Source organism: Paenibacillus sp. FSL M7-0134, from assembly GCF_038007865.1.
GTDB lineage: Bacteria > Bacillota > Bacilli > Paenibacillales > Paenibacillaceae > Paenibacillus > Paenibacillus polymyxa_B.
In genome coordinates this window covers 575,515-690,857 of record NZ_JBBOXV010000001.1, presented here as the reverse complement: position 1 = coordinate 690,857, position 115,343 = coordinate 575,515, and the positions used below count along the sequence as shown (strand labels likewise).

Here is a 115,343-nt window from a genome sequence, read left to right as displayed (position 1 = left end):
GCCGGTCTCAGCGGACATATCTTATGGACACATCATAAAGGATAGGAAGCTGTTGGTAAAATGATTGAAAATAAACATTATGATCATTTAAAATGATAATAAGTGACAAGGCGCGTCAATTTTGATGGCCCATTGTCCTTCACAATAAGGGGGAGCAGTAGTGGATCTGAACGATTTAAACATTTTCCAGACGGTGGCTGCGAATGGCAGTGTCAGCAAGGCTGCAGCCGAGCTTAGCTATGTCCAGTCCAATGTAACGGCCAGAATCAAGCTGCTCGAAAAGGAACTGCAAACGCCTTTATTTAATAGACATAAGCGGGGAATGATCCTCAATGCCGAGGGCAAGCGTCTGCTGCAATATACGAAAAGCATTTTATCGCAATTCGAGGAAATGAAACATGCGTTTCAGAATACCTCTGCACCTTCGGGGGTGCTGGAGATTGGCATTGTGGAGACTGTCATTGCCCTCCCGGCCATTTTACATGCTTACTATAGCAAGTACCCGGATGTCGAGTTGTCCCTCAAGGCCGGGGTTACAGAGTCTCTGGTGCAGGAGGTTGCAGAAATGCGGCTGGATGGAGCTTTTGTGACCGGGCCGGTGAAGCATCCGCTGATTGAACAGTTTGATGTATTTCAGGAAAAGCTGGTCCTCGTATCCCAAGGAGATGACTTTTCTGTTGAGGATCTTACAACCCGTCCACTCCTGCTGTATAAAAAAGGTTGCGGCTACCGGGGACGGCTGGAAACCTGGCTCAAGATGGAGGGGATTATTCCCAAGCAGATTATGGAGTTTGGGACATTTGAGACAATTATCGGCAGTGTGGCGGCTGGTATTGGAATGACTGTTTTTCCCGAATCGTCGATCAGTGGGCTGGTGGCTCAAGGCCTTGTCTGCGGTCATGCGATGCCTGAGCCGTACAATGAAGTAACAACGGTGTTTATCCGGCGTAAGGAAGCCTTTGTTACCAGTACTTTGCAGTCTTTTATAGACGAAATTATCACTCAGACAGAGGCGTAGCTTTATCGCTGGGGCTCGGTTACAATGAGAGGGATTTGATCTCATTTTTCTTCCTGAAGGAGGGCTATTATGTTTACAATATATCCGGCGGCTTCCCGATTCAGCTTCGATAAGGGCTGGCTGCGGGGGAGTCACAGCTTTTCATTCGCGGAGTATCAGGATGAGAACAATACAGCGTTTGGTCCTATGCGTGTCTGTAATGACGATGTCATCACACCGGGACGGGGCTTTGGGGCGCATCCGCACAGTGATATGGAGATTGTTTCGATTGTGCTGTATGGGGAATTGCGTCATGAAGACAACCGTGGACATGTAGCGGTGACTCGTTTTGGAGGCATTCAGCGAATGTCAGCGGGCCACGGCATCATTCATACGGAGCACAACGCTTCACAAACGGAGGATGTCAGTCTACTGCAATTGTGGTTTAGCCCGCATACGAGAGGCCTGAAACCGTCATATGAGGCTACAGCGTTCAATCCTGAGCGTCTTCACGGTCAGCTTCTGCCTGTCGTTGCCGGAAAGCGCGTACCAGGCACAGAGGGTGAAATAGCTGCAATCAATCAGGATTTAACGATTTATTTAAGCAAGCTTCAGCCTGGAGAGCAAGTAGAATTCACACAGGCCGAGGGTCGGCGCGTGTTCCTATTCGTCATCGAAGGCTCGCTGCGTGTGAACGGTGAACATATTCTGCAAGGACGCGATTCCGCTCGTATTGAGCAGGAGCCGAAGCTCTCACTGAAAGCAGAAGATTCTGTTTTTTATATGTTGATTGATTTGCCCTAAAAGGAGGTGCGCACAATGGCGCAGCAGGAAACATGGCTGATCAAGCATGCCGTCACGGGACGTAGCTTTGCTGACAGCCGCAAGCAGGTTTTCGATTGCCATTTGGAATCGGCGGACGGCGTGTTTCGCTTTACGCTTCAAGGACTGCCGCATGAGACGGCGGAGGCGATTGTGCGTTATAGCGGGGAGTTGAACGTATTTCGTTTTGTAACGCCGGTAGACGATGGACCCGTGGTGAAGCATTGGTATTACGTCACCCCGGAAAGCGTGGAATATCATGATCAGACAGATGAGCTTACGTTCAAAGCTAGTTCTGAGATTGAATACCATCCCGAGGAGTATTGGGGAGATTAATCATTCCTTTATCATAAATTTCCAGATTTATAATGGATTTTCGAAGGCCCTGCATCAGTGCAGGGTCTTTTTGTTATCTGTTCAACATGTTGAGTTCATTGGATACATAATCCTTTGCAGGCTGGTACATCCTATATGTCATATTATCTGTTCGGCTCATTCGTAAAGGGGGAATAACGATGAAGAAAGGGCGCTTTCCCAAGTTGCCGAAGCCACCGTGGAGCCGGCGAGCGATTCCAGCCGCAGACCGCAAGACACGAAATTTCAATGTGCCTAAAGGACTGCCTGAGTCTTCATGGCTGGAACAGCCGCTGCGTAGCAGTGTGGAAGACAATTTGATTGCTTTGCGTGATATTTTCAAGGATTGCTCTGATATCGTCTATCGAGAGCTCATGATTTCCCCTGAACGCAAAGGGTTATTGGCTTATTTTGAAGGTACGGTAAAATCGGAGGATTTGCAGGACCATATTCTGCGGCCTGTCATTCTGGGCATGATGCTCAAGGACCCTGAAGTGAACGGCAAATTGGAGCCGCTGGATGAAACTCGTATCTCCATGTCCCAGACCAAAACGATGGACGAATGGAAGATGGTATCGGCAGCGATACTGGACGGCAATGCCGCCTTGTTTGTAGATGGCACGCCTCGTGCGTATATTTTTAGCGCCAAGGGGGGTGTCCGCCGTGGAGTGGAGGAACCGCAGACCGAATCGGTTATTCGTGGACCGCGTGAAGGATTCACAGAGACACTTCGCGTCAATACGGCACTGTTACGTTTCAAATTGAAAACCTCCAAGCTCAAGATGTACAGCATGACCATCGGAACAGAAACTCAAACGAGCGTCGTCCTTACTTATATTGAAGGGATCATAGATCCAAAACTGGTGGAGGATGTTAAAAAAAGGCTTAGCGATATTAAAATTGATGGTGTTCTGGAGACTGGATATATTGAGGAACTGATTGAGGATCACCCGTTTTCGCCGTTTCCGCAAATGGAATACACCGAACGCCCGGATACCGTCACTGCGCAATTATTGGAAGGACGTTTTGCTATTTTTGTAGACGGAACGCCCTTTGCCCTGATTGGGCCAGTCACGATGTGGCAGATGATGCAAGCGAGCGAAGACTATTACGAGCGCTTTTTTATCAGTAATATGGTGCGCTGGATTCGTTTTCTTTTTCTCATATTGGCTCTCTTTCTGCCTGCATTATATGTAGCGGTGACGACCTATCATCATGATATGCTGCCGACGACGCTTATTTTGAGTATTGCGGCAGCGCGTGAGTCTATCCCTTTCCCCGCTTTGGTGGAAGCACTAATGATGGAAATTTCCTTTGAAGCGTTACGAGAAGCGGGGATTCGTCTCCCCAAAACGGTCGGTCAGGCTGTCAGTATCCTTGGAGCGCTAGTCATCGGTCAGGCCTCTGTACAAGCAGGGATTGTATCGGCCCCGATGGTCATTATTGTGTCGCTCACAGGTATTGCGTCGTTTACCATCCCGCGTTTTAACTTTGCCATCACAGTTCGTCTGCTACGATTTCCAATTATGCTGATGGCGGGATTATTCGGATTGTTTGGGATCATTATTGCGACAACGCTGATTGCTACGCATCTAACCAAGCTAACATCGTTTGGTGTTCCTTATATGAGCGGATATAGCCCATACAAACATATGGATCAAAAGGATATCGTCGTTCGTGCGCCTTGGTGGAAAATGACTAAACGTCCTTCCTGGATTGGTAAAGACAACAACAAACGAGCGAAGGAAAAGATGAATGGATCGCCTACAACCGAGGAGGGATGGTGATGAAGCCCAAATCCGATGCACAACAAATACGTAAAGCGGCTGTGCTCTGTTGTCTGCTGCTTTGTTCTGTTCTTTTGGGAGGATGCTGGGATCGCCGTGAAGTGAACGATGTGGCCTTTGTGATGGGTACGGGTCTGGATAAAGAAGGCGATCAATATCGGGTAACGATGCAAATCGCTTTGCCCGGACAACTTGGATCTTCGGGCAGTACAGGAGGAGGGGGAGGTACAAGTGGTACGAAATCCTACTACCTGGAGTCCAAAACAGGCCCAAGCTTCCGGGGAGCAAGCACCGAGGAACAGCGTGCGGTTTCGCGAACGCTGAATTACTCCCATCGACGGGTGCTGCTGTTCGGTGAGACGCTGGCGCGGGAAGGGATTAACAAAATGATGGATGTACTGGCGCGTATTCCGCAAAACCGTCTGTCTTCCCTGGTTGTTATTACGAAGGGATCAGCGATGGAAGTGCTTCAGGCAGATGCCCCGATTGAGCAATATCCGGCAGAAATGGTGCGTGAGCTCAACTATTCCTATATGAAAAAACCTCGTTCTGTTAAGCTGCTGATAAATTCCGTCCTGCTGGATGGTATTGACCCGGTGGTGCCGGTGATGTCTCTGGTGAAGAATGGCCCCTCTAATCTTAAAGACAAGAAGACAAATATTCAGGTCGATGGGCTAGCTGTATTTCGGAAAGACAGGTTAACAGGGATTATAGATAACCACCTCAGTCGATTCCTGCTTTTGGGTATGGAGCAAGCCAAGGAGACAGAAATATTTATCCACCCTCCCAAAGGTAGAGGCTACATATCTGTACACCTCATCGAAAATAATGTCCATATCAAGCCATATATTCGTGGGAACGATATTCGCATGACCGTTCATATGAACTGTAACGGGAATGTGAAGGAAAATGAGACGGATTTCGATATTTCCAACGAGGAAAATTTGAAGTGGCTGGAACAGCAGACAGCCGAGGAAATTAAGAGGGAGCTGGGAGAGGGTGTCAAGGTGATCCAGCAAAAATATCACTCAGACGTACTTGGTTTGGGCCGGGCTATTATTACGAGTCATCCGGATGAATGGGAACGGATTAAACCTCAATGGGATCAACTGTATCCCAAGGTGGAGGTCACTATAGATCCGGTCGTGCATATTGAAAATATCGGTGCGGTCACCAAACCATTCGGGGTCAAAAAGGAGCAAATCCAGAATGAATAAAGTATTTCTATTACCTTTATTGCTGGCTATGCTCTTCATGTATCTGATTGACCGCAAAAGTATTAGGGATGCGCCTGCCGTCAATCGCTGGATCTCACGCGTATTGTATGTCATTAGCATTGGTGTCTGGATTTACGGAACATCAACGAAGAGCACTGTTTATGTGGCTACATGGCTGGCCCGTTTTATTGACATGTGGCTCCCCCCTACGTTGTAAATCGTGTAATGGATGCCTGCGGGCAAAAGGAGGATGTACCTGCATGAGACAGTTCACAACCAGACAAATCGTGCTGCTTGGTGTATTGATGGAGGTCGCTATTACCCTTATACATGCTCCGGCGCAGGCAGCAGATTACGCGAATCAACATGCCTACTGGACATGTGTAATTGCAGCTATCGTGCTATGCTTGCCGATTTGGGCCATGTTGAGACTCAAGCGGCGTTTTCCTGATCAGGACCTGATGCAGGCCATGGTGAGCTCTCACCCTGTGCTAGGACGTATGCTGCTTGCAGTCTACCTTATTTTATTTCTGATCATTTTTGCACGGGATTTGAGAGTTATCACGGATTTGGTGGAGGTTGTACTTTTGCCGCTGACTCCGATTGTTGTCGTATCTCTTATTTTGCTTTTGACTCTGGCGTTTATGGCCAAAGGCGGAATAAGCACCATCGTGAATATGACCGAGATTTTTGTACCTTTGTTGATTCTGACGCTGCTGACCATGCCGCTTTTTTTCGGGCGTAATATGGATTTTTCGGTATTGAGACCCTATTTACATCCGGAAGTAGATGGAGTGATCAAGGGCAGTTGGCGCATGCTGGGATATATGGCCGATATCATGATGGTTCCCTTTGTGATTTCTGGGAAGAGCTATAATGGGCGTAGTGCGTGGTATGGGCATTTGCTCGGAACCGCATTTCTGACCATGCTGATGTTGCTGTCGGAGTTGGTTATTGGTGTTCCTATCTTGTCACGGCTATTTTATCCATCCTATGAACTAGTGCGTCAATTGCAGCTAACGGACTTTCTGGATCGGTTCGACTTGTTCGTGGCCGCACTGACCGTACCGACCTTTCTTACGAAGATTGGGGTTGACCTGTACGTTACCAGTTTGGCAGTAAAGCGTATGTTTGCCCATGCATGGGGAAGTCTGATGGTTTGGCCCGTAGGTTTGTTGGGTTACGTCTGTTCGTTTATGCTGTTCTCCAACATCGTGCAAATTTATGATTTCAGCCGGGAGTGGACCGCGGTGATGATCATTTTTTTTGTTATCATGCCCTTGTTGCTATGGATGTTGCTCCGACCCAAATCTAAAGGGAGAGGCGGAGATGATAAGGCATCTAACGGAGAGCGGGATAGCAGTAGTCAGAAAGAAAGCCAGCATGGAGGCAGAACAGGACACGACCACTTATAAGATTACTGTATTTATCGGAAAAGTAATTCTTATTTGTCTTTTACCCCTCTGATTGTATACTTGGTAGAAAGAAATACGACTTCTACAAGGGAGGCAACAGAATGGCACAACGCATGGCAGGTAAGAGAGTCGCTCTTGCTGGTCCCCGTAAAGCAGAAGAAATGGCGCTGCTAGTTGTGAAGATGGGGGGTGAGCCAGTACAGCGCCCGGCCCAGGGCACCGTTTTTTTGGATGATATCGAGCTGCGCAACGCTGTTGTATCGTGGGTGAAGCACCCTCCGGACTGGTACATCTTCACGACAGGTATGGGGCTGGATGCCCTGTTTGATATGGCAGAGGATATGGGCGTGGCCGAACAGATCATGGAGTTGCTGCAATCTTCCAACATTGCAGCGCGGGGCTACAAGACGGTCAATGGACTCAAAAAGCGTGGCTTTACGCCAGCAGTACGAGACGAGGACGGAAGTTTGATCGGATTGACAGGAGCTTTCGCCCCATACGATCTGAAGGGGAAGGAAGTACTGTTGCAACTGCATGGCGATCCAGCTCCACGGTTGGTAAAGTGGCTGGACGAGCAGGAGGCAGTGACCCGCCAGGTACTTCCTTATAAGCATATCCCACCTGAGGAAGCAAAATTGCAGGCGTTACTGGAGGATGTTATCCATCGTAATGTTGATGCTGTTACGTTTACAAGTGGTCCGCAAATCCGATTTTTGGCCCAATATGCCAGAGAGCAAAATCGAATCGAGGAGTTACTGGAAGCTTTTCGTGAGGATGTGATTGCTGTATCCGTAGGGAAGGTGACTGCACAGTCCATTGTGGAAGAAGGGATTGACCGAGTCGTGTTTCCAACCGAAGAGCGCATGGGCGCGATGATGGTGGAGCTGGGTAAATATTTTGAACATAACGATTCGGTGCATGGCTGTGGTCTGAAGATCGTGAATGGTCATTGAAATGAGATAGAAATTATAAATGCAGTATGCTAAAAAATGAACTTATATTTTGGGATACAGAGTAAAATAAAGATAAGGGCCTACGAGGTCTTTATCTTTTTTTGTTGGACATGCATCGACAAAGATTTTTGTTATAGCGAAAATGTTTATCTAATATAATGAATAAGTTTCGATGCATGATACTTAGGACAGGAGCTGAGACGTTAATGAATTCTATTTGCGTATTTGCCGGGTCCAGACCTGGACATTCATCGGTATATGTTGAGGCTGCAGGCAAGCTGGGGGAAGCCATGGCTCGTCATCATATCCGTCTGATCTATGGTGGCTCTAGCAGGGGGCTGATGGGAGAGGTGGCGGATGGAATGCTGGCGGGTGACGGTCAGGTCACTGGCATTATGCCCACCCTATTATTTGATGCAGAGATCATTCATCGGGGAGTTACCGAATTTATTGAGGTAGCAAGCATGCATGAGCGTAAAGCGGCAATGAGCGAGATGGCCGATGCGTTTATCGCTCTTCCGGGTGGCTTGGGAACCTTCGAGGAGCTATTCGAGGTATTGTGCTGGGCGCAAATCGGGATTCATCGCAAGCCCATTGGGCTGTTGAATGTGAATGGATATTTTGACCCGTTAGTAGAAATGGTGCGTCATAGCGTGCAAGAAGGGTTTACCGGGGCCGAGCACCCAGCGTTATTAAGTATCTCTGCGGACCCGGACGAATTGCTACATATGTTAAAAAATAAAGCAGAGAACTTGAAATAAAGCGTTTTTCGTGCTTGCACAACTGATTGAGGCAAGGTTATGATAAGACCCATAATCAAATAGCGGACAGACAAGGTGCCTTTGCGGTTGAGCAAAGGGTAACAGGGAATCGGGTGCAAATCCCGAGCGGTCCCGCCACTGTAAGGAAGAGGATTTTTTAAAATGGTCACTCGTGAAAAACGGGGAAGACGAAAGAATCCGTTGATGCCAAGCCAGGAGACCTACCTTGATCTGTATGCACCGTTAACCTTCGCGGAGAGGATGGGTGTACGAAATCAGGAAATCAGGCACACGTTGCTTTTTCCATGTTGGCTAGAGGTTTGCGTGGATATGAACGTGCAGCAGCGTTTGAAGCGTAAACAGTCAGATGGAAAACAACGGCAGGCTGGAGGAAGACAAATAGTGTCTTCTTACGCTGTTTGTTCGTCTGATGAGAGATGCGTACATAGAAACCCCATCCGGGCAGGATGGGGTTTTTTTGAGTTACACGATGTGCATAAATCATTGAAATAGATAGCATAGCTGCCCTGAAAAGGATGAATAGGAGGAGCACGATGAGCCCATTAGGAAAATTGCTGGTGATTGGATTTGGACCAGGAGATATGGAACATATCACAAAACGGGCGCTGGATGCGCTGGCCGAAAGTGAGGTCATTATCGGCTACAATACCTACGTTGATTTGATCCGTCCGTTGTTGAACGGACAGGAGATTGTACGCACAGGAATGACAGAGGAAGTGAGCCGTGCACAGGAGGCGGTTCGCCAAGCAGAGATGGGCAAGAAGGTAGCTGTCATTTCCAGTGGAGATGCGGGAGTCTATGGTATGGCAGGGCTGGTGTATGAGGTGCTGATGCAAAAAGGCTGGCGACGCGAGGACGGGGTTGAGGTAGAAGTCGTACCGGGGATCTCGGCTATTCAGTCCTGTGCATCACTGTTGGGGGCGCCAGTTATGCATGATGCGTGCACGATCAGTCTGAGTGATCATCTAACCCCATGGGAAACGATTGTGAAGCGCGTAGAAGCAGCGGCTTCGGCCGATTTTGTGATTGCATTATACAACCCGCGCAGTGGTCGGCGTACCCGCCAGATTGTGGAGACGCAGTCCATTTTGCTGCGTTACCGCGATCCGCAAACTCCAGTCGGGTTGGTGAAAAGTGCTTATCGTGAACGTCAGCAAGTTATTGTAACGACGCTGGAAGATATGCTGAACCATGACATTGGGATGCTGACGACTGTAATCATCGGCAATTCCTCGACGATGGTGTATGACGGCTTGATCGTGACTCCGCGCGGATATCAGCGCAAATACACATTAGATGCGACCGAGCAGGCACTCAAGCCGCATCAGCGTCTCCGCACGGAAGCGGAGCCGTGGTCGCTGGGCGCACAAGAGGATACACTGCAAGCAGGCGCAGCCCCGACTAAGCCCGCTGGACCCTCCGCGAGCGGCGCTGCGGTTGCGACGCAGGCACGCCCGCAAGCGATGGCTGCCGTGCAGGCAACGACTGCTGTGCAAACCGGCGCAGCCCCGACATCGCTGGCGGCAGAGGCACTAAGCCGCCTCGCTGTCGGCGGCAAGCTGCCTGGCGTAGCCAACGCTCGCTGGAGCGGGCAAGCGCCTACCGCCGAGAGCACCGCCGGAACGTCAGCGGTGGCCGGAGCGGGGGCCGCGTCCGGGATGGCGACAGGCGGCTTTGGCAAGCCTGCGCTATTTGAGGTGGGTGTTTCCCCGGGTGTGGGAAACAAGAAGTTCACCGCTCGCCAGATGGCGCTGCTCGCCGAGGTAGCGGGTGATGACGGCGAGCTGGAATACTCGCCAGATCATCAGATCGTGCTGCGCGTGCCGTGTGCAGACCCCGAGGAACTGGTCGGACGGCTGCGGGATGAACGATTCATTGTCATGCCGATTGGCGATGTGTTTAAGGTGAAGGCGTGCGACTTCTGCAATATGGAGAAGGATGACGCTGTGCCTGTGGCTGAGCATCTACAGGTTGTACTTGGCGGATTACAGGCACCCAAGGAAACGAGTATTGCTTTGAACGGATGCGGTATGGCCTGCTATGGAGCGGTGCTGGAGGATATCGGAATCGTCTATCGCAAGGGAGGATACGACCTCTTCCTCGGTGGCAAAAAATTCGGTCGCAATGCTCATGCCGCTCAGCCCGTAGCGGAAGGAATTCCGGGTGATCAGATTACTGATATCGTGGAGAACGTCATTGCTGAATATAAGGAAAAAGGGCATCCGAATGAGCGTTTTCATAAATTTTTTAAACGTGTAGGCGTCGTTGCGGGTTTCCGGCATGAAGATGCACCAGCAACGGTAGAAGTGAATGCGGTTTGTGGTGATTAATGGACTGAAGGCCTGATGAACTGGATACAAGCATATATATAAAATAGGGCGTCATGCAGGTTATCCCTATTAAAGAGGAGGAAAAAACAGCAGTGGATGCAATATTGTTGGTTGGACATGGAAGTCGGGACCCGGAGGGGAACCAGGAGCTGCTGGAATTTGCACAGGCAGTGGCAGACCGGGTACCGGATATGTGCGTGGAAACCTGTTTCTTGGAGTTGGCACGTCCCAGCATTGCTGAAGGGATGCAAACATGTGTGGAGAAAGGGGCGACGCGTGTCGTTCTTATTCCGATTATCTTGTTCGCAGCGGTACATGCCAAAATTGATATTCCGATGGCTATTGATCGGGCAAAAGCAAAATATCCGCAGGTGGAATTTGTATACGGACGCCCGATTGGTGTTCACGAGAAAATCGTCAGCATTCTGCAAAGCCGCTTGAAAGAGGCCCGTCCGGTTGCGATTCCAGCGGGAATGAATAGCGCTGTAGAGGCATTTCCCGAGGTATCCGACGAAGAAACGGCGGTACTTGTGTTAGGACGCGGAAGTAGCGATCCAGATGCGAACAGTGACTTTTTCAAAATCACCCGTATGCTGTGGGAGCAGCTTTCTTATACGTGGGTAGAGAGCAGCTTTATCGGTGTGACGCAGCCTTCTTTTCCCGATGGATTGGAGCGTTGTGTACGATTGGGGGCCAAAAAGATTATCGTGCTTCCCTATTTTCTGTTCACGGGTGTGCTGATTAAGCGCATCGGAGAAATGACCCAGGAATTTGCCGAGGCTCACCCTACATTACAAGTGGAGATGGGCGGATATTTTGGTTTCCATCCCCAATTGATTGAACTGGTGCTGGAGCGAGCTAAGGAAGGCTTGTTTGGCAAGGTTACGGCCAATTGTGATAACTGCCAGTTCCGTCTGGAGGCGCAGGAGCACCACCATCATCACCACGATCACCATCACGATCATGATCACCATCATGAGCATGAGCACGACCATGAACATCATCATCATGCACATGAGCACGATCATCATGATCACCATACACACAGCCACGATCACACTCATGAGCATGTCCATGCTCACAGCCATGATGACCATGATCACCATCACGAGCATTCACATACGCCATCTGTAGTGAACGGAAGCGGGCAGGTGAAGGGCTCATGATATTCATGCTATGCGGAACGAGCGACGCTCGGGAATTGGCGCTGCAAATCCGTGACAATGGCTTCAACGTATTGACCTCGGTCGTAACCGAAAGCGCGGCAGCCAGCTTGTCCGAAGTGGGACTAGACGTACGTACAGGCCGAATGACAGCCGATGAAATGGCTGCAATGATTCGGGAGCAGGGAATACTGGCCGTCGTTGATGCCAGTCATCCTTTTGCAGAAGAAGCACATGCGAATGCGATGACAGCCGCTCGCGTATCCGGAGTTCCTTATATTCGCTACGAGCGAACGGGACTGGTATATGACAATCATCCGTTGCTCCACATCGTGTCTTCCTATGAAGAGGCCGCATTAGAAGCGAAGCAACTCAAAGGCTCTGTAATGCTTACGACAGGCAGTAAGACGCTCGGCACGTTCACCAAGCATTTACTCGGAGACCCTGAGATTCGTCTGGTTGCACGCATGCTGCCGCGCTTGGACAATATGGAGAAATGCAGCGAACTGGGCATGGAGCAAAAGAATATTATTGCCATGCAGGGACCCTTTTCCCGCGAGATGAATGAAGCATTGTACAAGCACTATGGCACGACCGTGATGGTCACCAAGGAAAGCGGACGCACGGGAGCAGTGGATGAAAAGGTTCAATCTGCATTGGAGCTGGGGATTCACGTACTTTTGATTTCCAGGCCGGAAGTGGAATTTGGCACAGTATTTGATCATTTCGACGGAGTCATCGACGCACTGCGTATAGACAAAGAGGAGTCTGTGCTTTAAGACATAAGCCTATGAAGTTGGTCGGTCCAGTCAATCCGATGAATTCAGAACGATTTCTGGCGTGTATTTAAAATATAGTCATCTTAAAATGTGCAGTTTTTGTGTAGAGGTGTTTGTAACTCCTTAACATGAATGTCATTTTCCCTATATAAGACGAACTTGAAAAATGAACATAAAACGGAGTAGTCGGAATGGTGCTGTACAAGCGTAGCGGTCGCTTTTGTCCCCGGATTTCTACGCTGATCATAGGTTTTATTCAAGGAATCCGGGGGCGGTGGCGATGGGAAGCACCATCCGACTGCGTAGTGGAACAATAGGTAACTTTAATGTTCTAAGCTAATTTAATTTTCTGATTTTCCATAAGGGAGTGGTCGATACGATGGATTTTAAAACAGATTTCAAACCGCTAACGGTACAGCCGCAGGAGATTGAAGGCAAAAGCTTCGAGATGATCACAGAAGAACTGGGAGAGCATCCTTTTACAGCAGAGCAATATCCCGTTGTACAGCGTGTCATTCATGCATCTGCTGATTTTGAGCTGGGCCGCAGCATGGTGTTTCATCCAAAAGCGATTGAAGCCGGGGTTGCAGCTATTCGCGCAGGACAGCAGGTAGTGGCGGATGTGCAAATGATTCAAGCTGGGCTGAGCAAGGATCGTATCCGTCAATTTGGTGGGGATGTGCATGTGTACATATCTGACCCTGACGTCATGGAAGAAGCGAAAAGGCTGAATACGACACGCGCCATTATTTCGATGCGCAAAGCGATTCAGGCGGGCGAAGGCGGTATCTATGCCATTGGTAATGCACCGACAGCGTTGTTGGAGTTAATTCGTCTGGTGAAAGAAGGAGCGGCTAAGCCCGGACTGGTAATTGGCATGCCCGTAGGCTTCGTCTCGGCGGCAGAATCCAAGGACGAGCTGCGCAAGCTGGATATTCCGTTCATTACGAATATTGGACGCAAGGGCGGCAGTACAATTGTCGTAGCAGCATTGAATGCGATCTCCTTAATGGCTGTCCGCTAGATGCGGTTGTCCGTTTGCTGTATCATGAAATGAATTGGAACATGATCAGCAGAAGAGGTTAAGGAGGAATTGGCATGGAAAAGGAAGCGGCGTCCGTCGACAGGCCCAAACGGATGAAAAGCGGTGAAGCTCCCGCACCGGACAAGCCAATGCGGTCAGGCTTTACGACTGGAGCTTGTGCGGCTGCAGTGGCCAAAGGAGCGGTACAACTACTTATCACGGGCATTCCGCCGAAGGAAGCAGTGATATCGCTGCCCGCGGGCTTTGATCATGCGTTTGAGCTGATTGAGCCTGTGTTGGACGCGGACGAAGCTTCCTGCACGACGATCAAGGACGGTGGCGATGACCCAGATGCCACGCATCAGGCGAGAATTAGCGCCTCTGTTAGCTGGCGCGAGGAGCCGGGCATTGAGTTGGACGGTGGCATCGGCGTGGGGCGGGTAACGAAGCCCGGTCTGCCTGTGCCTGTCGGGGAAGCAGCGATTAATCCGGTGCCGCGCCGGATGATTACGGAGGCTGTGACAGGCGTGCTTGAAGAGCACGGATCGGCCAAAGGTGTCCGTGTCGTCATCAGCGTACCGGACGGTGAAGAAATTGCCAAGAAAACGTTGAACGGGCGACTTGGCATTCTTGGCGGTATTTCCATACTAGGCACGCGTGGTGTGGTCGTTCCGTTTTCTACGTCAGCTTATAAAGCCAGTGTCGTGCAGGCCATATCGGTTGCGCAAGCGATGAACTGCCAGGAAATAGTCCTGACCACAGGTGGCAGCAGTGAAAAATATGCCATGCAAATGTACGATCAGCTGACGGAAGAGGCCTTTATTCAGATGGGGGATTTTGTCGGCTTTGCCATTAAGCACGGGAAACGGCTGGGAATGAAAAAGATTATTCTCGTCGGTATGCCCGGCAAGCTGTCGAAGGTAGCTCAAGGTGTCATGATGGTTCACTCCAAGAGCGCACCGGTGGACTTTGGCTTTTTGGCTGAGGTCGCGCGTGAAGCAGGTGTGGACGAGTCGCTTGCAGCGGCAGTGGCAGAGGCGAATACAGCTACGCAGGTGGCAGATATGATGACCGAAGCGAATGCGCTGAGCTTTTTTGAAAAGCTGTGTACCTATGGATGTCAGCATTGTCTGGACCATGCAGGTGGTGGAATTGTCGTGGAAATGGTACTGGTAACGATGAAAGGGAACGTGCTGGGGAGGGCGAGAGTCGGTGAGTAGAGTGATTCGTGTCATTGGTATCGGTGAAAATGGAGCGGCAGGCCTGTCGCAGGAGACGCTGGAACACATTGAGCGTGCCGACCTGCTGGTTGGTGGAGAACGCCAGCTAGCCTTTTTCAAGGCATTCGCAGGGGAAAAACGAACATTAAAGAGCGGCTTATCTGCCGTGGTAGAAGAATTGGAACGGTTGCGTGAGGACAAGGATATTGTCGTGCTTGCGTCAGGCGATCCGCTTTTTTTTGGAATTGCAGGTTATTTGTCTGCCAAGCTGGGGGCTGAACATCTGGATATTTTGCCGCATCTCAGCTCGGTTCAGCTGGCGTTTGCGCGTCTCGGTGAAAGCTGGCAGGATGCGGTGCTGGAAAGCGTACACGGCCGTCCGATGACCGGATTGGCGCAGCGGATTGACGGACAGAACAAGGTCGCGCTGTTGACGGACGACCGAAATCATCCCGCCACAGTCGCTGCCTATTTGCTGCATTATGGCATGACGGAATATGATGCCTTTGTCGGCGAGCATTTGGGCGGACCGGATGAGGCGTATCAGCATTATACGCTGGAAGAGATGGCACAGAGAACGTTCCAACCATTGAATGTGGTTATTTTACGCCGCCGTAAGGGCGAAGACGTGCCTGCAATTCGTCGGGGATTTGGCTTCGAGGATGCGGAATTTCACCAGCGCAAGCCGGAAAAAGGGCTGATCACGAAGCGTGAAGTACGCGTATTCAGCTTGTCCGAGCTGCGTCTGACCGAACGAAGCATCGTATGGGATATCGGCGCAGGCTCCGGCTCTGTAGCGGTGGAATGTGCGCGGCTGGCCAGGTATGGGCAAGTATTTGCCATTGAGAAGAATGAAGGCGATCTGGCTAATGTCGAAGCAAACAAAATCAAATTCCGTACCGATTTCCCGGTCATTCATGCCAAAGCGCCTGCCGGATTGGAAGATCTGCCAGACCCGGATGCGGTGTTTATCGGTGGGAGCGGGGGAGAATTGGCTGAGCTGATTCGTCTGTGTGCTTACCGTCTACGTAAGGATGGACGAATTGTAGTGAATGCTGCAACGATTGAGACGTTGCATGACGGTATGAAGGCGATGCAAGCAGCAGGACTCGATACTTCGGTGACGTTACTGCAAACAGCGCGTAGCAAGCCGATTTTGAATATGACTCGTTTTGATGGACTCAATCCGATATATGTTATTACAGGACAGCCGGTGGTGGACGTGGCTGATGAAGTAGCAGGGGAGTAAGCTGGTAATTCAAGAGGGGGAGAGAGACAGCATGAATACAGCGGCAACAGGAACACTTTACGGCGTAGGCGTGGGGCCGGGTGATCCCGAGCTGATTACAGTCAAGGCGTATCGCATGATTCAGGAATGTGCAGTTGTGGCTTATCCGAAGAAACGCCGGGGAGGTAAGTCGTATGCTCACGAGATCGTGGAGTTGTACGTCAACCCGGAGGAAAAGGAGATGCTGGGACTCATTTTTCCAATGACCAAGGACCCGGTTGTACTGGAGCGTGAATGGAACAAAACGGTGGTTGCTTGCTGGGAGGCACTGAGTCAAGGCAAGGATGTAGCCTTTGTCACAGAGGGAGACCCTAATCTGTACAGTACCTTTATTCATTTGGCACGGCTCATGAAGGATCTCCATCCTGAGGTGCCGATTGTATCTATTCCGGGCATTTCGTCTGTGTTGGGGGCGGCGGCAGCGCTGGAATTGCCTTTGGCAGACGGAGATCAGCAGGTCGGTATTATTCCGGCTACGGATGATCGGGAAGCGATGAAGCGGGCGATTGAGAATCACGATACGGTCGTGTTTATCAAGGTTGCCAAGGTGCTGGATTTGATTTTGGATGTGCTGGATGAACTCCATCTTGGGGACCGTGCTTCTGTCATTACCAAGGTCACTTCTCCTTATGAAATGGTATGGCGCAACGCACGTGAGCTGCGCGGACAGGAACTTGAATATTTGAGTTTAATGGTGGTGAGCAAATGACGTTGGAGCCCAAAGTATATATTGTAGGAGCAGGTCCCGGCGACCCGGAGCTGATTACTGTCAAAGGCTCCCGGATTCTACGCACGGCCGATGTGGTATTGTACACGGATTCACTCGTGAACGACGAGTTGATTGCCACGGCCAAACCAGAGGCGCAGGTACTGCAAAGCTCAGGCATGGACCTGGAGCGGCAGGTCGAGATCATGAGCGAGGCTGTGCAGGCTGGACGCAGTGTAGCTCGCGTACATACAGGCGATCCGGCAGTGTACGGAGCCATTTTGGAGCAGATGGTGTTGCTGAAGCAGCGCGGAGTAGCATACGAAATCGTGCCGGGCGTCAGCTCGGTCTTTGCTTCTGCGGCCGTGTTGGGTGCAGAGCTAACTGTGCCTGACCTGACGCAGACCGTCATTCTGACACGTGCCGAAGGCCGTACACCTGTACCAGATCGGGAAAAGCTGCGTGATTTGGCATCCCATCACTGCACAGTGGCCTTATTCCTCAGCGCAACGCTGGCGAAGAAGGTAGTCGTTGAGTTTCTGGCGGCAGGCTGGAGCGAGGACACACCTGTAGCGGTTGTACAGCGAGCGACCTGGCCGGATCAAAAGATCGTACGCACGACGCTTGCCCAATTGCCAGCTGATCTGCGTGCAGCAGGTATTACGATGCATGCCATGATTCTGGCAGGCTGGGCGCTGGACCCGGGACTGGTGGACAAGGACGCGCATCGTTCCAAGCTGTACGATAAGTCGTTCACCCATGGCTATCGGAAGGGAGTGAAGCCCAGTGAGTAATCCATTTGCCGCTGTGGCGATCACGAAGCATGGAGTGGAAATGGTCCGCAATTTGGGAGCCAGCTTTCCGGGCACGGATGTGTATTACATGTCCAAGTTTGAGCGTGGCGACGAGCAGGAGCGTGGCATTCAGTTGTTCGAAGGCTCGGTCAAGCTGATTTTGCCGGATTTATTTAAACAATATAACGGTATTATTTTGTTTATTTCTCTCGGTGCAGTAGTTCGTATGATTGCACCAATTTTGGTGGATAAAAAGGTAGACCCAGCGGTAGTTGTCATTGATGATCGCGGCGAGCATGTCATTAGCGTATTGTCTGGCCATTTGGGTGGCGCCAATGAATTGACCCGCCATGTAGCGACTGTACTAGGCGCACGTGCTGTAATCACGACTGCATCAGACGTGCAGGGCACGATTCCGGTGGACATGTTTGGTCGGGAATTGGGTTGGGTGGTCGATAGCTTCGACAAGGCCACTCCTGTGAGCGCCGCTGTTGTGAACGAGGAGCCTGTTGCGCTCATACAAGAGACAGGCGAACGGAACTGGTGGCGTTATGACAAGCCTGTACCTGGACATATCAAGGTATATGCTTCGACGGTAGAAGCATTACAAGAACCATTTAACGCCGCGTTGGTCGTGAGTGACCGTTTATTGGAGCCGGAGGAAGAGGAGCAGCTTCTTTCTAATGGCGTGCTGTACCGTCCGAAAAGCTTGGTGCTTGGCATCGGCTGCAACCGTGGGACTGCATTAGAGGAGCTGGAGGCGGGTGTGCTGGACACCTTGCAAGAACTGCGTTTGTCCGTGAAAAGCGTACGGAATATTGCCACTATTGATCTGAAAAAGGACGAAGAGGGCTTACTTGCTCTTTGCGCCAAATACGGTTGGGAACTGGTGACGTATACTCCGTCAGAGCTGAATACGGTGCAGCTTCCCAATCCATCGGAAACCGTCTTCAAATACACTGGCGCATATGGGGTCAGCGAACCTTCAGCCTTGTTGTCTTCTGGTGCAGACCATTGGCTGCTGGAGAAGAAAAAAAGCGGCAATATGACGTTGTCTGTAGCGCGGGTTTCCTATGACTGACGTCATGAAGCAGGCTGCTGTACAGTCTGATCCATCTGCCGCTACGCGCAGAAGCCGTATTGTTGTTGCTGGCACAGGCAGCGGCGCAGGCAAAACGACGGTTACCCTCGGGCTGATGAAGGCGTTCGCCGATAGCGGCCTGCGAGTGCAGGGTTTTAAGTGCGGACCGGATTATATTGATCCGACCTATCATACTGCCGCGACCGGGACTTCTTCCCGTAATCTGGATTCATGGATGACCTCACCAGATACGGTGCGTGAAATCTTTATCCGTGCTTCTGAAGGCGCGGATATTTCCGTGATTGAAGGCGTCATGGGGCTGTATGACGGCAAGGACCCGCTCAGCAACACCGGCTCGACCGCTGAGATCGCCATGCTGACGGACAGCCCTGTATTGCTGGTGGTCGACGTGCGCAGTATGGCACGAAGCGCCGCCGCTATTGTGCTCGGCTTTCAGCGCTTGGAGCCCAAGCTGCGCATTGTGGGCGTAATTGTGAATCGCTGCGGTAGCCAAGGGCACTATGGCATCGTCAAAAAGGCGATTGAGCAGGAGTGCGGCATCCCCGTGCTCGGCTGGTTAAAGCGTGATGACGGGCTGGATATTCCCGAGCGTCATCTGGGATTAGTGCCTGCTGTGGAACGCGGCGAGCTGGAGCCGCTTTTCCAACGGGCGGCAGAGCTGATCCGCGCGGGTACGGATCTGGATGCACTGCGGGCATTGGCAGATTCGGCTCCGCCGTTGTCTCTGCCCGCACAACCGTTGTTTTCCCCGGATTGGCTTCCATCAGCAGGGCATGAAGCTGATACCGAGGAACGTCCCGTCATCGCCGTCGCCAGAGACGCGGCTTTCAATTTTTACTACCCGGAAAATATGGATTTGCTACGTCAGGCGGGAGCGGAGATTGTCTATTTCAGTCCTCTGGCGGGAGAACGCGTACCTGAGCAGGCAAGCGGCCTATATCTGGGCGGCGGTTTCCCCGAAGAGTTTGCCGCAGATATCGCTGCAAATACAGGCTTTTTGGAAGATATCCGCAACGCGGTGAGCCGGGATATGCCAGTATTCGCCGAATGCGGCGGTTATATGGTACTGGCACGGACACTTACGGATCGTATGGGTAATGCCCATCACATGGCCGGGGTTATTCCGTCGGACGTCCGCATGCAGGAGAAACGGGCCGCACTGGGATACCGGGAAGCAACCGCTTTGCAGGATTGCTTGCTGCTGGAGGCTGGAGAGACAATTCGGGGACATGAATTTCATTATTCTGTCATGCACTATGATGAATCATCCGCCCCCTACTTCTATGCCTATCAAACCAAGGGGATGCGTGGTCTCCAGAGCGAGGGCTATGCGAAAGGGAACCTTTTGGCAGCCTACACGCATGTTCATCTCGCTTCTCTTCCCAAAGCGGCAGCACGCTGGGTTGAACAATGCCGGGCTTACGGTCAATAGTTTTGCAAACGAGTCCACTACTTCATAAAAACGAAAAAAAGCCGATTCCCCTAAAGGGTCCGGCTTTTCTAAATATCAATAGACTTAAACCTTACATAGTTTGGAAGCGTATACATTACTTTTTTGGTGATTCGCTTACATGAGCTTTTTCAGTTGGGAAATCCTTCCCTGACTCACACCAAGCATGGAGGCGAGTTGTTTTTGTGAAGATGCTGGATGTTCTTCCATAAGCTCTCTCATTTTCTCCAAAATAACGTCCGTGCGCTGATAAATTTTTTTCATATGCATATTTTGCTTAAGTGGGGGTGAATGGGTTTCAGTCGCTGTGACCGGAAGTAAATCTTCCGTTTTCATCGAGGCTGCACATTCATCGCAGATAAACTGATCTTTAAAGTAGGTGTTGGTATCAACCGCACCGCAAAAAATACAGTTGGTTGATTTGTACTTACGGAGCATGAGTGTCTGGTCTTCAATAAAAAACTCTAATGGATCGCCGATGTCAATCTCCATCGTCATGCGCAACTCTTTAGGTAGCACAATTCGCCCCAAGCTGTCCAAGGGCCGGGTCATTCCAGTCCTTTTCATTCATGCAACCTCCCCGGTTTTTTAAGATTTATAGAATGTATAAGGTTTGAGGCAATTCTTATCAATTCTATAACCGCAAGCATAAATTCTTACAAAAAGCGGCCCTTTATTGTTAATCAAGCATGGACGCACTTTTTTTCTTACGAGTATACCATAAACAGGCCGAATCGCCATCGTTCAGATTTATAAATTTTGAATAAGTTTTAAATAAGTTTATCCCGAGCGAACATATATGCTATAATCTTCTGCTAAAGGATTTAATAGGCCGTCTGTAGAATTATTTATATATGCCGTAGCTCGGACAATGATGGCGGTGTTATGGGAAATGGATGAGGGCCAAACGGAATTTTCTGAGCGTTTTGACCCCACAAACAAGAATAAATGACACGGGTCCCGCCTTTAAAGTCCTTATATACAAGTCAGGCAAGGAGGATTTATCATGGAAAAAAGAAAAGCATTGTTGTTAGGAGATTATTCGTATCCGGAGTTTCACCCGCTGCAAGGGGTGGACGAAGAGATTAGCCATATTTTACAGGATTGGATGACCGTACAATGCAGTGAGAATCGTAAAATGCTGCTCAAGGAAAATCTAACCCCATTCGATCTATGTATCTCGTACTGTGATAGCCGCAAGGAGGTCCTGTCTCCTCAACAAACAGCAGGATTGCTGTCCTATGTTAGCGGCGGGGGTGGATTGCTTGTGCTGCATAACGGAATCACATTGCAAGGACGGTATGAAATTGCACAATTAATGGGGGCGCGTTTTTTGCGGCATCCGGCTGCCGGACCGCTTTCCTTCAAAGTAACGGCGCCGGATCATCCGATTATGGAAGGAATCGAGCCGTTTGAGATCCAAGAGGAACCGTATCGTTTTGACTTTGATCCATTCACTGAAAAAACACTATTGATGGAATATGAACACGAGGGCGAGTGGTGGCCGGCGGCATGGTCACTGTCCTATGGCTTGGGTCGGGTCGTCTATTTGATGCCTGGACATAATCAGCCAAGCTTCCAGCACGAGGGATACCGTAAGCTGCTGCTTCAGGCTGCCAAGTGGGCTGGACGCTTTCCAGGTTAAACATAGATCATTCCATTCATTGAGGAAGGGGAGCTGCGAGCTTTATGCGGCTCCCCTTTTCAGGTTATACTATAGGTAATCACAGGTAGGGGAGGATATATTATGAGCGATTTGTTCAAAAAAGCCATCTCATTGGGGTGGGGCCTCACCGTTGTCAGCAAAGAAAAGGTGGAGAAAGCCGTCGAGGATCTCGTAAACCGGGGAGAACTTGCGCCCTCGGAATCCAAAGCGCTGGTCGATCGTCTGATCGAACGAGGGGCAGAGGAACAGGGACAATTCAAAACAGTGATCCGCGAACAGGTTAGCCGCATTTTGCAGGAGCTGGAAGTACCTACCGAAAATGATGTTACAAGTTTGGAGCAGCGTGTGGCATTGTTGGAAAAACAGGTAGCGGAGCTGGAAAAAGAAAAGGCGGCGCTTACGGGTTCGAGCGACGCTGAAGAAGCGAACCGGCTGGATTAAAATGGCGGTTCGTATGAAGCACGCCGGTCGTTACCGGGAAATTGCCATGGCGCTGGCGCGTCATGGCTTTGGCTATATGGTGGAAGAAATGGGACTGTTCCAGCTGCTGTCATTGCCTCGCAAGTGGCTGACGAGAGAAACTCCCGAGTCCAAAACGCTAGGTGAACGGATTCGACTTGTGCTGGAGGATCTGGGGCCTGCATTCATCAAGCTTGGACAGTTGGCGAGCACACGTGCTGACCTGCTGCCGGAGCCTATTATCCGTGAGCTGGTTAAGCTTCAGGATCAGGTACCGCCGTTTTCATCTGAAACGGCGCGTGGCATTCTAGAGCAGGAGCTGGACACGTCATTAGAGGACATACTGGTTCGTTTTGACGATGTTCCGCTGGCCGCTGCTTCGATCGGGCAAGTGCATTTGGGCAAGCTGCACAGCGGCGAAATGGTCGCCATTAAAATCCAGCGTCCTGGCGTTAATCGCATTATTCGGCGAGATTTGGACATTTTGCGGGAACTGACCGCTATGGCAGCCAAGCGCTGGGAATGGGTAGAGCGGTATCAGCTTCGCCAGATGGTAGAGGAGCTGGGGAGATCGCTCATTCAGGAGCTGGATTACAACCATGAAGCCCGTAACACAGAGAAGATTGCGCTCCAATTTGAGCAGGACCCACATATCTATATTCCGAAAATATACTGGGATCATACCTCTTCCCGTATACTGACCATGGAGTTTCTAGACGGAACTCACTTGGGTAGTCGTGAAGAGCTATTACGCCGTGGATATAACTTGAAAGAACTGGCGCAGCGGCTGGTGAACAGCATGCTGCATCAAATTTTTATGGAGGGTTTTTTTCATGCCGATCCCCATCCGGGGAATTTACTCGTTCTGAAAAATGGCAGTCTCGCTTATTTGGACTTTGGTATGACGGGAAGGCTGAGCGAAGAGATGAAGAATCATCTCGCTTCCCTCATTATTGCCCTGATGCGCAAAAATACCGATGCCATGGTTCGGTCTATCGAACGGTTAGGTCTGGTCGAACCAGACACTGACCTGAATGCGTTGCGTGCCGATCTGGACAAGATACGCGAAGATTACTCAGACGTTCCTTTCTCACAGGTCAGTATTGGTGACGCTTTGAACGACCTGTTTGGCGCAGCACAGCGCCATCGGATTGGTTTGCCGTCGGACGTCCTGTTGCTAGGCAAGGCGTTGCTGACACTGGAGGGGGTCGTGGAGCATCTGGACCCTGATCTCAGTATTATTGCTTTGGCTGAGCCCTTTGGTAACAAGCTGTTGAAGGAACGCTTCAGTGGTCGTCGTATCCGTGGCAAGCTGCTGGGTGGTGCAACCGAGCTGGTGGAGACGCTGATGGAACTGCCAGGACAGGCGAGACATTTGGCCTCGATTATCAGCAAGGGCAAGCTTAAGCTGGAGGTTACTGTGCCGGAGCTGGAAATGCTTCTGCGCAGGCTGGATCAGATCAGCAACCGCCTGTCATTCAGTATCGTGTTGTTAGCGTTCAGCATTATTATGGTCGGACTGATTATCGGTTCATCGCTGAATCATCAGGCGACCATGCTGTGGAATGTACCTGCCATTGAAATCGGCTTTGTTGTAGCTCTCTTAATGGTTGCCTTTTTACTGTATTCCATTTTTAAATCGGGAAGGTTTTAGATACCGACCAGGAAGGAGGGGTTATGGATACACATAAGATGAATAATCTCCTAATTGCAGATGTGCCATGGCACCGCCTGACTACTCCTTATGGTAGGGGCACGGAGTTGCCACAATTGATATCCAACGGGGAGTACGCAGCAATTGCTGATCTGATAGAGCATCAAGGCACACTGTGGCAGGTTACGCCATGGGTGTTACTTTTCTTATTGCGTAATATGCATACGAGAAATTCGGATGATATCACGCTGAGTGAGTTGGAACTGTACCATGCGGTTGTTGGAGCATTGGACATGGAAAATGCACAGGAGGATTCACAGAAGTCTGTGGAATCTCTAACCATGCTGCTGGACGAAAAATATCTATGGCCGGCAGACAGCGATCCAGAAGAAGATGAACTGGAGTGGGAAGAGGAAGAAGCACGCGGTTATGATCCGGTAGCTTTTTGGAGTTATTATGACTATAGCTATCGATTATTGAAGAAAGCACTGCCTGACTTTGAAAGCCTACTTCAGCACCATGCGGACTCGGAGATTGCTGAAGCTCTATCGGAGCTTGTACAGGAATTGCGAAAATTTCAAATATAAGAAAACGAATCAATCGAGCTATGACTGGAAACTAATCTTTTGCTAAGGAGTGATTTTAGTGGCAAAAAAATTAACTGATATACATCGAATACGTCTCCTAAGTCTCCTTCGTGATATTGGGTTTGAACCATCAAAAGTTACTATAGAAAATAAACAGGGGGAAACTGAGGTTATTGATTTAGAGTCCCCGTTACCGAAAGGGTTGCAAGCTGTTTTAAATTCCCGAGGCAGCCTAAGTAAGGAGCAATTACTTGAGATCGAAGAGAGTGTTAAACAATCCAGAGAGGATTGGGATTAGAGGGGGTATTTATTTGATACGAATGCAGCTATTGCCCTTCATAGGCTTGACTCATCTTTGGATAGAGTGATACGACAAGCTGAGGAAGATAAAGAAAATATTTTCTTTTCTGTTATAACTCAGTCCGAGTTTATAGCCGGGTTGCCCACTGATACTGACTTAGATTCGATACCTTTTCTTGGCGGGGAATTTATTGCAGTTAATTCAGAGATCGCAGTTAAAGCGGGGCGTATCAGAAGAGAACAAAAAGATAAGTTTGCAAGAAAGCTCAAGACCCCAGATGCATTGATTCTTGCGACAGCTATTATAAACCAATTGGTACTGGTTACGGCGGATCAAGATTTACAGTTCGCGGAGTCTGAGTATGAAGTTAAGGTGATAAACTTTAGCAGGTTAGAATCTTAGTAATTGCGAAAATTTTAATTATAAGAAAACGAATAAGATGAAGATAATGATCGATATTTCAAGGAAATAGATGATTTCTTTCTGTAAACAGCCTTTTAACTCATTCGTCTCTGCGAATTCCTTACGTTATAATGATGGACTGAATGTAACGGACCGGGTTCGTTTGAGAGAGACGAGCTGAATGATAGGAGAGCCTTGGCGATTGGCAGCTGGACGGATGCCCGAAACACACGGGTTGCGAGTCAACACGCTACTCTCTGTAAATATAGGAGGCTGGAACGAGACAGTATGAATCTTAGACAACAATGGTTCGGTAATATCCGGGCCGATATACTTGCGGGCATGACTGTGGCGCTAGCACTAATTCCCGAGGCGATTGCCTTCTCGATCATTGCAGGGGTCAATCCCATGGTCGGACTGTACGCCTCCATCTCGATGGCAATTGTCATCTCTTTTGCAGGTGGACGTCCGGCGATGATCTCGGCAGCGACCGGGGCCGTAGCTGTACTGGTCGTTGGCCTGGTGAAGGATCATGGCGTGGAATATCTGTTTGCAGCTACCATTTTGGCAGGAATCATTCAAGTGCTGCTGGGTGTTTTGAAAATAGGTCGCTTTATCAGCTTTATTTCGCAGCCAGTCATGACCGGATTTGTGAATGCGCTGGCCATCCTCGTCTTTATGGCGCAACTCACCCACTTTCATGGAGCTAATTGGATCATGTACGCGATGGTAGCGGGGACGCTACTTATTGTGTATATTTTACCGAGATTTGTGAAAAGCATTCCTGCCCCATTGACGGCAATCATCATCATGACGATCATTACGTATGTATTTGGATTGAATGTGAAAACAGTAGGAGATATCGGTACACTAACCAGCTCGCTGCCTTCATTCCATTTGCCGCAAATTGAGTGGTCGTGGCACACTTTGCGGATTTTGCTGCCGTATTCCTTTACGATGGCACTGGTTGGACTGCTGGAATCGCTGCTGACAGCCAGTATTTTGGATGAAATGACCGAAACGAAAAGCAATAAAAACCGGGAAGCCCGCGGACAAGGGATTGCCAACTTTGTAAATGGCTTTTTTGGTGGTATGGGTGGCTGTGCCATGATCGGACAATCCGTCATTAATGTCAGCTCAGGCGGAAGAGGGCGTTTGTCCACTTTTACGGCTGGGGTATTCTTGGCCTTTCTGCTGCTCGTGCTTGGCGGGGTTGTAAAGGAAGTGCCAATGGGCGCATTGGTGGGAGTCATGTTCATGGTGTGTATCGGAACCGTGGATTGGAAATCGCTGCGAAACATTGCCAAGGTTCCGAAAGCAGATACGTTAATTATGGTAGTCACGGTGATCATCGTGGTGGCTACGCATGATTTGTCCAAGGGCGTGATCGTGGGCGTACTGCTGAGTGCCCTGCATTTTGGCTGGAAAATGGCTAAAATCCGCATCAGCGCAACGGAGAACAACGATGAAAAGGTGTACCATGTCAGGGGGCCGATGTTTTTTGCTTCAACGACTCATTTTGTCGATCATTTCGAACCTTCGGATGATCCAGAACGTGTCGTTGTGGACTTTAGCCATTCTCATATTTGGGATCACTCGGCGGTTACTGCCATCGGCAAGGTGCTGCAAAAGTATACGAAATCCGGCAAATCTATTACCCTGCAAGGGTTAAATGAGGAAAGCCGTTTAATTATAGAGAAGCTTGGCGGTCCTGTAGTTACAGAGCCACTCGTGTGATGAATCGTATAGCATAAATCAAAGCTTGAAATGAAATTTATTCATTTCAAGCTTTTTTTATTTATTTCTGAAAGAAAACAACACTTTTCTTCCTAAATCATAGATAAATATGACAAATTTTCATCAAAGTATTGACGTAATAATTGGGCAGGAATACAATCATTGTTATTAAGCAAAGCAAATACATAGGAATAATCGAAAATCGAAAGGTATGCACATATGAACTTAGACTGGGAGTTTATTGTAGAGAGCTTGCCGTTATATGGAGAAGCTATGTGGCTGACGTTGAAGATCGCCTTTTTTGCTATTCTATTTTCACTAGTCGTCGGTTTGCTGTGCAGCACAGTACTGTATTACAAGGTAAGGGGAATTAGCGGCATCATTGTTGCCTATATTGAGCTTTCCCGAAATACGCCGCTGCTTGTACAGTTATATTTTCTGTATTATGGGTTTACGAAAATAGGTCTGCATATGAGCGAAATGACGTGTGCCATTGTGGGCATGACCTTTTTGGGCGGGGGGTATATGGCTGAGGCGTTCCGTGGGGGAATGGAAGCAGTGAGTAAAACCCAGACGGAATCCGGGCTGAGTCTCGGACTGTCCAAGATACAACTGGCGAGATATGTTATTTTGCCACAGGCTTTTGCCATCAGCGTTCCGTCTCTGGGAGCGAATGCGATTTTTTTGCTCAAGGAGACTTCCATTGTTGGCGCCATTGCTTTATTAGATCTGATGAATGTGGCAAAAGACCTGATCGGCATGTACTACAAAACAACAGAATCGCTAATTCTGCTGGTATTGGCATATCTCGTCCTGCTTTTACCTTTGTCGATACTGCTGACGTGGGTGGAAAGGAAGGTGCGATATGCTGAATTCGGGGATTAATGTACTCTTTGAAGGTTCCAATTTCGAGCGTCTATTAGGGGGATTACTCGTTACGCTGGAGATTGCGCTACTTTCCATTATTATCGGTACTCTATTAGGCATTTTGATGGGGTTGCTGCGCACCTTAAAATCAAGACCGATTCGGTTTGTGCTGAAATTATATTTGGAGACATTCCGCATTATTCCAATTCTGGTGTGGTTGTATGTCGTATATTTTGGATTTACTCCTTTGTTGAATGTGAATATCAGCGGGGAATTGACGGCAATTATCGTATTCAGCCTGTGGGGAGCGGCCGAGATTGGTGACATCGTTCGTGGTGCATTGGAATCACTGCCCAAGCATCAGATGGAATCCGGGCAGGCACTGGGACTGACATATAGACAGTTATACCGCCATGTGCTCATTCCCCAGGCGGTGCGCCGAATGCTTCCCGGTTCTATTAATCTGGCGACACGGATGATCAAAACCACTTCATTAGTGGTGCTGATCGGTGTAGTGGAAGTGGTCAAGGTCGGACAGCAGATTATTGAGCTTGGTGTAATCAAAGCGCCCTCGGCATCCTTCTGGGTGTACGGCTTTATTTTCATATTGTATTTTCTCGTATGCTATCCGTTATCCAGACTTTCCAAAAGATTTGAACGCAGATGGCAAAATTAGCAGGATGGGGTGGGTGTCATGGGAGAGGCTGTGGAGGTTTTACTCGAAATTCGAGGGCTGCACAAAAGCTTCGAAGACCGAAAAGTACTGCAACAGATTAATCTGGACGTAACGAAGGGGGAAGTCGTGGTCGTTCTCGGTCCTTCGGGATGTGGAAAAAGCACACTCCTCCGATGTCTCAATGGTCTGGAACCAGTCCAGAGCGGAGCTATCCGTTATAGAGGGCAGGACCTGACGGATAAGAAAGTGAATTGGCGCGAGGTGCGGCAGCATATCGGAATGGTGTTCCAGAACTACGAATTGTTTCCGCATATGACGGTCTTAGAAAATATATTGCTCGGCCCGCTTAAAGTTCAGCGGAGAAACAAGCAGGAGGCACTTGAGCAAGCGGAGCAGCTATTGGAGCGAGTGGGTCTGCTGGATCGCAAAGATGCGTATCCGAGACAATTATCAGGCGGGCAAAAGCAACGGATTGCGATTGTGCGCGCCCTGTGTATGAACCCAGAAATTATGCTCTTTGATGAAGTCACCGCATCCTTGGACCCGGAAATGGTCAGAGAGGTGCTGGATGTCATGCGAGAGCTGGCACAACAGGGCATGACCATGATTATCGTGACGCATGAAATGGGATTTGCCAAGTCGGTAGGAGATCGTATCGTTTTTATGGATCAAGGACAGATATGTGAAATGACTACACCGCAGCAATTTTTTACCCAACCGGAAACAGAGCGTGCCCAGCACTTTCTGGATATATTTCAGTACGAAACGATATAAACAGGGGGATGAATACAGATGAGAAAAGGAATGAAGTTCACGACGTTATTACTGGCTTTAAGCTTGCTGCTTGTTGGTTTGGCGGGATGTGCAGGAGGCGGAAATACCAACGGTAGTTCAGGCTCGGCTAAATTTGCTTCGATTGAGGACATTAAAAAGAATGGCAAGATTCGAATTGGTGTATTTGCAGATAAGCCGCCTTTTGGCTACGTGGATTCGGAAGGGAAGAATCAAGGCTTTGACGTTTACATTGCGAAGCGGTTTGCCAAAGATCTCTTGGGTGACGAGTCCAAGGTGGAATTTGTCCTGGTGGATGCTGCCAGCCGGGTCGCCTATTTGGAATCCAACAAGGTAGATATCATCATGGCTAACTTTACGGTGACGGATGAGCGTAAAGAAAAAGTCGATTTTGCCAATCCATATATGAAATTATCCTTTGGCATTGTGTCACCTGACAGCGCTCCAATCACCACGATTGACCAATTGAAGAATTCGGAACAAAAGCTGATTGTCGCAAAGGGAACGACGGCTGAAACCTATTTCACGAAAAATTATCCTGACATCAAGCTGCTTAAATTCGATCAATACACAGAGATTTTCTCAGCCCTCAAAGACAAACGCGGCGCCGCCATTGCCAACGATAATACAGAGCTGATCGCCTGGGCCAAGGCCAACCCCGGCTTTACCGTAACCATCCCGGCCTTTGGTGGTCAAGATACAATTGCACCCGCAGTAGCAAAGGGAAATAAGGAGTTGTTAGACTGGATCAACAATGAGCTGGCTACATTAGGCAAGGAAAACTTTGTGCATCAAGCCTACAAGGACACATTGACCTCTGTTTATGGAGAAGGCTTTACAGATCAATTGGTTGTAGAGGGCGGCAAAGTGGATTAATTGTAAGGGTTGGGTAAAGAGTATTTGACACGTTTATACGACCATTTTGGAATGTGATTAAGTTCTAAGTGCTGTAAATATATATATTTTCATAATGGATTCCTTTAAAGCAAAAAGACCCGAACTTCCAAAAAAAATGGGTCTTTTTGCTTTGTATAGGTTTATTGAAAATAACGCCACTCTCTACGCAGAATTAATATTCATGGACTTCATCTTCAGGTATATACTCGAGAACATCGTGCAGGGTTAACGGGCGACCAGAAAGGCGAATCAGCGTTTCCATCACTGTATTAAACGTTTTAAACTCGATCCGCTTGGATGTATTGTTACACATTTCGTAGATAGTATTGGGTCTGATTTTAGCCTCACGAGCAAGGGCATTTTTAGTAATCCCGATTTCTCGAAGCAATTCTTCAAGTTTGAAAGCAATTCCCTGTGCGTTTGACATTTTCATGTTGAACAGAACCCCCGTGTTCTAACGAATTACAAAAATAATTGAGGTCATGCCTTGGTAGTCTCAATGTCCCTCAATTCCATCTTCGGGAATGTACTCTACAATATCAGCAAGAGTAATAGTCCTTGTAAATCTACGCTGGCGGGCGAATCTATTCAAAGCATCAAGGATATGGACAAGTGTTTCTAATTCAAGTCTTTTGGTTTTGCCATTTACCATATCTATTACAGTAGCTGGACGTATTTTTGCTTCTACGGCCAGTTTATTTCGGGAAATATCAAGTTCTTCTAGAATATCGCCAAGTTTAAAATGATATCTATTTTGAATCTCCATAATTTAGATTCTCCTTTTGTTTCTTAGTACAAGAAAATCATGAAATCTATTGAAGTTTTACTTTATAAGTAATAAAATAGAACTGCAGAAGTAAAACTTGTGGTTTGAATTCCGGTTTTTCGAGTGAATAGTTGTTAGTTTTCTTGCTTTGAATAATTAAAATCATAAGAGGGAGCTAAATCTAAATGAACAAAAGTAATTTTGAAAAAGTAAGTGTCATTCTTGGTCCCTGTGATCTTCCGCATATGTATGAGCTTTTTGAAGGCTATCTGATCAAGGACCGTTACGTCATGATGATCGACAATAGCGTGCTTACTCTTCGACATGTAAAAAAGGAAAAGCATTATTCGCATCTATATGTTGATGGTGACACGGGAGGAATTCACTCTTGCAAGGCATGTACAACGTGAAGACATAGATGTGATTACTGAGTTGGTCGAACGATTGCGCAACATGGATGCATTAAGTTTTCTTACAGATGAATTGTTATGGAACACATGTCGGGAAGATATAGACTTTGATTTAGTTCGGAATAAAGGACTATGAAAATGGCGAACGTAAATCTGATTCGAATTTTTGTTCTCGTTTTACTTATATAATGTAACACAGAAGCGTAAAAGGGTGAAATGAACACCGTCCTAATAAAGATACATACTCTACCCAAAAGCTCTTGCATGCTAGTAGATTTCATTATATAATCTTAAATGATAATGAGAATCATAATCATTACTAACAGTCTTTAGGTGCATGCTCCCAATATGAGCCTAAGTGAATAGGATGGTGATGTGCACATGGCTAAAGCAGATGTGGCAACTGCCAGAAGACAGCTTCGGAGTCCGAACAAGGTAACTCGCAGACGAGCTTTGAAAACGATCAAAGCTGCGAAACGCGCGAAGTAGCAGGTTCCAAGTTAACTGCAAATGGCAATACCAGTGTCAAATTTTTCAGTCTCCTCGTTTTGATATTGCACCTGCTTTCCTGATGGTGGTACACAGGAAGGCAGGTGCCTTTTTTTATAGATATAAAAAAGCGCCAGGCGGGTATCGAACCGTTCTGGCGCATTATTTGGAGATAAAAAAAACCAAACTCAAAATGAACATAAAAACGGAGTAGACGGAATAGTGCTGTACAAGCGAAGCGATCGCTTTTGTCCCCGGATTACTACTCTATACAAGGCTTTGTTCAAGAAATCCGGGGGCGATGGCGATGGGAAGCACTATCCGACTGCGTAGTGGCACAATATGAAACTTTTAAGTTCGGTTTTAATACAAAAACTACACTTATTTCTTTTGTGCAAACAGCCATTCAATCATATCCTGATTTTGCAGAGCCGGAACCCAGGAGAAGTGTCCTGTAGGTTTGATAATCCCTGCTTCGTATTCAGTGAAGTGAATGAGGTTTCCGTTTTGTGCTTTAATGGCAGCGACCATTTCTTGCGAGTTTTTAGGACTTACTGTGGTGTCGTCTGCAGCATGGAAGGCCCAAATAGGAACGTTTTTCAATACCTCGACGTGTGTAGGTTCAACAGGCGCGTACATGTTAACGGCTTTTTCATAGTTGGTCAAACCGGCAATCGGCACACCTGCGGCGAACAAGTCAAGATTTTTCTCCAACAATCTCCACGTTCCCATAGCTCCTTGAGAAATACCAACAATATAGATTCGGTTGGTATCGATCGGGTATTTTAACGCCGTTTCACGTACCAAATCGGCTACAGCGCTGTTGCGTGGCTCATCCGCCCAAATGAATTTATGCTCCAGGTCAATCGGGCTTTGTGGAGCGATTACGAAGGATGGGTGTTTGGCTTGCTGCTCAGGAGAAGCCCAAGTAACAGCTCCGGCATTTGCCAGCAGGTTTACTCCGTTTCCGTCACCACGTTCGCCGTTTCCGTGCAGAAACACAACCAGAGGGTAGGTTTTGCCGGGCTCTACTTTAGGCTCAAACGTAAAGTAGTTCAGCTTGAAGCCTTCTTTATTTTCAAAGGTGTTTTTTTGGAAATCGTCCACGATCGGTGTAATATTATCCGTTGCTTTTACAATCTGTGCAGAGGCTGGGATAACTATTTTCTTTGAAGTTGCAATATCTTTCTTTTGACTAATCGTATAATTCAACGTGTTGATGCGGTTAACTGCGCTTGTTGCATCGTAAGTAAGGGTACTTGCATTTTTATCTTGCGTATCCAGCTCAATCACGACATATTTACCATGAGTACTGCGGTTGGTGATGGCTCCAGTATCATTGGTATATACACCGGTTACGGTTCTGTCTGTATATACATCATTGAGTACAGATTGAACCTGAAAGCTGGAAGTGGATAAGGATGCCCCGTCAATATTAGTGCTGTATTTCAGTACAACAGCAGAAACAACTTCACCCAAGGGCTGTACCTGCGTAAGCAGGGTAGCCTGTGGCGCTGGGACATCGGCTGCTGCGGCAGAGCTGGAGGATGGGAAAAAGATCGTAAGCAGGAACACGAAAGATAATAAAACAAGGGCAAAACGTCTTCTTTGCATGAGATTAATCTCCTTTGGTGTCATTTTTTAAAGCGCTTACTACATGTTCGGGATGGTTGACTGTATGCTGTGGAATTCATACAAATCAAAAAAAGGCAAACTCCGGGTACACAAGTGTACTCGGGTTTTGCCTTTTCAGTAACAATCCCACTTGAAGGATAGCACCTTCATTGGATTCTGACAAGTGAAAGCGCTACAATTTTGGATGTTTTTTATAAAAAATTCTACTTTCGCAACTTAGAATTTTGCAAAAATCCATTGAAGAGATTTGTAATCAGCAAATAGATAGATCGAAAAGATTGTATTCGTCTATGACAGGAAGATAAGAAACCGAGGCTTTTCAACGGGAATGTTGTGGTATATAATCTCCTTAACTTAACACCGTTAACTTATATAACGATGTTAATAAAGGAGATGAAATCATGAACCAATATGATGCTATTGTCATCGGTGCAGGACTGGGTGGCTTGTCCTGTGCAGCAAGACTCTCCGCGCTCGGTTACCGAACAGCTGTTTTTGAGAGCCACACTCTGCCTGGAGGTTTCGCAACTGAATTTACAAGAAAGGGCTACACTTTTGATGTCTCCTTGCATGGTGTCGGTGGACTCGAGGAAGGCAGCTTCGGTCGGCTGTTAAAGGACTGCAATGCGGACCAGCGAATTGTTCCTCTCCGCAAAAAGCACCCTTACTCCATTCGTTGGGAAGGGCAGACCATTGATATTCCATCCGATGTTCAGGAGTATGTGCAGCTCCTCAAAAACATGTTTCCTGCTGAGGTGGCAGCCATTGACAGTCTATTCGCGGGCATTCGCCGTTTTGAAACAGGCTTCTCTGCTTTTTCTTCCCTCACTTCCTGGCGCAGGGCGGCTGGCCTGCTCAAAGCAGGAACCTTCTTCCGCTGGACGCAGATGACTACCTGGGAAGCTGTAAGCCAGTTCGGGTTGTCTGACCGATTCACGGAATTCTTCACCGCGCTGTGGGCCTATTATGGATTGCCTCCAAAACGGCTTGCGGCCTTGTATTTTTTCATTCCCTGGATCGGCTATCATTTGGAGGGGACGTATTACATTGAGGGAGGCGCACAGGCTTTATCCAATGCACTGGTTGACGCTATTAAGTCAGCGGGAGGAGAAGTTCACCTGCGCAGTCAGGTGTCTGAGATTATGCTCGAACGCGGTAAAGCAGCTGGTGTCCGTCTGAAAAAAGGGGATGTATATAAAGCCAACTGGATTGTGTCTGGTATCAGTCCCCATCATACCTATGGCCGCCTACTGGAAAACTATGATGCTGCCCGTCGTGAGCTGGAAGCTGTCAGCAGTTTGGAGACTGGCATATCTCTCACCCAGCTATATCTGGGATTATCATGTGAACCCCATGAGCTTGGTATCACCGAAGAAGACTTAATCCTACGTAATGAGCCGGATTCGGAAACAGATTATGAAGTTATGATGAGCGGCCAGTATACCAAAGGCAACTGGATGCTCACCAATTATAACGCTATGGACCCTAAGCTCAATGAACCGGGGAAGGGTGTCATTGCAATTACATTTTTGGACAGATTGGAGAACTGGCCTGCCGCACGTCCCGAATATAAAGCCAAAAAAGAAGCCGTGACAGAGCAGATACTGGGATGCCTAGAACAGCTGTATCCTGGTTTTCGCAGCAAGGTAGTGGTGGCCGAGTTGGGCACACCGCGCACGATGCAGCGTTATACCGCTAATCCCGACGGGGCCGTTTATGGCTACGCACAAACGGTCCGCCAGTCCGGCATAAAAAGACTGAAGCACAAATCAGCAGTAGACCGTCTGTCATTGGTAGGGGCGTGGACACAGCCTGGGGGCGGGTTTCAAGGGGCTATGAACTCGGGTATAATGGAAGCTGATCGTATCGCCGCCAAATTGGGGTAGGCAGAAGGGGCAAGTACATCTACTCATGAAACATATCAAACGCCGAGAACGTGAAAGCAGTGAGATCCGCCGGAAAATCATTGAGGCCGCCCGGTCGCTTTTCCTGAATCAGGGGTATGCCGAAGTCTCCATGCGCAAAATTGCGGATCAGATCGAATATTCACCAACGACTATTTATCATTATTTTGCCAATAAGGAAGCCGTTGTCCGTGAACTGCTGCTAGAAGGAAATACCTTGTTCCTGCAGGCTCTTCTGCAGCGTGTGGATGAAGCACAGGCAGCGGGATTGAATACGCTGGACACATTGAAAACGGTATCTGATGCGTATGTTCGTTTTGGAACGACTAACCCGGAATATTACAACATCCTGTTTATCAGCAACCTGGAATCTGTAAGCTTGGTCAGTCTTATAGACAGTGGGAGTTTTAAAGGCTTTGAGCTGCTTGAAGCGGGGCTCAAAGCTGCTATGGAGGAGGGCTGCATCATTCAAGGAGATGAGCACCTGATCGCCAGATCCGTATGGAGCATGCTGCACGGATTGACTTCTTTGCTCCTGAATTTTGAACTTCCTATGGCAAAATCCAATGATGAATTGATCGCATTCACTATAGATACTTTCCTCAAGGGGTTAAGCCGCTGACGCAGCGGCTAACTTTCTTTACCTCACACCACTGTACATGCGAATCCGCATACAACCATTCCGAAAGATTAACGAAGTTCCAAATCTGAAAGCTGCTTAAGTACGGCTTCAATACGACGTTTATCTTTTTTGAGCATAACGAGCTGCAAAGAAGCAAGAAGTAGATCTGAGATATTGGCCCAAGCGTCTGCTTCCAGAGCGGGAAGAGGATCCCGATGAATCATAATATCCAGCGCCTCGGTTGCAATTTTTTGATGAAGCTCGCTATCGGATAGCCATTCAATCAACTGCTCAGCTGTAGGACGGGAGTGAGCGAAAAGTATTGCCCAGCCATCCACCGGATGATTGACCTTATCCCGCATCCAGTTAATGATCTGTGGTGAACGAAAATGTTGTAGCTGCCCATTAGCGGTGTATCCTCCTAATTTGTCTTCTGCGACCGAATGCTGTAGCAGGTGATTGCAAACACATACCAAGCCTTCCTGCTCGGGTAGGCAGCGGGCGCTTAGATAAGCACGTGTGGACGCAAATGCACCCTTAGCATGTAGGGTATTGTTTTGAGCTAAAGATGTCCATGCTTGCGCGGTTTCCGGTTCCCACAAGGAGCGGACCCAATCAGCAGCCCCAATCCCCGCAGTCTCCCCTACCAAAACGGCCCAAGTAGAGAATGGAACCTGGCTATGTTGAATGTTCTGCCAGTGCTGCTCCCAGGCAAGAAAAATATCCTTTGGATCATAGGCTTGAAAAGCCTGCAACACAGCAGGATAATCTACGCCATGCATGGTGGTGTAATGGATTAGCGTCTCCAACGACTGTGCATCCTCCAGCTTCATCGTGCAAAACATGTTCAACCAGCGTTGCCACAGTTGCAGTGGTGGGCTGTTTAGCTGAATGCCATGCTCATCGGTCACTTTAAACCAATCCCATAGCCATAGCCCGTGCAAGGTGAGCATGGTGTCTATATAGGCGGGTAGATTTTCCGCGAGCAGCGTGAACTGATCCAGCTCGTGATGATAGCAGAAAACCGCTGGCTCTGTTGCGGATGTTGCCATATCAAGCAGTATCGGATCACCCGCACCATTATAATTAAGGATCAGATATCGTTGCTCGTCCGCTGCTGAGTCGGTATCTTCCCCATAGGATGTAAAATAGCCAATATACTCATGATTCCATCCAAACTCTCCTGTGATATCGTCTAGGATACACTGCTCTTGTTCAAGATCCTTGCTGTTTTTATATGAACACTCTGGTCCATCAGCTACAATACAGTGTTGGGGGAGACACCATAGCAAATTTAAGCTGCCACACCGCTTTATCAATTCAGACAGGGAGGCAGGCAAATGCATCTGCAGCCGTTCCTCCAGCTCAGTTAGTTCACCTGTAGAAATCCCTTCCGTCCATTGGTATACCACATCAGGCATCCCACTTTGTCTCAGACGATCAACGACTTGTTCCAGTTTTTCTAAGGTTTGTGTAAAATGTACTGTCATTCGTATTCGCCCTCCTCTTACTCTACAACCCGGCAATGCTCTTTTTGCAAGAATGATAAAATTTCATCACGAAGTGCTATCGCTTTGGATTCATAAATGATCGCCACTTCGCGTCCATATGCATAGTTAAAACGCACGTATCCGCCAAGAGTCTGAAGAAAAGCCATGCAGATATGCTCATTTTCAATCCATAGATTTGAGTTAAAATGCTGTTTAAATCGCTGAGCCAATGCTTGTAAGGATGCCGGAGCAAAATTCAGCGCCTGATCGCTCGGATTGGCTGGATTGTAGGCCTCGGCCGTATCCAGGGGACTAAACAGTAGGAATGTAGCGGTTTTGTCTTGGCTGACAGGTTCGAAATAACGGGGGAATGGCTCCATTCTTCCAAATTCATCCTGTAGTATATGTCCTAATGTCTCTGTGAATGGAACTTGAACATCTAAAGTCTTCGTAGTAATGATCTCCGAGTGTCGTGGCAGCCACATTAAGCCTTCAACCTGAGGGTGAATCGCTAGGAAGTCACCATCTATGGAACTGCCAATGACCACGCACTCGCCCAGCTGCTGTGCTGTAATTGGGCAGTTATCATCATGCGTCCACAGTTCGTAATCCGTATAGGATTGCAATAGTTGAGGATCAGGCATTTCAATTATCAGCAGGCCACAATAGGTGCCCGGCCCGTAGCGGGTGAGGAATGCTACATAGGGAGGTGGTAAAGTTATTCCATAGGTATGCTCAATATTTGTCAGTTCATCGGTAGCCACCGGTGTGTGCTGTGTGGAAACCCAATACATGTAGAATACACCTGCTTTCCGGCACTCTATCTATAGGGATAGAGCCCAAAAGTAAATGAGAGATATGCTATAATCAGGAAATAAAATAGTTATAGATTAGTCTATCTTAATTTCATAGGAACTACAATTTGTGAGGGGACGAAGGAGGAACACATCTTATGACATCAGGGGTACAAGCCTACATAGATCCAATTTTTGAGGCGATTGATGAGGCGTACGCTTCTGAGCAAAAGCGCATCGCCGAATTCCAAATCAAAAGTGTCCTTCACGAAGGGATTCATGAATACTTAAAAGTTACCTGTAAGAAGGATGGGCTGTGGGTGGATACCTACGAACCGTTTGATTGGGATCATCGTAGACCGGATACGAAAATTTCTGGGTTTACAGATGGGGTAACATTGCAGCAGGTACAGGACGAATGGATGCCTGTGTTTAGGGAACGGATAGAGGCTCTGTTTAAGTCGAAAGAATTTAGTTCCATGTTCTTTCGTTATCGGCTGGAATTTCATCTGGAAGTAGTCTTGGAGAATAAGGCTAGTCATTTTACATTCTCACTCCTGAACGAAGATAAGCGGCAGCAACTGTTAGCCACTATCCAACAGTTTGTAGAGCAGAAACTCAACCCCTCTAGTAAAGCTGTGCCGAAGGAAGAGGACGATTTTTTCTTAGTAAGGCACTTGCTTGATCCTCATTTGTACCCTGTAAACGCCCAGTGGATGAATGAGCTGCTGAATCGAATGGATGCCAAAGTGAAGGTCAGCCGCAAGCGTGAGGAAGCATGGAGGTATCAGCTCAGCAGTGGCTTGAAGCATTGGGCAGAGGATGAATTTTTGGCCAATTATACAGATCGGGAAAAAAGCTATGGGCTGGATTATAAAGTGAAGCCCGATATTCTCCCTTCGGAAATTCCTGCGCCAGCCATGGAGATGTTCCTGCTTACCGCGATGCGGGTGGGCTCGACCGATGCCGATGCACGGCAGAAGTATTTGGAGATTGCTGCACAGCTAGGCTCGGAGCAGGCTTCCGTGTGGCTTGAGAGCGGATCAGGAAGCATCCCAGCGTTATATACAAGTGAGCGAGTCATCTGCCAAGCCAATGATATTTTGCAAACGCTGGAGGTTCAGATTCGTTCAGAGGAAGAAGAGAGCTATAGAGAAGCACTCGTATATTTATGCGATATTTTAAGAAAGGGCTTTACCAAGGAATATCGGATGAAGTTCAAAAGCAAGGTGAAAAACTACCTGCCTGTACCCAAGTTGGCTAAATCTACGTTACATCGTTTCTTCGCCAACGCACTTGAGTATCCGTCGCTGCATCCGTTGCTGGCTGAATATGCTGAGGTCGTGATGGAAGAGTTCAAGTGGTATAACGATGTAGAGCCCGGTGAAAAGTCGGCGATGCCGGGAACCTATGCGGTGATGGGACTGGGCCTAAAAGGAAAGAACTATTTTCCATTAGTGAATCGTTATATGAAGCTGGTGGACAGTGAACATCAGTCCGTACAGGACGGTTACGCCGCTGTATTTGCTGACGCACACGGACTGACACCGGACACGATCCCCGTTTGGACGAGGGTTCTACTGGCAGGCAACGAGTCTGCCAAACCACTGAAGTCATCCAGAATCGAAACCGTAGAGCAGGCACAGGTACTGGTGGAGGAGCTTGAGAAGCTGGAGGACTATGAACAAGAGGTGCTTGTTTATCGTATATGGGGTGGCGCGAAGAAACTAAAAAACAGCCTGAAGCAGGCTGTCCCTGAGGTAAAAGAGCTGCTGGAAACGCTTATTCCATAAAAGCATCATATTCATGATAATATCGCAGTCCCTGCGCAATGCGTTCAATATCCGGCTCGCTTCCGCTGTGGCGTAACACTTCAATGATATCCTGTACAGTCGCCACCTCCAACCAAGATTGCACGTGATGGTCTGGTAGAGATGCAGGTATACTTTCATCACGATGATTGGTGACGGTGAGACCGGCATCCTCCAGTTCCCACAATTCTTCCTCGGGGATGATGTAATAGGTAGAATTGAGCGGATTACTTTGAACACGTTCCAGATTGGCAAATACCCATTCATTGATCTCTGTTTGGCCAACGGCACGAATCAATGCTTCAAGGCTGTCAAAAGTTTGTATGCTCATGTATGGAGGCCCCTCCCTTAGTCGCTGGCTTATGCTGTAGCTTTTGTAATATTCTCAAGATGGCCTGTCGATTTTTCGCATCCTTAATGTACTTGGGAATGGAATGGGAAGCCGTACGCATCATACCGGATGTAGGCTTTTCTCGCAACTCGGCAGAGATATAGGAGAGCAGGTAATTCAGGTGTATCCGGTTAAGAGCCCAGACAGGTTTCCCCCGGTAGTAATCAAGGAAGTACAGCTGAAGCTGGAAAATAGGGTCTTTTCCGTTTTGGACCACGTCTGTATGCCATTCGTGTGATTGAACACGATGCACCGGAACCTGATTGGGTGTCTCACAGTGCGGACAGTTTATATTCGTATTTTTATGGAGTTTCGTTCGGTCATCATGGATTTCGATATTAAAATACCGCTCGCAATGGTTGCATACGCCGCGTGCATAGAATGTATAAGATTCTGGCTGCTGATACGTGTAGTAACAATGAGAACATCGAACGACGTAATGACAGTCTTCCTTTGAGTTGGAAATGAATGCTTGGCCCTGACAACGAGGGCAATGAACAGCTACCTGTTCTCCTCTCCTGATCACGGCGCTAAAGTCATATTTATATCCATGTTCATCTTTGAAGCGCTTTTGCTCCATATTCGTTCCTCCTTTTTCGAAAAGAGCGTAAAAACGTACGTTTTACGAGTCTTATGTTATAATATTCCTCAACAACAGAATGGCTTAGATGGGCGGTCGGCTAGTCTCCTGTAAAGGAGGTGAGGCCTGTGGAGGTTAAAGACACCCTAATGTTGATGATTCAATTCGCAACGTTGGTGATCCTAATTCTTTCCTTCCATAAAAAGAAATAGACCGCCCTCGACAAAGGCAAGCGGTCTATTTCAATGATCATCCTTTGACACGGCTACCGCCCTTAAAAGCGGCTGTTGCCAAAGAGTGAGGATGTTGACGCATCTTCACTCTTTTTTTAGAATATACATCTTATTCCCATTTTAACACTTGAAAATGGCCTTTTCAATGCGCCGAAGGGTGAAAAGGTGAATAGGACGTGCAAAAGGAGAGGGCGAACATGAGCATTTTTACAGGGCTGCAACGTCCGCAGTTTCAGGCTTATTATGATGAGGTTTTTCTAATAGAGCATCGTTTTAAAAATGGTATGGGCTTTCCGCCTTCTTATATAGATTATGTCAAAACTCTTGGTTACGGGCGACTATGTGGCTTATGGAACATTCATATTCCTCTTGGCGATCACCCGGATTCATGGCTTCATCGTTATCATAACTGGCGGGCCTGGTTTGATGATTTACTGGAATCGGAAGAGGTTCTACAAGAAGCGGCGCTGGAGCCAGATGGTTTTCCGGAGCTTTTGGAGCATGCGGTTCCCTTCGCTTCCAGTGAAGGGAATGACCTGCTGATTTGGAATATTCAATCGCCTGATGAACGGGGAGAATTCCCAATCTATGCTTTGAATCTATGCACATGGGGCAATTTTCGGTATGCAGCCTCGGATTTATATAGCCTCGTCGAAGCTTTGGTGGATGAAGAGCGCGTGAAGTCGGTATTGGGGACAGAGCGAACACCATTCCCGTATACGTTCGAGCCCTTTTAGCAGCGCAAATAACCACCTTGGCATTCAAACTTCAAGGTGGTTATTTGCGCTGCTATTCTTCTGCTAGTGGTCTTCATATTGGGCTAAATATCGCTGTACCAACTCATATCCAGCCACGCCCATTACAGTATATTGATTATATTCTTCCAGCTCCAGATTGCGTATATATTCATCCCCGCAATACAGATGGCCCGCACAATTAAAATATTTTAGCTGCTGTTGTTCCTCGGATAGAGGGCGCTGATCGATAATAGGCCATACTCCCTTCGTCATATTTTGGGTGGCGGTGAATATAACTTCAAATCGGCCGCGATAATTTGTGAACGGAAGATATGTCTTTTCACCCTTGTACGCTTGATTCTGGCCTATGGATAGAACCCCGAAGGAGAACGCTTTTTTGAATCTACCATACAGTGCGCAGATCACCTGACATACCGCAAATCGGCCGTCATGCATGGGGATAACAAAAATATCGCCTTCCCGATGTTTGATTCTTTTGAACACCATCGTCAGGCCAGCTCTTCCTGAATGATCTCTGTTTTTAGACCTTTAGCGTTGGTAATCGTAATGCTGATCGCATCATAGCCGTTCCGCTTCGCATCTTCAAAATCGCATCGTTCGCCGTTGATCAGCTCTAACTGTCCATTCTCATCCACATCGTCTGCAAACTCGTCATCCCAATCAACATTATAAAAAGCGGTCAAGCTTACCTCGAAAGTATCTTCACCATCTTCGTCCAGATAGGGCAGCAGGGGAGTACGATTGTTCTGCTGTTCCTTGGTATAAACTTCGCATAGCAGAGCATCGTAACCATGGCGGGTTCCGTCAAAAATCACGATCTGTTCACCTGTGACTGCCTCTTCTGCAATAATGAGTTGGGGGGCAAATTCAGTTCCAGTGATCAGCTCGTCCATAAGTTCTCCGTAATAAAAAATGTGGAATTTCGTATGACCTGCCTGTGAACGGAGCTTACCTGTCCACTCCTGCTCGACCCATGCCTCCGGGTTTTCGGGTACAACCCAACCTTCCAAATAAGCCGGTCCCCATTTAGGATTATGTATTTCTGTCATCAGTAGGCCTTCCTTTCTGCTCGTAAAGTAGTTCAATTACCTGATTGAAAAACGTTGTAAAGTCTGTTGCCACCAGATATAAATGTCCACATTCGTCCTGCTCTGCAATATCATAGTTCAGTTTGTCATCATAAGCATGAAGATGTGTGCGGTCCCAATAGTACACATACGGGGTGTATTCATTACATATCAGAACGTAAAAATTGTCGCCCGCATCTGCACCAATTAACAAAGCGCTCTCGACATGATTGATTTCATCCAGAAATTCATCATTAATCGCTAGAAGGTCATGATTTTTGTTGGAAACCTCATATCCGAAAAAACAAGTCAAATCAATGTCTCCGTTATCCACTCGATCGAAGGGCACATTGCAATAAAAAGGGGCGGCTACATAAAATCCGTTATATTGCGAAAGAAAACGTTTATAGCCAGCGGGCAATATACGCTGTATCTGTTCCTCCAATGCTGCGATCTGGGTAGGCAAAAGCCCTGATTCAATTGCGAATGACATCAACAACCAGCCTCCTTGATCCTAGTAAACCATAGATCTCTTTTTTGGATATGAGACGACGCAGCGGTGCATCATTGTGAGATCATGTCATCGATAGGGTGACGATTTTGTTGTCCTCATCCACATCTACCTTCACATTCACTCCCAGCTTGTCCTTAAACAGCTTACTGATATTGATATAGTCATCCTTTACCGCACGGCTTGAACTACCGGTTGTGCGAGTCATCCCAGCGGTAATGATGGAACGGACGTATGTTTTATCGAGCTTGGCCTCAGGACTATAGGTATAAATCATCTGTTCCTGCTGATTGTAATAATGGGTTAACTCCGTGTAGTCGTTAGCATTCTCATACTGCTTTTCCTCACGCACATACTCGGGATGATCCATGGTGTAGTGGACTCCTCCGTCCAGAAAAGGATTTTCTTTGGAGGGTCGAAGTTCATATTGTCCATAGGCTAGTTGAAACAGATACTCTATGCCTGGGCCCTCCGCCTGATAGTAGAGTTGACGATTGTCCCCTTTTTTATCTATCGCGGTATAACTGCTGATTAAAGGCCAGGCATCATACTTTTTATCCTTCACCTCAATGGCAAGCTTGTAATGTACAAGCACCTTTTCATTTTGGAATAACCCAAAGCTGCTCATAATGAAATAGGCAGGCACACATATAATTCCGATAATCAATATGAATATAAATATTCTTACACGCATGAGTAGAGTGATTCTCCTTTGGTTATCGATTATGTGGACAGCTCCCGTTTGGCAGATGCACCGAATTCCTCATGTTGCAATAATTGCTCCAGAGCATGTTGTGCGAAAGGCATGTTTTTATGTGCGCGAAGCAATGCAAAAGCGGCCCCCTTGACTAAGATATATGTATCACTGTGGATCAACTCTCATGTCTGTAGTTCGATAAAGCTTCTTCTGGTCCGCCACCCTCCAGCAGTACCATAACCGCATAGGAGATCGTATTAATCCAATCGTCAAGGGTGTTGATCTGCTCTATGGTCAGCAGGTTGTTACGCTGCAGCATGCTATCAGGATACAATGCCCACGCCCGTGTATATTGGCAAATCCCCCACAGAGCGGCAATCAGTTCCCGTTCTACAGACGTTTTCTCCAACTCATCTGTCAGAACTTCAATGATGGTCATGAGCTCATGAAAGTTGTCCTCGATCAGTTCGCCTTGGAAGGGACGGAGCATTCCCAGAAATCCGCCTTGCATTTTGGGATGCTCCAGATCTTCATGAATAAAAGAATGACAGCGTAACAGCTCGCGAGCCTCTTGTTTATTCATGAAGTTCCGTAATCTCTGCACGGATACCTCTGCACAGAAAGCTACCTGACAGTCCCGTCAAGGCATCGATATCAACGACCATGTCAGCTTCTTCATAGCGGAAATCAAGCTGCAAGATGATATTCTCTGTTTCTACAGGGGTTAATACATGCTCTTTGGTTTCCAGAAATGTAAAAGTCACTGCATAGCGTGGGACGTCTCTTGCTGGAGCTTTAGGGATCACAGGTGCCTCAGCCGAAGGCTCCAGATCTGGTGATTTAGGGACAAGCACGCTAGCGTAGGATAGCTCAATCGTCAGCGTAATCTGGTCTTTCGTCATATTAGCAGCTGTAATTCGGTCATAATGAAAGGGGGGGAAATAGCCGAGCTTCTCGACAATGCTGTCTGCACCTTGAATAGAAACGGTTGGAGAGAAGGCCAGTTCCAGTCCGATGGATCCTGCCAGTTGGTCTTCATATTCTGGATTGATACGTACAAGGGCTTGTTCCGGCTCTACTTTCAAAATCGTGCCTATAAAATACTGTTTGCCATGGATCAGAACAATATCATGCGGAACGAACGGCAACGCTCCCCCGGCTTGATAATGAATGAGATATTCGTTCTCTTTTTTTTCAACCTTTTGAACTTGAATTTGCATAAATTGCAGCCTCCTGGGGTTAATAGTATGACGGATTGTTTAAGTGTGTGGTAAAGGGAACGGAGTCCACGATTGAAAAACATACTTCATATCCGGGGTATCCTGTTCGAGCATAAATGGAAGAATATCCATAATAGCGCGTGCTTTACTGCCAGCATAAAAGTTACGCGAGCTGTGTAGCAGCTTGTTTGCCTTTAACCACTGGCTCAGCTTCATCATAACGTCTTCGACGATTGCTTGGTCGATACTTTCATAAACGTCCTGACGGATTGAAACGAGCATGCCGCAATGATTAGAAGATTGGCACATGGGGTCATTGGACAAAAGAATGTACACTTCCGGCGTTGTCCCTTTGTTATAGGATGATTTGATACTGGGAGCCTCGATAGCTAGCATCAGCGGAATCAATTCATCATCGGTAACAATACGAAGCAACTCCTGCTTGTCCCAGCGAATCTTACCGTGTTTGGCCTTTTTAGCCCCGGCTTGATAGACTGACACACGGGTATTGCGGATTCCTGATATATTCAGGAGCGTTTCAAAACAATCGAACAGGTTAGTAAAGCACTCTTCGGCAAACAAAGTGTGCTTCTCCGACAAGGAACCGGTCATTATGAAATTATAATGCAGGTTGTTAACCACAAGCATCCATCCTTTATTCATGAATTACCAATTCATATACCATAATATATGACATGAAGATCGAATTCACCTTTTACATTGACTGTGGTACTGTTCATTAAAATCGTTTGGAAACCAGTTCAACTTCGCGTATACTAGGAAAGTCATAGATGGAACGGGCCTGAGCCGCATTGCGGCCGTATGTTGGTTACATGAACAGATTCAACGATAACGGATAAGCTCCCTTCCTGAAAAGGGTAGAATGAGAACCGATACAAAAATGGGAATTCTGAACTATGGAACGATAGATGTCATATGGCACATGAACCTATTTTACGTGACACATATTGAATACAGATAAGGGAAGTGAATACCACTTGAAGAATTTTGCAGCATTAGGCGTAGAGCAGCATTGGGTAGAAGCCTTGAAAGAACAGGGAATTTCATCCCCAACTCCTGTACAGCAGGAGTCGATTCCACTGTTGATGGAAGGTCAGGATGTTATCGCCGAGGCACATACGGGAACCGGGAAGACGATTGCGTTCTTACTACCCATTTTGCAAAAAATGAATTTGGACAAGCGTCATCCACAAGCGCTCGTGATTGCACCGACGCGTGAGCTGGCGCTCCAGATTACAGAGGCAGCGAACACGTTGGCCGCTACAGAGCCAAGCTTGTCATTACTGGCTGTTTATGGAGGACAGGACGTAGAGCGTCAGCTTCGTAAACTGAAAGGCGGCGCACAACTGATTATTGGTACACCTGGGCGACTGCTGGATCACCTGAGACGTGGCACGCTGGATCTGGGTGGCATTAAAATGCTGGTCCTGGACGAAGCCGACCAAATGTTACACATGGGCTTTTTGAACGATGTGGAGACGATTCTTCAGGAGGTTCCTTACCGGAGACAGACGATGCTGTTTTCCGCTACGATGCCAGCCGGTATTCGCAAGCTGGCTCGTGTATATATGAACGAACCCGTAGATGTCAAAGTGAAATCCGCTTCTTCCGTTCCGGTGAGCCAAATCCGTCAGGTCGTTGTGCAAACAACAGACCGTGGTAAGCAACAGGCATTGGTGGATATGCTGAATACGGATCGCCCGTACTTGGCTGTTATTTTCTGCCGTACGAAGCGCCGGGCTGCCAAACTGAACGAAGAGCTGCAAGAGATGGGCTTTGAGAGCGGTGAGCTTCACGGAGATTTGTCCCAGAACAAGCGGGAGCAAGTGATGAAGGCGTTCCGGGAAGCGAAACTCCAATTGCTCGTAGCGACTGATGTAGCTGCGCGCGGCCTGGATGTAGAAGGCGTCACGCATGTCTTTAACTATGACATGCCACAGGATGCCGAAAGCTACATCCACCGCATCGGGCGTACCGGCCGTGCCGGAGGCAAAGGCGTGGCAGTGACGCTCGCTACGCCAAGAGATGTTCCAGAGCTTCGGAACATCCAGAAAGTTGCTGGTGTCACATTCACCAGCAGTGAGGGCGGCGGACAGCGTAGACCTGCTTCCGATACGGCTGATCGACAGGGTCGAGAACGCCGTTCGGGCAGAAACGACCGCCGTTCCTACGGCGGCAACGACTCCGGCGGCGGACGCCGGGGCAGCGGCCGCGAACAGGCGGGCCGTCGTGATGCCACAGGCGGCGAACGTCGTTCTAGCCGCGGCAGCAGCGAGCGTGGCGGATATGACCGCAGCAGCAGTGGTTCTGCACGCGGAGGCCAAGGCCGCTCGGCAGGACAAAGCAGCGAGCGTGGCGGATATGACCGCAGCAGCGGCGGCGGTTCCGCACGCGGAGGCCAAGGCCGCTCGGCAGGACAAAGCAGCGAGCGTGGCGGATATGACCGCAGCAGCGGCGGCGGTTCCGCACGCGGAGGCCAAGGCCGCTCGGCAGGGCAAAGCAGCGAGCGTGGCGGATATGACCGCAGCAGCAGTGGTTCTGCACGCGGAGGCCAAGGCCGCTCGGCAGGACAAAGCAGCGAGCGTGGTGGACAAGCCAAAGGCGGCCCGCGTGGTGGTCAAGGACAAGGCGGCCGTCGCGGACGGTCCAGATAGATAAAACAGGAGTATTCTCATAGAATACTCCACTATGGTTATCATAATAGCCCCGGGGAGGCTCATCTTCCGGGGCTATTGTAATCTTCACCCATACCGCTTGAAGGAGCAGCACCATAAGATGACATGAGTAGCGGAGCTACCTTGAAATAAATGATCAGCGTTCAGGATACATCTTTCAAAAGATAAATTTGGAGGGGTTATACATCATGCAGGAACAGGATATGGGCAAGCGCGCCATGGTCTCAGCATGGATCAGCCTGATTAGCAACATCCTATTAACCGGCATTAAAATTATTACAGGACTTATGTTCAACAGCAAGGTGCTGGTGGCCGATGGTGTGCATAATGCCGGGGACGTGATTGCCTCTGCAACGGCACTGGGAGCGATGCGCATATCCAGCCAGCCGCCGGATGAGGATCATCCTTATGGTCACGGCAAAGCAGAAGTGATCGGTGCAAGCGTGGTGGCGGTCATATTGTTTGGAGCGGGCATATTTATCGGCTATCATTCGATTGCAGCACTGTTCGAACCGATGCCACAGGAGCATATACTGGCATTGGTGGCCGCCATTATTTCCTTGCTCTGGAAACAGTGGTTGTATATCTACACGATTCGTATCGGGAGAGCGGCCAATAGTCAGGGTCTTATCGCAACGGCAAAAGATCATCTCGCTGATGTGTACGCCTCTGGGGCTGCTGTACTGGGTATCGGTTTGGGGCTGATTGGGGAGCACTGGAGCATTTCAATCTTATCCTACGGTGACCCTATTGCGGGATTCGTAGTGGCATTGCTAGTTCTGAAATTAGCGTGGGAAATGGGCCGTGAATCCATAGATGTGCTTATGGAAAAAGCGATTGCCACGGAGGAAATTGAAAGCTACGCCGCAGCCGCACTGAGTGTAGCTGAGGTTCAACGTATTGACCGTATCCGTGCCCGTGAGCACGGCCATTATATTATCGTGGATATCCGCGCTTCAGTGGATGCCTCTTTGACGATTCAGCAGGGACACGATATTATCCGACTGATTAAGGGGGCTGTCATGAAGCAGGAACCGCGGGTTTATGAGGTGCTTGTCCATTTGAATCCATGGTATCCAGACGACCACTAGAACAGACGACGCGAATTGACAGATAACTTGCAGGGAGGGTATGCTTTTAAAAGCCGAACGATGATGAATAAAAGCGAGGTTACCCGAAAATATGCGAAAATTTTTAAAATGGTTAGGCATTTCTGTGACTGCGGCTGTTCTTTTAGTGGGCGGATATTATACGTATTCTATATATCATTTTACGAACCAAATTTCGGTTGCTTCCGGACAGGATTCGAAATTCAAACCGCAGGCACAAACTCAAACCAATGTACAACCTGTAGAGGTATCGCTCCCACCAGAATGGGATGGGACAGAAAGAGTGAATATTCTGCTGCTAGGCGGCGACTCCCGTGGAGAGGATTCAGGGCGTTCTGACTCCGTTATGGTTGCTTCTATTGATCCGGTTACGAAAAAGGCTACACTTATGTCGATTCTTCGTGATACGTACGTCAATATCCCAGGTCATGGGCAAAGTCGATTGAATGCTGCTTTTTCCTACGGTGGACCGGATTTAACCAGACAGACCGTGAGCGACCTGTTGGGGATACCGATTCAATATTATGTATATACTGATTTTAATGGCTTTATTGCGTTGGTTGATTCTGTGGGTGGTATTGACCTGGATGTCGAAAAAGATATGCACTATACCTCCAAGGCAGATAAACACCAGTTTGATATTGATTTGAAAAAGGGAATGCAGCACATGGACGGTAAAACAGCCTTGCAATATGTACGCTTCCGTCATGATGCGACTTCCGATTTTACGCGTACGGAGCGGCAACGCAAATTCATTACCGAGCTTGGCGGTAAAATTCAGTCAACCTCATCTCTAATCAAACTGCCAAGTATTTTAAATAGCATTTCTCCTTATATTGAAACGAATCTCAGTACTACGGAAATGCTGCAATTGGCTTCATTGGGCTTTAATATCGATGCAACAACAGTAGCGAAGCAGCAAATCCCACCAAATGAATTGGTACGCGGGGAAACCATTAAGGGTGCGCAGGTGTTGGGTGTGGACGAAAGAAAGCTCAAGCGCTTCATACAGAATCTTTTTGAACAGGAGAACAAACCTGTGACCACGACGGTGGATGCTGCAACCACGATAAATGATACTCCATAACCCTCGAAAGCAAGCGAAGTTCGTACGATGACGTACAACTTTGTTTGCTTTTGTGTTTATTTGGGTATAACCTTGTATATTTTGTTCCAAAAATATATCGTATCTATGAAGAACGTATACTCAATTGTGTAAAGAGAAGGGGAATGTGGTGTGGAAATAACTCCGGCATGGAAAGACCGATTCAAGAAGTTTTTTCTGAACAACAAGTTTGTGTTATTCCTGCTGGTACTGCTGCTGATCGGCTTGAATATCTTGGTGCTTACCAAAATTTCATACATATTCACACCTGTCATGGTGCTGCTGAAAACGATAATTCTCCCTGTCATTTTATCCGGCGTCTTGTACTATCTGTTCAATCCGTTGGTTGATGTACTGGAGCGCAATAAGGTGAAACGAATATACTCCATTATTGTACTGTTTTTGCTCATTATAGGGGTTATTGCGATTGTGGTTACATCGGTGGTACCTGTAATCCGCGATCAAATACAGGGGCTTATCCAGAATTTCCCTGCCTATAGCGAGCAAGTACAACGACAATTCGAGAAACTGATCGGCAGCGATTTTGTAAACCAGTTCCAGAACACCATTCAAATTAATCCATCTGAGCTGGCCTCCAAAGCTTCTGAAAAGTTATCTAGTTTTATTAATAATGCATGGACGGGCGTGGGCAGCTTCTTGGGCGTGGTTACAGAAACGGTACTTGCGATTGCCACGGTTCCATTTATTTTGTTCTACTTGCTAAAAGATGGACACAAGCTGCCACAGTTTATCCTGAAAATGCTCCCGCCTATGTTTCGTAAAGAAACAGATCGCATTATGACTGAAATGAACCATCAGGTCAGTTCCTATATTCGTGGGCAGATTATTGTCAGCTTCTGTATTGGGGCGCTGTTGTATATTGGTTATCTAATCATTGGATTAGACTACTCTCTGACGCTTGCAGTCATTGCGTCCTTTACGAGCGTTGTCCCCTACTTAGGTCCCGTCATTGCCATTACACCTGCGTTAATTGTAGCCTTGGTCACCTCACCGATTATGCTGCTCAAGATGGTTATCGTATGGACAGTCGTACAGCTCATTGAGGGTAAATTTATTTCTCCACAAATTATGGGCAAATCTCTTCGAGTACATCCGATCACGATTATCTTCGTTATTCTGACCGCAGGCAATTTGTTTGGTGTGGTGGGAATTGTACTGGCGGTTCCGGGATATGCTGTCTTGAAAGTAATCGTTACACATCTGTACAGTTTCTTTAAAAAGCGTTCGCATCTCTATGAGGCGGATAAAGAGAACGCAAGTCTTTACGAGAAATAAAATTTTCCACTATAAAATTGATATGGCCCCCTCTTGGGTAACTGTGGCTACGCGTGCTATAATTAATGCCTATCCTTATTCCAAAATAGAAAGGTCAGACTTTTATGATAAAACTCAGCATTCTTGACCAATCTCCGGTATCGGAAGGCATGACGCATGCGCAGGCATTACAAAAGACCGCTGAGCTTGCTATAGAGGCGGAACGCTTGGGTTATCATCGCTTTTGGGTATCAGAGCATCATTCTGCCGCAAATCTTGCAGGGTCCAGTCCGGAGGTACTGATTTCACATCTGGCCGCCCGGACTTCAACCATTCGAGTGGGGTCGGGTGGTGTGATGCTGCCTCATTACAGCGCTTATAAAGTAGCGGAAAACTTTCGTGTGCTGGAGGGGTTGTATCCGGGACGCATTGATCTGGGTCTGGGACGAGCGCCTGGAGGAATGCCCATTGCTACCAGAGCACTGCAAGAAGGCAAAATGCGAGGTGGCGTAGATCTATACCCTGAGCAGTTGGATGACCTGTTAGCTTATTTACATGACAGCACAGGCAATGATCACCGTTTCGGTTCGCTACAGGCGATGCCGCTCATAGAAACTGTACCGGAAATGTGGTTGCTCGGCTCCAGCGGTGATAGCGCAGGTCTGGCAGCCGAGCGTGGCGTGGGCTTTGCGTTTGCGCAGTTCATTAACGGTGAAGGCGGCACAGGGGCTATGAAGGAATACCAGGAAAGCTTCCAGCCTTCCCAGCATAGTGACCAACCGCGTTCGCTTGTTGCCGTATTTGCGATCTGTGCGGACACCGAAGAGGAGGCGAATCGGTTGGCTTCCAGTATGGACTTGTCTCTTGTACTATTAGAGCAGGGAATGCGCTCCGCTGGAACACCTTCCGTCGAAAAGGCACTGGCGTATCCGTATACGCCGTTTGACCGGATGCGTATTCGTGAGAATCGCAAACGTATGGTGGTCGGTTCGCCCGAACAGGTGAAGCGTCAGATTGAGCAATTAAGTAAGGACTATAATGCACAGGAGATCATGGTTGCGAGCATTATTCACGACTTTGATGCCAAAATGAAATCTATACGTCTCATGGCTGAAGCATTTGGACTGTCTTCTGTATAGTCATAATGCGATTCGCCGGATTTAAAAGATCACAGCTTCGAGGAGCTGTGATCTTTTTTTGAATTTTTTGAGGGAATATTGGATGATATGCACTGTATGATATAGGAAATAAACCAGTTAACACTTGATAATGATTATCAATATCTTTATTATATAAAGATAGAATGAAGTTTTGATGAAAGTCGTGCGTTAAGCCCGTGACTATATATATTGGATAAGGGAAAGGGATGATTCCAAATGTTTCGTCTGAAAACGGCAAATCTGGATATTGCTTATGAAGATCGATTGATTGTAGAAGATCTGAACGTAGAAATACCGCAAGGGAAAATCACAGCCTTGGTGGGCGCAAATGGTTCTGGCAAGTCCACCATTCTGAAGACGATGGCTCGCATCATGAATCCTAAGGGCGGCAGTGTTCTGCTTGACGGTAAATCCATTCATAAGCAATCCACCCGGGAAGTAGCTAAACAGCTGGCTATTTTGCCACAAAATCCGACTGCACCGGAAGGATTAACCGTGACGGAACTGGTATCTTACGGACGTTTTCCCTATCAAAAAGGCTTTGGCTCCATGAAAGCGGAAGATCGCAAAATGGTAGAGTGGGCCATTCAAGTAACGGGAATGAGCGAGTTCCACGATCGTCCGATTGATCAGCTTTCTGGCGGTCAGCGTCAGCGTGCTTGGATTGCTATGGCGCTTGCGCAGGATACGGATATTTTGTTTCTGGATGAGCCGACGACATTTTTAGATATGGCGCATCAACTGGAAGTGCTGCATTTGCTAGAGTATCTGAATACTTCGGCGGAGCGCACCATTGTTATGGTCGTACATGATTTGAACCATGCGGCCCGGTATGCTCAGCATATGATTGCGATCAAAAAAGGGAAGGCCGAGGCGGTAGGAACTCCAACTGAGGTTATGTCTCCTGATGTGCTGCGCGAGGTGTTCGGGATTGAGGCGGATATTGTAACAGATCCTCGTACGGGTGTACCGCTCTGTCTTCCATATGCTTTGGCTGGACAGCCAGCGGTAAGCCAAGCAGTAAAGGAAATGAATGTGGAAGAGAAGCAACCCGTGGGTTCTGTTGCCGAGCGACGTGATGCCAGACCACAAGTAGCGGCAAGAGGTTAAAGGGGACATACCATGAGACCACTGGATTACAATCAGCTTGAGCAATTAGCGAAAATAGTGAGAGTCACGCCGGAGGATGCAGTATATTCCGGCCCAGTGGCCGAATGGCTTGAACCAGAGAAAATCCGCTCTGTGATGGAGTATTACGGCGATCTTCTGCGTGCTGAAGACGATTTAACAGCAGCCGTTTATTTTGTGAACCAGTTGCGTGGTCTCGTGTTTGCACAGCATTTTATGGTGTCACTGTGTGAACGCCGTTTGGATCTGTCCGTTTCTAATCTCAGATTTCATATTTGTTATGAAGGTCAATATCCCTCTATTAGCCTCCAGGTCATCGACCTAACAGAGCTGGACAATACGCGGAACAATGGGGATGACCATTCTTCCGGACAGGCTCAGCAAGCGTTACGTGACTTTTACAGTTTGCAGATGCGGCCCATATTGGAGGCAATAGCTGCAGTGGGGAGCGCATCTATTGGGCAAATGTGGGGACAGTTTCCGTTGACATTGCTGTATTTTAAGGATAGAGTACAGCCATCGTTGACTGATCCTCAGGATGTGGAGCGCTTTGAACAAGATTATATGTATGTGACACGTGAGCTGGAGGGAGAGGTATTCGGGCGTAAAAGAAATCCGTTTACGGTTCGTCTCATTGAATTAGACAATCCTTACCGCCCCGGTGAAAATACCTACATGAAACCGTCCTGTTGCCAATATTACAAGACAGGTGGAGGCCAGCGGTATTGTTATGCTTGCCCAAAAATGTCCGCTTCCGAACGCGAAGAACGCAGACTCGAAGTGATGGCATCACGGTAAAGTCACTGTGGATGTTGGCATGTCCGTCACGTTTTGGTTAAAATAGGTTATGTAACCTAAACCAAGCGACACGAAGGAGGATGCTGTATGTCTGTCTATTCACATAATGCCGTAACACCAGCGAATCAGGAGGTTTCTCTGGATACTTACATCGGTAAGGTTCTGGTTATTGCGAATACCGCCAGTAAATGTGGACTTACCCCGCAATATGGGGATTTGCAAAAGCTTTATGACGAATATAAGGATCGGGGATTAGTTATATTAGGATTTCCTTGCAACCAATTTGGCGGTCAGGAGCCGGGCAGCAGCGAGGAAGCGGCTGAATTTTGCCAATTGAATTATGGGGTTAGTTTCCCGATATTCGCCAAAGTGGACGTCAACGGACCGGATACAGCGCCTCTGTTTGAATATTTAAAAAAGCAACAACCTGGAGAACAGGAAGATGGGACAATTCAGTGGAATTTCACGAAATTCATTGTGAATCGTGAAGGTGTACCTGTGGGTCGTTTTGAACCGAAGGAGTCACCAGAAGCGATGAAAGCAGCTATTGAGCAATTGCTATAGTAGCTTCGCTTTAATTCCAACGTATATGTTTAAAAAGGGTCTGATTTCCGGAATGTCTCCGGGAAACGGACCTTTTTTGTTCTCTACATATGCATTTGTCTAAGGTGTGTTGCATCATGTGAAGGTCGATTCCAAGGGCATAATCAGGAGGCTTACAGGGAAAACTGGATGGAGCAAAGAAACATTTCAGCAAACGACTGAACTCGTATATCCTTTCTTTTTTAAATGTGGACAAATTGTGAATATCTTAAAAAGCTATTGTAATGTGAAAAATATCACACTATAATAAGCGCATGAAGTGAAATAAATCACAAACGCTAGCGAGCTGTTTACGTGAAACTATTCACAATTATTATACATTTTATGCCCACACACCAAGGAGGAATTTAACATGAAAGTAGCAGTTATCGGATGTACACACGCAGGCACGGCAGCTATCGTCAACACAGCTAAATGTTATCCAGATGCCGAAATTACCGTTTATGAGCGTAATGATAATATTTCATTCTTATCTTGTGGTATTGCTCTGTACGTAGGTGGTGTCGTCAAAGATCCGCACGGACTGTTTTATTCGTCTCCAGATCAACTGGCTGACTTGGGTGTAGAGACCAAGATGCTTCATGAGGTAACGAGTGTGGATACGGCAGGCAAGACGCTGCATGCACGTAATCTCCAAACAGGTGAAGAATTTACAGACACATTTGATAAATTAATTGTGACTACAGGATCATGGCCCATTATTCCGAAGCTGGAAGGCATTGAACTTGATCATATTTTGCTCTGTAAAAACTATAATCATTCGAATGATATCATTGAGAAAGCCCAGCACGTACAGAACATTACAGTCGTCGGAGCAGGATACATTGGTGTTGAACTGGTAGAAGCGTTCCAAATGAACGGTAAAAATGTAACACTGATCGACAGTGCTGATCGTATATTGAATAAGTATTTGGACCATGAGTATACAGACCGGATTGAAAGTTCCCTGAAGGAGCATGGCATTAAGCTGGTACTTGGCGAGACGGTGAGTCGTTTTGAGGGTACGAACGGTAAGGTAAGTAAAGTCGTGACCTCTAAAGGAGAATATGAAACAGAGCTTGTTATTCTCTGCATCGGTTTCCGACCTCAAACGGATCTGCTCAAAGGTCAGGTAGATATGTTGCCTAACGGTGCGATCATTGTGGATAACTATATGCAAAGTAGCTGCCCGGATGTGTTTGCAGCAGGTGACAGTTGTGCAATCCGCTATAATCCGACAGGCAAAACGGCTTATATCCCTTTGGCAACCAACGCAGTTCGTATGGGTACGCTGGTAGCACGTAATCTGGTACAACCAACCATTGCCTACATGGGAACCCAAGGAACTTCGGGTATCAAAATTTACGAAGACAATATTGCAGGAACAGGCATGACGGAAGCGGCGGCAACGGACGAAGGCATGACTGTAGAAGCTGTAACCATTGAGGACAGCTACCGGCCTGAATTTATGCCAACCTCCGAAAAGGTATTACTGAAAGTGGTATATGAGCAGGAGACACGGAGAATTTTGGGGGCACAAATTATGTCGAAGGTGGATTTGACGCAATCCATTAACACGCTATCCGTAGCCATTCAAAATCATATGACTATTGACCAGTTGGCCTTTGTCGATTTCTTCTTCCAGCCGCATTATAACAAGCCTTGGAATTTCCTGAACGCAGCAGGTTTACAAGCATTGCCTACAATATCCGAACGGAACCCAGTTACTGTATAATTCGGTTTGTCTGTGACATTGTTCATAAGTTTGTCAACAATCTGAGACGTATGGACGAATCCTTATAGTACAATATAGAGTAGCATAAGGATTAGGGGGTAAGTAGATTATGGATTTGTTTTATATCCTTTTTCTTGTAGTCGTAGCGCTGGTAGGCCTCGGTGGAGTTATTTGGTTCTTGAGAGCAGTTGAAAAGGAAGAATACAACTAAATGCAAAGCGCGTAGTAGCGCAGTAGATGTAATAATACAGAAAAGACAGTCCTTTTTCCAAGGGCTGTTTTTTTAATGTTCGATAAAGTGATTTTTTTCACAAACATAATCACTGATTTTAAATAAAATATGAAAGAAGAACATTTTAGTGAAAAGATATTAAAGGAGCGGGGACATATGGCGAGCTATAAACCGGGGCAAATTGCCGAAAAGACGGTGGAAACAGGAGTGGCCAAGGCGAACAACCCGTGGACTGTGGCGGTGGTACTGGGATTTTTGGCAGGTGCATTTATTGCACTCGGGTTTTTGCTGGATATACGTGTTATTGCAAGTGCGCCTAAAGAATGGGGAAGCATTGCCACCTTTATTGGAGCTGCGGTGTTCCCTGTAGGTCTGGTATTAGTTTTGATCGCCGGCGGAGAATTGCTGACCGGCAATATGATGGCGGTCCCTTTGGCGAGATGGGCAGGACGGATTAAGACAGGGGCCATGCTTCGTAATTTGGCGATTATTACGCTCAGTAATTTTGCGGGTGCGTTATTCGTTGCATTTTTCTTTGGCCATGTGCTGGGTTTGACAGAAACGGGCCCTTACCTGGACAAAGTGGTGGATATGGCAGGACATAAGCTACATGAAAGCTTTTTGCAGTCTTTTATATCGGGTATAGGATGTAACTGGCTCGTAGCACTGGCTGTATGGCTGGCTTATAGCACAGACTCAATTGGCGGCAAAATTATGGGGATTTGGTTCCCGACCATGGCCTTTGTCGCTATTGGATTTCAGCACGTTGTTGCCAATATGTTTCTCATTCCGGCGGCTATCTTTGCAGGCCACTTTTCATGGGCAGATTATGTTATGAACTTCATTCCGGTCTGGCTGGGGAATTTGGTAGGAGGTAGCCTGTTTGTGGCTGGAGCCTACTGGTTGGCCTATTTGAAAAAGCCTCAAGCCAACGCACATCCAGTGAATGAATCTCCAACCACTTCTTCGGTTGCACATCAAATCCGTTGAGTGACCCTGCTTAATTAAGGCACTTTAAACAGCAATAAACAAAGCAAATCCGCCATGACAGGCCCGGGGGAACGAAACCTGTCATGGCGGATTTTTTTGGGAGTGGTCCATGATTTGGCATGGAGGATGAGTGTGCTCTCGTCCCATAATGCCTTGATCTCTTTTACCCTCGGTAAGATATGATGAAACAGGATGTCGAAAAAAATTATGATTCTTAAAAAAATCCGTTTTGCTCTATGCAGCAGACGGATTTTTTTAATATTTTGGAGAGCGGCTGTGTGGGAAAATCCTTCTCTTGCCATAGGCCAAAGCTGTGGATATGATAAGAGCAGTGTAATTTTTGGAAACGGTAACGGAAAGGAGCATCAACACTATGGATCATCGCAATAGCGCGCCTCCTGAGGCCACGCTTCAACAAGACTTACAAAGGGGACAGCGGATGACGGAGCAGCAGGACGGTATTTTTCCGGCTGTATGCCCGTTAGATTGCCCGGATACGTGTGGGCTCCTGCTTCACAAGGAAAATGGAAAGATAGTCAAGGTCACTGGGAACCCGGATCATCCTATTACCAAAGGCGCTATTTGTAACAAAGTTCGCAATATGACGGAGCGGGTATATGATCCTGATCGGGTGCTCTATCCGTTGAAACGTATAGGCCCCAAAGGAGAAGGGAAGTTTGAACGAATTAGCTGGGAGGAAGCGGTCGATACCATTACAGGTCGGTTCAAGGAGCTGATACGTACGGACGGATCGGAATCTATTCTCCCCTACAGCTTTTATGGCAATATGGGCGTATTGAGTGTGGATGGAATGGATCGCCGATTTTTTAATGCGCTGGGTTCAAGCCAACTGGATCAGACGATTTGCAGCGTGGCTGGGAATGAAGGCTGGGCATCCGTTATGGGCTTTAAGGGCGGCACCAGCCCGGAGGACACGGAGGATGCAGACCTCATTATTGTGTGGGGTGGAAATGTCATTAGCACCAACATGCATCAGGTCGTTTTGGCTGAGAAGGCACGTAAAAAGGGTGCTAAGGTGGTCGTTATTGACGTTCATCGCAACCGGACGGCGCAATGGGCGGATTGGTTCATTCCGTTATATCCGGGGACGGATACGGCGCTCGCGCTGGGTGTTATGAATGTGCTGTTCGCTCAGGGACTGACGGACGACGAATTTTTACATCGCTACACGGTAGGCCATGAGGAACTGCGCGAGCATGTTAAGACGTATACACCAGAGCGAGTTTCGCGGATTACCGGCGTGCCGGAAGCAGATATTATCCGTTTAGCGGAAATGTACGGAACTGCGCGAGCAGCGTATATCAATATAGGTAATGGGCTTCAGCATCATGATAATGGCGGTATGAACGTACGTGCGGTTACATGCTTGCCTGCGCTCACTGGACAATGGCTAAAGCACGGCGGGGGAGCGTCACGCTCTAATGGCGCTTATGGCAAATTTAACGGCGCCAATCTGGCGCGTCCTGATCTGCGACAGAACCCGGATGCCCGGGTGATCAACATGAACCGGATCGGAGAAGCGCTGCTACAGAAGGAACAGCCGATTAAGGCGTTATTTGTATACTGCAGTAACCCGGTAGTTGTAGCTCCCGATTCGGAACGGGTGACTGAAGGATTTGAACGAGAGGATTTGTTCACAGTCGTACATGACCTGTTTCTTACGGATACGGCCCGTTATGCCGATATTGTGCTGCCTGCAGCGTCTTCCTTTGAGGGTACGGACCTATATAAATCCTACTGGCATCACTATGTCCAGATGCAGGAACCCGTCATTGCTCCACTCGGGGAAAGCAAAAGCAATTATGAGCTGTTTAGCCTGCTCGGACGGGCTATGGGCTTTGACGAAGCTGCCTTTACGGAAAGTGAAGCGGACATGATCGCAGGCGCGCTTGATAATCCAACGAACCCTTATCTCAACGGTGTAACCTTGGAAGCCTTAAAAGAGTCACCTTTTGTAAAGCTCGATATGTCGCCAAAGGCTACTTATTTGGATCGTCTAACCACGCCTTCAGGCAAGATTGAGTTGTATTCGAAAAAAATGAAACAAGCAGGTCTGCCCGCGATGCCTTCATATGTGCCGCTCATTGAAGGGTATGATGGAGAGCATCGACCGCAAGCGGACGAGCGGTTTCCATTAATGTTTATTTCACCGCCAAACCATAATTTTCTGAATTCTACTTTCGCTAACTTGCCCAAGCATCAGCGGCTAGAGCGGGAGCCCTTGCTACAAATTCACCCGGAGGATGCTCAGACAAGAGGCATCGCGGATGGGGAACCGGTTACCGTATGGAATGATCGGGGGACGTATGACCTGAAAGCCAAAGTCACCGATCTGATGCTGCCCGGTACAGTGATTAGCCAGGGATTATGGTGGGAAGGCAAAGGACGCAGACAGCGTGCCAATGTGTTAACCTCTGATCGGCTGTCGGATATGGGACAGGGGGCTACTTTCTTCTCAACGGTGGTGAATGTGAAGCGCCAATGAGATAATGCCATTTATGGCGTCAGATGCAAAAGGAGAAACAAAAGATATGAAATGGTTGGAGTCTTATCCGAAAGAAGTGAAAGTGTTTCTCATTGCTAGCCTGATTAATTCCGCTGGAAGTTCATTGATGTGGCCGTTGGTCAGCATGTATGTGTTTGACGAACTGAACCGTAGTATGGGAGATGCAGGGATTGCGATTTTAGTGCAGTCTCTGGGCGGAATTTTTGGTCAAGTGCTGGGCGGAGCCCTCTATCATCGTATTGGAGCCAAAAAATTGATTGTTGGCTCACTGGCGATGAACGCGCTGGGACTTCTCACGCTTCCATTTACCAGTGGTCATTGGGTAGCGTTTGTCATCATGATGGGCTTTATCGGCTTTTTTAATGTCGTATCTGTGCCTGCGATTCAGGCCTTTGTAGGTTTTCGTTTCGCTGACCGTCGTGGAGAGCTGTTTAATATTATTTATGTCGCTAACAATATTGGGGTTGCAGTGGGTACGGGATTGAGTGGCGTTCTGGCTGACCTTTCCTATCAGCTCAGCTTTGTGATGAACGGGGTGACTTCTGCGGTATTTGCCGGGTTCTTCTGGTCTTATCTAAGCAGGGTAGATCGGGAAGAGGGAGAAGTACAGCTTAGCAAGTCCGTGAAGAAAAGAGAGGAAATACCAGCTCGTTTGCTGTTTCGTGATACCAGATTGTATCTCTTTGTGGGGGTAGGCTCGCTTTTTTTATGGTTCGGCAATTCGATCTGGAATACAGGAGTGTCTCCCCATATTATTGAGCAGGGCTTGCCTAAAACGATGTATGGGTTACTATGGACGCTGAATGGTATCCTTATTTTTGCCGCACAACCCATTATTTTTTGGATAAAACGACTGTACGCTCATCACGCTTCAGCGCAAATGACATGGGCCGGAGGATTTTATTTGGCGGCTTATATTGTCATGCTGGGCACACAGAACTATACTGGAATGATATTCGCTATGGTTCTGGCGACCCTGGGAGAAATGCTGATTGCACCTGCGGTTCCAGCATTCCTGTCTGATCATGGAGGTCGGGGTACACCCTTTTACATTGGGCTTGTGGGGGGGATTGGCGCAGCCGGACGGGTAATGGGGCCTTATATTATGGGGAAGTTGTATGATGGCGGTGGGTTACCGCCTACACTTTGGCTGGCATCAGGCGTAGCGGTGTTGTCGATCCTGTTTTTCGTCCTGCATAGCTGGTTGAACCGTTTCCGGCATCATTCGGATACTTTGGATACTACGACACCCAAGGTAGATACTCCCAGTTCTTAAGTCCTAATAAAAGTGCAGTAATATGCTGTAATTATGGTACAATAAGTGACGAATGATTGCAGTTATTGCTTCAGGAAAGCCTTCACAGGAAGGATTGAAAGGAATTGTTTACAAGTCAACCCTTGACGATACGTCATTCGGAGATGAAGGATGCTCCTGATCTGATTGCGCTGGATGAATTGGTATGGAATGAACGTACGGCTCCCGCTTCGCTGTCCTGGAAGTCTCGCGGAGAGTTTTTGCGCAATACGCCTCCGGGCTCCCAACTGGTCGCCATCGAACAGGAAGTACTCTGCGGGTATATTGGATTTCGTCCTCCAACGCTGTTGGCTAGTAATTGTCATGTATTGGAAATAAATATAGCTGTACATCCAGCCTATCATCGCAAAGGTATTGGGACGGCGCTCATGAACTCCATGAAGGACATTGCAGCTGCCGAGGGCATACGCAAGTTGAGTTTGCGTGTACTCTCATGCAACACGGAAGCCCTTATGTTTTATGAAAAAAGTGGTTTTGCGATTGAAGGACGTTTGCATGAGGAGTTTTACATAGCAGGCCAATTCGTGGATGATGTGTTAATGGCCTATTTCTTAAAATAGGCGGGAGGCTACAGACAGTAATATTCGGTTTTATGCCCGGCCTAAACAAACAACGCCGCAGACCTGATCAGGTCTGCGGCGTTGTTGTACATCAATATTACCGAAGTTGCTTCCATTCATTTTGGAGCATACCATACACTGCGTGGTTCATGTAGCCGTCGGGCAGCAATTCCGCTTCGCGTACAATGCCTTCGAGCACAAAGCCCAAACGTTCTGGAATACCGCGGCTGCGGCGGTTCGTAGTTGCGCAACGGATTTCGACCCGATGCAAGTCCAGCTCCATCAAAGCATATTCAACGAATACGCGGCAGGCGCTGGTCATAAGACCTTGTCCTTCGTACCCGTGTCCAAGCCAGTATCCGATGCTAACGGAGCGGTGAGTCCAATTGATCTCATGGTAGCTAATGATGCCAGCAAGCTCGTTGTCTATCCAAATTCCGGCGGTCAGACTACCGTTCTCTGCGGCTTGTTTCAAGGCGCCCTGCACGAACTGCTCTGTGTGGCTGATTTCCGTGGTAGAGTCTACCCATGGAAGCCATTGACGCAGGCGGTCACGGGACATTTCGATCAGCTCAAACAGAGGCTGCACATGCTCCTTGGTGAGCGGCCGAAGGACTGTGCGTTCGTCCAACGCATATGTAAACATGATTGATCCCCTCTTTCACTCGGAAAATCGCTAAACCAGCCAGTCTAGCATTTAATCCCATGCTACCTTATTCTGCGAGAGTCGTCAAAAGGGAGAGGAAGCTTCAAATTCTATAGGTCCCACCCGGAACCGTTCATGCTCGTATACATATTTCAGATCCAAATCCCCTACAAATTCGCTTGGGGATACACTGCCAGATACAGTGGCTTGCAGAGGAAGTTGTTCGGCATCATACATTACGACAGAACTAAAATCGAGATGCTTTGTAAATTGGGCTGGATCATCGTAAAATACTGATGCTTTAGGGTCCATCGTATGTGTAGCACCGTCAATCGTAACAGCAATATGGACCTGGCGGTTGTGATCACGTAGCTCCACTGAGCTGTGTACGCGCTGGGACACAGCATCTGCTGCCGATTCGACCGCATATTCTTCCATCGTGCGTGCGTTAACAATATGCAACTCCTGCAATTCGACACCCGTTCCCGAGGCACGCGTGAGGATTACGACGGCTTCACGGACACCATCCCCGTTCACATCCCTGTAATATAATTGTGGTGCGGTGGAGATATCTGCCGAGCCCGACCATCGGAATGTGCGGCGTTGCTGACCGATTTCCAGTACAGCCGAATGGAATAATCCCTGTGACGGATTAACAACATATAAGCGGACAGATGAGTCTTCTGGAGCGCTGGCTAGCGGACGAGATTGTACGGTTTCGTTCACCGGGTCCGGTGAAGGATGACCGGAAGTCATGACGGAAGAGGACAAAAGCATAGACAGCAGGATCACAATGAGCAGCTTAAACACGGGTGGGTCTCCTTTTCCGGGCAAAATAAAAGATATATACACTATAACGAATTTATTTGCCGAAAATGTTAACTCTTTTTCATAACTTGTCACTTTTTTTGCTGAAGCGAGCATAAGGATTTTCATTTTATTGAGTTATGCGGTGTGAAAGGGTATATTTAAGGGAACAGGTTTTACACAGATTATACGGAAGAAAGGTTGATTAGCGTGGAGAAGCCGATCACTCCCCCCAATTTTATTAAAAATGTTATTGAAGAGGATCTACGTACGGGTAAGGTAAAGGAGGTTGTTACACGATTTCCGCCTGAACCAAACGGATATTTGCATATTGGACATGCCAAAGCTATCTGGATCAATTTCTCGCTGGGAGATGAATTCGGAGGACGCACAAATCTGCGTTTTGACGACACCAATCCGGCGAAGGAAGACACGGAATACGTGAACTCCATCCAGGAGGACGTGAAGTGGCTCGGTTATGAATGGGAGGAAAAACATTTTGCCTCCAATTATTTCGAAGAAATGTACAAGCGTGCCATCCTGCTGATCCAAAAGGGTAAAGCCTACGTGGATGACCAAAGCGCGGACCAAATCCGCGAAACTCGTGGCACACTGACCGAACCGGGGCAAAATAGCCCTTATCGGGATCGAAGTGTTGAAGACAATCTGAAGCTGTTTGAAGAGATGCGTGCAGGCAAATACCAAAATGGTGAAAAGGTGCTGCGTGCCAAAATTGATATGGCTTCAGGAAACATTAATTTACGTGATCCGGTTATTTACCGCATTTCACACACAGCACATCACAATACAGGCGACACATGGTGCATCTATCCAATGTACTCCTATGCTCATCCGCTGGAAGATGCGATTGAGGGAGTAACGCACTCGCTCTGTTCGCTGGAGTTCGAAGATCAGCGCCCGCTGTACGATTGGGTTGTAGCTGAATGCGAGATGGAAAAGGTACCGCATCAATACGAATTTGGACGGCTGAACCTGGCTCAAACCGTAACCAGCAAACGTAAGCTCAAGCTTCTGGTGGATGAAAAGCATGTAGATGGTTGGGATGATCCGCGTATGCCGACGATATCCGGTTTACGTCGTCGCGGCTATACGCCTGAGGCCATCCGCAGCTTCGTATATGAGACAGGCATTTCCAAAGCCTACGGAGTCATTGATTTGCAGGTGCTGGAGCATTTTGTACGTGAGGATTTGAAGCTTAAGGCACCCCGCACCATGGCAGTCATAGATCCGTTGAAGGTGGTTATCACAAACTATCCTGAAGGACAAGTTGAAATGCTAGAGGCGGAAAACAATACTGAAAACCCTGAACTTGGTACACGCCAAATTCCATTTTCCCGTGAAATTTATATCGAGCGTGAGGACTTCATGGAAAATCCGCCGAGCAAATACTTCCGTTTGTTCCCTGGTAATGAAGTGCGTCTCAAACATGCTTACTTCATTAAATGCAACGATGTGATTAAGGATGCGGACGGAAATGTAACGGAGATTCACTGTACCTATGATGTAGAAACCAAGAGCGGATCAGGCTTTACAGGACGTAAAGTGAAAGGCACGATCCACTGGGTGGAGGCTACTCAGGCTGTACCTGCCGAATTCCGTTTGTATGAGCCTTTGATTAACGCAGAGGACACGGAAGAGATTGAAGAGGATGCATCGGAAAAAACATTCCTTGACCAATTGAATCCGAACTCTTTGGAAATTGCTCATGGCTATGTCGAGCCGAACATGAAAGAAGCTCAATCGCAGGACAAGTTCCAATTTTTCCGTCATGGTTATTTCAGTGTCGATCCGAAGCTTTCCAAACCGGGTGAGCCTGTATTTAACCGTGTTGTATCGTTGAAAAGCTCTTTCCAATTGCCTAAGCAATAGGTTGTTGGAAAGTGTGGGAGAGATGGTAGCTTCGTGCGACCAAGTTGAAAAGGAGTCTGCCGTCGGCAGACTCCTTTATTTTACGCATGCACGCTCTTTATACATGATCATTGACTTGACGATACTCTATTGCCTTTGCTAACAAGCCAGAAGGGAAGGGGATACCTCATTCCTCTAGTGTTGTTAAGGGGCTTCTTCTATTCGTTTGTGCCCGCTGGCAGTCCTGGCTGATAACCGTTCTTGTACAGCATATACCACATGATAGCGAAGCCCGCAGAGCCAAGTAGGGCAAAGAAGACCCCTGCATGGTACATCATTTCTCCGCCAAAGTTCTGGAATAGCCAACCTCCCGCAAAACCTGCTACGATACCGGATATACCACTCCAGGTCAAAGTATATACGGCCTGTCCGGATGATCGGTAAGCTGCAGGGGTGAACAGGACGGTCAATTGGGTGCCTACATAGAAGTATCCACCGAAGGTGACGCAATGAAGAGCCTGAATGAACACAATCTGAATCGGGTCTGTGGCCAGAGCCATCAGTTCCCAACGTAAGGCAAACAGCAAACTGACGAGTGCCAAACAGCCGACCATCACAGTCATTTTTTTCTTCAAGAAGCGATCAAACAGCAAAAAGACAATAATTTCGAATACCGATGACATAAAAACGGCAAAACCAAGCATCTGTTTGGACCCGCCCAGCTCGGTGATGTACAGGGACATAAAGGCGCTGTTGATCGAATTCGGGATGGATACAAGGATGCCCAATAAAATAAAGGATATAAAGTATCCGTTCATTAAAACGCTGCCAAAGCCACGCAAATGAATAGTTGCTGTCTCCACAGTGCTTTTCAGTGGTGGAATCGACAAGGTGCAGATCAATGCAGCCAGAAGAAGTACCGTAAAGATGGTGGATATGCTGGATATCCCCGTTTGGTCAATAACTATGCCGGCAACTGCTGCTGTCACAGCCCAACCGAAGGAACCCCATATACGGAATGAACCAAATTTCCGGTCTGTGCCCTCAATATAGCTGAGAATTAGGCTGTTGCTTTGCGCAAATAAAGGGCTTTGGAAAAAATAAAAACCAATCATCGACACATAAATCATGATATACGTATGGACATGAAATAAAGCTTGCAGCAATAACAAGGTACCTATAATCATAAATAGCAGAATACGTCGGAGGTTACGGCTCCGGTCGCTTGTATAGCCCCAAAAAGGGTTCGCGAATACGGATACAAAAGGTCCGATGGCCATCAGACTCCCGATCTCCAGCTTGTCCATGCCGATATCTTGCAGGTACAGCGGGAAGAAGCTGGAGAAAATGACCATAGCTCCATATAGAAAAAAATTATACAGTTTTAAGGAATATAGAGGAGTCTCTTGAATTTCTCTCTTTTGCAAGACAAGCCATTCCTTTCTTAGCCCGATAGAGAACTACGCATCGATGCCGATCTGTGGGAAGGTTCTTATTCCAATGTATCATGTGTTGAAAGGGTTAACAAACCAATAAATTAACAATTATGTAATAATTATTAGAAGATACTAATTTGATATTGGTTTAAGCAAACTTAATGATTATTTCGCTATTTTACTAGTTATTGTTTTTGTTGCTCCAAGGGGCGACATGTAGACGAACTACAGGGTTTAAGACTATATATGGTTAGTTCAAGTAAATGTTTGGTTAGTTACAAAATCTTTATTTATAAATAGGTTCTTAAGACCTAAAGTTTATACATAGAATAGCCGATACTTAATCCATAATCAGGAGAATTTAGGATTATTTTTTTCTGAATAAAAATACATTGTCGCAGATATTACATAAAATCAGAATACTATGCTTCATAAGAAATGATATAGGTTTAATCGACTGGCCTGTATAGTTGGTTTTATGAAATATCGGGTGGAAAGGGATGGAAAATGGCATTACAGCATCATAGAGACAACTCCTTGTACCGCCGATTTCCTCGGCTTCTTTTGCTTCAGGCAGGAGAAGGAGGTGAGTTGGTGACTTCTGAAACCAACGAGCCCAATGTAATACTGACTCGTGAGGGACAATCATATTATTTGCATGATCCTGAGCAGCCTGGGCGGGAAGCAGAATTATTTGTTTTGGGTTTTAACAAGGTTAAACCTCAAGCGCACGTGATCTTTTTTGGTGTAGGACTTGGGTATCATATTCGTGAATTTCTACGCAAGTACCCGAATACCAGCTTCTCCATTGTCGAGCCCGACACTGGTTTGATGAATATTTTTTTGCAGCATCTGAATGAAAACGATTGGCTGGCTGATGAGATGATCGAAGAGGTTATGGTAGGAGGAATGACAGGAGAGACAATCGGTACACTGCATAGGTTGATCGACCGTGTATCTGGAGTGCTAGTTGTTCCATGGCTCCCGTATCGCTCCTTATTTGCTGCGGAACTGAAGAAGTTTAATGAAATATTGTACAAAATGGTCTCTAACAAGAAGGACAAAATGGCTATCAATAACGTGTACGAAAAAAAATGGGCGTTAAACAGTATTCATAATTTCCCTTATATTTTACATAGTTCGGATTTTCTGCAGGCGGGCTCAGAGCATATTAGGGGTAAGCCAGTCTTAGTAATATCTGCTGGACCTTCGCTTAACGACGAAATTGAGCACCTGCGACATATTCGTGAGAATAATCTTGCTTATCTGTTTACAGTAGGATCGGCAGTGAACACGCTGGTGGAGCATGGCATTTATCCGCACGGCACGTTCAGTTATGACCCGAACGAACACAACGTAAATGTAATTCAAAAGGTGATCGACAAGCGAATTGATTCAATTCCACTTATTTTCGGCAGTACGGTCGGTAAACACACACTCGATCATTATCCAGGTCGTCTTATGCATATCATCATTTCTCAGGATGAACTCTCCAAACACGTATTGCGTACACCGGAGGGAAATAAACCAACGATTATTAACGATGCTCCTTCAGTAGCGGTCATTGCACTCCAATGTCTGATCCAGATGAAAGCAGACCCTGTTGTGTTGGTAGGGCAAAATTTAGCTTATCGGGATGAACAATATTATGCTGAGGGGATCACCAATTCTCAAGGAATTCCGGTTAGTGTTAATTCACCGCGTGTTGATGGTGTTCATGGCCAACTGGTTGTCACAAATCATTCTTTTATTAAAATGAAAACGGAAATGGAATTTTACATCAATATAGCGAGAGAGACGGAATTTATTAATACAACATGTGAGGGTGCTGTTATTAAGGGAACATCTTTTCAAAACTTGGAAGAGATAATCCAGACGCGGTTAAAAAGTCCGATTGACGATTTATGGCTGCAAACCAACAGTAATTCGGAATACGATCTCTTGTTTCTGAGGTCACGCATTGAAGAGCTTCAGCGAGATGAAGAGGTTTTTCAAGCGATTATGAAGCAGATTCATCATGCTTTGCTCGGCATCAAACATAAGCTCAGTCTGAAGCAGGCCAATATGCTGAACGTGTCCTTTGGACAGTTTGACGACTTGTTTGCCTCATTATTAGGTAATCGTTTTTTTGAAATATATGTTCTGCCTCGCCATCGTATGCGGTATGAGTTTTTGTACAGTAAAATGGGCGCCATTCAGAACAGTAGAAATCCTCTGATCAGAGGGGAGCAAATTCTGCTGTACTTCGGGGGTTTTATATGGAAATGCCAGCAGGATTATATGGAAATCAAGAACGAGATCCATAAATTTCACCGCTTTATTCATACTTATGCAGATGAAAGTGTTCATAAGCATATCCGTCAATGCAATGGCATGAAAAACTAGATGTATAGTTCGTTTTATGTATGGTCCTTATGGATAAACTTGCAAACACCCTAGAATCGAATACCACGGACAAAAGGGTCCTAAATAAAAAGGAGTATGTTATGAGTGAGAAAAAAAGAAACACGAAACGTTTAAACAGAATGATTAAGGCAAGTGTACTGACAACACAGGTATTTAACCTAGCCAATCCTTATATGGCAGCGACGTTTGCGGCGGAGAGTCCTAACAGTGAAATCATAGAAAATGCAGATATGTCGGATGGATTCTCCACGAGTGTTTCTCCACTAAGTGTGGCTTCATCGGTCTATATGCAGGCGCAGATGGAAGAGCCTCCTCACTATACCTGGCTATCGCCTCAGCAGGAAAGTGGAGTTTCACTGTCCGCAAATCTCTCCATGTTATTCAGCGAAGATGTAGAACTGGGGACAGGTCATCTTATCGTGCATCAGTGGGATGGAACCGAGGTTGGACGGATTGATGTGAGCGGAGGGACGGTTGCAGGAGGTACGGTACAAATGAGCGGTCAGCACGTGTCGATGAAGCTGGACCATCCGTTGTCTGACAATACCCGGTACTATGTAGAAGTCAGCTCAGGCATGTTTGTAGACCGTGGAGGGCAGGGATCGAACGCGGTTTGGGACAAGAGCATGTGGAACTTCATGACAGCAGATGAGACGGCGCCAAAGCTGGTATCGAAGTCACCGGAAGGACTTTATTTAAGTGGTATGGGTCCAGGGAAAGCGTATTTCAACATGGAGTTCAATGAGTCAGTAAGATGGGACCGCGGATATGTAAGACTGCACGAAGCTTCGGGAGGAGCCGTGGTTCGCGAGCTGCGGATATCTGGCGCAGGGGACTCGAATAGGATATATGAGGTGTCAGGCCAGAAAAAGATAGTAGAATTTATGCTATCGGGTGGACTGGAAGAAGGAAAGCCCTATTATGTGGAAATTACCTCGGGAGCGCTGACAGATATGGCGATGAACCCGTATGCAGGGGTGCATACTCCAGAGGAATGGACATTCCGTACGGGAGATATGCAGCCGTATTATACACAACTGTATCCGCAGGGAAGCGGTCAGGCGCTCACGCCGAGCATGGACATGATTTTTAGTGAAGAGATGAGACTGGGCGTAGGCCATCTCACCCTGCACCAGTGGGATGGAACTGAGGTTGGACGGATTGATGTGAGCGGAGGAACGGTTGCAGGAGGTACGGTACAAATGAGCGGTCAGCACGTGTCGATGAAGCTGGACCATCCGTTGTCTGACAATACCCGGTACTATGTAGAAGTCAGCTCAGGCATGTTTGTAGACCGTGGAGGGCAGGGATCGAACGCGGTTTGGGACAAGAGCATGTGGAACTTCATGACAGCAGATGAGACGGCGCCAAAGCTGGTATCGAAGTCACCGGAAGGACTTTATTTAAGTGGTATGGGTCCAGGGAAAGCGTATTTCAACATGGAGTTCAATGAGTCAGTAAGATGGGACCGCGGATATGTAAGACTGCACGAAGCCTCGGGAGGAGCCGTGGTTCGCGAGCTGCGGATATCTGGCGCAGGGGACTCGAATAGGATATATGAGGGGTCAGGCCAGAAAAAGATAGTAGAATTTATGCTATCGGGTGGACTGGAAGAAGGAAAGCCCTATTATGTGGAAATTACCTCGGGAGCGCTGACAGATATGGCGATGAACCCGTATGCAGGGGTGCATACTCCAGAGGAATGGACATTCCGTACGGGAGATATGCAGCCGTATTATACACAACTGTATCCGCAGGGAAGCGGTCAGGCGCTCACGCCGAGCATGGACATGATTTTTAGTGAAGAGATGAGACTGGGCGTAGGCCATCTCACCCTGCACCAGTGGGATGGAACTGAGGTTGGACGGATTGATGTGAGCGGAGGAACGGTTGCAGGAGGTACGGTACAAATGAGCGGTCAGCACGTGTCGATGAAGCTGGACCATCCGTTGTCTGACAATACCCGGTACTATGTAGAAGTCAGCTCAGGCATGTTTGTAGACCGTGGAGGGCAGGGATCGAACGCGGTTTGGGACAAGAGCATGTGGAACTTCATGACAGCAGATGAGACGGCGCCAAAGCTGGTATCGAAGTCACCGGAAGGACTTTATTTAAGTGGTATGGGTCCAGGGAAAGCGTATTTCAACATGGAGTTCAATGAGTCAGTAAGATGGGACCGCGGATATGTAAGACTGCACGAAGCTTCGGGAGGAGCCGTGGTTCGCGAGCTGCGGATATCTGGCGCAGGGGACTCGAATAGGATATATGAGGGGTCAGGCCAGAAAAAGATAGTAGAATTTATGCTATCAGGTGGACTGGAAGAAGGAAAGCCCTATTATGTGGAAATTACCTCGGGAGCGCTGACAGATATGGCGATGAACCCGTATGTAGGTATGCATACGCCGGAGGATTGGACGTTCCGTACGCTAGATGAGCGCTCACATCGTTCTAAGGATAAAGAAACGTCAGCTCAGAATACCTCGTCAGCGACTTCCCAAACAGAGACCAAGACGGGTGTCGTATCAACAGACGCTAAGACAGTAGCCGATAAGAGCCGCACTATTCAACTTATTGGTTTGAATGATGGAGACGTCAGCCAAGCCCTGAATGTTACAATCGGTGAGCAGAAAGAGTTGGTCGTGGACGCCTCGGGGTACAATAAAGCAGCAAAAGTGAGTATACCTTCTACCTTTTTAAAGGAATATGAGAAAGAAAATACAAAGGTGCCGATTAGCATTCACACAGCAGTAGCCCAGTTTACTCTTTCTGCTGAATTAGTTGACAAATTGGTCTCATTATATCCTGAAGACAACCTGATCGTTGAAATTTCAGCGTTGTCAGGCGAAAACGGTGCACAAGTGCGACAAGCTATTGCTGACACGGGTTTAGCGAATGTTGTGGTAAACCCGGTTGATTTCAAGCTTATGGCTGGAGATCAAGAGATCACTGAATTTTTCGGGCATTACGTGGAACGGAAATTGATTCTCGATCATGAAGTTGATCCTGAGCATGTAGCGGCCGTATGGTTTGATCCTCAGACAGGTGTGTTGTCATCTGTTCCTGTATTGATTCGGAATGTGAATGGACAATTAGAGGCAATCATCAAATCAAACCATAACAGCATTTATGCTGTAGTCTCAGCAGACAAAAAGTTTAAGGATCTAGAAAATCATTGGGCGCAGAAAGATGTAGAGATGCTGGCAAACAAGCTGATTGTCAAAGGTGTTCAGTCTGATATTTTTGAGCCGAATCGGGCTGTAACAAGAGCTGAATTTGTGACATTGCTTGTGCGCGGGCTCGGCATGCAGGAAAAGCCGTTAACGGAACATTTTACAGATGTGAAAGAAAATGCCTGGTATGCTGGTAGTGTTGGAGCTGCGGTGGAAGCTGGTCTGATCCGTGGTTACGGGAATCAGTCATTTGGACCAGAAAGATTGATTACTCGCGAGGAGATCGTGGTTATTACCGAAAAGGCTGCACACTACGCTCAAACACTGAATGCTGGTCCTGCTAATGAGAAATATAAAGAGACTTACAGCGACGCATCTACTGTTTCTCCTTGGGCTCAAGATGCTATGGCGCAGGCTACAGAGCAAGGCTTAATTAAGGGTGTCTCTCCCGACTTGCTTGCGCCCAAACAGCAGGCGGCCCGGGCGGAGGCTACTTCCATAATAAAACGATTTTTGCAACTTATTAAGTTCACGAATTAAAAGTAACGAACTAGACGAATAGGCACCCTCTTTTTTGGCGATCCAGGTGGATCGCCATTTTTTATACTTTATATAGATGATATTATTAGATTTATTCGTGTTTATAATAGAATTTGTCTAGCAAAAAGGAGGTGCGATGGTGATGGTGGAGGTGACTGGAATTATCGTGGCAGGTGGGCGCTCTAGCAGAATGGGACAGGACAAGGCGCTGCTTCAGCTGGGAGGTGTTACGGTACTGGAGAGAATAGCCGCTGTGTTGGGGCAGGTAGCAAAACGGGTTATTGTAGTGACCCGGGATGCACAACAGTATAGAGAGTTTGATCTGGAAACGACAAAAGACCTGTATCCCGGCTTAGGGCCTTTGAGCGGCATTCATGCGGGGCTTTCTGCTTCCACAACGGAGTGGGGCATTGTCGTTGCCTGCGATATGCCCTTCGTGCAGCCAGAGATATTGTGTGCTTTGCTTACTCACGCAACGAACTGGGCAGCGGCGCAAGAGACAAATAGTGAACAAGGAAAGCAACAAGTACAAGGAGATCATACAACCGTGACAGGAAATGGCTCATTGCCCCAGCCAGCACAACCTGAGTTACAGGCAGTGATCGCCTCGGTGGATGGACGTATACATCCGCTGCTAGGCATATACCATCAAAGTGTGTTGCCGTCTGCCGAGCAATGTCTGCGTAGTGACCGTCTTCGTCTGATCGACTGGCTAGATTCATTGAACGTTCGTTATGAGACAGCGGGCGATTGGCCAGGTGCGAGCTTAGAGATGTGGCGGCAAGCTGTGTTTAATATGAACTACCCGCAAGATTATCAGACTACAGTGGAGCAATTGGAGCATATAAAAAAACGTACCGAACGTGCACAGAACCTGGAAAAACCAGAACGATAACCACATCAAGAACAGAAGGAAATAACAGGAGATGAGAGAGAAGAAGTGTAATGATTTTGAGGGGAGTACATAACATGTTGGAAGCTATTATCCATGCCGTTTTATTGGCGCTGGGTTTGATTTTGCCTTTGGGGGTACAAAATGTATTTGTGTTTAATCAAGGGGCGTCCCAGTCGCGGTTTCGCAATGCACTGCCTGCTGTCATTACAGCGGGTATCTGTGATACAATCCTGATCACGCTTGCGGTTGGGGGCGTGTCTCTTATTTTGCAGCAATTTCTATGGCTCACGAACGTACTCTATGCAGCGGGCTGTTTGTTTCTGCTATATATGGCCTGGACTCTATGGAGGTCGAAGGCAGCTTCCTCAGGAGAAAGTCAGGCGATGCGCCCGAAACGACAGATGATTTTTGCCGCTTCGGTATCGCTATTGAATCCACATGCCATACTCGACACTGTTGGGGTAATTGGAACCAGCTCCCTTCAATATGACGGCGGGGAACGCTGGGCCTTTGGTCTGGCTGCCGTGTCCGTATCTTGGATATGGTTTATCGGTCTGGCAACGGCGGGGCGTCTCGTGGGACGTATGGATTCAGAAGGGAAGTTTGGGACTGTGCTCAACAAAATATCGGCACTGATTATTTTAGGCCTGGCGATGTATATGGCGATAAATTTTATTACCAGTATGTGATCCAAGCCTAGTTAGAGGAAAAACTTCAAAACAGCGAATACCCCGCTCAAAGCAAAGGGAACACCGATCAAAAACAGCATAAAGGCCAGACAGCCAGCACCATTTACACCGCCTGCAATTCGGGCGTCCCGAGGGTTGGATGGATTGTATAATACCTTAATTTTGCTGCCAACCCGGTTGAGGCTTAGGTTGGTGCTATAAGGATTCCAGAATTCTACGGCTTCACCTGAAGCTGTATAGAAGCGTACCTTTAATCGGCGGGTGTAGCTAGTATCTACCGGATCATCTCGGTCAAAGGGAACGACATCAATATCTACTTCGATATGCGCATCAACGATTTGCCCCTTGGTACGGACCCAGTGGCGTTTACGATAACGATGACGACGGATCGTTCTGAATCCCAAATAGATGAGTAGCAGTCCAATCAAGCTGAACAATGGCATCAGCAGATCGGAGCTAAAATGAAACCAATACACATTGAAATCAATTAAGATGATAATCTACTCCTTTAAATAAGCGATAATCAATATATCTGACGTTTTTAGGAACAGTTTAATTCTTCCATAGAGATAACGGCAGAGCTGTATGGAATATAAAAAGATCCTACTTCACCGGGAAGTGGATCTTTTTAATAGCTGCGAGGATTACTTTTTGCTCGATAGGGACATATCAAAATCAACATCCTTGATAAATTCGATAACCTCACCATTAGGGCTGTGGACTAATGCATTTGTTACAATCAGAGGAGGTTCCCCAAGTGTAAGTTGATTGGGTTCCACAAAGGTTCTTGCTCCGTGGGCAAGGGCTTTTTGATATATTTCATCTACATTGTCTACGTAAAATGCCAAGTGTAATAAAGCCCCGTGAGCAATCTCTTGCTCGGATGAAGCTTTTTTTCCTTGGGCAGGAATGACAGCATCATTATCAAAAATTTCGAGACAGGTTCTCTGATCGGGTGAGATCAGCATGGAAGCCTCTTGAATTCGAAAAGACGGAAGACTCCAGTGATGTCCTCTTTTAAATCCCAATACCTTGGTATAAAATGCAATGGTCGCTTGATAGTCACGGGCTTGTATGGCAACATGCGCTAGTCCCTTTACGCTCATTTCAGATCCTCCTTTTGATTCAGGGTTTTGCAAAATTCGATTCCAGTCCTCCGAAGTGCAATATATAGACGAACTAAACCATTTCGATCTATATATTGTTCATTGGAAGTCGCTTATGAGATTTTTGCAAAATCCTCATGTAAGTAAACCTTATTATATGAATAATTATGTGGTGCTTATATATTTAAAGTAAGGTTTTTATACTATATTAATTATTAAATAAAAGTTAATTTGGGTGAAAAATATTATTTTTTAAATTCAGGTTAGGAGGGCTCGATATGCAGCATCACATTGACGATATAGATTACAAAATCATGAAATTGCTACAGCATGACGCTCGGATAACTATTTCCCAAATCAGTAAAGAAATCTCGATGTCACAGCCGTCTGTTAAAGAAAGGATAACCAAGCTTGAAGAACGAGGGATTATTTCTGGATATAGCACCGTATTTAATTTACGGGAAATGAATCGAGGGACGACTACATTTATTCTAATAAAGACAGAACATTGCCAAGAGCTGGTTGAATTTTGTAGAGAGGCGAAGGAAGTCACCGATTTATTTCGCATTAGTGGGGAATTTAATTATCTCATTAAGGTACAAACCGCGTCGGTAGAGGAAATTGCAGAGCTTCAGGATTCACTAGTCAAGCTGGGTCCTTCGAAGTCGCATATTTGTATGAAAAATATACTGGAAAACAGGGTTTTGTTGTAAGCCAATCGGAGAACCGAACATTTGGAATATAGAGCATTCGGAATAACTGTATTTGTGAAATAAAGATAAGCGAATGCTTGGATGAAATAAAAAAAAAGTGACGCTGAATTACAACAGCGTCACCGTAATGCCTTGCTCCAGACGCTTCACGTCCTGGAGCTCGATTTTCCCGGCCATGGCGTGCAGAGCTGCCGCTGTGCCGCAGGCCGCTCCCTGCCGTAGCATGGCAGGGAGATCCAGCCCCGTCGCCGCGCCGGTGACCAGCCCGGCGACCATGGCGTCACCGCTACCGAGCGCGCTGACAATGTCCGCGTCTGGCAGGCTCACGCGGTAGCGCGCATCGCTCGTTACCGCCAGCGCCCCGCGAGCGCCGAGCGAGATGACGGCCAGCTGCGCTCCGGCTTCCAGCAGCTTTGCTGCCGCCGCTTCAGCGGCATCCGGGCGCGCTGCGTCGATTCCCGCGAAGTGGGCGGCCTCGTCCTCGTTAGGCTTCACGAGGTCGGGCTTTCCGCGCAGCCCCAAGCGCAGCGCCTCACCGCTCGCGTCCAGCGCCACCCGCGCGCCGCGCGCCTTCGCCAGCGTGCACAGCTCGGCGTACAGATCGGGCGGGCAGCCGGGTGGCAGGCTGCCGGAGAATACGACCCAAGCAGAATCCTCGGCAAGGGTCTCGATTTTGCGCCGCAGTGCGGCTAATTCAAGCGGCCCAACGGTTGGCCCGCTCTCAATCAGCTCGGTCTGCGTGCGTGCGGACGGGTCGAGCACGGTAATGGCGAGACGGGTCTCCCCATGTGCCGTTTCAATGAAATCGGCGCTTACGCCTTCTGCGCTCAACCCGTCAATGAGTAGCCGTCCGGTGTGTCCGGCAGCAAACCCGGTCGCTCGTACAGGCTCGCCTAGCGTGCGAATGACGCGAGCGGCATTCACGCCCTTGCCGCCCGGTACCGTCAGGCCGCCTTTAATGCGGTGGACGGCATTCAAACCGAAGCCTGCAACCGTGTAGACTTTATCCACAGCCGCGTTAAGCGTTACGGTGGTAATCACAAGGCATCACTCCTTTAAGATCAGCAATTTGCAACATTTGATGCCATTCGCTCATGCTAAGATATCAGCTTTAATCCCAATGCTGCGGCAAGAATCATGGCGATGAATAAAACACGCAGTACGCTTTTTTGTTCACCGTACAAGAACATGCCTGTAATCGTGCTGCCAACCGTTCCGATGCCTGTCCATACCGCATAGGAAGTTCCCATAGGCAAACTTTTCATGGCATAGCTGAGTAGAGAGAAGCTAAGAACAAAGGATAAGACCATAAGCACTAAGGACTTCCAGCCTTTGCCCACCGTAACGCCCTTCATACCGATGACTCCTAACACTTCCGAGCATCCCGCGATAACCAATGCAATCCAAGCCATTATGCACCACTCCCTTCCTGAACATCACGGTCGGTAACTAACTTCAAGCCGACCACACCTGCCAGCAAAAGGGCAATTAACAGCGTTTTGGACCATTGAAACGGTTCCCCAAATAGCAGCATTTCGCCTACGACCGTTCCCCCTGTCCCCAGTCCGGTGAATACAGCATATACCGTGCCTACAGGCAAACGCTTCGCAGCCTTCATGATCAAATAAAAGCTGGCTACCACAGCCAGCACGGTTACAGCCCAGGCGAGTGCAGAATCCGCATGCTTCAAACCCGATACCCATACGACCTCAATCAGGCCGCCAACAAAAACGTAAATCCAACTGCGATTCATGATGAATGTTCTCCTCAAAAATAGATTTCATAAGTTCGACGGCTTCACGCTTCATGAGGTGAGGTTAACGTAATCCCACGCCAAAAAATAGGCCATGCAGCGTTCAGTCTTCGGTGGTAGTTGATGCTTCCGCTGTACAGTAGCTCCACCATGATTCCGTCCACCAGTGTCATGAAGGCTAAAGCCACATCCACTGGCTCCATATGCCCAAAGGGTTCCCGATCCCGTGTATTCCGGAGGCGGCGAGTTAATTTTCGCTCCATTTTATCCAGAAAAGGATTAACAATATCCAACATCTCGTGATACAACGATACAGGCGGAAAGAAGGAAAAGCGAAGCATAAACTTGGCTGAGTCGTTGCTCTCATATTCCTGTCCCATCCAAAACAAGAAGTCATGCAGGGTATGCTTAAGCGGCTGATCTTTACGTTCCGTAAAGTATTCGAAAATACGTAAATTCTGCTCTTGAAAAGCGTACCTCGCCACCTGTAGAAACAGATCCTCCTTGCCTTGGAAATGCGCGTATATAGACGGTTTTCGGATACCGACCTCAGCGGCAATACTGCTCAAGGAGGCTCCCTCATACCCATTGGTGGCAAACTGAAAAAGAGCGGCCTTTCGAATCTCTTCCATCCCCATTATTTTCACCTACCTAACGTTCGTTAGTTTATTTTTACACGAAAAAAAGTAAGTGTCAACCCAGCATCATTGCGTTTTGTATAAAGCTTTTCTTTGGATTTTTTTTATCAACATTTTAATAAAAAAGTGGGAAGAAATAAGGGGCTCATGTACAATATAATGAAGAATACCTGTCAAATGCAGTCCACTGGAAGTGAGGTTAGTTATGAGGCGAAGCTTACTGGCCGTATTGATCGCGGCTATGGTGTTTATTATTTATTATTTTGGCTTGTTTAATTACATCGGCAAAAATGAAGGAACTGTCATCAGTATTTTTTCCACCCTGACAGTGATCTCCATCAGTCTGATTATTTTTACGGAGAATCGTAATCCCTCCACCACGATGTCCTGGATTTTGCTGCTGGCATTGCTGCCAGTCGTTGGACTTCCTCTTTATTTTTTGTTTGGGCAAAATGTATTCAAGCGTCGCAAGTATGACAAAAAGGCATTGCGTGACCAACAGGCTTACGACCGCATTGAAAAGGATGCTTTGCGAGTCAAACGGGATCTGACCTGCTTTACAGATGAGCAGCAGCAGTTGATGCGTTTGGCCCGCAGACTGGCCCGCTCCCCGATTTATTTTGCGACAGAAACTCAAATTCTGAACAATGGAGATGAAACCTTCTCCACTTTGCTGGAAGAACTGCGCAAGGCGCAGCATCATATCCATATGGAATATTACATTTTCCGGTCGGATGATATCGGTACCAGCATTCAGAAGATTTTGATCGAAAAGGCCAAAGCGGGTGTTAAGGTTCGGTTTATGTACGATGCGGTGGGCAGTATTCAGTTGTCGAAGTCATTTTTGAAGGAAATGAGAGATGCAGGAGTAGAGGTTGTTGCGTACGGCGGCGCTCGGATCTTGTTCTTCTCCAGTCGGGTAAACTATCGTAATCACCGTAAAATTGTAGTCATCGACGGTAATATCGGATTAATTGGTGGACTAAATGTAGGGGATGAGTATCTCAGCCGCAACAAAGCCTACGGCTTTTGGCGTGATACGCATATGATTGTGAAGGGCGAAGCTGTGCGGACGTTGCAGCTTATATTTTTACAGGATTGGCTTCACATGACGGGTGAGTCGGTGCTCGATAGCGAATATCTGTCTCCCGATATTGAACCCATTACGGACGGAGGCGTGCAGATTATTGCCAGCGGCCCGGATAATGAGCGGAGAGTACTTAAAAATCTCTTTTTCTCCATGATTACGTCCGCCCGAAAATCAGTCTGGATTGCCACTCCTTATTTTATCCCGGATGAAGATATCCTGACTGCCTTACGGATGGCTGCCTTGTCCGGGTTGGACGTGCGTATTCTGTTTCCCGCAAAACCGGACAAATGGCTACCGTTTCTCGCGTCTCATTCGTACTTCCAGTCGTTGCTGGAGGTTGGAGTCAAGGTATATGAATATGAAAAAGGGTTCCTCCACTCCAAGCTCCTCATCATTGACGGGGAAGTTGCGACCATCGGGACAGCCAATATGGATATGCGTAGCTTTCATTTGAATTTTGAAGTTAACGCTCTGTTAATTCAAACGCACAGTGTGCAGCAGATGGTAACAGACTACGAACGAGATTTGCACTCTGCCAGTCTGATCGTACGCGAAGAATTCATGAAAAAACGTCTGTTCAAACGTTTGATGGAATCACTCGCGCGGCTGCTTTCACCGCTGCTATAACATAAACGAATTCGCTACAGCAGTATCCCGTAGTTAAAATGTAGTAAAGCCTAAAATATCCTGTAGACGGTATATAATATCTTTCCAAAATGTTGAATGATCCTCGTAAGCTGTTAGATCCAAACTGTATTCAGCCCCCTGATTATTCCATAGCTTATCAAAATAGGCCGCAACCTGTCGGGTCAGCTTGCTGTCCGCCGGAGCGGCCACCCACAATTCATTTTCCAGATTCAAATCATCCAGATTACGGGGGGTCAGATTGGTAGAGCCACCCCAAATGATATGCTCTCCTTGTGCCTTGGCGATATAAATCAGTTTGGTATGGAACTGCTCATGGGTGGTATGATACCAGCGAATTTGAATGTTCCCGCCCGATTTATCGGACAACTCCTGGGCAACCGGACGATTGGGGATGCCGATTTTTTCCTGACCAAACGCGTTTTCATTGGGGTCCAGCAGCAATTGGATGTTTACACCGCGCGCAGAGGCATCCAGCAGGCTGTTCAATACTTTGCGGTCAGCCAAATAAAACATGCCCATATGAATGCTGTCACCTTTCTTCGTCTGCCCGATGCCATCCAGAACCGAGGTATACACCTTGCCCTCAGTTAGATATTTGATCCGATAGCTGTCCTTATTCGATGGAACTTTGGGTTCGGCCTGTGGTGTATAGGCAGGAAGCTGCCCACCACCCGAAAAGTCCAACACCGCCTGCTCTGTTTGTAAAATGTCTCCGATGATAGGCCCCTTCACCTCCAGCGCTACATTGGAGTGATAGGCGCTCGCGTCGTGCACGTTGCCTGTAGAAATGAGCGCTGTCTGTTCGTTGGCAACCAATTTTCGGTGATTGGCCTTGACGTTTAACAGCTTAAGATAGGAGCGAGCCGTTACATCAGGTCCGTCACTGGCCATCAGGTTGGGAATCCAGCCTGTGCCCTGCTGCCCGAACCATTGGAAAAAGGTACGCCACACTGCCGAATATATGGGGGTGGAGTCCCGCAACGGGTCTACATCGGTCTGCACGACTTGAATCCCTGCTCGCTTCATATTCTCCAACAAAGGATTGGGGGCAGAATTGTAGTTGGTATTGACTTCATCTGTAATGAAAAAGATAGGCATATCCGGATGAGCTTTCTTTTTGGCAATAAGATGATCGGTCATTTGTGCGCTGACTTGGGGGAAGCGTTGACCTTTATGCTTATAGTCATTGAACAGAAACAGGTCGATGACAATAAATTGTTGGGCTTCATCAATGATCCCGAGCATACGATTCAAAATTTGTCCTTCATGCTGTGCAGTGCTTCCATCCCCGGTGGGATAGGTCAAATCCGTCCAGAAGTTTACCTCATGGGTTGAATATTCCTGACTTTCATAGGAGACGAACGGAGGCAATGGTTTATGGGTCTGATACAGCATGACGGTAATCAGCCAGAGAATAAGTACCAGAATAGCGATTTTAAGAGTACGGCCCTTTTTCCCGGTTTTTCTTTGATATTCCGGCACAGAATGCAGCGGATCACGTGTAGTCATATGACGATCAACTCCTCAATTGAATACTGCATTCCATTTTATCGTGCCGGAACATGCAGTTTTATGATGGGATACTGTCAAGTTATTAACGCAAGTGTGCAGGATTGACGCGGATACTGAATGGAATGAAATGGAGTATGTTTTACTATTCATTGAGGACATATGTCCTTTATAGAGAGTCTGCCCTATACTTTAATATATAGAAAAGTCATTTACATGGGGAGAATAACGATTTATGAGAGGAATCTTGTTTGCTTTTCTGGGAGGAGCGTGTATTACGCTACAGGGGGTAGCGAATACACGGATTAGTCAGGATATCGGTACATGGCCGGCGGCCACTGTTACTCAGCTAATAGGCTTTATTTTGGCAGCATTAGTCTGGATGTTTACAAGGGATGGCAATGTAGCTGAAATGAAACAGGTAAAGCCGATGTATCTTTGGGGCGGTGCCTTTGCAGCTATTATTATATTTAGTGAAGTCACGGCAATCCAACATATTGGGGTTACGTTCACGATCTCGGCGTTGTTGATTGCGCAGTTGTGTTTAACCTTCTTGGTAGATATCAAGGGATGGTTCGGTATAGTGAAGCAAAAGATGAAGCTGCCACAATTTATAGGTATTGGTATGATGATCGCGGGTGTAATTATTCTGAAGCTCTAAAATAGAATTTTAACTTGTAAAGAAAGCTTAGTATGTAGAAATTGAAGGTGAGCTTAGGAATGAGAGAAATTCAGGATCAAGAGCAGCTAAAATATTTTTTGCAGCTGCATGAGTTGGAATCCATACTCTACGAGCCACTACATCCTTATTTGTCGTTGCATCGTTTGGAGCAAGGGGAAAAGCTCTGTTCACAGGGAGACTCCATCGAACATCTATATATACTGGTGCAGGGCAAGGTCAAGATTTATACCAGTTCTACAGAAGGGAAAACCCTGATCCTTTGCTTCAAAACACCGATCGAGGTCATAGGAGATGTTGAATATATTCGGAGTAGTCACGTTATCAACACAGTAGAGGCAGTGTCTCCGATCTATGTGATCGGTATTCACCACCAATGGATGAACAAATACGGCAGAGACTATGCTCCTTTGCTGCAATTTCTATTGGATATTGTCACGCGAAAGTTTTGCCTGGACTCCGACTTTTCCAGTTTCAATCTCATGTATCCGGTGGAAGTCAGGCTGGCGAGCTACCTGCTATCGGTTTCTTTTGACGAATCGAATACGGCTTTTCATGAGGAATTACGTGCATCTAGTCTGGTAGATGTGGCGAATTTGATCGGAACCAGCTATAGACATCTCAACCGTGTCATTCGCAAAATGATTGAAGATGGATGGGTTGAACGGACCAAAGGTTACATTGTCATTCGGGACAGAAAAGGTTTGAGTGAACTGGCAGGACATAATATTTATGAATCATTGTAATAGGAGCATTTAGGATAAAGGCAGAAGAATATCAGGGATCATCAAGGGAGAGTTAAAATATGTTATTAGGAATTGTATTGGCGATTATCGCAGGTGCCTTGGTCAGTCTGCAAACGATATTCAATAATAAGGTGAATGAACGGACAGGATCGTGGGCCACAACAACATTGGTGCTGGGAACAGGGTTCTTGGCTTCCTTACTCGGGAGTCTTATTTTTGAAGGGAAAAATACATTTGCTTTACAGCATATGCAGCCGTGGTACTGGTTCAGTGGCATGATTGGTGTCGGTGTTGTGTTCTGTCTGGTACAAGGAATGAAGCGACTTGGCCCGACCTATGCGATCTCCATTGTATTGACGGCGCAGTTAGGTACCGCCCTGTTGTGGGATTCGTTAGGATGGCTCGGATTAGAAAAGATTCCGTTTACCTTTAATAAGTTGATCGGTGTATTGGTCATTATCGGTGGTATTCTCGTATTCAAATTTGGACATGGGCGTACGAAGGAGCAAGCAGAAAGCATTTCATCTGTACCTGATTCGATGAAGGGATAAAGGAGATTGTAAAGACCTTTATCTTGCTGGGATAGGGATTGTCCTTTCGAATAGGCATTTTGCAGAAAAGCGGCAGCTCAATTAGGAGCGGCTTTTCTGTAGAGTTTCCGAAAGAAAAAATGTTCACGATCGTGTATATATTTTTCCATCCATGATACAATGAAAGTATCTTAAAATAGCCATATTAAGGGCTACGATATTTGATATAAGAGACGATAAATAGATCGGTTACCGTGTTCGGGAACGGTCTTATTTGTGCTTCTTGAACTTGATACAATAAACAGAGTGACTTTGGATGAGGTGGAACATAGATGAGTAGTACAGAAAATGAAAAAGGAGCACCTGACGGTTTTAATAGATCCGGCTCTTTGTTACCTGCCGCACGGACAGGCGAACGGAAGATTGAGCACGTCCGCCTTTGTTTGCAAGAAGATGTGGCCGGACAAGGCATCACCAGCGGGCTAGAGCGATATGCCTTTAAGCACTGCGCTCTGCCGGAGTTGCATTTTGACGAGGTTCGTCTGGATACTACCTTTTTAGGACAGGCTGTACGAACACCGCTACTTATTAGCTCCATGACAGGCGGCAGCGCCGAGACAGGAGCGATTAATGAGCGATTAGCAGAGACAGCGGAGAGACGCGGCTGGGCGCTGGGCGTCGGTTCGGTACGGGCTGCGGTGGAAAGGGAAGAATTAGCTTCAACCTTTGCGGTTCGCCGTCTAGCACCCAGCATCCCGGTCCTTGCCAATCTGGGTGCGGTGCAGCTGAACTACGGATTTGGCGTGGACGATTGTCGCCGTGCAGTGGAAATTGCCGGAGCAGATATGTTGGTGCTGCATTTGAACGGATTGCAGGAGATTTTTCAACCCGAAGGGAATTTGGATTTTAGCGGCCTGCTTCAGCGCATCGAGGAGTTGTGTCGTCAGCTTTCAGTGCCTGTAGGAGTGAAGGAAGTAGGCTGGGGCATAGATGGCGAGACGGCATCGAGACTGTATGATGCGGGTGCTGCCTTTATTGATGTCGCTGGCGCAGGTGGGACAAGCTGGAGCCAAGTGGAGAAATTTCGTAATCCTGACCCTGTGCGTCGTGCCGCGGCGGAGGCGTTTGCGGATTGGGGAAATTCAACCGCTGATTGTATCGTGGAAGTTAGAGCTGCTCAGCCACATGGTGCTCTGATCGGTAGCGGTGGACTGAGAGACGGTGTCGATGCAGCGAAGGCGCTCGCTCTGGGGGCTGACATGGCAGGCTTCGGGCGTTCTTTGCTCGGTTCGGCGGTTGACTCCAGCGAAGCGCTGGAAGCACGCCTGGAGCAGGTGGAGCTGGAACTCCGAACGGTCATGTTTGGGATTGGGGTAGATGGAATAGAAGGGCTTAAAGACACGACTCGACTAAGAAAGAAGGTAAATGGATGAGCGGACTTATTACATTGGTTCAGATGAATGCGGAGCAATATGATCGATTTGAACAACGCTCGCTTGCCGACTATGCGGATGAGAAAATCCAAGCAGGTACATGGACGGTAGAAGAAGCACCAGAACGTGCGGCAGAAAGTTTTGCTCGATACCTGCCACAGAGGCTAGACACACCTCATGCTCACCTGTATATGTTGATGTTTTCCGATGCCGGGGGGCAGAGTCAGGAGGAAGCTGGCTATATCTGGTTCAATATTACGGACGGCGCGCAAGGAAAAGAAGCTTTTCTACTGGATATTCTTGTATACGATTCATACCAGGGGAGAGGTCTAGGTACGCTGGCGATGGAGGCTTTGGAAAAGGAGGCTCGCAGACTGGGAGCTGTCCGCATCGGTTTGCATGTATTTGGGCATAATGAGCGAGCTTTGCATGTATATCGCAAATCGGGCTATCGGGTTACGGATATCCAGATGAGCAAAGAAATCTAAATAGGGATATAGCAAAATCCTGAATTTCATAACCGTATGCTTGCCGCGTGTATAGGTTCTCATATATAATGTGGGTTGGTAAACTAACGGATGGCATAACGCATATTTTATATAAACGGGAGTTGTTCTGATTATGGCTTTAAAAGCGGGGATTGTGGGTCTGCCGAACGTGGGCAAATCAACACTGTTTAACGCAATAACGCAGGCGGGTGCGGAATCCGCAAACTATCCATTTTGTACGATTGACCCGAATGTGGGTGTCGTTGAAGTACCGGATGAGCGGCTGGATAAGCTGACTGAACTGGTTGTACCGAATAAAACGGTGCCAACGGCATTTGAATTTGTTGATATTGCAGGACTTGTGCGCGGTGCGAGCAAGGGCGAGGGTCTGGGTAACAAGTTTCTGGCTCATATTCGTGAAGTGGATGCGATTGTACATGTGGTACGTTGCTTTGAAGATGAGAACATTACCCATGTGGACGGCAAAATTGACCCGATCAGCGACATTCAGACCATTAATCTGGAACTGATTCTGGCGGATATCGAAAGCGTAGACAAGCGTATTGAACGTTCCCGCAAAAACATGAAGGGTGGCAACAAGCAGTACACCCAAGAGGTTGAAGTGCTGGAGCGGATCAAGGAATCGCTGTATGCTGATAAACCGGCGCGTAGCTTAGAATTGTCGGATGAAGAACGGTTGATTGTACGCGATCTTCATTTGCTTACGATGAAGCCTGTATTGTACGCAGCTAATGTCAGCGAAGATGGCGTAACGGAAGCTGACAGCAATCCATATGTGCAAAAGGTACGCGATTTTGCCATAGATGAAAATGCAGAAGTGGTGCCGATCAGCGCCAAGGTAGAATCTGAAATTGCTGAGCTGGAAGGCGAAGACAAGGCGATGTTCCTTGAGGAGCTGGGATTAGCTGAATCCGGATTGAATCGTCTGATTAAAGCAGCTTATCGCTTGCTGGGCCTGTATACGTATTTCACAGCAGGTGTGCAGGAAGTACGCGCTTGGACTATTCACAAAGGAACGAAAGCACCGGGTGCTGCGGGCGTAATTCATACGGATTTTGAACGCGGATTTATCCGTGCCGAGGTTGTATCCTACAACGATTTGGTCGCTGCTGGTTCGATGAACGGGGCTAAGGAACGTGGTCAGCTTCGTCTGGAAGGTAAGGAATATGTAGTGCAGGACGGAGACGTTATGCATTTCCGTTTTAATGTTTAATATATAATTTCCAGAGTACAATACTCGATTCGGATATATAAAAGACGATGATTCAATGTATGTGTGTTCTGAAATGTGCTAGATTATGTGGTCGCTGCCTATATTAGGGCGGCGACTTTTTATTGTATTGCATGTTGTGTGGATTTTTGCAAAATCCTAAATTAGTCAGTATTTCTTGTAGCTAATTCATGAATTAGTTGGTATAATAAAGAGCTGTAGCCAGTGAAATTGAAGCTGGTTTCATATTAATTTAACTGAAGAGGTGAATCGCTTGTTGGACCGATTGCAATCATTGGCGGACCGCTACGATAAACTGAGCGAACTGCTCTGCGATCCGGATGTAGCGAACGATAGCAAAAAACTTAGAGATTATTCCAAAGAACAGTCTGATTTACAGCCTGCTTATGAAGCATATACCGAATATAAAAATGTCGTTGAAGAGCTGGAAGCTGCAAAAACCATGCAGGGTGAAAAGCTGGACGACGAGATGCGTGAAATGGTCAAAATGGAGATTGATGAACTTAGTGTTCGCAAGCGGGAGCTGGATGAAAAAATCCGTATTTTGCTGCTGCCGAAGGACCCGAATGATGATAAGAACGTTATTATTGAGATTCGTGGTGCAGCGGGTGGTGACGAAGCGGCACTGTTCGCAGCTGACTTGTATCGGATGTATACTCGTTATGCCGATACCCAAGGCTGGCGTGTAGAGCTGATGGACGCGAACATGAATGATCTCGGGGGCTTTAAAGAGGTTATTTTCATGATTAACGGCCGTGGTGCATACAGCAAAATGAAATTCGAAAGCGGCGCACACCGCGTACAGCGGATTCCGACAACAGAATCAGGTGGACGTATTCATACGTCGACATCTACAGTATCCGTTATGCCTGAGGCAGAAGAAGTGGATATTGAAATTTCCGACAAGGATATTCGCGTGGATACGTTCTGCTCCAGCGGTGCAGGCGGGCAGTCCGTTAATACGACCAAGTCGGCGGTGCGTGTGACACATATGCCTACAGGTATTATGGCAACCTGTCAGGACGGCAAATCCCAGAACTCCAATAAGGAGAAGGCGCTGCAAGTTTTGCGTGCCCGTATTTCGGATATGTTGCGTCAGGAAGAGGAAGCCAAATATGCAGGCGAGCGTAAGAGCAAAGTAGGTACTGGAGACCGCAGTGAGCGTATCCGGACCTACAACTTCCCGCAAAGCCGTGTAACGGATCATCGTATTGGCCTAACTATGCATAAGCTGGATCAGGTGATGAACGGGGAGATCGAAGAAATCGTATCAGCGCTCACGATTGCAGAGCAGGCTGATTTGATGGAACAAGAGGTTTAAGTTTTGGGGAACGAACGCGATTGTGTGTATCGGATGTCGCCGGAACGGAACATGAGTGTCAGAGAAGCCTTAGTTGAGGCTTCTTCTTTTTTAGGAAGCTGTGGTGTTCTGGAGCCGCAGCACAATGCCCGCTTACTGCTGGAGCATGTGCTCGGGTTGGAAGGCACGGCGTTTTACGCTGCTCTGGGTGATTCGTTCCCTTCCTCCGTCAGGGAAGAGTGGGAACGGATTATAGCCCGCAAAGCTGCGGGTGAACCGGCGCAGTATATTATCGGACGGCAGGAATTTTATGGCCGCCCGTTCGCGGTTTCGCCGTCGGTGCTGATTCCGCGCCCCGAGACAGAACTGCTCGTCGAGGCGATACTCCAGCACGGCGATCGGCTGTGGCCAAGCGGCGCTCCGCAGGCGCTCGACATCGGCGCAGGCAGCGGTGCGATTGCCGTGACGCTGGCGGCTGAGCGACCGAGCTGGCGCGTGGCGGCAGGGGATATTTCGGCTGCCGCGTTAAAAGTAGCGACTCATAATGCTGCTGCGAACGGCGCAGCCGTAGAATTCCGCGAGGGCGATCTGCTGGCGCCGTTCGCGGGAACGGCGGTGGACATTCTCGTGTCCAACCCGCCGTACATCCCGGCTGCTGACATCGCTGGCTTACAGCCAGAGGTACGCGACCATGAGCCGCGGATGGCGTTGGATGGTGGTCCTGACGGGCTCGGCCCGTATCGGGCAATGCTGGAACAGCTCGGACTCCTTCAGGCTCCGCCGCGGCTAATCGGGTTTGAGCTGGGGATGGGACAGGCCAGAGACGTGGCTGGTCTGCTGGCACAGGCAGGTCATTGGAAGAACATTATAATCGTTCCTGACCTTGCAGGGATCGAGCGACATGTCCTAGGTGTCTCGGAGTAGTGCTGCATTTTCTTTTTGCGAGTCTTTCCTTTAGAATAAGAGGAGTATGACCGAGAAACGGCTCAGGGGGAAATCATGCTTCAGAAATTGAAAAAAATTGACGGTCCGGTTATCTTTATTCTGGTTTTGCTCATGGCGATTAGTATCATAACGGTATACAGCGCAGGTAGGGGCCCTACGAACTTGGCAGAGCACGGCAATGACTACCAGAAGATGATCGGGTATTATATATTGGGTTTTGTGGCGATCTTGGGTTTAGCGATGGTCGATTTTCGGATATTCATTAAAAAAGCCCTGTACGTATATGGAGGCGGAATATTCTTGTTGGGTCTCGGATTTTTTGGCGGGACGGTTAACAACTCTCAGGGCTTTTTGAAAATTGGTGGCTTGAACCTTCAGCCTGCTGAGGTATTCAAGCTGGTTCTTATCGTTTTTCTGACTTATATGCTGATCAAGAAGCGCAAGAGCAAGCTGTATTTTATTCAGGATGTTCTTCCAGTCGCTCTGGTGAGCTTTGTCCCGTTTGCCATGGTTATGGCACAAAATGACTTGGGTAATGCGCTCGGTTATATTGTCATCGTCATCGGTATGCTATGGATTGGTAATGTGAAGGCATCCCATGCGTTAATCGGATTCATCGTATTTGCAGTCGCTGTTGGCGGCGGGATTAAAGCTTATATTTCGTTTCACGATGAGATTGATTCCTTTATGAAGGGGATTGGCCGTAGTCACTGGGTTGAGCGTTTGGACCCTTGGTTGGTACCGGAAGAGGCAACCGCGAAGGCGTCTTATCATACCAAAAATGCCAAGCTGGCGATAGCCTCTGGCGGGATGATGGGCAAGGGCTTTTTGCAAGGAACCTCGGTACAGTCCGGGCGTGTTCCTTATACGTACGCGGATTCTATTTTTGTGGTCGTAGCGGAGGAATTTGGCTTTGTAGGCTCTTCAGTGCTGCTATTGTTATATTTTATTTTGATTCACCGCATGATCCTGATTTCGCTGGAATGCCGGGATCGTGCCGGACCGTATATTATTGTCGGGATTGTGTCCATGTTGCTGTACCAGATTTTTGAGAATATTGGTGCGTTTCTGGGCATTATGCCGCTTACGGGGATTACGCTCCCGTTCATAAGTTATGGTGGTACCTCGTTGCTTATTAACATGGCTAGTATCGGCTTGGTTATGAGTATTAAGGTGCACGGCCAAGAGCTGGAGGATGATCTGCCACAGCCTTCCAGACTAAGCTTGACGAAGGCGAAAAAGGCCTAGTACAGGTGGAATGTGGCTAGATAATGATTGGTATTTGTGTGAGTTGAAACGGTGCAACGAGAGAGTCCAGATTGTGAAATCTGGGCTTTTTCATATTCCTCGGTGAGGGTCAGAAGCTTGGTGTAGCATGATTTGAGGGTATTTTTGAAAAAAATCTGTAAAGTGGTCCTGAATCTTTTACAAGAATCATAGGTTTAGACTCTCCTAAACCGGACAGACTGATAGACATGATAGAGTTTGGGTTTGGGGGAGACGAAGATGAGAAATTGGATCAAGCAAGCTGCAATGATACTATTTTGTATTTCGATATTAATGATGTCTTGGGAAGGTCAAAAGACGGATGCTGCTATGACCACTGGAACAAGAGGAACCTTAGCATCAGGAGTAGCTACAACAGGGCTGAATGTGATTCCACATGACTCCATTCGACTGCGTATTTTGGCCAACTCGGATCGTCCGGAGGATCAGCTGGTTAAACGCGAAATACGGGACGCTATTGTACAGCAGATGAATGCCTGGGTGGGTGAGCTGGAAAACCCGCAAAGCTTAGATCAAGCTAGATCATTGATTGGTGCTCATTTACCTGAAATTGACCGTTTGGTAGGTACGGAACTGGCTCGTCGCGGCATTGCATATGATCATCAGGTGGAACTGGCGAGCGTACCTTTCCCAACGAAAATGTACGGTGGTCTGGTCTACCCAGCAGGGAATTATGAAGCGCTTCGGGTTACGCTGGGGCAAGGAAAAGGGCAAAATTGGTGGTGCGTGCTGTTTCCTCCGCTGTGCTTTATTGATGCAGGCAGTGGGGAAGCAGCGGCACAAACGGTATCAGCAAAAACGGATCACGGAGAAAGTCGGACGAATGCCGCTGACAAGGAGCCGGAAGTACGTTTTTTTCTGTGGGATGCACTTGCGGGACTGTGTAGCTGGGTGAGTGGCTTGTTTGCCTAAACGTTGAGGAGTGTAAGTTTCCCCATATGCTATAATGGAACTTACGATAGATATACACATGGCAGAGCCAAATGAACTGATCTTTCAAAGTAGCTTTATGGGGATCAAACGAAATAACTGGCTTGTATGACAATAAGATATGGGATGATCTGATATGAGCGATAAATCGAATCAAATGCAAGACTTGCGCGGAGAATTTGTGCAAAAGGAAAAACCTGAGCAAAAGCTAGATGAACAGGGAATTCGCGAGCTGAAGCAGGCATTGAAGTCTTCCCATACACAATGGTGGGATGTAAGATGTTTGGTTCCTTTGAGCAACACTGACGGGGATGTTTCTGACGAAATTTGGGATGAACAGACTCGGATCACGGCGGAAAAGGGCATACGCGAGGCCGCCTTACTCCTCCAAGCTGGAGAGACGGTAGCCTTTCCTACGGAGACCGTGTACGGCCTGGGGGCCGATGCGCGTAGTACAAAAGCGGTGGAGGCGGTATTTGCTGCCAAAGGACGCCCTTCCGATAACCCGCTCATTGTACATATTTCTGATGCTGATCAATTAGAGGGTATGGTAGCAGAAATAAACGATACAGCCCGAGCGCTGATGAATATGTTCTGGCCGGGACCGCTGACTCTCGTATTGCCGGTAGTGCCGCAGGCACTGTCATCGCGTGTGACAGCCGGGCTGAACACGGTTGGTGTGCGCATGCCGGATCATCCGATAGCGCTTCGTTTGATCGCTGAAGCGGGTTGTCCGCTTGCTGCGCCAAGCGCCAACCGGTCGGGAAGACCCAGTCCCACCCTTGCACAGCATGTGCGGGAGGATCTGGAGGGCCGAATCGGCGGCATTTTGGACGGAGGTCCCACGGGGGTGGGGCTGGAGTCCACGGTGGTGCAGGCGGGTGACGACGGAACCGTCACCATCCTGCGCCCCGGCGGCGTGACGGCTGAGCAGCTCGCTGCGGTTGCTCGCGCTGTCGTGCTGGACCCGGCGTTGGCCGCTACGCCCGGGGAAGACGCGGACAGCCCAGCGCCGCGCTCGCCGGGCATGAAGTACACGCACTACGCGCCGCGAGGCCGCTTGAGCGTGGTACAAGGCCCGTCGTCCGTTGAGGTGACGGGCTGGATTCGCGCCGCGCTGGCGGAGGCTTCCGCGCGCGGGGAGCGCACGGCAGTGCTCGCGTTTGACGAGCATGCCGCCGGCTACGCCGGAGAGCGCGTCTACACGCTAGGCAAGCTGGACGCGCTCCATGAGGCAGCGCAGCGCCTGTACGGCGTGCTGCGCCGCTGCGACGAGGACGGCGTCACCTACATTTTGGCGGAATCCTGTCCGCCGAAAGGATTGGGAGACGCCGTCATGAACCGCCTGCTTAAAGCGGCAGGTCACCGAATCGTCCGCTTGTAGCTTCTGTCGAATCAGAGCCTCTTATATTAAATTTCTCCTCTCCTCGTCTTGGTATTGGGCACTTTCAGTGTATGCTTGTACTGATTTGCCCCTTGTCCGCATAACGTGTACAAGAACAGACGGATAATGGAGGGATGGAGTATGCTGGCAGCCTCTGCCCATGCCGGGCAGGTTGTAACGATTCTGATCATGGCGGTAGCGCTAGGAATGGATGCGTTATCGCTGGGCGTAGGGATCGGCATGAAGGGGATACGTCTGCGAGACGTGCTGCGCATCAGTACTGTTATTGGCTTTTTTCACATTCTGATGCCATTGCTGGGAATGTTCACAGGCCATTATATGAGTTCTTTATTAGGTCATGTGACGGCCTACTTCGCAGGGGGTCTACTCATCCTTTTGGGCGGGCATATGGTGTATAATTCCTTTAAAGGGGACGGCGTACAGGTATTGGATCATCGTTCGCCTTTAGGCCTTTTGCTGTTTGCACTTGGGGTGAGCGTTGACTCATTTTCTGTAGGAGTGTCACTGGGTATGTTCCAGAGTGATCTGGTGCTGTCCGTTCTGGCGTTTGGTTTTTGCGGGGGAGCAATGGCGATGTTGGGCCTGTTGCTGGGTCGCAAGGTCAGCCGCAATCTAGGAGATTATGGAGAAGCAGTGGGCGGTGCCATTTTGCTGGCATTCGGCTTTATGTTTATGTTTTGATTTTAGCGTAGACAGTGTAAAATAAATGCAGGATTATAGTAAGGGATTAGAATTATAGTAATCCTCTGTTTATATATTTTTTTAACATACGGGGGGTGAAAACGTTGAAGAATATCTTATTCGTATGCACAGGGAACACCTGTCGCAGTCCAATGGCTGAAGGGATGCTGCGTAAGTTGGCTGCTGAGCATGGGCTAGAACTGGAAGTACGTTCTGCGGGAGTAGCCGCGATGGAAGGCACGCCGATATCCCGACATGCAGAGGCGGTTCTACGTGATCATGATATATCCGATCAGATCACTTCAACCCCTTTGAGCGACGGGCTTGCCGGGTGGGCGCATCTGATCTTAACCTTGACGCAAGGACATAAACAGCACGTAATTCAGCGCTTTCCCCAAACGGCGGGCAAAGTATTTACGCTTAAGGAATATGTGGAGAACCGGGATGCGGTGTTGAATGATGTACAGGAGTTGGATAGTTTATATGCTTCACAGCAGTTGATGGCTTCACTCGGACAAGAGCTATCGGCGCAGGAGCGTGAACGAATGATTGAATTACACCAACGGATTCCGGGCTTTGATATTTCTGATCCGTTTGGCGGTTCGCGAGAAGATTACGATGTCACAGCTGCGGAAATCCGTACGGCACTGCATAAGCTGCTGGACAAGCTAAAGGCATCTTCCGAATAAAATTGGTATTACTCATCTGTTTTGTACGGAATCTGTTGATTTTCGGCGGTTAATCCGTTAAGATAAGGTGGAAAAATGAGAATCCGATGTAACTGGCGACAAAAGTGGGATTAACCACGATGGAGCATCGGATATACGGCCGGTCGCCTGGGCAAAAGAGCAATTCCACATAGGTGTGGACTGCTCTTTTTTTCATATACAAGTTATGCCAGATTTTTAGCTGAGAGTTGATTCCATTAAAGATTCTTCCATTTTTTCTGCTCGAAATCTGAAACATCGGCTATAATATAGTCAGATTGTGATCAGGAGAGAGTGTGTTGAACTTGGGGCATGAGACCGTGCCTAGTCTCTGAGAGGCTGTTCAACCAAAGGAGGTTCCAATGGTGGAACAATTAGATCATGAGATTCCGCTGGAAGCACAGACCACTTCTGTCGTGCGGGAAATCGCAGAAGCAGCCAGTCTCAAGGCTGGTCGCCTGCTGGTTATCGGCGTTAGCACAAGTGAAGTGGCTGGAAGTCGGATTGGTACGGCGGGAGCGCTCGATGTGGCTCAGCAACTGTTGTCTGGAGTAGAGTCTGTTCGCAGGGAGTATGGCTTTGATGTGGCGTTTCAATGCTGTGAGCATTTGAACCGAGCGCTGGTCGTTGAACGGGCTGTGCTGGAGCGATTGGGACTGATGGAGGTTGCAGCTGTTCCTGTTCGTACAGCAGGAGGCTCTATGGCTACCGTCGCCTATCGTTCTATGAGCGACGCGTGTTTGGCGGCGAACGTGCAGGCTCATGCCGGGATAGACATCGGCGAAACGCTGATTGGCATGCATCTGCGACCCATTGCTGTTCCGTTTCGCCCAAGCCTTCGCTGGATTGGCGAAGCACGTGTGACAGCAGCGTTCACCCGTCCTCCACTTATTGGCGGACAACGGGCGGTGTACAGTCTGGAGCAAGAAGTCGGCGGAAACTGCGATTAGCATTTGGCATGGCGGCATGTTTGTACTAATCTTTTTTGCATTGATGATGAGGTACCCAACAGAGGAGCAGGCGTTTGCTTGTATACCCAACAATTGACTATGGAGAGGGAGTAATCAATCATGATGGAACACCTGCGTAAAAGTGACCCGGCAGTGATGGAAGCAATGGGACTTGAACTGAAACGACAACGCCACAATATCGAGCTAATCGCATCCGAGAACATTGTCAGTGAAGCAGTAATGGAAGCCATGGGCTCCGTGCTGACGAATAAATATGCTGAAGGTTATCCGAACAAACGCTACTATGGTGGCTGTGAGCATGTAGATATCGTTGAAGACATCGCACGTGACCGCGCAAAAGAATTGTTCGGCGCCGAGCATGCTAACGTGCAGCCTCACTCTGGAGCACAAGCCAACATGGCGGTGTATTTGGCAGCTCTCAAACCTGGAGATACTGTACTGGGTATGAATCTGGCGCATGGTGGCCATTTAACACACGGAAGTCCGGTTAACGCTTCCGGCTTGTTGTATAACTTTGCTGCTTACGGTGTACGCGAAGACAACTTCCGCATCGACTACGATGAAGTGCGCAAGGCAGCCTTTAAGCATCGTCCTCGTCTGATTGTAGCTGGCGCGAGTGCATATCCGCGTACTATTGATTTTGAAGCTTTTGCTTCCATTGCCAATGATGTAGGCGCTCTGTTTATGGTGGATATGGCACATATCGCGGGTCTCGTGGCAGCGGGAATTCACCCAAGTCCAGTTCCGCATGCCCAATTTGTAACAACAACAACACACAAAACGCTGCGTGGTCCGCGTGGGGGTCTGATTCTGACTCGCAAAGCATGGGCGCAAGCGATTGATAAAGCTATTTTCCCTGGTACTCAAGGGGGGCCACTGATGCATGTGATTGCGTCCAAAGCGGTTGCTTTGGGTGAAGCGCTCCAGCCATCGTTCAAAACCTATGCGCAAAACGTAGTCCGCAACGCACAGGTGCTGGCTGAAACACTGCTGGCTGAGGGGATTAACATTGTATCCGGTGGTACGGATAACCATCTGATGCTGTTGGATACGCGCAATTTGAATATCACAGGTAAAGAAGCGGAGCATGTATTGGATTCCGTGGGCATCACGGTCAATAAAAATGCGATTCCTTTTGACCCGACCAGTCCATTCGTAACAAGCGGAATTCGTATTGGTACACCTGCTGCAACATCTCGTGGTATGGATGAAGAGGCTATGGTCAAAATCGGTAAAATCATTGCTGAAACCCTTAAAAACCCGAAAGATGATACTGTATTGTCCAAAGCAAGCCAAGCGGTTGGCGAGTTGACAGACAAGTTCCCGATCTATCCAGGAACTCAATACTAATTCATCGATATTCATAATCTTTATGTTAAAGGCTGTTTTCCTTCCATAAGCCGGAGGAGAACAGCCTTTTTTTGCTCCCGAACGACTCGAAACTTACATTTTTGGGTAATAAGCGATTACAGTAAGGGTTTACGCGCGCTATCCTTCATGATCTACGACAAAGGAGTGATTGCATTGAGTCAAAGAAAATCCGCGCAATTATTGCAGCAACTCGTATTTGTGGGACCGATGGCGTTGTTTTTCGTCTTGATTATGGTCATTCCGTTCCTGCTGGGTCTGTATTATTCCATGACGAACTGGGATGGAGTATCTGAAAATATCCGATGGCTCGGACTAGGAAATTATATTCATATTTTTAGGGATGATCCAGATTTCCGTAATGCGTTCTGGTTTACGGTCCGGTTTACTGTATGTGGTGTCATTCTGACAAACCTGATTGGCTTTTTCCTAGCCTATGCACTTACCAAACCGTTGCGTACCCGTAATGCACTGCGAACTGTATTTTTTATGCCCAATATGATTGGCGGCTTGCTGCTCGGCTTTATCTGGCAATTTATATTTGTACGCGGCTTTTCTGCGGTAGGGGAGGCGACAGGGCTTTCCTTTTTTAAACTGCCGTGGTTGGGTGATGGGCCAACTGCTTTTTGGGGAACTGTCATTGTGTTTGTATGGCAATATGCAGGTTATCTCATGGTTATTTACATATCCTCGTTAAATAATGTCCCGCATGCCCTTATTGAATCGGCCCAAATCGACGGTGCAAGCCGAAGACAGATTTTGCGTCATATCGTAGTGCCACTTATTATGCCAGCGGTGACCGTCTGCTTGTTCCTGGCGATATCCTGGTCCTTTAAAGTATTTGAGTTGAATTTGGCTCTCACGAAGGGGGGACCTTTCAAGTCGACAGAGTCTGTAGCGTTGGACATATATAATGAAGCGTTTACAAATAATCGACTTGGATTAGGGACTGCCAAAGCTATGATTTTCTTTGTGGTCGTTGCGATCATTACCAGCATTCAGGTGCGTCTCACGAAGAAAAAGGAGGTCGAAATGTAATGGGAAAAACGTCAAACTATCGTTTGGGCACATGGGCTGCTGAATTATTGCTTATTGTGATCGGGTTAATCTTTCTGGTTCCGTTCTATTTTTTGCTCGTAAACTCCGTTAAATCCTTTGGCGACATTTTGGCCCATTCCGCTTCGTGGCCGACAACCTTCCGTTTTGAAAACTATGCTAACGCCTGGAATAAAATAAACTTTCCCACAGCACTGGGGAATTCACTGATTGTCACGATCGTCAGTAATGCGCTTTTGCTGCTAATCAGCTCAATGGCCGCTTACCAGATGGTTCGGCATGACACTCTTTTTAATCGTTGCCTATTCGGTTTGCTTGTGGCTGCGATGGTAGTCCCTTTTCAATCAATTATGTTGCCGCTTATGGAAGTGTCCAACGTATTGAGCTTGAACAACAGTATACCGGGACTGATCTTATGTTATCTGGGTTTTGGAGCGCCTTTGTCCGTTTTTCTTTTTCATGGCTTTATTAAAACGGTACCTATTGAGATCGAGCAGGCGGCAAGGGTGGACGGTTCATCCCGGTACGGGGTGTTCTTTCGCGTTGTTTGTCCACTGCTGCTGCCTATGTTCGTAACCGTACTTATTTTGAACACCTTATGGATCTGGAATGACTATCTGTTGCCTTCACTCATTTTGAATGATCCTGAGTTGCGCACCATTCCGATTGCAACCTATATGTTGTTTGGTCAGTACACCAAGCAATGGGACTTGGCGCTGCCAGCACTGGTATTGGGGATCGCGCCAGTTGTTGTGTTTTTTCTGGTGATGCAAAAATACATCGTTTCTGGCATTGCAGCCGGTGCGGTCAAAGGCTGATGGGAGGGATAACCGATGAAAAAAACAGCGTTACTTGTCATCTCCTTGATGGTGCTGCTCGCGTGTACACTTGCAGGTTGTGGAAATACGAAGGCTCAACAGAGTGAGACGAAAACGATACACATTTATCAATTCAAAGTAGAGATATCGGAACCGTTAAACAAGCTGAAGGCAGAATATGAAAAAACGCACCCTGGCATCAAGCTGGATATCCAATCTGTCGGTGGTGGTACGGACTACGGTGCTTCGTTGAAGGCTAAATTCGCATCAGGCGATCAGCCGGACATTTTTACAAATGAGGGCTACCAGGACCGCGATACGTGGCTGGAGTACTTGGAGGATTTGTCGGATCAGCCATGGGTGAAGGATCTGGACGATTTCGCTCGTAAGCCGATGACGGTTAACGGTAAGATTTATGGACAGCCTATGAACCTAGAAGGATTTGGTTTTGTTTATAACAAGGATTTGTTCAAAAAAGCGGGCATAACCAAACTGCCTCAGACGATAGATGAACTGGAAGAAGCAGCCAAGCGACTGAAAGCGGCAGGGATTATACCTTTTGCTAACGGGTATGCGGAATGGTGGGTTCTGGGGAACCATTTTATCAATATCCCGTTTGCCAGACAGCCGAACCCGGAAAGTTATGTTGCGGATTTAAACAAAGGAACGGCTCGCATCCCCGGTAACCCCGTGTTCGATCAGTGGGTGAAGTTGCTTGACCTAACTATAAAATATGGAAACCGCAATCCGCTCACTACGGATTACAATACACAAGTGACACTGTTTTCGACAGGTAAGGCTGCTATGATGCACCAGGGGAACTGGACGCAACCGCAAATGGATGGAATTAATCCTAACTTGAATTTGGGTATTCTGCCTGCTCCTATAGACAATGATCCCTCCACAGGAGGTAGACTCGCTGTCGGAGTAGCCTCGAACTGGGTGGTCAACAAAAATTCGCCTGTGAAGCAGGAGGCAAAAGAATTCCTCAATTGGTTGGTCACATCAGAAACAGGCAAGCATTATATCACCAAGGAATTTAAGTTTGTTCCCGCCTTCAAAAGTATCACGTCCAGTGACGAGACGACAGGCGATCTAGGTGCAGAAATATCTCGGCACGTGAGGGAAGGCAAGATATGGAGCTGGAACTTCCAACGCTTCCCGAAGGGGCTGAATCAGGATTTAAGCAGTAGTATGCAAGCCTATATTGCAGGGGTTATCACGAAGGATGAAATGCTTCAGCAATTTCAGGGAGCATGGGACAATTTGAAGTATAGATAAAAGAATAGCGCTGCATGAGGATGCAAAGGGGATAGGTCGGGCAGGAAGCTTAAAGTCCACAGGCTTTGACGGTCAAGTGCCGTCAGGGCCTTTTTGATGTGTTTTTATGTGACGAAAGTCACACGTGAAGTGGTCTTAATAAGTATTTTACATGTCATATCTTTCCCTTGACAAAAGGTTGCGGTGGCAGGTGTTAAATCAATCAAGGGAATGTTATAATAAACAGGATTTACAGGCACGCATTGCATCTGTGCTTATTTGGTTTGTACAAATAGGTTACATAGATCCTTTCGACTCAGGATAGTTCGATATGCTGGCGCGAAAGAACGTGACGATAATACCGGAGGGAATATATTATGGCGAAACTGGTGGTTTGCGATCACCCTTTGATCCAACACAAACTTACATTTATCCGCGATGTGCGGACAAACACCAAGGATTTCCGCGAGCTGGTGGATGAAGTAGCAACATTGATGGCTTATGAAATTACACGGGATATCCCGCTGGAAAGCATTACGGTGCAGACACCGGTTGCTGAGACAGAAGGTAAAGTGATTTCAGGACGTATGCTGGGTCTTATTCCGATTCTGCGTGCAGGCTTGGGTATGCTGGATGGCGTAGTAAAGCTGCTGCCTGCAGCAAAGGTAGGCCATGTGGGACTGTTCCGCGATCCTGAGACGCTGCAACCCGTAGAATACTATACGAAGCTGCCTACAGATGTAACTGAGCGTGAATTGATCGTGATTGATCCGATGCTTGCAACGGGGGGCTCGGCAATTGCGGCGATTGATGTGTTGAAAAAGAGAGGTTGCACTCAAATTAAAATGATGAATCTGATTGCTGCTCCTGAAGGAGTCAAAGCTGTGCAGGATGCGCATCCTGATGTAGACATCTACGTCGCTGCATTGGACGAGCGTCTGGATGATCATGGATACATCATTCCAGGTCTTGGTGACGCGGGAGACCGCTTGTACGGAACCAAGTAGACTGCCTTTGGCGGTTCGGCAAAATCTATGGACGTTATGACAGGTCGTTTTTCTGAATAAGGAAGATCTGTGAAGCGGACATTTATTATGAAAAGGGGTTCAACAGAAAATGTCCAAAATCAAAGTGATGACAATTTTTGGTGTGCGTCCGGAAGCGATTAAGATGGCTCCTCTTATTTTGGAGCTTCAGCGTCACCCGGAGCATATCGAGTCCGTGGTATGCGTTACGGCTCAACATCGCCAGATGCTTGATCAGGTTCTGGAAGTTTTCAATATTCACCCTGACTATGATCTGGACGTAATGAAGGATCGCCAGACACTGAATGAAATCTCCATGCGGGTACTTCAAGGTCTGGAACCTGTATTGCGTGAGGCCAAGCCCGATATCGTGTTGGTTCACGGCGATACGCTGACCACTTTCCTCGCCAGCTATGCAGCCTTTATGCAGCAGATTGAAGTAGGGCATGTGGAAGCAGGCTTGCGGACGTGGAACAAGCTTTCTCCATATCCTGAAGAAATGAACCGTCAGCTCACAGGCGTGCTGTCTGATCTGCATTTCTCGCCTACTTCTTTATCTGCTGGAAATTTGCGGAAGGAAAATAAGCCTGAATCGCGAATATATGTTACAGGCAATACAGTAACTGACGTATTTCAGTATACGGTTCGCCAGGATTACGAGCACCCCGTACTGGACTGGGCTCAGGGCAAACGCCTGATTCTTATGACAGCACATCGCCGGGAATCCCAAGGGGAACCGCATCGTCAGATTTTTAATGCGGTTAAGCGAATTGCGGATGAGTTTGAGGATATCGCTATTGTTTACCCGGTTCATCCGAGTCCGGCTGTGAAGGAACCTGCATTTGAGATTTTAGGCAACCATCCGCGTATTAAGCTGATTGATCCGCTGGATGTTGTGGATCTGCACAATTTTTACCCACATACACATCTGATCCTTACGGATTCCGGTGGGCTTCAGGAAGAAGCGCCTTCGTTCGGAGTACCTGTTCTGGTGCTGCGTGATACGACTGAAAGACCGGAAGGAATTGAAGCGGGCACCTTGGAACTGGTGGGTACGAGTGAAGAGAACGTGTACAATCGGACCAAGGCACTTTTGACAGATTCCGCGTTGTACGAATCTATGAGCCAAGCAGCGAATCCTTACGGCGATGGACAAGCATCAGTAAGAATTGTCAATGCGATTTTGCACCATTATGGTGTTCAATCCGAACGCCCTGAAGAATTTCACACAATGTTCACAAAAGGTGTTCGTCCGATATAATTATTCTTTACAAGGCAAGCATACAGTTAAACTGTACGGTTACCAAGGGATACAGCAATTTAAGATGCTTTGTCGTTTGATTTTATACTTTAGGGCACTAAAATATCTCAATTGACAAAGTATCTTATATTTAAGTAAAATGGACTGGAATTGCAGGGGTGACATGGAAAAGTGGTCAAACCTTCCAAGCAAAACAACAACCGAAATAACACCGGAAATGCCTTTAAGGCTATAGGACTGGTGAGCGCGATCGGCATTGATTTGGCGATATGCACACTGGGTGGTTTCTATGCAGGAAAATGGCTTGATGCCAAACTTGGTGGCTCCGGAATTTGGATTGGCGTAAGCGTTCTCGCAGGCTTGGTTGTAGGCGCATTAAGTATTGCCCTTGTGATCGGAAAGGTACTGAGGGATAACCATGAATGAGATGACCCGTATGCAAAAAATGTTATGGATCGTAGCGCTTGGTATTATGGCTCTGTGTTTCCTGGTCTCCGCCTTCATGCCCCAACATCGTGACATTGCTCACGGAATCATTCTGGGAACGGGAGTAAGCTGTCTAAATGTGCTGTATATGGCCTACAAAATTCGACAGGTTGCGAGTGCGGCCGCCGGTGAAAGAAAGAAGAGAGTGTTTGGTATTGGCTTTGGCGTTCGATTAGGGACCTCAATTTTGGCAGTGGTGCTGGCGATAGAATTTCCGGCCTATTTCCATGAGATCGCTGTAATGGCAAGCCTGGTGACTGGACAATTTCTTCTGTTAATTATAGGCATCATATTCGCGCTTCAGGAAAAATGATGGCTCAACTGAGAAAGGGGTGAGAAAACATGTTGCATGAATCACCGATTATCCAATTGGGCGGGTTTAACATTGACTTGTCCGTCATTATTATGCTTATTGTGACTTGTGCGATTGTATTTGGACTGGCATTTGCTGCAACGCGCAATTTGTCTGTGGACAATCCAAGCAAGTTGCAAAATTTTATGGAATGGGTCGTAGAATTCGTTCAAGGACTGATTACCAGCACGATGGATTTGAAAAAAGGGAAGCCATTCCTCTCCTTGGGGATGACGCTGATCATGTTCATTTTCGTGGGGAATATGCTGGGCTTACCGTTCGGGATTGTGACCGAATTCGATAATGCGCAAAGTGCCCAAGTATTTGGACATGAAATCATTCCAGTCAAAGAAGCATTAGAACAAGCACAGGCGTCTCACCCAGGCGAAGCTGCCCATGTAGGCATCAGCTGGTGGAAATCACCTACTGCAGATGCAGGGGTATCCATTGGACTCGCTTTAATGATCTTTGTCCTGGTTCATTTCCTGGGAATCTTCCGCAATACCAAAGCTTACTTCAAGCATTACGTTCAGCCATTTCCATTCTTTTTGCCAATTAACTTGATTGAGCAGTTCTCAAAACTATTGACACATGGTATGCGTCTATTCGGTAATATTTTTGCCGGCGAAGTTTTGATCAGTGTTCTGCTGAAATTGACAGCACTTGGTGTAGGAGGCTGGATTGCTTCCGTATTGGGACTCGTTGTTTGGCAAGGATTTAGTATCTTTGTCGGCAGTATTCAAGCGTTCGTCTTCACGATTCTGACGTTTGTATACATTTCGCAGTCCATTGACACGCATGAAGAAGAGCATTAGACAAGCTCGTTTTCCGGTTTTTAGTTAAGTTCAGGAGTACGCTTCGCTCTTAACTGCAAATACATGTACAATATAAATACACATCACTAAGGAGGATTTTTAAAATGGGAGTTTGGGCATATATCGCAGCTGCAATCGCAGTAGGTTTGGGCGCTTTGGGCGCAGGTATTGGTAACGGTCTGATCGTAAGTAAAACAGTTGAAGGTATCGCTCGTCAGCCTGAAGCAAAAGCAACGTTGCAAACGGTAATGTTTATCGGTGTAGGTCTGGTCGAAGCCCTGCCAATCATCGGGGTCGTTCTGGCATTCATTTTCTACGCAGGTGCTTAATTGAATGGAAGCAAGGTTTGGCGGGGAAGGCACAGCCATCCGCGCCTTCTTTGTTCGTTTGAACATGAAAGATCCAGAACCGACGTTCACCGGAAAGGAGTGACTTCAATTGAGTTTAAATTGGACAAGTATCGTTTTCACAATCATTGCATTTTTGATCTTGTACTGGTTACTGACGCGTTATGCATTCGGACCTCTCTTTTCCGTTATGGAGAAGCGCCGTCAGCTTGTATTACAGCAAATGAATGAAGCGGCACAGACGCGTGAACAGGCTGCTGCTTATGTTGAGGAGCAAAAGCAGGCTCTCCAGCAGGCACGTAAGGAAGCGTACGACATTATTGAGCAGTCAAAACAAACAGGTAACAAACAAGCGGAGCAAATTATTGTTCAGGCTAAAGACGAAGCTGTCCGCCTGAAAGACGAAGCTGTTCGTGAAATCACAAGCGAGCGTAATAAGGCGGTTGCCGAACTGCGCAGCGAAGTGGGTAAAGCTTCGGTACAAATTGCTTCCAAACTGATTCAAAAGGAAATCAAGGAAGACCAAGTCCAGGGAGAGCTTGTCGACCAATACCTTAAAGAGGTAGGAGGCAAAGCATGAGCCGGGATACGGTAGTAGCCAAACGGTATGCGAAAGCTTTGTTTGAAGTGGCAGAGCAGGAACAGACCATTATGGAAACCGAGCAGGAGCTACGTGCTTTTGTAGAGGCTGTATCGGGGGATGCTGAAATCCGTAAATTCATTAATTCTCCTAACATTACGGAAGCGGTCAAGCTTCAAGTTCTGGCTAACAGTTTTGAAGGCAAGCTTTCTGCCTCGCTAATTAACACGATCAAGCTGTTGATTCAGCGTAGTAGAGCAGATTTGTTCGAATCTCTCCTTGCCGGATACCTCGATATTCAGGAATACAAGCTGGGAATTGCTCATGCAAAGGTGTATTCGACTTATGCTTTAAGTGATCAGGAAAAAACAGCGGTAGCCGAGGAATTCGGAGCCCGTGAACATAAAACAATCCGTGTGGAAAATATAGTGGACCCGAGTCTACTGGGCGGATTGAAAGTGGTTATCGGCGATACACTGTACGACGGCAGTCTGGCCGGCAAGCTGGATCGTCTCGAGAAATCCTTTAACAGACGAGTATAGAAGATAGGGGTGAACACACTTGAGTATCAAACCTGAGGAAATCAGTTCATTGATTAAAAGTCAGATTGAACAATATAAAAATGATATCGAGGTCGTTGAAGTCGGCACTGTTGTTGAAGTCGGCGACGGTATTGCCCGCGTCTACGGACTGGAAAAAGTTATGGCCGGTGAATTGGTTGAATTCGACACTGGCGTATTGGGCTTGGCGCTCAACGTGGAAGAAAGCAATGTCGGTGTTGTTATTTTGGGTCAATTCTCCGACATTCGTGAAGGCGGTCAAGTAAAACGTACAGGTCAAATCATGCAGGTCCCTGTAGGGGAAGCATTGATCGGACGTGTAGTTAACCCACTGGGACAACCAGTAGACGGTAAAGGACCGATTGCTACAACAGAATTCCGTCCGGTTGAAAGTCAGGCTCCAGGCGTTATGGCCCGTAAATCGGTACATGAGCCTATGCAGACGGGGATTAAAGCTATTGATGCGATGGTTCCGATTGGTCGTGGTCAACGTGAGTTGATCATCGGTGACCGTCAAACAGGTAAAACTTCTATCGCAATTGATGCAATTTTGAACCAAAAAGGTAACGGCATGAAATGTATTTATGTCGCTATTGGTCAAAAACAATCCACGGTAGCTCAAGTTGTTGAAACATTGCGTCGTCACGGTGCGCTGGAATACACGATTGTCGTTACGGCATCTGCTTCCGAACCATCACCATTGCTGTACATTGCTCCTTACTCTGGCTGCGCCATGGGTGAGTATTTCATGTACAAAGGCGAGCATGTCCTTGTAGTTTATGATGACTTGACTAAACAAGCATCAGCTTACCGGGAACTGTCCCTGTTGCTGCGTCGTCCACCGGGTCGTGAAGCATATCCGGGTGACGTTTTCTATCTTCACTCTCGCTTGCTGGAACGTGCAGCGAAGCTAAATGATGAGTTGGGCGGCGGATCACTTACCGCATTGCCGTTCATCGAGACACAGGCTTCCGACGTTTCTGCATATATTCCAACCAACGTTATTTCCATCACGGATGGACAGATCTTCTTGGAAGCTGACTTGTTCTATGCAGGGCAACGTCCGGCGATCAACGTAGGTATTTCTGTATCTCGTGTAGGTGGTTCAGCTCAGATTAAAGCGATGAAAAAGGTAGCAGGTTCCCTGCGTCTGGATCTTGCTCAATATCGAGAGCTTCAAGCGTTCTCCCAATTCGGGTCCGACTTGGATAAATCCACAAAAGCCCGTCTGGATCGCGGCGCACGCATGATGGAAATTTTGAAACAAGGTGTTAACCAACCGCTTGCTGTAGAGCAACAAGTAGTGAGCTTGTATACTGCTGTAAAAGGCTTCCTTGATGATATCCCTGTAGCGGATGTAAAACGTTTTGAAAAAGACTTCCTGTCTTTCATGGTGTCTGACCATCAAGACGTGCTTCAATCTATCCGCGACACGAAAGACCTGGTTGCTGATAACGAAGCGGCTTTGAAGGCGGCTATCGAGAAATTCAAAAAATCATTCGCCACGTCGGTTTAATACATTGGAATTTGCCTGTTTATGATGAAAGATGTACTAAGGAAGCGTGCCCTCCGGGTTTTGGCTTCCTTGGCATGTTTTACCCTCAATAACAGGCCCTTTAACATATGTCCGGCTGGATTTGAATCTTACGAAGTGCTTGGACTTGGCCCAAGCTAAGGGATTGCTTACGAAGTTAGCTTTGGCTTTGCTGGAGCTTAAAGGTGGTGAAATCATGGCAAAAGGTATGCGCGAGATTAAACGTCAGATTAAAAGTGTGCAGAGTACGAAGCAGATCACGAAAGCGATGGAAATGGTCGCTGCATCCAAGCTGAGAAAAGCTCAGGAGAAAGCGGAGTCGGCTCGTCCTTACTCGGAAAAGCTTAAGGAAGTTGTGAGTAGTATTGCTTCTGGAGCGAATAACATCAAGCATCCAATGCTGGAAACGCGTCCGGTTAAAAAGACTGCTTATCTCATCATTACATCTGATCGTGGTCTGGCTGGTGGTTATAACGCCAATATTTTACGACAGGTTACGCAGACGATTTCTGAACGTCACCGTTCACAGGATGAATTTGTGATTTTCATCATTGGACGAAAAGGACGGGATTATTTCAGACGTCGTGAATTTCCTATCGCTGAATCGGTAACAGATCTGTCGGATACACCTGCTTTTGCAGATATCAAAACAATTGCAAGCAAGGCTGTACAAGGCTTTGAACTTAAAGAATTTGATGAGCTTTATCTATGCTATAACCGCTTTGTCAACGCATTGACTCAAATTCCAACAGTTGACCGTCTGTTACCAATGGCAACACCGGATTCAGCTACAGCTTCATCCTCAATTAACTATGAGTATGAGCCTTCACCAGAAGGAGTGCTGGAAGTATTGCTGCCGCGTTACGCGGAAACGCTCATTTACGGCGCTTTGCTGGATGGTAAAGCTAGTGAACTGGGAGCGAAGATGACGGCGATGGGATCTGCTACGAAGAATGCTTCCAAGTTAATTGGTGAGCTTTCCTTGACCTATAACCGTGCTCGTCAAGCGGCTATTACCCAGGAAATTACGGAAATCGTTGCAGGGGCAAGCGCTCAGTCTTAATCAGGCTTGTTGCGACTGTTTTATAGCAGGGTCTACACTATTATGATAAATTGCGGGCGCAAAACAAATCAGAGTGGTTCCGATTTGCGGCTGTGCAAGCTTGTAGGAGGGAAACCAAAAGATGAACAAAGGACGCGTAGTGAGCATCATGGGTCCGGTTGTCGACGTTGAGTTCGAACGTGGACAACTTCCGGAAATCCTGAATGCCATTCATATTGGGACTGTGCTGGAGAGCGGAGTCAAAATTGATCTGACGCTCGAAGCTTCAAAACATCTAGGTGACAACCGTGTGCGTTGTATTGCCATGTCTTCCACAGATGGTTTGGTTCGTGGGGCTGAAGCCATAGATCTGGGAGCACCTATTTCAGTACCTGTCGGCGAAGCTACTCTTGGACGCGTATTTAACGTGCTTGGAACGCCAATTGATAATGGTGCTGATATGAGTGAAACGGCTAGAAATCCGATTCACCGTCAAGCTCCTTCTTTCGATGAGCTGACAACTCAAGCAGAGATGCTCGAAACCGGTATTAAAGTTATCGACTTGCTGGCTCCTTATGCTAAGGGTGGTAAAGTCGGATTGTTTGGTGGTGCTGGTGTAGGTAAAACCGTAACCATTCAAGAATTGATTAACAATATCGCTCAGGAGCATGGTGGTATTTCTGTATTTGCGGGTGTAGGTGAACGCACACGTGAAGGAAATGACTTGTACCATGAAATGAGAGATTCCGGCGTTATCAACAAAACAGCGATGGTGTTCGGACAAATGAACGAGCCTCCGGGTGCACGTTTGCGTGTAGCTCTCACAGGTCTGACGATGGCGGAATACTTCCGTGACCAAGAAGGCCGTGACGTGTTGCTCTTTATTGATAACATTTTCCGCTTTACTCAAGCAGGTTCTGAGGTTTCGGCCCTGTTGGGACGTATGCCTTCAGCAGTAGGTTACCAGCCTACGCTGGCTACTGAGATGGGTCAATTGCAAGAACGGATTACTTCTACTAAAAAAGGTTCTGTTACTTCCATTCAGGCGATCTATGTGCCTGCGGATGACTACACTGACCCGGCTCCTGCTACAACGTTTGCCCATTTGGATGCTACAACGAATCTGGAACGTAAAATTTCCGAAATGGGTATTTACCCGGCGGTTGATCCACTCGCATCAAGCTCCCGTATTTTGGCTCCAGATGTTGTGGGTGAAGAGCATTACAATGTAGCACAAGGGGTAAAACAAATTTTGGCCCGCTACAATGAGCTTCAGGATATCATTGCCATCCTGGGTATGGACGAGCTGAGTGAAGAAGATAAAATGTTGGTGGCACGTGCACGTAAAATCCAGCGTTTCCTTTCTCAACCTTTCCACGTTGCCGAAGCATTTAACGGCTTCCCAGGTAAATATGTGCCGGTTAAAGAAACTGTACGAAGCTTCAAAGAAATTTTGGAAGGCAAGTATGACCATCTTCCAGAAGCGGCTTTCCTTTTTGTAGGAGCCATCGAAGAAGCAGTTGAAAAAGCTAAAACGTTGTAAACAACAGGCAAAGAATAGCCGAGCCTTACGAAGTGAGCTGTCTGCGGACAGCTTCCAGGAGGGATTCAAGTGAGCACGTATTTACTAGAGATTGTGACGCCGGAGCGCCTGGTTTATACAGAACAGGTAAACAGCATCAGTGTTCGCGGCTCGGAAGGCGATCTTGGGATTTTACCTGGACACCTTCCCTTGGTCACTCCCTTGAAGATTGCACCGATACGCATTAAAATCGGTGGTCAAACCGAAGTGATCGCGGTCAATGGGGGCTTTCTTGAAGTCCGCAAGGATAAAGTGGTCATTTTGGCTGAGAGTGCGGAACGTTCCGAAGAAATTGATGTGGAGCGTGCCCGTGCGGCAAGGGAGCGGGCAGAACTGCGGCTCCAGAGCAAGCAGGAACAGATAGATCATCATCGGGCGGAAGTAGCTCTGCAACGGGCGCTTAACCGTTTAAATGCTACAAGCATCAGAACCAATAAGAATTAATATTGGATTTTAAGTGGAATTTTAAAAGGGTTCGGCATAGTATACGGATGGAACGACAAGGAGACCACTTCATAATTTCTGCCAAAGAATGTCCGGTAGAAGGTGAGGGAGAACCTTGCTTCCTTCGATCACTGTGATCGGGCCCTTTTTTAGCTGTTATTACCAAATGTACAGTCCTATTTCTTGCCCGGCTGCTAGGTATTTAGTACCTTTTAAATTCACGAAACAGAAGTGATTAATCACATTTTGTCGAAATAAATGTCCTGAAAACAGAAATAGCACTGGCATATTAGGCGTTCGCCGAGTATTATAAAGAAGTCTGTGACGCAGATGGGAGGAATTATGGTTGAACGGGAAACAGCAATTGGCTGAACAGCTAAGTCAATCGGCGAGTATGACCGCGCTGATCTCCATGATCGTGTCGCTCATCTGTATAGCGTTAGCTTGGTGGGCTTTACAGAGTTTTAAGCTGGATTTGTTAATCCGGCAACCCAAAGGACCGCAAGGCAGATTGCTACACTTGTTTCTTGCTATAATTTTGGGACAGTTGGTTTCTGGGTTCCTGTTGAGCTACATTTCTTGGAGTCAGATGCTCTAGAATTTGTTTTAACATGAAGTGGGCGGGTTATATGACCTTATGACTGTGTCTCTGCGGGAATTGTCGAATAACATCGCGTCATATTGTTAACAATGGTAAACAAAAGAACCATACATGTATAGCTGGCTGAATCAGTTAGAGTACAATGGTCGTCAAGTACAAAAAACGCTTGTATACTTGTTTTAATCAGTGGTATGATGGCAGTTAGGGTATTAGTAAAATCTTGTTTTTTTATGTAATGAAAAAGCAAGGCATGAAAATAGCGGAATATGTTCTTTTTTTCCAGAATGGAAAAGGGAAATGACGCGCGGAGGGAACCATAGATGAGCAAATTTATCGTCCGCGGTGGCAACAGATTGACCGGGAGTGTCAAAGTCAGCGGAGCCAAAAACTCAGTTCTGCCGATCATCGCCGCTTCTCTGCTAGGAGAAGAAGGAGAAAGTGTTATTATTGATGCACCTCCTCTAGACGATGTGATGACCATTAACAAAGTGCTGGAGTCCTTAGGAGCAGGCGTTACATACCAAGATGAGGTCATTCGTGTTGACGCGCGGAAGATAATTTCCTGTGAAGCCCCTTACGAGTGGGTTAGGAAAATGCGCGCATCATTCTTGGTTATGGGGCCGCTGCTTACACGTTTGGGACGTACAAGGATCTCGCTTCCAGGCGGATGCGCAATCGGAACGCGACCAATTGATCAGCATTTGAAGGGTTTTGAGGCATTGGGCGCGGAGATTAGCCTGGGCCAAGGTTTTATTGAAGCTAAAAGTAACGGGCGTCTGCGTGGAGCTAAAGTTTATTTGGATGTAGCCAGCGTAGGAGCAACCGAGAATATTATGATGGCCGCTACTCTTGCTGAGGGCGTAACTACCATCGAGAATGCTGCTAAGGAACCTGAGATTGTTGATCTCGCAAATTTCCTGAATGGAATGGGTGCCAAAGTACGCGGTGCGGGCACGGGCGTTATTCGTATTGAAGGCGTTGAGAAGCTGCATGGTGTAAAACATACGGTCATTCCCGACCGGGTAGAAGCAGGTACTTATATGGTTGCTGCTGCGATCACAGGCGGGAACGTATATGTAGAAGGCGCAATATCCGATCATTTAGGACCGGTTATTTCCAAGATGGAAGAAATGGGTGTAACCATTCAACCTGATGAGAACGGAATTCGTGTCATTGCAGATAAGCCGTTAAAGGCCGTTGATGTTAAAACATTGCCTTATCCTGGTTTTCCTACCGATATGCAGTCTCAGATGATGGCACTTCAACTTGCCGCTGAAGGAACGAGCATTATTACGGAAACCGTGTTTGAAAATCGTTTCATGCATGTGGATGAATTTCATCTCATGAATGCGGAAATTAAGGTTGAAGGTCGTTCCGCCATTGTAACTGGTAATGCTAAGCTGACAGGTGCGAAAGTAACCTCTACAGATTTGCGTGCAGGTGCTGCGTTAATTCTGACCGGACTCATTGCGGAAGGTACAACGGAGGTATCCGGCGTACATCACATCGATCGCGGTTACGTTCATTTGGCTGAGAAGCTGACTGGATTGGGAGCGGACATTTACAGAGTGACCGTGGAAGAGTCCAAACTGAATCATTCGCCCAGTACAGAGCGCGTAATGCCGGAAGAGACGTCGGGAAATCTGTTTAAGAAGATCCAGCCTTCCCTCGCCTAAGCTTTAACGTATGTCGCTTCATGTTGCATAAGTATATTCTTGAACAATAAGGAACCAAGTCCGAAAGGGCTTGGTTTTTTTGTTGTTTGCAACCAGTTTTTTTCATTCTTTCAGTTCTCTTAAAACGGTTCTATCAAAGTGGACGACTTCATATGATTGAAAATATCTGCTGGAGTATATCAGTACTTCCAGCCGGACACTTAGCCCTTTGATGGAGGTTTCAGCCTATGAAAGATTCACAGGTTCGCATCCGTATACCCATTCATCATCCTAAGGAACATCGCCAGGCTTCACTTGCGGAGGAACGCTCTGGCTCTATAGCTACTTCGTTACAGAAAAATAAGCTTATGCAACAGCAGCCGGACACAAGAGGTACATTGCCGATTGGCGTCAAGCCCAATCGGCGTACAACAGTCGTGCCTTCCGCTGTGAACTCTGTTGATACGGCTTTGCCTATTGCTGGAGCAGCGGTCCATGACACACGCGCTGCAAGCCCGCTGCAGGTGCCGCTACCGCACCTGCGTCCTTCCGCCGGGCGTGCCCCGCGCTGGGGCAGCCGCCGCCCATGGCTGCCATTCGCCGCCATGGCAGGGGTGCTGGTGCTTGCCATGGCTGTGCCCGCGCTAATGGCGTGGCCTCGCCAGACGGCGCAGTCCGTGCCACCGAGCAGTCGCACGGCAGCACCGGCTGCACCTAGCGTAACGGCAAAGGGCGAGACGTCCGTCACGCGCCTGCCGGGTGTCCCGCCGATACCGGCGGTGCCCGCTGCTCCAACGCGCAGCGGGCCGGTGGCGGCAGAGCCGGACGTGCGTGTGTACGTCACGTCTACCGGTCGCACGGAGACGTTACCGCTGGAGCAATACATTGTCGGCGTAGTAGCCGCCGAAATGCCGCCCAGCTTCGAGGGCGAGGCACTGAAAGCGCAGGCCATTGCCGCGCGTACCTTCATTGCCCGGCGTTTGCTGGCTGATGACACCAGCGGTGCCCCGGCGGGAGCAGATGTGACGGATACTGTTAAACATCAGGCTTATATCTCTAAAGCTAAACTTACTAGAGAATGGGGGCACTCTGGTAAATCCGCAGAGCTGGCTAAAATTCAGCAGGCCGTACGAGACACCAAGGATACGATCATGGTATATGAAGGCAAGCCCATTACGGCCTCTTTTTTTTCTACTAGCAATGGCTACACCGAAAATTCAGAGGATGTATGGGCGAAGGCAGTGCCCTATTTACGAAGTGTGTCAAGTCCATGGGACAAGCAGTTGGCCCCACGTTATACAGAAACCGTCACACTGAGTCGTCAGAGTGTGTTCGATAGATTGGGGTTGAGTCGTACTGCGATAGCTGCTTCTACTGGAGGAGGGAGAATGCCAGAGATTCGTATACTCTCTAAGACAGAAGGACATCGCATCAAGAAGATTGAGGTTGGTGGTTCAATCTTTACAGGGCCGGAAATCCGTAACAAACTGGGGCTGCGTTCGGCTGAGTTTACGTGGAAGGCTGAAGGGGACCGGATTGCTATAACAACCTATGGTTATGGTCATGGTGTTGGTATGAGCCAGTGGGGAGCCAATGGAATGGCCAAGGAAGGTCATACTGCCACTCAAATTCTCCTTCACTATTATACTGGCATTTCTTTTGCGCAAGCCTCTCGTATTCTAAGTTAGTAAATATTTCGAAACTTTGAAGTATAAAAGAGTTGCACCCGGTAACACTGGTTACTGAGGTGATGAGCAAATGAATGAACAAAATAAAAACCAGAACCAAAACCATGAAGAAACACCCAAAACCTTTCAGGGTGGAAGAGCTTCACGGCCGTCTTCGTGGAAAAAGCTGTTGTCCAAAAGGTGGGCATACCCGGCAGCCTACATTGCCGCAGCAGCCATTATACTAACCTTAGTATGGGTCTATCAGGATGCCAGCCAGAAGTCTTTCAAACCTGACCCAGCTAGTCCATCGGTACAAAGCACAAGTGCAGTGAACACCGATGTTAACGGACAACAGCCAGAAAGCGTGGAAGTAGTTGCCCAGTCGGAAAATATCGCATGGCCAGTAGCAGATGCTGGCGCAGTACAGGTCGTAAAGCCGTTCTTTGATGAGAACGCGACTGCTGATGAGCAGGCGGCAGCTATGGTAGAGTACGATAAAACATTTACCGCTAACACTGGGATTGATCTTTCCCGGGCCGACGATCAGGCGTTTGAAGTGAGAGCCGCCCTGAGTGGCAAAGTATCTCGTGTGGAACAACATCCGCTGGTAGGTAGTGTCGTAGAAATCACGCATGATAATAATCTCAAAACGGTGTACCAAAGCTTGAGTGATCTGAAAGTAAAAGAAGGCGATCAAGTGAAACAAAACGATGTGATTGCTTCAGCGGGTCGTAACGAGCTTGAAAAGGATTTGAAAACACATCTGCATTTTGAAGTGTATCAGGATAACAAGCCGGTGAATCCAGC

At 47.6% G+C, this 115,343-nt stretch carries 113 protein-coding genes, 3 pseudogenes and 2 riboswitches (1 of these 118 running past the window's edge); of the genes and pseudogenes, 91 read left to right on the top strand and 25 right to left on the bottom strand.

Annotation, left to right across the window (positions count from 1 at the left end; all coding sequences use genetic code 11):
• The first annotated feature begins 160 nt into the window (after window positions 1-160).
• From NSQ58_RS02940 to NSQ58_RS02850, 19 genes are all read left to right on the top strand, one after another.
• Entirely contained in the window at window positions 161-1,018 is an 858-nt protein-coding gene (locus NSQ58_RS02940) for a LysR family transcriptional regulator (RefSeq protein WP_053326314.1), read from the top strand.
• A gap of 69 nt (window positions 1,019-1,087) precedes the next feature.
• Window positions 1,088-1,801 (top strand): pirin family protein, encoded by a 714-nt coding sequence (locus NSQ58_RS02935; RefSeq protein WP_023990801.1) that lies wholly within the window; start codon window positions 1,088-1,090, stop codon window positions 1,799-1,801.
• Between the two features lie 15 nt (window positions 1,802-1,816).
• On the top strand, window positions 1,817-2,155 hold the full coding sequence (locus NSQ58_RS02930) for a hypothetical protein (RefSeq protein ID WP_028540747.1): 339 nt from the start codon (window positions 1,817-1,819) through the stop codon (window positions 2,153-2,155).
• Between the two features lie 179 nt (window positions 2,156-2,334).
• Window positions 2,335-3,960 carry a spore germination protein gene (locus NSQ58_RS02925; protein ID WP_023990799.1) on the top strand — a complete coding sequence of 542 codons (1,626 nt, stop codon included), beginning with the start codon at window positions 2,335-2,337 and terminating at the stop codon, window positions 3,958-3,960.
• Window positions 3,960-5,177 carry a Ger(x)C family spore germination protein gene (locus tag NSQ58_RS02920; RefSeq protein WP_028540746.1) on the top strand — a complete coding sequence of 406 codons (1,218 nt, stop codon included), beginning with the start codon at window positions 3,960-3,962 and terminating at the stop codon, window positions 5,175-5,177. The genes NSQ58_RS02925 and NSQ58_RS02920 overlap by 1 nt, the downstream gene beginning before the upstream one ends.
• Complete coding sequence (locus NSQ58_RS02915) at window positions 5,170-5,394, top strand: hypothetical protein (RefSeq protein ID WP_023990797.1); 225 nt, start codon at window positions 5,170-5,172, stop codon at window positions 5,392-5,394. Before NSQ58_RS02920 ends, NSQ58_RS02915 begins: the two co-directional genes overlap by 8 nt.
• Window positions 5,395-5,437: 43 nt before the next feature.
• Complete coding sequence (locus NSQ58_RS02910) at window positions 5,438-6,592, top strand: GerAB/ArcD/ProY family transporter (RefSeq protein WP_023990796.1); 1,155 nt, start codon at window positions 5,438-5,440, stop codon at window positions 6,590-6,592.
• Between the two features lie 101 nt (window positions 6,593-6,693).
• Window positions 6,694-7,545 carry a uroporphyrinogen-III synthase gene (locus tag NSQ58_RS02905; protein WP_023990795.1) on the top strand — a complete coding sequence of 284 codons (852 nt, stop codon included), beginning with the start codon at window positions 6,694-6,696 and terminating at the stop codon, window positions 7,543-7,545.
• Window positions 7,546-7,751: 206 nt separating this feature from the next.
• Window positions 7,752-8,306 (top strand): LOG family protein, encoded by a 555-nt coding sequence (locus NSQ58_RS02900; RefSeq protein ID WP_023990794.1) that lies wholly within the window; start codon window positions 7,752-7,754, stop codon window positions 8,304-8,306.
• A 57-nt stretch (window positions 8,307-8,363) separates the two neighbouring features.
• Window positions 8,364-8,549: riboswitch (cobalamin riboswitch) on the top strand.
• Window positions 8,550-8,860: 311 nt separating this feature from the next.
• Window positions 8,861-10,657: a precorrin-3B C(17)-methyltransferase gene (gene cobJ / locus NSQ58_RS02895; RefSeq protein WP_341056862.1), complete on the top strand. Its 1,797-nt coding sequence runs from the start codon at window positions 8,861-8,863 to the stop codon at window positions 10,655-10,657.
• Window positions 10,658-10,749: 92 nt separating this feature from the next.
• Window positions 10,750-11,823: a sirohydrochlorin chelatase gene (locus tag NSQ58_RS02890; protein WP_279833572.1), complete on the top strand. Its 1,074-nt coding sequence runs from the start codon at window positions 10,750-10,752 to the stop codon at window positions 11,821-11,823.
• The gene (gene cobK / locus NSQ58_RS02885) at window positions 11,820-12,599 is read left to right on the top strand and encodes a precorrin-6A reductase (protein WP_053326309.1); all 780 of its coding nucleotides are present in this window, start codon (window positions 11,820-11,822) and stop codon (window positions 12,597-12,599) included. The genes NSQ58_RS02890 and cobK overlap by 4 nt, the downstream gene beginning before the upstream one ends.
• 379 nt (window positions 12,600-12,978) lie before the next feature.
• Complete coding sequence (locus NSQ58_RS02880) at window positions 12,979-13,623, top strand: precorrin-8X methylmutase (RefSeq protein ID WP_013312413.1); 645 nt, start codon at window positions 12,979-12,981, stop codon at window positions 13,621-13,623.
• Between the two features lie 74 nt (window positions 13,624-13,697).
• Window positions 13,698-14,843, top strand: a complete 1,146-nt coding sequence (locus NSQ58_RS02875) for a cobalt-precorrin-5B (C(1))-methyltransferase (RefSeq protein WP_023990789.1) — start codon at window positions 13,698-13,700, stop codon at window positions 14,841-14,843.
• The gene (gene cbiE / locus NSQ58_RS02870; RefSeq protein ID WP_341056861.1) at window positions 14,836-16,092 is read left to right on the top strand and encodes a precorrin-6y C5,15-methyltransferase (decarboxylating) subunit CbiE; all 1,257 of its coding nucleotides are present in this window, start codon (window positions 14,836-14,838) and stop codon (window positions 16,090-16,092) included. Before NSQ58_RS02875 ends, cbiE begins: the two co-directional genes overlap by 8 nt.
• A 31-nt stretch (window positions 16,093-16,123) precedes the next feature.
• The gene (gene cobI / locus NSQ58_RS02865; protein ID WP_023990787.1) at window positions 16,124-16,840 is read left to right on the top strand and encodes a precorrin-2 C(20)-methyltransferase; all 717 of its coding nucleotides are present in this window, start codon (window positions 16,124-16,126) and stop codon (window positions 16,838-16,840) included.
• Window positions 16,837-17,631: a precorrin-4 C(11)-methyltransferase gene (gene cobM / locus NSQ58_RS02860; protein WP_023990786.1), complete on the top strand. Its 795-nt coding sequence runs from the start codon at window positions 16,837-16,839 to the stop codon at window positions 17,629-17,631. The genes cobI and cobM overlap by 4 nt, the downstream gene beginning before the upstream one ends.
• Window positions 17,624-18,712 carry a cobalt-precorrin 5A hydrolase gene (locus NSQ58_RS02855; RefSeq protein WP_341056860.1) on the top strand — a complete coding sequence of 363 codons (1,089 nt, stop codon included), beginning with the start codon at window positions 17,624-17,626 and terminating at the stop codon, window positions 18,710-18,712. Before cobM ends, NSQ58_RS02855 begins: the two co-directional genes overlap by 8 nt.
• Complete coding sequence (locus NSQ58_RS02850) at window positions 18,705-20,165, top strand: cobyrinate a,c-diamide synthase (protein WP_338532934.1); 1,461 nt, start codon at window positions 18,705-18,707, stop codon at window positions 20,163-20,165. The genes NSQ58_RS02855 and NSQ58_RS02850 overlap by 8 nt, the downstream gene beginning before the upstream one ends.
• Window positions 20,166-20,300: 135 nt before the next feature.
• Here NSQ58_RS02850 and NSQ58_RS02845 read toward each other — a convergent pair whose 3' ends face one another.
• A complete protein-coding gene (locus NSQ58_RS02845; RefSeq protein ID WP_023990783.1) occupies window positions 20,301-20,750 on the bottom strand; it encodes an AbrB/MazE/SpoVT family DNA-binding domain-containing protein in 450 nt (149 codons plus the stop codon).
• A 439-nt stretch (window positions 20,751-21,189) separates the two neighbouring features.
• On the opposite strand from NSQ58_RS02845, the gene NSQ58_RS02840 reads away from it, so the two are divergent.
• From NSQ58_RS02840 to NSQ58_RS02790, 11 genes and pseudogenes are all read left to right on the top strand, one after another.
• Window positions 21,190-21,828, top strand: coding sequence for a ThuA domain-containing protein (locus tag NSQ58_RS02840; protein ID WP_023990782.1), 639 nt, complete (start codon window positions 21,190-21,192; stop codon window positions 21,826-21,828).
• 102 nt (window positions 21,829-21,930) lie between these two features.
• Entirely contained in the window at window positions 21,931-22,290 is a 360-nt protein-coding gene (locus NSQ58_RS02835) for a phasin family protein (RefSeq protein WP_013312404.1), read from the top strand.
• 1 nt (window position 22,291) lies between these two features.
• Window positions 22,292-23,962, top strand: a complete 1,671-nt coding sequence (locus tag NSQ58_RS02830; RefSeq protein ID WP_023990781.1) for an ABC1 kinase family protein — start codon at window positions 22,292-22,294, stop codon at window positions 23,960-23,962.
• Between the two features lie 23 nt (window positions 23,963-23,985).
• A complete protein-coding gene (locus tag NSQ58_RS02825; RefSeq protein ID WP_341056858.1) occupies window positions 23,986-24,549 on the top strand; it encodes a hypothetical protein in 564 nt (187 codons plus the stop codon).
• 58 nt (window positions 24,550-24,607) lie between these two features.
• Window positions 24,608-24,847 carry a hypothetical protein gene (locus tag NSQ58_RS02820; protein WP_016822811.1) on the top strand — a complete coding sequence of 80 codons (240 nt, stop codon included), beginning with the start codon at window positions 24,608-24,610 and terminating at the stop codon, window positions 24,845-24,847.
• 18 nt (window positions 24,848-24,865) lie between these two features.
• A pseudogene (locus NSQ58_RS02815) lies at window positions 24,866-25,252 on the top strand (PIN domain-containing protein); the annotation flags it as partial.
• A gap of 288 nt (window positions 25,253-25,540) precedes the next feature.
• Window positions 25,541-26,989 (top strand): SulP family inorganic anion transporter, encoded by a 1,449-nt coding sequence (locus tag NSQ58_RS02810; protein WP_028540738.1) that lies wholly within the window; start codon window positions 25,541-25,543, stop codon window positions 26,987-26,989.
• A 219-nt stretch (window positions 26,990-27,208) separates the two neighbouring features.
• Entirely contained in the window at window positions 27,209-27,874 is a 666-nt protein-coding gene (locus NSQ58_RS02805; protein WP_023990776.1) for an amino acid ABC transporter permease, read from the top strand.
• On the top strand, window positions 27,855-28,532 hold the full coding sequence (locus tag NSQ58_RS02800) for an amino acid ABC transporter permease (protein ID WP_209940587.1): 678 nt from the start codon (window positions 27,855-27,857) through the stop codon (window positions 28,530-28,532). The genes NSQ58_RS02805 and NSQ58_RS02800 overlap by 20 nt, the downstream gene beginning before the upstream one ends.
• 18 nt (window positions 28,533-28,550) lie before the next feature.
• The gene (locus NSQ58_RS02795; RefSeq protein WP_025721631.1) at window positions 28,551-29,306 is read left to right on the top strand and encodes an amino acid ABC transporter ATP-binding protein; all 756 of its coding nucleotides are present in this window, start codon (window positions 28,551-28,553) and stop codon (window positions 29,304-29,306) included.
• 18 nt (window positions 29,307-29,324) lie between these two features.
• Complete coding sequence (locus NSQ58_RS02790; protein WP_023990773.1) at window positions 29,325-30,200, top strand: cysteine ABC transporter substrate-binding protein; 876 nt, start codon at window positions 29,325-29,327, stop codon at window positions 30,198-30,200.
• Window positions 30,201-30,393: 193 nt separating this feature from the next.
• On the opposite strand, the gene NSQ58_RS02785 is transcribed toward NSQ58_RS02790, so the two are convergent.
• Together NSQ58_RS02785 and NSQ58_RS02780 are read right to left on the bottom strand one after the other, a co-directional pair.
• Complete coding sequence (locus NSQ58_RS02785; protein WP_053326298.1) at window positions 30,394-30,654, bottom strand: helix-turn-helix domain-containing protein; 261 nt, start codon at window positions 30,652-30,654, stop codon at window positions 30,394-30,396.
• A gap of 63 nt (window positions 30,655-30,717) precedes the next feature.
• Window positions 30,718-30,987, bottom strand: a complete 270-nt coding sequence (locus NSQ58_RS02780; RefSeq protein ID WP_010347197.1) for a helix-turn-helix domain-containing protein — start codon at window positions 30,985-30,987, stop codon at window positions 30,718-30,720.
• A 185-nt stretch (window positions 30,988-31,172) separates the two neighbouring features.
• Here NSQ58_RS02780 and NSQ58_RS26745 point away from each other — a divergent pair.
• Together NSQ58_RS26745 and NSQ58_RS02770 are read left to right on the top strand one after the other, a co-directional pair.
• A pseudogene (locus tag NSQ58_RS26745) lies at window positions 31,173-31,533 on the top strand (hypothetical protein).
• Between the two features lie 245 nt (window positions 31,534-31,778).
• Entirely contained in the window at window positions 31,779-31,886 is a 108-nt protein-coding gene (locus NSQ58_RS02770) for a putative metal homeostasis protein (protein ID WP_175405225.1), read from the top strand.
• Window positions 31,887-32,267: 381 nt separating this feature from the next.
• Here the strand turns inward: NSQ58_RS02770 and NSQ58_RS02765 are convergent, their stop codons facing one another.
• On the bottom strand, window positions 32,268-33,500 hold the full coding sequence (locus NSQ58_RS02765) for a PHB depolymerase family esterase (protein ID WP_076156485.1): 1,233 nt from the start codon (window positions 33,498-33,500) through the stop codon (window positions 32,268-32,270).
• A 422-nt stretch (window positions 33,501-33,922) separates the two neighbouring features.
• Here NSQ58_RS02765 and NSQ58_RS02760 point away from each other — a divergent pair, with 422 nt between their 5' ends.
• Together NSQ58_RS02760 and NSQ58_RS02755 are read left to right on the top strand one after the other, a co-directional pair.
• Window positions 33,923-35,407 (top strand): phytoene desaturase family protein, encoded by a 1,485-nt coding sequence (locus NSQ58_RS02760; RefSeq protein ID WP_341056855.1) that lies wholly within the window; start codon window positions 33,923-33,925, stop codon window positions 35,405-35,407.
• A gap of 25 nt (window positions 35,408-35,432) precedes the next feature.
• Window positions 35,433-36,047, top strand: a complete 615-nt coding sequence (locus tag NSQ58_RS02755; protein ID WP_023990768.1) for a TetR/AcrR family transcriptional regulator — start codon at window positions 35,433-35,435, stop codon at window positions 36,045-36,047.
• A gap of 68 nt (window positions 36,048-36,115) precedes the next feature.
• Here NSQ58_RS02755 and NSQ58_RS02750 read toward each other — a convergent pair whose 3' ends face one another.
• Both NSQ58_RS02750 and NSQ58_RS02745 read right to left on the bottom strand, forming a co-directional pair.
• Window positions 36,116-37,537, bottom strand: a complete 1,422-nt coding sequence (locus NSQ58_RS02750) for an SMI1/KNR4 family protein (RefSeq protein ID WP_076264509.1) — start codon at window positions 37,535-37,537, stop codon at window positions 36,116-36,118.
• Between the two features lie 17 nt (window positions 37,538-37,554).
• Complete coding sequence (locus NSQ58_RS02745) at window positions 37,555-38,331, bottom strand: SMI1/KNR4 family protein (RefSeq protein WP_023990766.1); 777 nt, start codon at window positions 38,329-38,331, stop codon at window positions 37,555-37,557.
• A gap of 158 nt (window positions 38,332-38,489) precedes the next feature.
• Here NSQ58_RS02745 and NSQ58_RS02740 point away from each other — a divergent pair, with 158 nt between their 5' ends.
• On the top strand, window positions 38,490-40,124 hold the full coding sequence (locus NSQ58_RS02740) for a DUF6138 family protein (RefSeq protein WP_264454432.1): 1,635 nt from the start codon (window positions 38,490-38,492) through the stop codon (window positions 40,122-40,124).
• On the opposite strand, the gene NSQ58_RS02735 is transcribed toward NSQ58_RS02740, so the two are convergent.
• Window positions 40,114-40,473, bottom strand: coding sequence for a DUF7716 domain-containing protein (locus tag NSQ58_RS02735; protein ID WP_177235823.1), 360 nt, complete (start codon window positions 40,471-40,473; stop codon window positions 40,114-40,116). The genes NSQ58_RS02740 and NSQ58_RS02735 overlap by 11 nt on opposite strands.
• Complete coding sequence (locus NSQ58_RS02730; protein ID WP_341056854.1) at window positions 40,454-41,113, bottom strand: hypothetical protein; 660 nt, start codon at window positions 41,111-41,113, stop codon at window positions 40,454-40,456. The genes NSQ58_RS02735 and NSQ58_RS02730 overlap by 20 nt, the downstream gene beginning before the upstream one ends.
• 119 nt (window positions 41,114-41,232) lie before the next feature.
• Between NSQ58_RS02730 and NSQ58_RS26740 the strand changes: the two genes are divergently transcribed.
• Together NSQ58_RS26740 and NSQ58_RS02725 are read left to right on the top strand one after the other, a co-directional pair.
• Window positions 41,233-41,325, top strand: a complete 93-nt coding sequence (locus tag NSQ58_RS26740; RefSeq protein WP_219727865.1) for a putative holin-like toxin — start codon at window positions 41,233-41,235, stop codon at window positions 41,323-41,325.
• Between the two features lie 218 nt (window positions 41,326-41,543).
• Window positions 41,544-42,083 carry a hypothetical protein gene (locus NSQ58_RS02725; protein ID WP_341056853.1) on the top strand — a complete coding sequence of 180 codons (540 nt, stop codon included), beginning with the start codon at window positions 41,544-41,546 and terminating at the stop codon, window positions 42,081-42,083.
• Window positions 42,084-42,146: 63 nt separating this feature from the next.
• Here NSQ58_RS02725 and NSQ58_RS02720 read toward each other — a convergent pair whose 3' ends face one another.
• The 7 genes from NSQ58_RS02720 to NSQ58_RS02690 all read right to left on the bottom strand — a co-directional run bounded on the left by NSQ58_RS02720 (window position 42,147) and on the right by NSQ58_RS02690 (window position 46,247).
• Entirely contained in the window at window positions 42,147-42,590 is a 444-nt protein-coding gene (locus NSQ58_RS02720) for an immunity 26/phosphotriesterase HocA family protein (RefSeq protein WP_023990761.1), read from the bottom strand.
• A 2-nt stretch (window positions 42,591-42,592) separates the two neighbouring features.
• On the bottom strand, window positions 42,593-43,153 hold the full coding sequence (locus NSQ58_RS02715) for a hypothetical protein (RefSeq protein ID WP_341056852.1): 561 nt from the start codon (window positions 43,151-43,153) through the stop codon (window positions 42,593-42,595).
• Window positions 43,137-43,664 carry an SMI1/KNR4 family protein gene (locus tag NSQ58_RS02710; protein WP_341056851.1) on the bottom strand — a complete coding sequence of 176 codons (528 nt, stop codon included), beginning with the start codon at window positions 43,662-43,664 and terminating at the stop codon, window positions 43,137-43,139. The genes NSQ58_RS02715 and NSQ58_RS02710 overlap by 17 nt, the downstream gene beginning before the upstream one ends.
• A gap of 82 nt (window positions 43,665-43,746) precedes the next feature.
• Window positions 43,747-44,376 carry a hypothetical protein gene (locus NSQ58_RS02705; RefSeq protein ID WP_341056850.1) on the bottom strand — a complete coding sequence of 210 codons (630 nt, stop codon included), beginning with the start codon at window positions 44,374-44,376 and terminating at the stop codon, window positions 43,747-43,749.
• A 178-nt stretch (window positions 44,377-44,554) separates the two neighbouring features.
• Window positions 44,555-44,962: a hypothetical protein gene (locus NSQ58_RS02700; protein ID WP_341056849.1), complete on the bottom strand. Its 408-nt coding sequence runs from the start codon at window positions 44,960-44,962 to the stop codon at window positions 44,555-44,557.
• Window positions 44,955-45,599: an immunity 50 family protein gene (locus NSQ58_RS02695; RefSeq protein ID WP_341056848.1), complete on the bottom strand. Its 645-nt coding sequence runs from the start codon at window positions 45,597-45,599 to the stop codon at window positions 44,955-44,957. The genes NSQ58_RS02700 and NSQ58_RS02695 overlap by 8 nt, the downstream gene beginning before the upstream one ends.
• A 39-nt stretch (window positions 45,600-45,638) precedes the next feature.
• A complete protein-coding gene (locus tag NSQ58_RS02690) occupies window positions 45,639-46,247 on the bottom strand; it encodes a hypothetical protein (RefSeq protein WP_341057734.1) in 609 nt (202 codons plus the stop codon).
• 350 nt (window positions 46,248-46,597) lie between these two features.
• Here NSQ58_RS02690 and NSQ58_RS02685 point away from each other — a divergent pair, with 350 nt between their 5' ends.
• From NSQ58_RS02685 to NSQ58_RS02625, 13 genes are all read left to right on the top strand, one after another.
• Window positions 46,598-48,274: a DEAD/DEAH box helicase gene (locus NSQ58_RS02685; protein ID WP_341056847.1), complete on the top strand. Its 1,677-nt coding sequence runs from the start codon at window positions 46,598-46,600 to the stop codon at window positions 48,272-48,274.
• 209 nt (window positions 48,275-48,483) lie between these two features.
• Entirely contained in the window at window positions 48,484-49,386 is a 903-nt protein-coding gene (locus NSQ58_RS02680; RefSeq protein ID WP_023990753.1) for a cation diffusion facilitator family transporter, read from the top strand.
• Window positions 49,387-49,477: 91 nt separating this feature from the next.
• Window positions 49,478-50,491, top strand: a complete 1,014-nt coding sequence (locus tag NSQ58_RS02675; RefSeq protein ID WP_013312376.1) for an LCP family protein — start codon at window positions 49,478-49,480, stop codon at window positions 50,489-50,491.
• 150 nt (window positions 50,492-50,641) lie between these two features.
• The gene (locus NSQ58_RS02670; protein ID WP_023990752.1) at window positions 50,642-51,805 is read left to right on the top strand and encodes an AI-2E family transporter; all 1,164 of its coding nucleotides are present in this window, start codon (window positions 50,642-50,644) and stop codon (window positions 51,803-51,805) included.
• A gap of 104 nt (window positions 51,806-51,909) precedes the next feature.
• Entirely contained in the window at window positions 51,910-52,923 is a 1,014-nt protein-coding gene (locus NSQ58_RS02665) for an LLM class flavin-dependent oxidoreductase (RefSeq protein ID WP_028540726.1), read from the top strand.
• Between the two features lie 237 nt (window positions 52,924-53,160).
• Window positions 53,161-54,054, top strand: a complete 894-nt coding sequence (locus NSQ58_RS02660) for an ABC transporter ATP-binding protein (RefSeq protein ID WP_023990751.1) — start codon at window positions 53,161-53,163, stop codon at window positions 54,052-54,054.
• A gap of 12 nt (window positions 54,055-54,066) precedes the next feature.
• Window positions 54,067-54,870, top strand: coding sequence for a (2Fe-2S)-binding protein (locus NSQ58_RS02655; protein ID WP_075154865.1), 804 nt, complete (start codon window positions 54,067-54,069; stop codon window positions 54,868-54,870).
• 87 nt (window positions 54,871-54,957) lie between these two features.
• The gene (locus NSQ58_RS02650) at window positions 54,958-55,434 is read left to right on the top strand and encodes a glutathione peroxidase (protein WP_341056846.1); all 477 of its coding nucleotides are present in this window, start codon (window positions 54,958-54,960) and stop codon (window positions 55,432-55,434) included.
• A 391-nt stretch (window positions 55,435-55,825) separates the two neighbouring features.
• Window positions 55,826-57,187 (top strand): FAD-dependent oxidoreductase, encoded by a 1,362-nt coding sequence (locus tag NSQ58_RS02645; RefSeq protein ID WP_013312369.1) that lies wholly within the window; start codon window positions 55,826-55,828, stop codon window positions 57,185-57,187.
• Between the two features lie 388 nt (window positions 57,188-57,575).
• On the top strand, window positions 57,576-58,409 hold the full coding sequence (locus NSQ58_RS02640; RefSeq protein ID WP_023990747.1) for a formate/nitrite transporter family protein: 834 nt from the start codon (window positions 57,576-57,578) through the stop codon (window positions 58,407-58,409).
• A 373-nt stretch (window positions 58,410-58,782) separates the two neighbouring features.
• A complete protein-coding gene (locus tag NSQ58_RS02635; protein WP_341056844.1) occupies window positions 58,783-60,915 on the top strand; it encodes a molybdopterin-containing oxidoreductase family protein in 2,133 nt (710 codons plus the stop codon).
• Between the two features lie 46 nt (window positions 60,916-60,961).
• Window positions 60,962-62,212: an MFS transporter gene (locus NSQ58_RS02630; RefSeq protein ID WP_341056843.1), complete on the top strand. Its 1,251-nt coding sequence runs from the start codon at window positions 60,962-60,964 to the stop codon at window positions 62,210-62,212.
• A 104-nt stretch (window positions 62,213-62,316) separates the two neighbouring features.
• A complete protein-coding gene (locus NSQ58_RS02625; protein WP_039271600.1) occupies window positions 62,317-62,811 on the top strand; it encodes a GNAT family N-acetyltransferase in 495 nt (164 codons plus the stop codon).
• A gap of 97 nt (window positions 62,812-62,908) precedes the next feature.
• Here the strand turns inward: NSQ58_RS02625 and NSQ58_RS02620 are convergent, their stop codons facing one another.
• Both NSQ58_RS02620 and NSQ58_RS02615 read right to left on the bottom strand, forming a co-directional pair.
• Window positions 62,909-63,457: a GNAT family N-acetyltransferase gene (locus tag NSQ58_RS02620; protein WP_028540721.1), complete on the bottom strand. Its 549-nt coding sequence runs from the start codon at window positions 63,455-63,457 to the stop codon at window positions 62,909-62,911.
• An 84-nt stretch (window positions 63,458-63,541) separates the two neighbouring features.
• Window positions 63,542-64,267: a copper amine oxidase gene (locus NSQ58_RS02615; RefSeq protein ID WP_338532923.1), complete on the bottom strand. Its 726-nt coding sequence runs from the start codon at window positions 64,265-64,267 to the stop codon at window positions 63,542-63,544.
• A gap of 207 nt (window positions 64,268-64,474) precedes the next feature.
• On the opposite strand from NSQ58_RS02615, the gene NSQ58_RS02610 reads away from it, so the two are divergent.
• Window positions 64,475-66,154, top strand: a complete 1,680-nt coding sequence (locus NSQ58_RS02610) for a glutamine--tRNA ligase/YqeY domain fusion protein (RefSeq protein WP_028540719.1) — start codon at window positions 64,475-64,477, stop codon at window positions 66,152-66,154.
• Between the two features lie 183 nt (window positions 66,155-66,337).
• On the opposite strand, the pseudogene NSQ58_RS02605 reads toward NSQ58_RS02610, so the two are convergent.
• Window positions 66,338-67,560, bottom strand: a pseudogene (locus tag NSQ58_RS02605) (MFS transporter).
• A gap of 603 nt (window positions 67,561-68,163) precedes the next feature.
• On the opposite strand from NSQ58_RS02605, the gene NSQ58_RS02600 reads away from it, so the two are divergent.
• The 4 genes from NSQ58_RS02600 to NSQ58_RS02585 all read left to right on the top strand — a co-directional run bounded on the left by NSQ58_RS02600 (window position 68,164) and on the right by NSQ58_RS02585 (window position 75,269).
• Entirely contained in the window at window positions 68,164-69,954 is a 1,791-nt protein-coding gene (locus NSQ58_RS02600) for a motility associated factor glycosyltransferase family protein (protein WP_341056841.1), read from the top strand.
• Between the two features lie 101 nt (window positions 69,955-70,055).
• Entirely contained in the window at window positions 70,056-73,685 is a 3,630-nt protein-coding gene (locus NSQ58_RS02595) for an Ig-like domain-containing protein (RefSeq protein ID WP_341056839.1), read from the top strand.
• Window positions 73,686-73,827: 142 nt separating this feature from the next.
• Window positions 73,828-74,580 carry a molybdenum cofactor guanylyltransferase gene (gene mobA / locus NSQ58_RS02590; RefSeq protein WP_179086219.1) on the top strand — a complete coding sequence of 251 codons (753 nt, stop codon included), beginning with the start codon at window positions 73,828-73,830 and terminating at the stop codon, window positions 74,578-74,580.
• 74 nt (window positions 74,581-74,654) lie between these two features.
• Window positions 74,655-75,269 (top strand): LysE/ArgO family amino acid transporter, encoded by a 615-nt coding sequence (locus NSQ58_RS02585; protein WP_023990738.1) that lies wholly within the window; start codon window positions 74,655-74,657, stop codon window positions 75,267-75,269.
• Between the two features lie 11 nt (window positions 75,270-75,280).
• Here the strand turns inward: NSQ58_RS02585 and NSQ58_RS02580 are convergent, their stop codons facing one another.
• Together NSQ58_RS02580 and NSQ58_RS02575 are read right to left on the bottom strand one after the other, a co-directional pair.
• Window positions 75,281-75,745 (bottom strand): DUF3592 domain-containing protein, encoded by a 465-nt coding sequence (locus NSQ58_RS02580; RefSeq protein ID WP_076295809.1) that lies wholly within the window; start codon window positions 75,743-75,745, stop codon window positions 75,281-75,283.
• 168 nt (window positions 75,746-75,913) lie between these two features.
• A complete protein-coding gene (locus NSQ58_RS02575; RefSeq protein WP_023990736.1) occupies window positions 75,914-76,375 on the bottom strand; it encodes a VOC family protein in 462 nt (153 codons plus the stop codon).
• Window positions 76,376-76,653: 278 nt separating this feature from the next.
• Between NSQ58_RS02575 and NSQ58_RS02570 the strand changes: the two genes are divergently transcribed.
• A complete protein-coding gene (locus tag NSQ58_RS02570) occupies window positions 76,654-77,088 on the top strand; it encodes an Lrp/AsnC family transcriptional regulator (protein WP_069081118.1) in 435 nt (144 codons plus the stop codon).
• A 108-nt stretch (window positions 77,089-77,196) separates the two neighbouring features.
• On the opposite strand, the gene NSQ58_RS02565 is transcribed toward NSQ58_RS02570, so the two are convergent.
• From NSQ58_RS02565 to NSQ58_RS02550, 4 genes are read right to left on the bottom strand one after another with little or no spacing between them, the layout of a single operon-like run.
• Window positions 77,197-78,129 (bottom strand): 1-phosphofructokinase family hexose kinase, encoded by a 933-nt coding sequence (locus NSQ58_RS02565; RefSeq protein WP_341056838.1) that lies wholly within the window; start codon window positions 78,127-78,129, stop codon window positions 77,197-77,199.
• A gap of 56 nt (window positions 78,130-78,185) precedes the next feature.
• Window positions 78,186-78,500 carry a DMT family transporter gene (locus tag NSQ58_RS02560; protein ID WP_013312355.1) on the bottom strand — a complete coding sequence of 105 codons (315 nt, stop codon included), beginning with the start codon at window positions 78,498-78,500 and terminating at the stop codon, window positions 78,186-78,188.
• On the bottom strand, window positions 78,500-78,841 hold the full coding sequence (locus tag NSQ58_RS02555) for a DMT family transporter (RefSeq protein WP_023990733.1): 342 nt from the start codon (window positions 78,839-78,841) through the stop codon (window positions 78,500-78,502). Before NSQ58_RS02555 ends, NSQ58_RS02560 begins: the two co-directional genes overlap by 1 nt.
• Before the next feature lie 44 nt (window positions 78,842-78,885).
• Window positions 78,886-79,479, bottom strand: coding sequence for a TetR/AcrR family transcriptional regulator (locus NSQ58_RS02550; protein ID WP_341056836.1), 594 nt, complete (start codon window positions 79,477-79,479; stop codon window positions 78,886-78,888).
• Between the two features lie 205 nt (window positions 79,480-79,684).
• Here NSQ58_RS02550 and cls point away from each other — a divergent pair, with 205 nt between their 5' ends.
• Window positions 79,685-81,196, top strand: coding sequence for a cardiolipin synthase (cls, locus tag NSQ58_RS02545; protein ID WP_264454438.1), 1,512 nt, complete (start codon window positions 79,685-79,687; stop codon window positions 81,194-81,196).
• Window positions 81,197-81,229: 33 nt separating this feature from the next.
• On the opposite strand, the gene NSQ58_RS02540 is transcribed toward cls, so the two are convergent.
• Window positions 81,230-82,726 (bottom strand): phospholipase D family protein, encoded by a 1,497-nt coding sequence (locus NSQ58_RS02540; protein WP_264454439.1) that lies wholly within the window; start codon window positions 82,724-82,726, stop codon window positions 81,230-81,232.
• A gap of 235 nt (window positions 82,727-82,961) precedes the next feature.
• Here NSQ58_RS02540 and NSQ58_RS02535 point away from each other — a divergent pair, with 235 nt between their 5' ends.
• The 34 genes from NSQ58_RS02535 to NSQ58_RS02370 form a co-directional block, all read left to right on the top strand.
• Window positions 82,962-83,387 carry a DMT family transporter gene (locus NSQ58_RS02535; protein ID WP_023990729.1) on the top strand — a complete coding sequence of 142 codons (426 nt, stop codon included), beginning with the start codon at window positions 82,962-82,964 and terminating at the stop codon, window positions 83,385-83,387.
• A 59-nt stretch (window positions 83,388-83,446) separates the two neighbouring features.
• Complete coding sequence (locus tag NSQ58_RS02530; protein ID WP_025721846.1) at window positions 83,447-84,151, top strand: Crp/Fnr family transcriptional regulator; 705 nt, start codon at window positions 83,447-83,449, stop codon at window positions 84,149-84,151.
• Between the two features lie 59 nt (window positions 84,152-84,210).
• The gene (locus NSQ58_RS02525; RefSeq protein ID WP_023990727.1) at window positions 84,211-84,702 is read left to right on the top strand and encodes a DMT family transporter; all 492 of its coding nucleotides are present in this window, start codon (window positions 84,211-84,213) and stop codon (window positions 84,700-84,702) included.
• A gap of 311 nt (window positions 84,703-85,013) precedes the next feature.
• Window positions 85,014-86,114 carry a type 2 isopentenyl-diphosphate Delta-isomerase gene (gene fni / locus NSQ58_RS02520; protein WP_023990726.1) on the top strand — a complete coding sequence of 367 codons (1,101 nt, stop codon included), beginning with the start codon at window positions 85,014-85,016 and terminating at the stop codon, window positions 86,112-86,114.
• Window positions 86,111-86,602 carry a GNAT family N-acetyltransferase gene (locus tag NSQ58_RS02515; RefSeq protein ID WP_028542186.1) on the top strand — a complete coding sequence of 164 codons (492 nt, stop codon included), beginning with the start codon at window positions 86,111-86,113 and terminating at the stop codon, window positions 86,600-86,602. The genes fni and NSQ58_RS02515 overlap by 4 nt, the downstream gene beginning before the upstream one ends.
• A gap of 133 nt (window positions 86,603-86,735) precedes the next feature.
• Window positions 86,736-87,836, top strand: coding sequence for a redox-regulated ATPase YchF (gene ychF / locus NSQ58_RS02510; protein ID WP_023990724.1), 1,101 nt, complete (start codon window positions 86,736-86,738; stop codon window positions 87,834-87,836).
• 271 nt (window positions 87,837-88,107) lie between these two features.
• Window positions 88,108-89,175: a peptide chain release factor 1 gene (gene prfA, locus NSQ58_RS02505; protein WP_023990723.1), complete on the top strand. Its 1,068-nt coding sequence runs from the start codon at window positions 88,108-88,110 to the stop codon at window positions 89,173-89,175.
• 3 nt (window positions 89,176-89,178) lie between these two features.
• Window positions 89,179-90,078, top strand: coding sequence for a peptide chain release factor N(5)-glutamine methyltransferase (prmC, locus tag NSQ58_RS02500; protein WP_075154859.1), 900 nt, complete (start codon window positions 89,179-89,181; stop codon window positions 90,076-90,078).
• Window positions 90,079-90,153: 75 nt separating this feature from the next.
• On the top strand, window positions 90,154-91,347 hold the full coding sequence (locus NSQ58_RS02495) for an FtsW/RodA/SpoVE family cell cycle protein (protein ID WP_028542184.1): 1,194 nt from the start codon (window positions 90,154-90,156) through the stop codon (window positions 91,345-91,347).
• Between the two features lie 258 nt (window positions 91,348-91,605).
• Window positions 91,606-92,298: a stage II sporulation protein R gene (spoIIR, locus tag NSQ58_RS02490; RefSeq protein WP_039271565.1), complete on the top strand. Its 693-nt coding sequence runs from the start codon at window positions 91,606-91,608 to the stop codon at window positions 92,296-92,298.
• Window positions 92,299-92,452: 154 nt separating this feature from the next.
• Window positions 92,453-93,700, top strand: coding sequence for an L-threonylcarbamoyladenylate synthase (locus tag NSQ58_RS02485; RefSeq protein WP_341056834.1), 1,248 nt, complete (start codon window positions 92,453-92,455; stop codon window positions 93,698-93,700).
• A gap of 141 nt (window positions 93,701-93,841) precedes the next feature.
• Entirely contained in the window at window positions 93,842-94,402 is a 561-nt protein-coding gene (locus NSQ58_RS02480; protein ID WP_023990719.1) for a manganese efflux pump MntP, read from the top strand.
• A 104-nt stretch (window positions 94,403-94,506) separates the two neighbouring features.
• Window positions 94,507-95,091 carry a low molecular weight protein arginine phosphatase gene (locus tag NSQ58_RS02475; protein WP_028542181.1) on the top strand — a complete coding sequence of 195 codons (585 nt, stop codon included), beginning with the start codon at window positions 94,507-94,509 and terminating at the stop codon, window positions 95,089-95,091.
• A 78-nt stretch (window positions 95,092-95,169) separates the two neighbouring features.
• Window positions 95,170-95,251: riboswitch (ZMP/ZTP riboswitch) on the top strand.
• 220 nt (window positions 95,252-95,471) lie between these two features.
• The gene (locus tag NSQ58_RS02470; protein ID WP_023990717.1) at window positions 95,472-96,059 is read left to right on the top strand and encodes a TIGR01440 family protein; all 588 of its coding nucleotides are present in this window, start codon (window positions 95,472-95,474) and stop codon (window positions 96,057-96,059) included.
• A 120-nt stretch (window positions 96,060-96,179) separates the two neighbouring features.
• Window positions 96,180-97,430: a serine hydroxymethyltransferase gene (gene glyA / locus NSQ58_RS02465; protein ID WP_013312336.1), complete on the top strand. Its 1,251-nt coding sequence runs from the start codon at window positions 96,180-96,182 to the stop codon at window positions 97,428-97,430.
• 174 nt (window positions 97,431-97,604) lie between these two features.
• On the top strand, window positions 97,605-98,486 hold the full coding sequence (locus tag NSQ58_RS02460; RefSeq protein ID WP_069080910.1) for a carbohydrate ABC transporter permease: 882 nt from the start codon (window positions 97,605-97,607) through the stop codon (window positions 98,484-98,486).
• Window positions 98,486-99,322 (top strand): carbohydrate ABC transporter permease, encoded by an 837-nt coding sequence (locus tag NSQ58_RS02455; protein WP_339201059.1) that lies wholly within the window; start codon window positions 98,486-98,488, stop codon window positions 99,320-99,322. Before NSQ58_RS02460 ends, NSQ58_RS02455 begins: the two co-directional genes overlap by 1 nt.
• 15 nt (window positions 99,323-99,337) lie before the next feature.
• Window positions 99,338-100,603 carry an ABC transporter substrate-binding protein gene (locus tag NSQ58_RS02450; RefSeq protein WP_023990713.1) on the top strand — a complete coding sequence of 422 codons (1,266 nt, stop codon included), beginning with the start codon at window positions 99,338-99,340 and terminating at the stop codon, window positions 100,601-100,603.
• A gap of 356 nt (window positions 100,604-100,959) precedes the next feature.
• Window positions 100,960-101,589: a uracil phosphoribosyltransferase gene (gene upp, locus NSQ58_RS02445; protein WP_013312332.1), complete on the top strand. Its 630-nt coding sequence runs from the start codon at window positions 100,960-100,962 to the stop codon at window positions 101,587-101,589.
• Between the two features lie 109 nt (window positions 101,590-101,698).
• Window positions 101,699-102,868 carry a non-hydrolyzing UDP-N-acetylglucosamine 2-epimerase gene (gene wecB / locus NSQ58_RS02440; protein WP_023990712.1) on the top strand — a complete coding sequence of 390 codons (1,170 nt, stop codon included), beginning with the start codon at window positions 101,699-101,701 and terminating at the stop codon, window positions 102,866-102,868.
• A gap of 171 nt (window positions 102,869-103,039) precedes the next feature.
• Entirely contained in the window at window positions 103,040-103,294 is a 255-nt protein-coding gene (locus NSQ58_RS02435) for an AtpZ/AtpI family protein (RefSeq protein ID WP_023990711.1), read from the top strand.
• Window positions 103,287-103,667, top strand: coding sequence for an ATP synthase subunit I (locus tag NSQ58_RS02430; protein ID WP_013312329.1), 381 nt, complete (start codon window positions 103,287-103,289; stop codon window positions 103,665-103,667). The genes NSQ58_RS02435 and NSQ58_RS02430 overlap by 8 nt, the downstream gene beginning before the upstream one ends.
• Before the next feature lie 29 nt (window positions 103,668-103,696).
• A complete protein-coding gene (gene atpB / locus NSQ58_RS02425) occupies window positions 103,697-104,521 on the top strand; it encodes a F0F1 ATP synthase subunit A (RefSeq protein WP_028542178.1) in 825 nt (274 codons plus the stop codon).
• Window positions 104,522-104,625: 104 nt separating this feature from the next.
• Window positions 104,626-104,850, top strand: a complete 225-nt coding sequence (gene atpE / locus NSQ58_RS02420) for a F0F1 ATP synthase subunit C (protein WP_007432750.1) — start codon at window positions 104,626-104,628, stop codon at window positions 104,848-104,850.
• Window positions 104,851-104,959: 109 nt separating this feature from the next.
• A complete protein-coding gene (atpF, locus tag NSQ58_RS02415; protein WP_023990709.1) occupies window positions 104,960-105,448 on the top strand; it encodes a F0F1 ATP synthase subunit B in 489 nt (162 codons plus the stop codon).
• Complete coding sequence (locus tag NSQ58_RS02410; protein ID WP_013312326.1) at window positions 105,445-105,990, top strand: F0F1 ATP synthase subunit delta; 546 nt, start codon at window positions 105,445-105,447, stop codon at window positions 105,988-105,990. The genes atpF and NSQ58_RS02410 overlap by 4 nt, the downstream gene beginning before the upstream one ends.
• A gap of 19 nt (window positions 105,991-106,009) precedes the next feature.
• Window positions 106,010-107,524: a F0F1 ATP synthase subunit alpha gene (atpA, locus tag NSQ58_RS02405; RefSeq protein ID WP_013312325.1), complete on the top strand. Its 1,515-nt coding sequence runs from the start codon at window positions 106,010-106,012 to the stop codon at window positions 107,522-107,524.
• 214 nt (window positions 107,525-107,738) lie between these two features.
• The gene (gene atpG, locus NSQ58_RS02400; protein WP_023990707.1) at window positions 107,739-108,605 is read left to right on the top strand and encodes an ATP synthase F1 subunit gamma; all 867 of its coding nucleotides are present in this window, start codon (window positions 107,739-107,741) and stop codon (window positions 108,603-108,605) included.
• 121 nt (window positions 108,606-108,726) lie between these two features.
• On the top strand, window positions 108,727-110,127 hold the full coding sequence (gene atpD, locus NSQ58_RS02395) for a F0F1 ATP synthase subunit beta (RefSeq protein ID WP_013312323.1): 1,401 nt from the start codon (window positions 108,727-108,729) through the stop codon (window positions 110,125-110,127).
• Window positions 110,128-110,196: 69 nt separating this feature from the next.
• Window positions 110,197-110,610 (top strand): F0F1 ATP synthase subunit epsilon, encoded by a 414-nt coding sequence (locus tag NSQ58_RS02390; RefSeq protein ID WP_013312322.1) that lies wholly within the window; start codon window positions 110,197-110,199, stop codon window positions 110,608-110,610.
• Between the two features lie 346 nt (window positions 110,611-110,956).
• Complete coding sequence (locus tag NSQ58_RS02385; protein WP_013312321.1) at window positions 110,957-111,208, top strand: DUF1146 family protein; 252 nt, start codon at window positions 110,957-110,959, stop codon at window positions 111,206-111,208.
• Between the two features lie 323 nt (window positions 111,209-111,531).
• A complete protein-coding gene (murA, locus tag NSQ58_RS02380) occupies window positions 111,532-112,887 on the top strand; it encodes a UDP-N-acetylglucosamine 1-carboxyvinyltransferase (protein WP_028542175.1) in 1,356 nt (451 codons plus the stop codon).
• 227 nt (window positions 112,888-113,114) lie between these two features.
• A complete protein-coding gene (spoIID, locus tag NSQ58_RS02375; protein ID WP_053326264.1) occupies window positions 113,115-114,554 on the top strand; it encodes a stage II sporulation protein D in 1,440 nt (479 codons plus the stop codon).
• 70 nt (window positions 114,555-114,624) lie between these two features.
• A protein-coding gene (locus NSQ58_RS02370; RefSeq protein WP_341056832.1) for a M23 family metallopeptidase crosses the window boundary here: on the top strand, window positions 114,625-115,343 show its 5' portion. 22 nt of this gene lie beyond the right edge of the window; the window shows 719 of its 741 coding nt (coding positions 1-719); it begins with the start codon at window positions 114,625-114,627; the stop codon falls past the right edge of the window.

Bases quoted from the DNA above. Each gene is read 5' to 3' on its own strand.
- NSQ58_RS02935 (WP_023990801.1), top strand. From the start codon at position 1,088: ATGTTTACAATATATCCGGCGGCTTCCCGATTCAGCTTCGATAAGGGC.
- NSQ58_RS02930 (WP_028540747.1), top strand. From the start codon at position 1,817: ATGGCGCAGCAGGAAACATGGCTGATCAAGCATGCCGTCACGGGACGT.
- NSQ58_RS02925 (WP_023990799.1), top strand. From the start codon at position 2,335: ATGAAGAAAGGGCGCTTTCCCAAGTTGCCGAAGCCACCGTGGAGCCGG.
- NSQ58_RS02920 (WP_028540746.1), top strand. From the start codon at position 3,960: ATGAAGCCCAAATCCGATGCACAACAAATACGTAAAGCGGCTGTGCTC.
- NSQ58_RS02915 (WP_023990797.1), top strand. From the start codon at position 5,170: ATGAATAAAGTATTTCTATTACCTTTATTGCTGGCTATGCTCTTCATG.
- NSQ58_RS02910 (WP_023990796.1), top strand. From the start codon at position 5,438: ATGAGACAGTTCACAACCAGACAAATCGTGCTGCTTGGTGTATTGATG.
- NSQ58_RS02905 (WP_023990795.1), top strand. From the start codon at position 6,694: ATGGCACAACGCATGGCAGGTAAGAGAGTCGCTCTTGCTGGTCCCCGT.
- NSQ58_RS02900 (WP_023990794.1), top strand. From the start codon at position 7,752: ATGAATTCTATTTGCGTATTTGCCGGGTCCAGACCTGGACATTCATCG.
- cobJ (WP_341056862.1), top strand. From the start codon at position 8,861: ATGAGCCCATTAGGAAAATTGCTGGTGATTGGATTTGGACCAGGAGAT.
- cobK (WP_053326309.1), top strand. From the start codon at position 11,820: ATGATATTCATGCTATGCGGAACGAGCGACGCTCGGGAATTGGCGCTG.
- NSQ58_RS02880 (WP_013312413.1), top strand. From the start codon at position 12,979: ATGGATTTTAAAACAGATTTCAAACCGCTAACGGTACAGCCGCAGGAG.
- NSQ58_RS02875 (WP_023990789.1), top strand. From the start codon at position 13,698: ATGGAAAAGGAAGCGGCGTCCGTCGACAGGCCCAAACGGATGAAAAGC.
- cobI (WP_023990787.1), top strand. From the start codon at position 16,124: ATGAATACAGCGGCAACAGGAACACTTTACGGCGTAGGCGTGGGGCCG.
- cobM (WP_023990786.1), top strand. From the start codon at position 16,837: ATGACGTTGGAGCCCAAAGTATATATTGTAGGAGCAGGTCCCGGCGAC.
- NSQ58_RS02850 (WP_338532934.1), top strand. From the start codon at position 18,705: ATGACTGACGTCATGAAGCAGGCTGCTGTACAGTCTGATCCATCTGCC.
- NSQ58_RS02845 (WP_023990783.1), bottom strand. From the start codon at position 20,750: ATGAAAAGGACTGGAATGACCCGGCCCTTGGACAGCTTGGGGCGAATT.
- NSQ58_RS02840 (WP_023990782.1), top strand. From the start codon at position 21,190: ATGGAAAAAAGAAAAGCATTGTTGTTAGGAGATTATTCGTATCCGGAG.
- NSQ58_RS02835 (WP_013312404.1), top strand. From the start codon at position 21,931: ATGAGCGATTTGTTCAAAAAAGCCATCTCATTGGGGTGGGGCCTCACC.
- NSQ58_RS02830 (WP_023990781.1), top strand. From the start codon at position 22,292: ATGGCGGTTCGTATGAAGCACGCCGGTCGTTACCGGGAAATTGCCATG.
- NSQ58_RS02825 (WP_341056858.1), top strand. From the start codon at position 23,986: ATGGATACACATAAGATGAATAATCTCCTAATTGCAGATGTGCCATGG.
- NSQ58_RS02810 (WP_028540738.1), top strand. From the start codon at position 25,541: ATGAATCTTAGACAACAATGGTTCGGTAATATCCGGGCCGATATACTT.
- NSQ58_RS02805 (WP_023990776.1), top strand. From the start codon at position 27,209: ATGAACTTAGACTGGGAGTTTATTGTAGAGAGCTTGCCGTTATATGGA.
- NSQ58_RS02800 (WP_209940587.1), top strand. From the start codon at position 27,855: ATGCTGAATTCGGGGATTAATGTACTCTTTGAAGGTTCCAATTTCGAG.
- NSQ58_RS02795 (WP_025721631.1), top strand. From the start codon at position 28,551: ATGGGAGAGGCTGTGGAGGTTTTACTCGAAATTCGAGGGCTGCACAAA.
- NSQ58_RS02790 (WP_023990773.1), top strand. From the start codon at position 29,325: ATGAGAAAAGGAATGAAGTTCACGACGTTATTACTGGCTTTAAGCTTG.
- NSQ58_RS02785 (WP_053326298.1), bottom strand. From the start codon at position 30,654: ATGAAAATGTCAAACGCACAGGGAATTGCTTTCAAACTTGAAGAATTG.
- NSQ58_RS02780 (WP_010347197.1), bottom strand. From the start codon at position 30,987: ATGGAGATTCAAAATAGATATCATTTTAAACTTGGCGATATTCTAGAA.
- NSQ58_RS02770 (WP_175405225.1), top strand. From the start codon at position 31,779: ATGGCTAAAGCAGATGTGGCAACTGCCAGAAGACAGCTTCGGAGTCCG.
- NSQ58_RS02765 (WP_076156485.1), bottom strand. From the start codon at position 33,500: ATGCAAAGAAGACGTTTTGCCCTTGTTTTATTATCTTTCGTGTTCCTG.
- NSQ58_RS02760 (WP_341056855.1), top strand. From the start codon at position 33,923: ATGAACCAATATGATGCTATTGTCATCGGTGCAGGACTGGGTGGCTTG.
- NSQ58_RS02755 (WP_023990768.1), top strand. From the start codon at position 35,433: ATGAAACATATCAAACGCCGAGAACGTGAAAGCAGTGAGATCCGCCGG.
- NSQ58_RS02750 (WP_076264509.1), bottom strand. From the start codon at position 37,537: ATGACAGTACATTTTACACAAACCTTAGAAAAACTGGAACAAGTCGTT.
- NSQ58_RS02745 (WP_023990766.1), bottom strand. From the start codon at position 38,331: ATGTATTGGGTTTCCACACAGCACACACCGGTGGCTACCGATGAACTG.
- NSQ58_RS02740 (WP_264454432.1), top strand. From the start codon at position 38,490: ATGACATCAGGGGTACAAGCCTACATAGATCCAATTTTTGAGGCGATT.
- NSQ58_RS02735 (WP_177235823.1), bottom strand. From the start codon at position 40,473: ATGAGCATACAAACTTTTGACAGCCTTGAAGCATTGATTCGTGCCGTT.
- NSQ58_RS02730 (WP_341056854.1), bottom strand. From the start codon at position 41,113: ATGGAGCAAAAGCGCTTCAAAGATGAACATGGATATAAATATGACTTT.
- NSQ58_RS02725 (WP_341056853.1), top strand. From the start codon at position 41,544: ATGAGCATTTTTACAGGGCTGCAACGTCCGCAGTTTCAGGCTTATTAT.
- NSQ58_RS02720 (WP_023990761.1), bottom strand. From the start codon at position 42,590: ATGGTGTTCAAAAGAATCAAACATCGGGAAGGCGATATTTTTGTTATC.
- NSQ58_RS02715 (WP_341056852.1), bottom strand. From the start codon at position 43,153: ATGACAGAAATACATAATCCTAAATGGGGACCGGCTTATTTGGAAGGT.
- NSQ58_RS02710 (WP_341056851.1), bottom strand. From the start codon at position 43,664: ATGTCATTCGCAATTGAATCAGGGCTTTTGCCTACCCAGATCGCAGCA.
- NSQ58_RS02705 (WP_341056850.1), bottom strand. From the start codon at position 44,376: ATGCGTGTAAGAATATTTATATTCATATTGATTATCGGAATTATATGT.
- NSQ58_RS02700 (WP_341056849.1), bottom strand. From the start codon at position 44,962: ATGAATAAACAAGAGGCTCGCGAGCTGTTACGCTGTCATTCTTTTATT.
- NSQ58_RS02695 (WP_341056848.1), bottom strand. From the start codon at position 45,599: ATGCAAATTCAAGTTCAAAAGGTTGAAAAAAAAGAGAACGAATATCTC.
- NSQ58_RS02690 (WP_341057734.1), bottom strand. From the start codon at position 46,247: ATGCTTGTGGTTAACAACCTGCATTATAATTTCATAATGACCGGTTCC.
- NSQ58_RS02680 (WP_023990753.1), top strand. From the start codon at position 48,484: ATGCAGGAACAGGATATGGGCAAGCGCGCCATGGTCTCAGCATGGATC.
- NSQ58_RS02675 (WP_013312376.1), top strand. From the start codon at position 49,478: ATGCGAAAATTTTTAAAATGGTTAGGCATTTCTGTGACTGCGGCTGTT.
- NSQ58_RS02665 (WP_028540726.1), top strand. From the start codon at position 51,910: ATGATAAAACTCAGCATTCTTGACCAATCTCCGGTATCGGAAGGCATG.
- NSQ58_RS02660 (WP_023990751.1), top strand. From the start codon at position 53,161: ATGTTTCGTCTGAAAACGGCAAATCTGGATATTGCTTATGAAGATCGA.
- NSQ58_RS02655 (WP_075154865.1), top strand. From the start codon at position 54,067: ATGAGACCACTGGATTACAATCAGCTTGAGCAATTAGCGAAAATAGTG.
- NSQ58_RS02650 (WP_341056846.1), top strand. From the start codon at position 54,958: ATGTCTGTCTATTCACATAATGCCGTAACACCAGCGAATCAGGAGGTT.
- NSQ58_RS02645 (WP_013312369.1), top strand. From the start codon at position 55,826: ATGAAAGTAGCAGTTATCGGATGTACACACGCAGGCACGGCAGCTATC.
- NSQ58_RS02640 (WP_023990747.1), top strand. From the start codon at position 57,576: ATGGCGAGCTATAAACCGGGGCAAATTGCCGAAAAGACGGTGGAAACA.
- NSQ58_RS02635 (WP_341056844.1), top strand. From the start codon at position 58,783: ATGGATCATCGCAATAGCGCGCCTCCTGAGGCCACGCTTCAACAAGAC.
- NSQ58_RS02630 (WP_341056843.1), top strand. From the start codon at position 60,962: ATGAAATGGTTGGAGTCTTATCCGAAAGAAGTGAAAGTGTTTCTCATT.
- NSQ58_RS02620 (WP_028540721.1), bottom strand. From the start codon at position 63,457: ATGTTTACATATGCGTTGGACGAACGCACAGTCCTTCGGCCGCTCACC.
- NSQ58_RS02595 (WP_341056839.1), top strand. From the start codon at position 70,056: ATGAGTGAGAAAAAAAGAAACACGAAACGTTTAAACAGAATGATTAAG.
- mobA (WP_179086219.1), top strand. From the start codon at position 73,828: ATGGTGGAGGTGACTGGAATTATCGTGGCAGGTGGGCGCTCTAGCAGA.
- NSQ58_RS02585 (WP_023990738.1), top strand. From the start codon at position 74,655: ATGTTGGAAGCTATTATCCATGCCGTTTTATTGGCGCTGGGTTTGATT.
- NSQ58_RS02575 (WP_023990736.1), bottom strand. From the start codon at position 76,375: ATGAGCGTAAAGGGACTAGCGCATGTTGCCATACAAGCCCGTGACTAT.
- NSQ58_RS02570 (WP_069081118.1), top strand. From the start codon at position 76,654: ATGCAGCATCACATTGACGATATAGATTACAAAATCATGAAATTGCTA.
- NSQ58_RS02560 (WP_013312355.1), bottom strand. From the start codon at position 78,500: ATGGCTTGGATTGCATTGGTTATCGCGGGATGCTCGGAAGTGTTAGGA.
- NSQ58_RS02555 (WP_023990733.1), bottom strand. From the start codon at position 78,841: ATGAATCGCAGTTGGATTTACGTTTTTGTTGGCGGCCTGATTGAGGTC.
- NSQ58_RS02550 (WP_341056836.1), bottom strand. From the start codon at position 79,479: ATGGGGATGGAAGAGATTCGAAAGGCCGCTCTTTTTCAGTTTGCCACC.
- cls (WP_264454438.1), top strand. From the start codon at position 79,685: ATGAGGCGAAGCTTACTGGCCGTATTGATCGCGGCTATGGTGTTTATT.
- NSQ58_RS02540 (WP_264454439.1), bottom strand. From the start codon at position 82,726: ATGACTACACGTGATCCGCTGCATTCTGTGCCGGAATATCAAAGAAAA.
- NSQ58_RS02535 (WP_023990729.1), top strand. From the start codon at position 82,962: ATGAGAGGAATCTTGTTTGCTTTTCTGGGAGGAGCGTGTATTACGCTA.
- NSQ58_RS02530 (WP_025721846.1), top strand. From the start codon at position 83,447: ATGAGAGAAATTCAGGATCAAGAGCAGCTAAAATATTTTTTGCAGCTG.
- NSQ58_RS02525 (WP_023990727.1), top strand. From the start codon at position 84,211: ATGTTATTAGGAATTGTATTGGCGATTATCGCAGGTGCCTTGGTCAGT.
- fni (WP_023990726.1), top strand. From the start codon at position 85,014: ATGAGTAGTACAGAAAATGAAAAAGGAGCACCTGACGGTTTTAATAGA.
- NSQ58_RS02515 (WP_028542186.1), top strand. From the start codon at position 86,111: ATGAGCGGACTTATTACATTGGTTCAGATGAATGCGGAGCAATATGAT.
- ychF (WP_023990724.1), top strand. From the start codon at position 86,736: ATGGCTTTAAAAGCGGGGATTGTGGGTCTGCCGAACGTGGGCAAATCA.
- NSQ58_RS02495 (WP_028542184.1), top strand. From the start codon at position 90,154: ATGCTTCAGAAATTGAAAAAAATTGACGGTCCGGTTATCTTTATTCTG.
- spoIIR (WP_039271565.1), top strand. From the start codon at position 91,606: ATGAGAAATTGGATCAAGCAAGCTGCAATGATACTATTTTGTATTTCG.
- NSQ58_RS02485 (WP_341056834.1), top strand. From the start codon at position 92,453: ATGAGCGATAAATCGAATCAAATGCAAGACTTGCGCGGAGAATTTGTG.
- NSQ58_RS02480 (WP_023990719.1), top strand. From the start codon at position 93,842: ATGCTGGCAGCCTCTGCCCATGCCGGGCAGGTTGTAACGATTCTGATC.
- NSQ58_RS02470 (WP_023990717.1), top strand. From the start codon at position 95,472: ATGGTGGAACAATTAGATCATGAGATTCCGCTGGAAGCACAGACCACT.
- glyA (WP_013312336.1), top strand. From the start codon at position 96,180: ATGATGGAACACCTGCGTAAAAGTGACCCGGCAGTGATGGAAGCAATG.
- NSQ58_RS02455 (WP_339201059.1), top strand. From the start codon at position 98,486: ATGGGAAAAACGTCAAACTATCGTTTGGGCACATGGGCTGCTGAATTA.
- NSQ58_RS02450 (WP_023990713.1), top strand. From the start codon at position 99,338: ATGAAAAAAACAGCGTTACTTGTCATCTCCTTGATGGTGCTGCTCGCG.
- upp (WP_013312332.1), top strand. From the start codon at position 100,960: ATGGCGAAACTGGTGGTTTGCGATCACCCTTTGATCCAACACAAACTT.
- wecB (WP_023990712.1), top strand. From the start codon at position 101,699: ATGTCCAAAATCAAAGTGATGACAATTTTTGGTGTGCGTCCGGAAGCG.
- NSQ58_RS02430 (WP_013312329.1), top strand. From the start codon at position 103,287: ATGAATGAGATGACCCGTATGCAAAAAATGTTATGGATCGTAGCGCTT.
- atpB (WP_028542178.1), top strand. From the start codon at position 103,697: ATGTTGCATGAATCACCGATTATCCAATTGGGCGGGTTTAACATTGAC.
- atpE (WP_007432750.1), top strand. From the start codon at position 104,626: ATGGGAGTTTGGGCATATATCGCAGCTGCAATCGCAGTAGGTTTGGGC.
- NSQ58_RS02410 (WP_013312326.1), top strand. From the start codon at position 105,445: ATGAGCCGGGATACGGTAGTAGCCAAACGGTATGCGAAAGCTTTGTTT.
- atpG (WP_023990707.1), top strand. From the start codon at position 107,739: ATGGCAAAAGGTATGCGCGAGATTAAACGTCAGATTAAAAGTGTGCAG.
- atpD (WP_013312323.1), top strand. From the start codon at position 108,727: ATGAACAAAGGACGCGTAGTGAGCATCATGGGTCCGGTTGTCGACGTT.
- murA (WP_028542175.1), top strand. From the start codon at position 111,532: ATGAGCAAATTTATCGTCCGCGGTGGCAACAGATTGACCGGGAGTGTC.
- spoIID (WP_053326264.1), top strand. From the start codon at position 113,115: ATGAAAGATTCACAGGTTCGCATCCGTATACCCATTCATCATCCTAAG.